At 53.2% G+C, this 114,765-nt stretch carries 115 protein-coding genes (2 of these 115 running past the window's edge); 74 read left to right on the top strand and 41 right to left on the bottom strand.

What is annotated here, in order from left to right:
• Positions 1 to 223, bottom strand: the start of a protein-coding gene (locus H6853_05245; protein USO02956.1) for a hypothetical protein. It extends 584 nt beyond the left edge of the window; only the first 223 of its 807 coding nucleotides appear in the window; it begins with the start codon at positions 221 to 223; the stop codon falls past the left edge of the window.
• A gap of 294 nt (positions 224 to 517) precedes the next feature.
• On the opposite strand from H6853_05245, the gene H6853_05240 reads away from it, so the two are divergent.
• The 12 genes from H6853_05240 (at position 518) to flaF (ending at position 14,623) form a co-directional block, all read left to right on the top strand.
• Positions 518 to 1,648, top strand: a complete 1,131-nt coding sequence (locus H6853_05240; protein ID USO04609.1) for a flagellar basal body P-ring protein FlgI — start codon at positions 518 to 520, stop codon at positions 1,646 to 1,648.
• Positions 1,649 to 2,023, top strand: a complete 375-nt coding sequence (locus H6853_05235; protein ID USO02955.1) for a rod-binding protein — start codon at positions 1,649 to 1,651, stop codon at positions 2,021 to 2,023. It begins immediately after the preceding gene.
• Positions 1,989 to 2,513, top strand: coding sequence for a flagellar protein FlgN (locus tag H6853_05230; GenBank protein ID USO02954.1), 525 nt, complete (start codon positions 1,989 to 1,991; stop codon positions 2,511 to 2,513). The genes H6853_05235 and H6853_05230 overlap by 35 nt, the downstream gene beginning before the upstream one ends.
• A gap of 21 nt (positions 2,514 to 2,534) precedes the next feature.
• Positions 2,535 to 4,166: a flagellar hook-length control protein FliK gene (locus tag H6853_05225; protein USO02953.1), complete on the top strand. Its 1,632-nt coding sequence runs from the start codon at positions 2,535 to 2,537 to the stop codon at positions 4,164 to 4,166.
• A 23-nt stretch (positions 4,167 to 4,189) separates the two neighbouring features.
• The gene (locus tag H6853_05220) at positions 4,190 to 4,891 is read left to right on the top strand and encodes a flagellar hook capping family protein (protein USO02952.1); all 702 of its coding nucleotides are present in this window, start codon (positions 4,190 to 4,192) and stop codon (positions 4,889 to 4,891) included.
• 71 nt (positions 4,892 to 4,962) lie between these two features.
• On the top strand, positions 4,963 to 6,693 hold the full coding sequence (locus tag H6853_05215) for a flagellar hook-basal body complex protein (GenBank protein USO02951.1): 1,731 nt from the start codon (positions 4,963 to 4,965) through the stop codon (positions 6,691 to 6,693).
• 126 nt (positions 6,694 to 6,819) lie between these two features.
• Positions 6,820 to 8,544: a class I SAM-dependent methyltransferase gene (locus H6853_05210; protein USO02950.1), complete on the top strand. Its 1,725-nt coding sequence runs from the start codon at positions 6,820 to 6,822 to the stop codon at positions 8,542 to 8,544.
• Positions 8,541 to 10,085, top strand: coding sequence for a sulfotransferase (locus tag H6853_05205; GenBank protein ID USO02949.1), 1,545 nt, complete (start codon positions 8,541 to 8,543; stop codon positions 10,083 to 10,085). The genes H6853_05210 and H6853_05205 overlap by 4 nt, the downstream gene beginning before the upstream one ends.
• Positions 10,082 to 11,695 (top strand): class I SAM-dependent methyltransferase, encoded by a 1,614-nt coding sequence (locus H6853_05200; protein USO02948.1) that lies wholly within the window; start codon positions 10,082 to 10,084, stop codon positions 11,693 to 11,695. The genes H6853_05205 and H6853_05200 overlap by 4 nt, the downstream gene beginning before the upstream one ends.
• Positions 11,696 to 11,876: 181 nt before the next feature.
• Positions 11,877 to 13,574, top strand: coding sequence for a flagellin (locus tag H6853_05195; GenBank protein USO02947.1), 1,698 nt, complete (start codon positions 11,877 to 11,879; stop codon positions 13,572 to 13,574).
• Between the two features lie 187 nt (positions 13,575 to 13,761).
• Positions 13,762 to 14,151 (top strand): flagellar biosynthesis repressor FlbT, encoded by a 390-nt coding sequence (locus tag H6853_05190; protein USO02946.1) that lies wholly within the window; start codon positions 13,762 to 13,764, stop codon positions 14,149 to 14,151.
• Positions 14,138 to 14,623 (top strand): flagellar biosynthesis regulator FlaF, encoded by a 486-nt coding sequence (gene flaF, locus H6853_05185; GenBank protein USO02945.1) that lies wholly within the window; start codon positions 14,138 to 14,140, stop codon positions 14,621 to 14,623. Before H6853_05190 ends, flaF begins: the two co-directional genes overlap by 14 nt.
• Positions 14,624 to 14,639: 16 nt before the next feature.
• On the opposite strand, the gene H6853_05180 is transcribed toward flaF, so the two are convergent.
• On the bottom strand, positions 14,640 to 15,083 hold the full coding sequence (locus H6853_05180; GenBank protein ID USO02944.1) for a flagellar protein FlaG: 444 nt from the start codon (positions 15,081 to 15,083) through the stop codon (positions 14,640 to 14,642).
• Between the two features lie 408 nt (positions 15,084 to 15,491).
• On the opposite strand from H6853_05180, the gene H6853_05175 reads away from it, so the two are divergent.
• From H6853_05175 to H6853_05145, 7 genes are all read left to right on the top strand, one after another.
• The gene (locus H6853_05175; protein USO02943.1) at positions 15,492 to 15,758 is read left to right on the top strand and encodes a DUF1153 domain-containing protein; all 267 of its coding nucleotides are present in this window, start codon (positions 15,492 to 15,494) and stop codon (positions 15,756 to 15,758) included.
• A gap of 234 nt (positions 15,759 to 15,992) precedes the next feature.
• Positions 15,993 to 17,624 carry a flagellar M-ring protein FliF gene (gene fliF / locus H6853_05170; protein ID USO02942.1) on the top strand — a complete coding sequence of 544 codons (1,632 nt, stop codon included), beginning with the start codon at positions 15,993 to 15,995 and terminating at the stop codon, positions 17,622 to 17,624.
• 33 nt (positions 17,625 to 17,657) lie between these two features.
• Positions 17,658 to 18,677: a flagellar motor switch protein FliG gene (fliG, locus tag H6853_05165; protein USO02941.1), complete on the top strand. Its 1,020-nt coding sequence runs from the start codon at positions 17,658 to 17,660 to the stop codon at positions 18,675 to 18,677.
• Positions 18,678 to 18,720: 43 nt separating this feature from the next.
• Positions 18,721 to 19,452, top strand: a complete 732-nt coding sequence (locus tag H6853_05160) for a hypothetical protein (GenBank protein ID USO02940.1) — start codon at positions 18,721 to 18,723, stop codon at positions 19,450 to 19,452.
• A gap of 64 nt (positions 19,453 to 19,516) precedes the next feature.
• Positions 19,517 to 19,837, top strand: coding sequence for a flagellar motor switch protein FliN (gene fliN / locus H6853_05155; protein USO04608.1), 321 nt, complete (start codon positions 19,517 to 19,519; stop codon positions 19,835 to 19,837).
• Between the two features lie 21 nt (positions 19,838 to 19,858).
• Positions 19,859 to 20,707 (top strand): MotA/TolQ/ExbB proton channel family protein, encoded by an 849-nt coding sequence (locus H6853_05150; GenBank protein ID USO02939.1) that lies wholly within the window; start codon positions 19,859 to 19,861, stop codon positions 20,705 to 20,707.
• A gap of 15 nt (positions 20,708 to 20,722) precedes the next feature.
• Complete coding sequence (locus H6853_05145) at positions 20,723 to 22,111, top strand: sigma-54-dependent Fis family transcriptional regulator (GenBank protein ID USO02938.1); 1,389 nt, start codon at positions 20,723 to 20,725, stop codon at positions 22,109 to 22,111.
• On the opposite strand, the gene H6853_05140 is transcribed toward H6853_05145, so the two are convergent.
• Positions 22,108 to 23,013 carry a hypothetical protein gene (locus H6853_05140; GenBank protein ID USO02937.1) on the bottom strand — a complete coding sequence of 302 codons (906 nt, stop codon included), beginning with the start codon at positions 23,011 to 23,013 and terminating at the stop codon, positions 22,108 to 22,110. The genes H6853_05145 and H6853_05140 overlap by 4 nt on opposite strands.
• Positions 23,014 to 23,263: 250 nt before the next feature.
• Between H6853_05140 and H6853_05135 the strand changes: the two genes are divergently transcribed.
• The 7 genes from H6853_05135 (at position 23,264) to H6853_05105 (ending at position 34,055) form a co-directional block, all read left to right on the top strand.
• Entirely contained in the window at positions 23,264 to 23,785 is a 522-nt protein-coding gene (locus tag H6853_05135) for a hypothetical protein (GenBank protein ID USO02936.1), read from the top strand.
• A gap of 246 nt (positions 23,786 to 24,031) precedes the next feature.
• Complete coding sequence (gene flhA, locus H6853_05130; protein ID USO02935.1) at positions 24,032 to 26,155, top strand: flagellar biosynthesis protein FlhA; 2,124 nt, start codon at positions 24,032 to 24,034, stop codon at positions 26,153 to 26,155.
• Positions 26,156 to 26,196: 41 nt separating this feature from the next.
• The gene (locus H6853_05125) at positions 26,197 to 28,599 is read left to right on the top strand and encodes an inverse autotransporter beta domain-containing protein (GenBank protein ID USO02934.1); all 2,403 of its coding nucleotides are present in this window, start codon (positions 26,197 to 26,199) and stop codon (positions 28,597 to 28,599) included.
• A gap of 400 nt (positions 28,600 to 28,999) precedes the next feature.
• On the top strand, positions 29,000 to 29,974 hold the full coding sequence (locus H6853_05120; protein USO02933.1) for a GTPase: 975 nt from the start codon (positions 29,000 to 29,002) through the stop codon (positions 29,972 to 29,974).
• Positions 29,975 to 29,979: 5 nt separating this feature from the next.
• Positions 29,980 to 30,816 (top strand): MinD/ParA family protein, encoded by an 837-nt coding sequence (locus H6853_05115; protein ID USO02932.1) that lies wholly within the window; start codon positions 29,980 to 29,982, stop codon positions 30,814 to 30,816.
• A gap of 34 nt (positions 30,817 to 30,850) precedes the next feature.
• Positions 30,851 to 32,995 carry a hypothetical protein gene (locus H6853_05110; GenBank protein ID USO02931.1) on the top strand — a complete coding sequence of 715 codons (2,145 nt, stop codon included), beginning with the start codon at positions 30,851 to 30,853 and terminating at the stop codon, positions 32,993 to 32,995.
• Between the two features lie 268 nt (positions 32,996 to 33,263).
• The gene (locus H6853_05105; GenBank protein USO02930.1) at positions 33,264 to 34,055 is read left to right on the top strand and encodes a hypothetical protein; all 792 of its coding nucleotides are present in this window, start codon (positions 33,264 to 33,266) and stop codon (positions 34,053 to 34,055) included.
• Positions 34,056 to 34,236: 181 nt separating this feature from the next.
• On the opposite strand, the gene H6853_05100 is transcribed toward H6853_05105, so the two are convergent.
• The 3 genes from H6853_05100 to fliI form a co-directional block, all read right to left on the bottom strand.
• The gene (locus H6853_05100) at positions 34,237 to 35,277 is read right to left on the bottom strand and encodes a Cj0069 family protein (GenBank protein ID USO02929.1); all 1,041 of its coding nucleotides are present in this window, start codon (positions 35,275 to 35,277) and stop codon (positions 34,237 to 34,239) included.
• 163 nt (positions 35,278 to 35,440) lie between these two features.
• Complete coding sequence (locus tag H6853_05095) at positions 35,441 to 35,863, bottom strand: flagellar FliJ family protein (GenBank protein USO02928.1); 423 nt, start codon at positions 35,861 to 35,863, stop codon at positions 35,441 to 35,443.
• Positions 35,853 to 37,205, bottom strand: coding sequence for a flagellar protein export ATPase FliI (gene fliI / locus H6853_05090; GenBank protein ID USO02927.1), 1,353 nt, complete (start codon positions 37,203 to 37,205; stop codon positions 35,853 to 35,855). Before fliI ends, H6853_05095 begins: the two co-directional genes overlap by 11 nt.
• A gap of 125 nt (positions 37,206 to 37,330) precedes the next feature.
• On the opposite strand from fliI, the gene H6853_05085 reads away from it, so the two are divergent.
• From H6853_05085 to H6853_05060, 6 genes are read left to right on the top strand one after another with little or no spacing between them, the layout of a single operon-like run.
• Entirely contained in the window at positions 37,331 to 38,032 is a 702-nt protein-coding gene (locus H6853_05085; protein ID USO02926.1) for a response regulator transcription factor, read from the top strand.
• A gap of 55 nt (positions 38,033 to 38,087) precedes the next feature.
• Complete coding sequence (pgsA, locus tag H6853_05080; protein ID USO02925.1) at positions 38,088 to 38,639, top strand: CDP-diacylglycerol--glycerol-3-phosphate 3-phosphatidyltransferase; 552 nt, start codon at positions 38,088 to 38,090, stop codon at positions 38,637 to 38,639.
• Positions 38,640 to 38,678: 39 nt separating this feature from the next.
• A complete protein-coding gene (locus H6853_05075; GenBank protein ID USO02924.1) occupies positions 38,679 to 39,794 on the top strand; it encodes a quinone-dependent dihydroorotate dehydrogenase in 1,116 nt (371 codons plus the stop codon).
• A complete protein-coding gene (locus H6853_05070; GenBank protein ID USO02923.1) occupies positions 39,791 to 41,599 on the top strand; it encodes an ABC transporter substrate-binding protein in 1,809 nt (602 codons plus the stop codon). Before H6853_05075 ends, H6853_05070 begins: the two co-directional genes overlap by 4 nt.
• The gene (locus H6853_05065) at positions 41,596 to 42,414 is read left to right on the top strand and encodes a 3-deoxy-manno-octulosonate cytidylyltransferase (GenBank protein ID USO04607.1); all 819 of its coding nucleotides are present in this window, start codon (positions 41,596 to 41,598) and stop codon (positions 42,412 to 42,414) included. The genes H6853_05070 and H6853_05065 overlap by 4 nt, the downstream gene beginning before the upstream one ends.
• Positions 42,411 to 43,028, top strand: coding sequence for a histidine phosphatase family protein (locus tag H6853_05060; GenBank protein USO02922.1), 618 nt, complete (start codon positions 42,411 to 42,413; stop codon positions 43,026 to 43,028). The genes H6853_05065 and H6853_05060 overlap by 4 nt, the downstream gene beginning before the upstream one ends.
• On the opposite strand, the gene H6853_05055 is transcribed toward H6853_05060, so the two are convergent.
• Positions 43,025 to 43,633: a hypothetical protein gene (locus tag H6853_05055; GenBank protein ID USO02921.1), complete on the bottom strand. Its 609-nt coding sequence runs from the start codon at positions 43,631 to 43,633 to the stop codon at positions 43,025 to 43,027. The genes H6853_05060 and H6853_05055 overlap by 4 nt on opposite strands.
• Positions 43,634 to 44,212: 579 nt before the next feature.
• Here H6853_05055 and H6853_05050 point away from each other — a divergent pair.
• The 8 genes from H6853_05050 (at position 44,213) to H6853_05015 (ending at position 52,335) form a co-directional block, all read left to right on the top strand.
• Complete coding sequence (locus tag H6853_05050) at positions 44,213 to 45,319, top strand: microcin C ABC transporter permease YejB (GenBank protein ID USO02920.1); 1,107 nt, start codon at positions 44,213 to 44,215, stop codon at positions 45,317 to 45,319.
• A gap of 78 nt (positions 45,320 to 45,397) precedes the next feature.
• Positions 45,398 to 45,673: a hypothetical protein gene (locus H6853_05045; GenBank protein USO02919.1), complete on the top strand. Its 276-nt coding sequence runs from the start codon at positions 45,398 to 45,400 to the stop codon at positions 45,671 to 45,673.
• 131 nt (positions 45,674 to 45,804) lie between these two features.
• Positions 45,805 to 46,839, top strand: coding sequence for an ABC transporter permease (locus tag H6853_05040; GenBank protein ID USO02918.1), 1,035 nt, complete (start codon positions 45,805 to 45,807; stop codon positions 46,837 to 46,839).
• A 16-nt stretch (positions 46,840 to 46,855) separates the two neighbouring features.
• Positions 46,856 to 47,353 (top strand): macro domain-containing protein, encoded by a 498-nt coding sequence (locus H6853_05035; protein USO02917.1) that lies wholly within the window; start codon positions 46,856 to 46,858, stop codon positions 47,351 to 47,353.
• 164 nt (positions 47,354 to 47,517) lie between these two features.
• Entirely contained in the window at positions 47,518 to 48,516 is a 999-nt protein-coding gene (argC, locus tag H6853_05030; protein USO02916.1) for an N-acetyl-gamma-glutamyl-phosphate reductase, read from the top strand.
• A 12-nt stretch (positions 48,517 to 48,528) separates the two neighbouring features.
• Complete coding sequence (gene argB, locus H6853_05025; GenBank protein USO02915.1) at positions 48,529 to 49,407, top strand: acetylglutamate kinase; 879 nt, start codon at positions 48,529 to 48,531, stop codon at positions 49,405 to 49,407.
• On the top strand, positions 49,404 to 50,603 hold the full coding sequence (locus H6853_05020) for an acetylornithine/succinylornithine family transaminase (GenBank protein USO02914.1): 1,200 nt from the start codon (positions 49,404 to 49,406) through the stop codon (positions 50,601 to 50,603). Before argB ends, H6853_05020 begins: the two co-directional genes overlap by 4 nt.
• A 94-nt stretch (positions 50,604 to 50,697) precedes the next feature.
• Positions 50,698 to 52,335, top strand: coding sequence for an ABC transporter ATP-binding protein (locus tag H6853_05015; protein USO02913.1), 1,638 nt, complete (start codon positions 50,698 to 50,700; stop codon positions 52,333 to 52,335).
• Here the strand turns inward: H6853_05015 and H6853_05010 are convergent.
• Entirely contained in the window at positions 52,295 to 52,654 is a 360-nt protein-coding gene (locus H6853_05010; GenBank protein USO02912.1) for a hypothetical protein, read from the bottom strand. The two genes, H6853_05015 and H6853_05010, sit on opposite strands and share 41 nt — an antisense overlap.
• A 169-nt stretch (positions 52,655 to 52,823) precedes the next feature.
• Here H6853_05010 and H6853_05005 point away from each other — a divergent pair, with 169 nt between their 5' ends.
• Positions 52,824 to 53,432: a hypothetical protein gene (locus tag H6853_05005; GenBank protein ID USO02911.1), complete on the top strand. Its 609-nt coding sequence runs from the start codon at positions 52,824 to 52,826 to the stop codon at positions 53,430 to 53,432.
• 141 nt (positions 53,433 to 53,573) lie between these two features.
• On the opposite strand, the gene ggt is transcribed toward H6853_05005, so the two are convergent.
• Positions 53,574 to 55,358: a gamma-glutamyltransferase gene (gene ggt, locus H6853_05000; protein ID USO02910.1), complete on the bottom strand. Its 1,785-nt coding sequence runs from the start codon at positions 55,356 to 55,358 to the stop codon at positions 53,574 to 53,576.
• Positions 55,359 to 55,467: 109 nt separating this feature from the next.
• Between ggt and H6853_04995 the strand changes: the two genes are divergently transcribed.
• The gene (locus H6853_04995; GenBank protein ID USO02909.1) at positions 55,468 to 55,668 is read left to right on the top strand and encodes a 30S ribosomal protein S21; all 201 of its coding nucleotides are present in this window, start codon (positions 55,468 to 55,470) and stop codon (positions 55,666 to 55,668) included.
• A 76-nt stretch (positions 55,669 to 55,744) separates the two neighbouring features.
• Here H6853_04995 and H6853_04990 read toward each other — a convergent pair whose 3' ends face one another.
• The gene (locus H6853_04990; protein USO02908.1) at positions 55,745 to 57,538 is read right to left on the bottom strand and encodes an aminopeptidase P family protein; all 1,794 of its coding nucleotides are present in this window, start codon (positions 57,536 to 57,538) and stop codon (positions 55,745 to 55,747) included.
• A gap of 96 nt (positions 57,539 to 57,634) precedes the next feature.
• Between H6853_04990 and H6853_04985 the strand changes: the two genes are divergently transcribed.
• The 15 genes from H6853_04985 to H6853_04915 all read left to right on the top strand — a co-directional run bounded on the left by H6853_04985 (position 57,635) and on the right by H6853_04915 (position 74,404).
• Positions 57,635 to 58,096: a DnaJ domain-containing protein gene (locus H6853_04985; GenBank protein USO02907.1), complete on the top strand. Its 462-nt coding sequence runs from the start codon at positions 57,635 to 57,637 to the stop codon at positions 58,094 to 58,096.
• Positions 58,097 to 58,143: 47 nt separating this feature from the next.
• Positions 58,144 to 59,070, top strand: a complete 927-nt coding sequence (galU, locus tag H6853_04980) for a UTP--glucose-1-phosphate uridylyltransferase GalU (GenBank protein ID USO02906.1) — start codon at positions 58,144 to 58,146, stop codon at positions 59,068 to 59,070.
• Entirely contained in the window at positions 59,045 to 60,478 is a 1,434-nt protein-coding gene (locus H6853_04975) for a phosphomannomutase/phosphoglucomutase (protein ID USO02905.1), read from the top strand. Before galU ends, H6853_04975 begins: the two co-directional genes overlap by 26 nt.
• A 27-nt stretch (positions 60,479 to 60,505) precedes the next feature.
• Positions 60,506 to 61,153, top strand: a complete 648-nt coding sequence (locus H6853_04970) for a hypothetical protein (protein ID USO02904.1) — start codon at positions 60,506 to 60,508, stop codon at positions 61,151 to 61,153.
• A gap of 224 nt (positions 61,154 to 61,377) precedes the next feature.
• Positions 61,378 to 64,134 carry a hybrid sensor histidine kinase/response regulator gene (locus H6853_04965; GenBank protein USO02903.1) on the top strand — a complete coding sequence of 919 codons (2,757 nt, stop codon included), beginning with the start codon at positions 61,378 to 61,380 and terminating at the stop codon, positions 64,132 to 64,134.
• A complete protein-coding gene (locus tag H6853_04960) occupies positions 64,131 to 64,610 on the top strand; it encodes a chemotaxis protein CheW (protein USO02902.1) in 480 nt (159 codons plus the stop codon). The genes H6853_04965 and H6853_04960 overlap by 4 nt, the downstream gene beginning before the upstream one ends.
• Before the next feature lie 19 nt (positions 64,611 to 64,629).
• Positions 64,630 to 65,007, top strand: a complete 378-nt coding sequence (locus H6853_04955) for a response regulator (protein USO02901.1) — start codon at positions 64,630 to 64,632, stop codon at positions 65,005 to 65,007.
• Between the two features lie 55 nt (positions 65,008 to 65,062).
• Positions 65,063 to 66,145, top strand: coding sequence for a chemotaxis response regulator protein-glutamate methylesterase (locus tag H6853_04950; GenBank protein ID USO04606.1), 1,083 nt, complete (start codon positions 65,063 to 65,065; stop codon positions 66,143 to 66,145).
• Between the two features lie 119 nt (positions 66,146 to 66,264).
• Entirely contained in the window at positions 66,265 to 67,113 is an 849-nt protein-coding gene (locus H6853_04945) for a protein-glutamate O-methyltransferase CheR (GenBank protein ID USO02900.1), read from the top strand.
• A gap of 25 nt (positions 67,114 to 67,138) precedes the next feature.
• The gene (gene purH, locus H6853_04940; GenBank protein ID USO02899.1) at positions 67,139 to 68,776 is read left to right on the top strand and encodes a bifunctional phosphoribosylaminoimidazolecarboxamide formyltransferase/IMP cyclohydrolase; all 1,638 of its coding nucleotides are present in this window, start codon (positions 67,139 to 67,141) and stop codon (positions 68,774 to 68,776) included.
• Positions 68,777 to 69,003: 227 nt separating this feature from the next.
• Positions 69,004 to 69,174 carry a hypothetical protein gene (locus H6853_04935; protein USO02898.1) on the top strand — a complete coding sequence of 57 codons (171 nt, stop codon included), beginning with the start codon at positions 69,004 to 69,006 and terminating at the stop codon, positions 69,172 to 69,174.
• A gap of 137 nt (positions 69,175 to 69,311) precedes the next feature.
• On the top strand, positions 69,312 to 70,559 hold the full coding sequence (locus tag H6853_04930) for a hypothetical protein (protein USO02897.1): 1,248 nt from the start codon (positions 69,312 to 69,314) through the stop codon (positions 70,557 to 70,559).
• A gap of 292 nt (positions 70,560 to 70,851) precedes the next feature.
• Positions 70,852 to 71,820: a hypothetical protein gene (locus H6853_04925; GenBank protein USO02896.1), complete on the top strand. Its 969-nt coding sequence runs from the start codon at positions 70,852 to 70,854 to the stop codon at positions 71,818 to 71,820.
• A 111-nt stretch (positions 71,821 to 71,931) separates the two neighbouring features.
• Complete coding sequence (gene lepA / locus H6853_04920) at positions 71,932 to 73,752, top strand: elongation factor 4 (GenBank protein ID USO02895.1); 1,821 nt, start codon at positions 71,932 to 71,934, stop codon at positions 73,750 to 73,752.
• Positions 73,753 to 74,218: 466 nt separating this feature from the next.
• Positions 74,219 to 74,404, top strand: coding sequence for a hypothetical protein (locus H6853_04915; protein USO02894.1), 186 nt, complete (start codon positions 74,219 to 74,221; stop codon positions 74,402 to 74,404).
• Here the strand turns inward: H6853_04915 and H6853_04910 are convergent.
• Positions 74,401 to 74,700, bottom strand: coding sequence for a hypothetical protein (locus H6853_04910; protein ID USO02893.1), 300 nt, complete (start codon positions 74,698 to 74,700; stop codon positions 74,401 to 74,403). The genes H6853_04915 and H6853_04910 overlap by 4 nt on opposite strands.
• 118 nt (positions 74,701 to 74,818) lie before the next feature.
• On the opposite strand from H6853_04910, the gene H6853_04905 reads away from it, so the two are divergent.
• From H6853_04905 to H6853_04895, 3 genes are all read left to right on the top strand, one after another.
• On the top strand, positions 74,819 to 75,544 hold the full coding sequence (locus tag H6853_04905) for an SIMPL domain-containing protein (GenBank protein USO02892.1): 726 nt from the start codon (positions 74,819 to 74,821) through the stop codon (positions 75,542 to 75,544).
• A 115-nt stretch (positions 75,545 to 75,659) separates the two neighbouring features.
• Positions 75,660 to 76,268 (top strand): hypothetical protein, encoded by a 609-nt coding sequence (locus H6853_04900; GenBank protein USO02891.1) that lies wholly within the window; start codon positions 75,660 to 75,662, stop codon positions 76,266 to 76,268.
• 41 nt (positions 76,269 to 76,309) lie between these two features.
• Entirely contained in the window at positions 76,310 to 77,263 is a 954-nt protein-coding gene (locus tag H6853_04895; GenBank protein USO02890.1) for a hypothetical protein, read from the top strand.
• Positions 77,264 to 77,469: 206 nt separating this feature from the next.
• Here the strand turns inward: H6853_04895 and acnA are convergent, their stop codons facing one another.
• The gene (gene acnA, locus H6853_04890; protein USO02889.1) at positions 77,470 to 80,136 is read right to left on the bottom strand and encodes an aconitate hydratase AcnA; all 2,667 of its coding nucleotides are present in this window, start codon (positions 80,134 to 80,136) and stop codon (positions 77,470 to 77,472) included.
• A 263-nt stretch (positions 80,137 to 80,399) separates the two neighbouring features.
• The gene (locus H6853_04885; protein ID USO02888.1) at positions 80,400 to 81,089 is read right to left on the bottom strand and encodes a hypothetical protein; all 690 of its coding nucleotides are present in this window, start codon (positions 81,087 to 81,089) and stop codon (positions 80,400 to 80,402) included.
• 115 nt (positions 81,090 to 81,204) lie between these two features.
• On the opposite strand from H6853_04885, the gene H6853_04880 reads away from it, so the two are divergent.
• Both H6853_04880 and folD read left to right on the top strand, forming a co-directional pair.
• A complete protein-coding gene (locus tag H6853_04880; GenBank protein ID USO02887.1) occupies positions 81,205 to 81,507 on the top strand; it encodes a YggT family protein in 303 nt (100 codons plus the stop codon).
• 3 nt (positions 81,508 to 81,510) lie between these two features.
• The gene (gene folD / locus H6853_04875) at positions 81,511 to 82,353 is read left to right on the top strand and encodes a bifunctional methylenetetrahydrofolate dehydrogenase/methenyltetrahydrofolate cyclohydrolase FolD (GenBank protein USO02886.1); all 843 of its coding nucleotides are present in this window, start codon (positions 81,511 to 81,513) and stop codon (positions 82,351 to 82,353) included.
• A gap of 2 nt (positions 82,354 to 82,355) precedes the next feature.
• Here folD and H6853_04870 read toward each other — a convergent pair whose 3' ends face one another.
• Positions 82,356 to 83,801 carry an NADP-dependent isocitrate dehydrogenase gene (locus tag H6853_04870; protein USO02885.1) on the bottom strand — a complete coding sequence of 482 codons (1,446 nt, stop codon included), beginning with the start codon at positions 83,799 to 83,801 and terminating at the stop codon, positions 82,356 to 82,358.
• A gap of 17 nt (positions 83,802 to 83,818) precedes the next feature.
• Between H6853_04870 and H6853_04865 the strand changes: the two genes are divergently transcribed.
• Positions 83,819 to 84,775 (top strand): DMT family transporter, encoded by a 957-nt coding sequence (locus H6853_04865; GenBank protein USO02884.1) that lies wholly within the window; start codon positions 83,819 to 83,821, stop codon positions 84,773 to 84,775.
• On the opposite strand, the gene H6853_04860 is transcribed toward H6853_04865, so the two are convergent.
• The 8 genes from H6853_04860 to H6853_04825 form a co-directional block, all read right to left on the bottom strand.
• Complete coding sequence (locus H6853_04860; GenBank protein USO02883.1) at positions 84,772 to 85,266, bottom strand: ribokinase; 495 nt, start codon at positions 85,264 to 85,266, stop codon at positions 84,772 to 84,774. The genes H6853_04865 and H6853_04860 overlap by 4 nt on opposite strands.
• 3 nt (positions 85,267 to 85,269) lie before the next feature.
• Positions 85,270 to 85,755, bottom strand: a complete 486-nt coding sequence (locus H6853_04855) for a cell wall hydrolase (GenBank protein USO02882.1) — start codon at positions 85,753 to 85,755, stop codon at positions 85,270 to 85,272.
• An 11-nt stretch (positions 85,756 to 85,766) separates the two neighbouring features.
• A complete protein-coding gene (locus H6853_04850; GenBank protein USO02881.1) occupies positions 85,767 to 86,099 on the bottom strand; it encodes a hypothetical protein in 333 nt (110 codons plus the stop codon).
• Between the two features lie 3 nt (positions 86,100 to 86,102).
• A complete protein-coding gene (gene terL / locus H6853_04845; protein ID USO02880.1) occupies positions 86,103 to 87,593 on the bottom strand; it encodes a phage terminase large subunit in 1,491 nt (496 codons plus the stop codon).
• Positions 87,594 to 87,669: 76 nt separating this feature from the next.
• On the bottom strand, positions 87,670 to 87,981 hold the full coding sequence (locus H6853_04840) for a hypothetical protein (protein USO02879.1): 312 nt from the start codon (positions 87,979 to 87,981) through the stop codon (positions 87,670 to 87,672).
• 75 nt (positions 87,982 to 88,056) lie between these two features.
• Positions 88,057 to 90,081: a hypothetical protein gene (locus H6853_04835; protein USO02878.1), complete on the bottom strand. Its 2,025-nt coding sequence runs from the start codon at positions 90,079 to 90,081 to the stop codon at positions 88,057 to 88,059.
• A gap of 31 nt (positions 90,082 to 90,112) precedes the next feature.
• The gene (locus tag H6853_04830; protein USO02877.1) at positions 90,113 to 90,694 is read right to left on the bottom strand and encodes a transporter; all 582 of its coding nucleotides are present in this window, start codon (positions 90,692 to 90,694) and stop codon (positions 90,113 to 90,115) included.
• Positions 90,695 to 90,708: 14 nt separating this feature from the next.
• Complete coding sequence (locus tag H6853_04825) at positions 90,709 to 92,607, bottom strand: hypothetical protein (protein ID USO02876.1); 1,899 nt, start codon at positions 92,605 to 92,607, stop codon at positions 90,709 to 90,711.
• Between the two features lie 136 nt (positions 92,608 to 92,743).
• Here H6853_04825 and H6853_04820 point away from each other — a divergent pair, with 136 nt between their 5' ends.
• Both H6853_04820 and H6853_04815 read left to right on the top strand, forming a co-directional pair.
• Positions 92,744 to 93,361, top strand: a complete 618-nt coding sequence (locus H6853_04820; GenBank protein USO02875.1) for a hypothetical protein — start codon at positions 92,744 to 92,746, stop codon at positions 93,359 to 93,361.
• An 83-nt stretch (positions 93,362 to 93,444) separates the two neighbouring features.
• Positions 93,445 to 93,903, top strand: coding sequence for an SEL1-like repeat protein (locus tag H6853_04815; GenBank protein USO02874.1), 459 nt, complete (start codon positions 93,445 to 93,447; stop codon positions 93,901 to 93,903).
• A gap of 10 nt (positions 93,904 to 93,913) precedes the next feature.
• Here the strand turns inward: H6853_04815 and H6853_04810 are convergent, their stop codons facing one another.
• The 4 genes from H6853_04810 to H6853_04795 form a co-directional block, all read right to left on the bottom strand.
• Positions 93,914 to 94,807 (bottom strand): hypothetical protein, encoded by an 894-nt coding sequence (locus tag H6853_04810; protein USO02873.1) that lies wholly within the window; start codon positions 94,805 to 94,807, stop codon positions 93,914 to 93,916.
• Between the two features lie 3 nt (positions 94,808 to 94,810).
• Positions 94,811 to 95,377, bottom strand: a complete 567-nt coding sequence (locus H6853_04805; GenBank protein ID USO02872.1) for a hypothetical protein — start codon at positions 95,375 to 95,377, stop codon at positions 94,811 to 94,813.
• 190 nt (positions 95,378 to 95,567) lie between these two features.
• Positions 95,568 to 95,807: a hypothetical protein gene (locus H6853_04800; GenBank protein USO02871.1), complete on the bottom strand. Its 240-nt coding sequence runs from the start codon at positions 95,805 to 95,807 to the stop codon at positions 95,568 to 95,570.
• Between the two features lie 30 nt (positions 95,808 to 95,837).
• The gene (locus H6853_04795) at positions 95,838 to 96,671 is read right to left on the bottom strand and encodes a hypothetical protein (GenBank protein ID USO02870.1); all 834 of its coding nucleotides are present in this window, start codon (positions 96,669 to 96,671) and stop codon (positions 95,838 to 95,840) included.
• A 319-nt stretch (positions 96,672 to 96,990) separates the two neighbouring features.
• Between H6853_04795 and H6853_04790 the strand changes: the two genes are divergently transcribed.
• Positions 96,991 to 97,374, top strand: a complete 384-nt coding sequence (locus H6853_04790) for a PilZ domain-containing protein (GenBank protein USO02869.1) — start codon at positions 96,991 to 96,993, stop codon at positions 97,372 to 97,374.
• 159 nt (positions 97,375 to 97,533) lie between these two features.
• Here H6853_04790 and H6853_04785 read toward each other — a convergent pair whose 3' ends face one another.
• The 6 genes from H6853_04785 to H6853_04760 form a co-directional block, all read right to left on the bottom strand.
• Positions 97,534 to 98,172 (bottom strand): hypothetical protein, encoded by a 639-nt coding sequence (locus H6853_04785; protein ID USO02868.1) that lies wholly within the window; start codon positions 98,170 to 98,172, stop codon positions 97,534 to 97,536.
• A 23-nt stretch (positions 98,173 to 98,195) separates the two neighbouring features.
• Complete coding sequence (locus H6853_04780; GenBank protein ID USO04605.1) at positions 98,196 to 98,399, bottom strand: hypothetical protein; 204 nt, start codon at positions 98,397 to 98,399, stop codon at positions 98,196 to 98,198.
• A 61-nt stretch (positions 98,400 to 98,460) separates the two neighbouring features.
• A complete protein-coding gene (locus H6853_04775; protein ID USO02867.1) occupies positions 98,461 to 99,993 on the bottom strand; it encodes a head-tail connector protein in 1,533 nt (510 codons plus the stop codon).
• Positions 99,994 to 99,995: 2 nt separating this feature from the next.
• A complete protein-coding gene (locus H6853_04770; protein ID USO02866.1) occupies positions 99,996 to 100,271 on the bottom strand; it encodes a hypothetical protein in 276 nt (91 codons plus the stop codon).
• Positions 100,259 to 100,666: a hypothetical protein gene (locus H6853_04765; protein ID USO02865.1), complete on the bottom strand. Its 408-nt coding sequence runs from the start codon at positions 100,664 to 100,666 to the stop codon at positions 100,259 to 100,261. The genes H6853_04770 and H6853_04765 overlap by 13 nt, the downstream gene beginning before the upstream one ends.
• Entirely contained in the window at positions 100,663 to 101,124 is a 462-nt protein-coding gene (locus tag H6853_04760; GenBank protein USO02864.1) for a hypothetical protein, read from the bottom strand. Before H6853_04760 ends, H6853_04765 begins: the two co-directional genes overlap by 4 nt.
• Positions 101,125 to 101,366: 242 nt before the next feature.
• Between H6853_04760 and H6853_04755 the strand changes: the two genes are divergently transcribed.
• Positions 101,367 to 102,023, top strand: coding sequence for a helix-turn-helix transcriptional regulator (locus H6853_04755; protein USO02863.1), 657 nt, complete (start codon positions 101,367 to 101,369; stop codon positions 102,021 to 102,023).
• On the opposite strand, the gene H6853_04750 is transcribed toward H6853_04755, so the two are convergent.
• Positions 102,013 to 102,387 (bottom strand): hypothetical protein, encoded by a 375-nt coding sequence (locus H6853_04750; GenBank protein ID USO02862.1) that lies wholly within the window; start codon positions 102,385 to 102,387, stop codon positions 102,013 to 102,015. The genes H6853_04755 and H6853_04750 overlap by 11 nt on opposite strands.
• A gap of 136 nt (positions 102,388 to 102,523) precedes the next feature.
• Between H6853_04750 and H6853_04745 the strand changes: the two genes are divergently transcribed.
• Together H6853_04745 and H6853_04740 are read left to right on the top strand one after the other, a co-directional pair.
• Positions 102,524 to 103,174 (top strand): orotate phosphoribosyltransferase, encoded by a 651-nt coding sequence (locus tag H6853_04745; protein ID USO02861.1) that lies wholly within the window; start codon positions 102,524 to 102,526, stop codon positions 103,172 to 103,174.
• Entirely contained in the window at positions 103,153 to 103,941 is a 789-nt protein-coding gene (locus tag H6853_04740) for an NAD kinase (protein USO02860.1), read from the top strand. Before H6853_04745 ends, H6853_04740 begins: the two co-directional genes overlap by 22 nt.
• Here H6853_04740 and H6853_04735 read toward each other — a convergent pair.
• Positions 103,938 to 104,795: a phosphoribosylaminoimidazolesuccinocarboxamide synthase gene (locus H6853_04735; GenBank protein ID USO02859.1), complete on the bottom strand. Its 858-nt coding sequence runs from the start codon at positions 104,793 to 104,795 to the stop codon at positions 103,938 to 103,940. The genes H6853_04740 and H6853_04735 overlap by 4 nt on opposite strands.
• Positions 104,796 to 104,902: 107 nt before the next feature.
• Between H6853_04735 and H6853_04730 the strand changes: the two genes are divergently transcribed.
• The 3 genes from H6853_04730 (at position 104,903) to grxD (ending at position 105,868) form a co-directional block, all read left to right on the top strand.
• Positions 104,903 to 105,232 carry a DUF1476 domain-containing protein gene (locus tag H6853_04730; GenBank protein USO02858.1) on the top strand — a complete coding sequence of 110 codons (330 nt, stop codon included), beginning with the start codon at positions 104,903 to 104,905 and terminating at the stop codon, positions 105,230 to 105,232.
• A complete protein-coding gene (locus H6853_04725) occupies positions 105,233 to 105,463 on the top strand; it encodes a BolA family transcriptional regulator (GenBank protein USO02857.1) in 231 nt (76 codons plus the stop codon).
• Positions 105,464 to 105,526: 63 nt separating this feature from the next.
• Positions 105,527 to 105,868 carry a Grx4 family monothiol glutaredoxin gene (grxD, locus tag H6853_04720; GenBank protein ID USO02856.1) on the top strand — a complete coding sequence of 114 codons (342 nt, stop codon included), beginning with the start codon at positions 105,527 to 105,529 and terminating at the stop codon, positions 105,866 to 105,868.
• A 20-nt stretch (positions 105,869 to 105,888) separates the two neighbouring features.
• On the opposite strand, the gene rodA is transcribed toward grxD, so the two are convergent.
• The 7 genes from rodA to H6853_04685 all read right to left on the bottom strand — a co-directional run bounded on the left by rodA (position 105,889) and on the right by H6853_04685 (position 112,201).
• Complete coding sequence (gene rodA / locus H6853_04715) at positions 105,889 to 107,022, bottom strand: rod shape-determining protein RodA (GenBank protein ID USO02855.1); 1,134 nt, start codon at positions 107,020 to 107,022, stop codon at positions 105,889 to 105,891.
• Entirely contained in the window at positions 107,015 to 108,847 is a 1,833-nt protein-coding gene (gene mrdA, locus H6853_04710) for a penicillin-binding protein 2 (protein ID USO02854.1), read from the bottom strand. The genes rodA and mrdA overlap by 8 nt, the downstream gene beginning before the upstream one ends.
• Positions 108,848 to 108,875: 28 nt before the next feature.
• Positions 108,876 to 109,406 (bottom strand): rod shape-determining protein MreD, encoded by a 531-nt coding sequence (gene mreD / locus H6853_04705; GenBank protein ID USO02853.1) that lies wholly within the window; start codon positions 109,404 to 109,406, stop codon positions 108,876 to 108,878.
• A gap of 20 nt (positions 109,407 to 109,426) precedes the next feature.
• Complete coding sequence (gene mreC, locus H6853_04700) at positions 109,427 to 110,212, bottom strand: rod shape-determining protein MreC (protein USO02852.1); 786 nt, start codon at positions 110,210 to 110,212, stop codon at positions 109,427 to 109,429.
• Positions 110,213 to 110,398: 186 nt separating this feature from the next.
• Complete coding sequence (locus tag H6853_04695; GenBank protein ID USO02851.1) at positions 110,399 to 111,439, bottom strand: rod shape-determining protein; 1,041 nt, start codon at positions 111,437 to 111,439, stop codon at positions 110,399 to 110,401.
• 162 nt (positions 111,440 to 111,601) lie between these two features.
• Complete coding sequence (rpmJ, locus tag H6853_04690) at positions 111,602 to 111,727, bottom strand: 50S ribosomal protein L36 (protein ID USO02850.1); 126 nt, start codon at positions 111,725 to 111,727, stop codon at positions 111,602 to 111,604.
• Between the two features lie 78 nt (positions 111,728 to 111,805).
• Positions 111,806 to 112,201 carry a DUF3307 domain-containing protein gene (locus H6853_04685; GenBank protein ID USO02849.1) on the bottom strand — a complete coding sequence of 132 codons (396 nt, stop codon included), beginning with the start codon at positions 112,199 to 112,201 and terminating at the stop codon, positions 111,806 to 111,808.
• 167 nt (positions 112,202 to 112,368) lie between these two features.
• Here H6853_04685 and H6853_04680 point away from each other — a divergent pair, with 167 nt between their 5' ends.
• Together H6853_04680 and H6853_04675 are read left to right on the top strand one after the other, a co-directional pair.
• Positions 112,369 to 113,589, top strand: coding sequence for an EAL domain-containing protein (locus tag H6853_04680; GenBank protein ID USO02848.1), 1,221 nt, complete (start codon positions 112,369 to 112,371; stop codon positions 113,587 to 113,589).
• A gap of 159 nt (positions 113,590 to 113,748) precedes the next feature.
• A protein-coding gene (locus tag H6853_04675; protein USO02847.1) for an FG-GAP repeat protein crosses the window boundary here: on the top strand, positions 113,749 to 114,765 show its 5' end (the start). It continues 2,190 nt past the right edge of the window; 1,017 of the gene's 3,207 nt are visible here — the first part of the coding sequence; the start codon lies at positions 113,749 to 113,751; its stop codon lies beyond the right edge, outside the window.

Raw genomic sequence — 114,765 nt, 5'->3', positions numbered from 1 at the left:
CTGTCAATGTTTTCATTTTGCCCTCTCCTACATAAGGGAGTGCCTTCTCTGCCGCATAAGAGGTTACACAACTTTCCAGTGTTCTGGCACCCGGCTGGGCATTCAGATTGAGATGAGCCTGCGTCAGCGTTTTTCCAGCCTCGCTTATCCCCGCTTCCCCCAGACTTTTCCCCAGACGCGAGGGCGTATCGGCAATATAAACCGCCGTACGTACAACATCCATAAAGGCTTGCGTTAATCCTGAAATAACGGTTATCCCCTTGTTAAATATAAAATAATTCCTGTTCAGGGTAACATAAGAAATAGTATTCTGTAAAATTTCGTGCGGCAATTTTTGCCCGATCGGCGGAAAGGCTGGTTGTTTATGCCGATGAAAGAGATCGGCCCCGGACACAAAAAACACGCAACCTTTTGATTTGACTTGGAAATCTTATCCACCTGCTTTGGCATGAAGATCGCATCCCTTTCTGCATGGAAAACAATGCAAGGCAGAAAAATGCATTTAAACAATAAAGCGATGCGAAAAACGGTTCTGGGTCTCCTCGGTCTGGGAACCGTTTTCGTGTTGTTTGCTTTGACGCCGTCCGCCCCTGCCAACGCCAAAACAACCCGCATCAAGGATATCGTCGATTTCGAAGGAGTCCGGGAGAACCAGCTCGTCGGCTACGGTATTGTTGTCGGGCTGAACGGCACGGGAGATTCCCTGAACAACTCCCCCTTCACCGAACAAAGCCTGATCGCCATGCTGGAGCGCCTCGGCGTCAATGTCCGCAATCAGAACCTGAACACGGGCAACGTGGCGGCCGTGATGGTGACGGCGACCCTTCCCCCTTTCATGAATCAGGGCTCCAAGCTGGATGTCAGCCTGTCCTCCCTTGGGGACGCCAAAAGCCTGCAGGGCGGGACCCTTCTTGTGACCCCGCTGAAAGCGGCCGATGGCGAAGTTTATGCGGTGGCGCAAGGATCTTTGAATATCGCCGGATTTTCCGTCGAGGGCGATTCCGCCACCGTCATTAAAAACATCCCGACCACGGGACGTATTCCCGGCGGCGCAATTATAGAGAGAGAAATTGACTTCCGTCTCGAAGACCTGCAGGAAATCCGCCTTGCGTTGCGCAACCCGGATTTTACGACCTCCCGCCGGATCGCACAGGCGATTAACGGCTTTGCCTCCGCCCGTCTGGCCGAAGCGGAAAATTCCGCCAGTGTCGTCCTGCGCCGCCCCTCCAGCTATCCGGGATCCATTGTCGATCTCATCACGGACATCGAACAGCTTCCGGTCCAGCCGGACCAGATCGCCCGCGTCGTGATTGACGAGCGCTCCGGCGTCATCGTCATGGGCGCAGACGTAACCGTCAGCACCGTCGCCATCGCGCAGGCCAACTTAACCGTAAAAATCACGGAAACCCCGCAAGTCTCGCAGCCCAACCCCTTTGCCGAGCAAGGCACCACAGTCGTTGTGCCCCGTACGGACATCGACGTGAATACAGGGCCGGACGCGAAACTGACCGTTGTTGAAACAGGCGTAACGCTTCAGGACCTTGTCACCGGCCTCAACCGTCTGGGCATTCCGCCGCGCGACGTCATTACAATCCTGCAGGCCATTAAAACGGCCGGCGCCCTGCAAGCAGATATCAGGACGATGTAGATGGACAACCTGACCCCAAATACCACTTTGGCCCTGATGCAGGCAGCGCAAGCCGGCAATACCGGTCAAACGGGCGCGTTAAAAGAAGCGGCGAAGACAAAAAACGACGCGCATATCGATGCGGTCGCACAGGATTTCGAAGCCATGTTCATCTCGGAAATGATGAAACCCATGTTTGAAGGCGTGAAGCCTGACGAAATGTTTGGCGGCGGAAAAGGCGAAGAGATTTTCAGCGGCATGATGCTTCAGGAATACGGGAAAATGATCGCCCGGACCGGACAGCTTGGGATCGCCGCACAGGTCAAGGAAGAAATGATTAGATTACAAGAGGAAGCAGATCATGGCACAGCCCAAATCGAAACCGCAGGCAGCTAATAATAAGACAGCTAAAAAAACAGCTAAAAACGAAGGCGCCCTTGAAGGGCTCCTGCCGCAGGACCCCGACAAGGCCCTGCAGCAGGTGATGGAAACCGTCGAGGCCTTCAAACACGTTCTGATGCGCGAAACAAGCGCCCTGAAAGCGACAGACACCGAAGGGTTCCTGGCGCTTCAGGATGAAAAGCTGGACGTGGCGCGGGCTTACCAGTCCGGCATGTCGCAACTTCTCTCCCGCAAGGATGAAATCCGCCTCGCCTCTCCCGCCCTGAAAGAACGACTGGCAAACATGCAGCAGGATTTCCGGGCGCAGGCGCAGGCCAACAGGGACAGCATTGAGCGCATGCGCAAAGGAATGGAGCGTCTGGAACACCGGATTATGGGCGCCGCACGCAAATCTGCACAGAAAGAAACGGAAATTGTCTATGGCGCCAGCGGTCAGATGCAGCACAGCGGCAAAGCCTCCATGGGCGTGAATGAGTCAGTTTAGAATTAAGGTAAGGAAAACCGTATGATGGATTTAGCGCCGTTTTTAACACAGATTGTCACCGGGCAGGGAAAAACCGCTGCCGGGCCGGCGGGTCTTTTGCACGGCAAAACTGAGGGCGCTTCATCCGCCGGAGCATCCGGGGAAAATACGCTCAAATTTTTTGATCTGCTCTTCAGGCAAACGGCCCCCGCTTTGGAAACACAGGCCGGCGCAGAAAATACCGGAGCAGATACGAAAACGGAAGAAAGCAAAACAAACTTTACCCTTCCGGAACTGGCCATCCTGTCGCTAATCGACGATCAAAAACTGCCGGCCGACTTTAAAAACCTGCGGGTGGAGCGCATCGAGCAACGCATAGATGAGATCAACAAACTGGTCGATCACCTGACAAACGGCCTGCCCCCCGGCCTGCAGGGAAAACCTTTTGTCGCATTTCTGGTGCAGCGCCTCGACCACCGGATTGAAACACTGAGAGTCCGTCTGGACAGCCTCCAGTCCGGAGAGGTTTCACCCACAGGGGAAGAAAATCTGGCAGAAGCCGCTCCCCTTCCTCTCCTGATCGCCGCAGGCGTGAAACCAGCCGAACTGACAACGCTTGACGCGCGCATCCGGGAGGTAGAAGAAAAACTCGGACGCAAGCTGACGGTAGAAGATATTATCGCCGGTGTCGGCGGCCTTCTGCCTGTGCCGGAACAGCACGACCTTGCCGTGATCCCGCATGAAATCCTGCCGGATAAAATCATGCAAGGTGCGGCGGCCCCGAACACTGACCCGGAAACCGGAAAAGAAGCTCTTCCGGCAGCCGCAGGCCCGCTTCCTTTTGATGCGGAGCCGGGCGACGACATCGCCGCCGCGCTCAATGGAATTGTTGTGGGCGGCATGCAGGGCGGTGCGCAGGGCGGCGACAGTCCTGACGAAAACTTTTCAGCGGACAAACAGAATTTTCAGAAAACGAATACCCTTCAAAAACTGGTGGCAGGCGCTCTCGATGCGGGCGGCGCGGACAAGAAAGCCGACCGGATTATCAAGACAGGCTTCAGCAGTTTTCCGGGAATCCAAAACCATTTAAGCGGGGAATTAACCCTCCCCGGAAACTGGCAGACGGTCCCGTCGCAAGGCATTGACCTGTCCGGCTTCGATATCCATGCCGGCCTTCCTTTAAGTCCGGCCGCACAAGCGGCCCACGCGGCCACATCCGTTCCGCAGGCCGGACAGCCCCATCCGGCGGCGCAGATGGTTGCCCTGACTCTGACAAAAGCCGGGAAAGAAGGCTCCGCCAAAACCATGACCATACAGCTCGACCCGCCGGAACTCGGCCGCGTCAATGTCCGGCTTGAGTTCGGCCACGAAAACAGTGTGAGAGCGCACCTCCTGGTGGAAAAACCGGAAACCTACCTGATGCTCCAGCGGGACTCCGCCCTCCTGAACCAGGCCCTCCAGAATGCGGGACTGGATACGGACGGCAGCGGCGGCGGCCTTGATTTCGAACTGGCCGCAGACGGCGGCGCCTTCGACCGTCAGAACAATGAAAACGGAAACAGCGCCCCGGACCCTTCCGGCGAGGACATGGAGGCAGGCGATATTCTCGAAACAACCATGACATGGCAGGTCGACCCGGATAGCGGCCATGTCCACTACAACATTCTGGCATAAAGCAGGAGACAGGAGAAAAGAAGATGGTTTCAGACGTAACATTATCAGGCACGGCGCAAAAAGCGCAGAACACACTCCAGCAATCCGTCAAACTGGCGGAGGATTTCGATCAGTTCCTGACCCTGCTGACAACGCAGCTCCAGCATCAGGATCCGCTGGACCCGATGGATTCAACAGAATTTACAAACCAGATCGTTCAATTTTCGCAGGTAGAGCAATCCATCAACACCAACCAGAAACTGGACAATCTTGTCAGCCTGCAACTGGCGAGCATTTCTTCCGTCGCCCTTGGATATGTCGGCATGGACGTTTCCTACATCAGCGCGGAAATAAGCTATGACGGCGCGACGCCCGTGACGATCGACTACGCCCTGAGCGATCCGGCCGTAGACGCCAAAATCAACATCCGGGACGAGGCCGGCGAACTGGTCTACAGCAGCACCGTTCCAAAAGATGTCGGCGCAAATAAATTTACATGGAACGGTCTGGATACAAACGGAAACCCGGTTCAGGAAGGCACCTATTCCGTTACGATAGATGCGATCGATACCAACGACGACCCCATCGCAACCTCGACCGTTGTGTCAGGCCGCGTGCGCGGTATTGAAAGCCAGAACGGCGTTATCTTTGTCCTGATCGGCGAACGGGCCGTGCCCATTTCATCCATCATCAACGCAACATTGCCTGAAGAAGCTCCCCCTGAAGAAGAGGGGCAACAGGTTTAGGTTAAGTAAGGAAATTTTTGATTTAACACGCAGTTATTTAACAGCTTTAGCTTTTTAACAAGGAGGTAGCAATGAGCTTATTCGGATCCCTTTTTACCGGCGTATCGGGCCTTTCGTCGCAATCACAGGCGACAGCCATGATCGCCAACAACATCGCCAACGTGAACACCGTCGGCTTCAAAAGATCAGAGGCTGCCTTTTTCTCTCTGGTTACAACGGAAAGCCGCTCTTCGCGCTATTCTCCGGGGACGGTTTCCGTCAACCGCATCCAGCGCGTGGACCAGCAGGGCCCGATTCAATCCACCGTGTCTTCGACAGACGCCGCTATTTCCGGAAACGGATTTTTTCCTGTCAAACGCGACGGAGACAACTCGGCGCTGACCGAATATCTTTACACGCGAAACGGGCAGTTCAGCGAAGACGCCCAAGGGTTTTTGAAAAATTCCGCCGGGTTTTTCCTCTACGGATGGCCTATTGACACCAACGGAAACCTTCCGGCCAACCAAGGGGACCTAACCTCCCTTGTGCCCGTTGATGTGGCCTTCCTTGGCGGATTGACACGTCCGACGACAACAGCCGAACTTTCCGTCAATCTGGACGCTTCGGAAACAGAGGAAACGCTGGCTGCGGCAACGACTTCCGCCGCCGACTTCCAGCGGGGTCTCACGGTCTATGACAGTCTTGGAAGCCCCCAGCCTATCAGCTTCCAGTTTGTAAAAACCTACGGACCGCACGGAACTTCCGCAGGAACCATCGGAAGCCTGACGGCAACCACAAACCTGATAACCGATCTCGGTTTAACGCCCGCAGATCAGTTTACGGTTGCCATTGACGGGGGCGCCGTCTTAAGAACCTTTGATATCGGCGTTGCCGCCGGTGGAGACGTAACCGTCACCACACTGGGGGACATCATCACCGATATCAATACCAACGTTGCCGGCGTCTCGGCCTTCCTCGGCAATAACGGGGAACTTGTTATCCAGCGTGACCTGTTCACAGGCGGCGCGGCAGAATCCGTCGACCTTGCCAACCTGACCGGAACGCCTCTGGCAGGATTAGGTTTGGCGGCAGGTATATTCTCCTCCGACGACCTGAACAGTGCCACCTATGACAACGGTACGCCGGCGGATGCCCCCCCTTACAGCAGTGAAGAATTCCCGGCCTTTCAGAACCTTCCGGGAGACCCGCTCTACAACTCTCGCGGCTGGTGGCAAGTCACAATCCTTGACCCCAACAACAACCAGCTTTCCCGCGGCCTGATTAATTTTAACGGAGACGGGACCGTGAACGCGCTGCCTGACGGAAGCGGAAATATTGATATTGAACTCAGCAATATCAACTGGGGCAACGGATCCGAAGCCCAGAGCATCAATATTGATATCGAACGCTTCAGTCAGTTTGACAGCGACTATACGGTTCTGTTTTCCGACCAGAACGGTGCCGAGCTCGGTCTTCGGACGGGTATTGACATCGACCGCGACGGATTTGTGATTGCGCGTTTTTCCAACGGCGCCACATCACAACTGTACAAACTGCCGCTTGTCACCTTTGCCAACCCGAACGGGCTGCAGGAGGTTTCCGGAACGGCCTATACCGAAACGGAAGAATCCGGTGAGGAAAACCTGCGGGAAGCGGGATCAGGAGGCGCAGGCTTCCTTGAAGCATCAACGGTCGAAATTTCCAACGTGGATCTGGCGGACGAGTTTTCAAGGCTCATCATCACACAGCGGGCTTACTCCGCAAACACAAAGGTGATCAACACCGTCGACCAGATGACAGAAGAATTACTGAGACTTCGGTAGAAAACCGTAACAAAACGCTCTCGGTAAGAACGCGGCCCGGTCGTCCGGGCCGCGTTTTTTATTATGTGGGGAGAAAAGGGGAAGAAGCGGTTTACCCTCCCCTCTGCCATGTATATGATGACGGGCATGAAATCCGCCACCGCTACACATGCGCCCTCCCCGGAAGAGCGCCCTTTTGCCGACATTCCTTCCTGTGACCTGGAAACCGCGTTCAACAACTGTTTCCAGACAAGGAACTTCGTACAGGCGCTGGATATTGTTTGCGAATTGCTGGCGCGGGACCCGCACAACGAATTTCATAAAAAGCGCGCAGGCATTATCGTGCCGGAAATTGAAATTGCCGGCTATACGCCCCTGTTGAAGCAAACCCTGAGCGCCTGCCTGGATTCCCTGACCATCGCACATCAGCCTTTCTTCCGCGCATGGCTCACCACATTCTGGGAAGATCCGCTTCAGGAACCTCTGACCTCCCTGATGGAAGAAGAAAAATACGAAGATTTTGCAAAGCGCGTCCATTGGGAAACCCTGCGCCCCTGCCTGCGCGACCCCTTTCTCCTTCTGGGCCTGCGCACGCTGATTATGACGGACACCGTCATGGAAGACCTGCTGACATGGCTGCGCCGCTGGAGCCTTGAAAATCAGGAAATTCTGGAAGACGAAGACCTCCCTTTCCTCTGCGCGCTGGCCGAATATGCCTACCAGCGCGAATATGCGCTTCTTGAAACGGAAGAAGAAGCAAAGGCAGTTGATTCCCTGGCCTCAAAAGCCGGTAAAAACGCGCCCGCTTTGACTCTTGCCCTTTTGGGGTGCTACCGCCCCCTGCACAATTTCCTGACCGATGCGCCGGAGACAAAAGCCTTAAGAAATCTCATCACGCTGCAGGTCACGGAGCCTTTAACAGAAAGAGCACTGCGCAAAACCATTCCGGCGCTGACCTCCGTTGAAAACACCGTTTCACAAGACGTTCAGGCCATGTATGAGCAAAACCCCTACCCGCAATGGCGCTCCTTTGATACGGCCCCCCTTGTTCACACCGAGGTCGAGGCGGATATCCTCGTTGCCGGATGCGGCACAGGCTGGTTCGCCATTCAAATCGCGCTGGCCTTCCCGAACGCAAAGCTGACGGCCGTCGATTTGAGCCTGACAAGCCTGTCTTACGCCAAACGAAAAGCCCGTGAAATGGGGGCTTTAAATATCTCCTTTGGACAAGCCGACATTTTAAAGCTGGACCAGATGGAGGACACGTTTGACCTGATTGAATGTTCCGGCGTCCTGCACCACATGAAAAACCCCGAAGCCGGATGGGCCAGTCTTCTCACGAGGCTGAAGCCGGGGGGGCGCATGTTCATTGCGCTTTACAGTGAAACAGGCCGGAAATCGATCGTCGAGGCCCGCAGCCATATCGCGCAGGAAGACTATACGCCCGACATTCACGGCATCAGGCGCTTCCGAAAGGACATCATGGCCCTGCCCTATGACCACCCTTTATATGAAATTTCAGAGTATAAGGATTTTTACAATCTGTCGGATTGCCGGGACCTTGTCTTCCACATTCAGGAAAAGCGCTACACCCTGCCCGAACTAAAAACACAAATGGACGCGCTGGGGCTTTCTTTTCTGGGCTTTCGGGAACAGCCGAAACAAATACAAAACAGTTACATAAAGGATTTTCCGGAGGATGAGAGCATGACCGACATGGATAACTGGGGAAAATTCGAGGAAAAACATCCTCACCTTTTCAAGAAAATGTATCAGTTCGCCTGCTGCCGGAAAGGGGAAACCGACACCCCTTCCGCCGGCTTTCAAAACATTGACGCCGTGCCTCACTTTACGATAGGACGGCAAGCATGAAAGCCGCCCCCTTCCTTCTCCAGCCGGATCAAAACACCCCGGAAACGCTGTACGAGCAGGCCAAAACCTTCATAGAAGAAAAAGCGCCAAATAAAGCCGACCCCCTCATCGAAGAAATTCTCCGGCAAACGCCCGGCAATGTCCCCGCGCTCGAACTCAAGGCGGCTTCCTGCAACCTGAAAGGAGATTTCGCCAACGCCCTCGCGCTTTACCGGCTTTTGAAAAAGAATTTGCCGGACAATACGGCGCTGGATATCTCTATCGGTCAGGTTCTCTCCAAAAAAGGAAATTATAAAGAGGCCGTTATCTCTCTGGAAAAAGGGCTGGAAACCACCCCGAATGCCGGCGGATTTGCCGAATTGAGCCGCGCTTACCTGTCTCTCGGGAACAGGGAAAAAGCCAAAGAAGCCATCCTGAAGGCCCGGGAACTGGCCCCCGAAAATGCCGAACATCTTTATATGTACACTTGTTTTTTACACAGGCCTGAAAATGCAGGCGATCCTGTTTTCAAAACACTGGAACGTCTGGTTTCAAAAACGCAGGACGATCTGGAACTGTCCTACCTGCATTTCGCCCTTTTCAAAGCCTGCAAGGACACAGGAGAGGATGACGCAGCCTTTGACCACCTGACCCAAGCCTGCCGCCACAAACGGAAAACCTTCTCCTTCAACAGTGATAACACGCACGAATATATAAAGAGACTCCAGCTTTATTTCTCAAAAGAGTTTGTCCAAAGTTCCGGCATAAAGGGATGCCCGTCCGACGCGCCCGTTTTTATTCTCGGCCTCCCGCGCAGCGGCACCACGCTTTTGGAGCAAATCCTTCATGCCCATCCCGATATTATCGGCATCGGGGAAGATATGTTTTTGTTCTTCCTGATCGAAAACTACTCCAGCCTGCCGCCGGTGAACGGAGAAAAATACCCGCTACGGGCCAGTCCAACCAAACAGATGCTTACGCCGGAAGCTATCGCCAAGCAATATGAAGGCTATATCCGGGACAAAACCGGCGGAGCAAAGCGCATCGTGAACAAAGCCATCGGAAACCGTTTTACGGCGGGTTTTCTCAAGATTGCCTTCCCGAACGCCAAATTCATCCACATTCACCGCCACCCCATGGATTGCCTCTTTTCCTGCCTCAGCATCAATTTCACGGATATGACGCAGCCCTTCACTTACGATATGGAAGAACTCGCACAGCATTACCGCGACCACACCGCCCTGATGCGCCACTGGAAAGACGTGCTCGGAGAAAGCCTGCTGGACGTGGCCTATGAAGATATTGTTGCCGACACGGAAAAAGAGGCCCGGCGAATAATTGCGTTTTTGGGCATGCCCTGGGACGATGCCTGCCTGGAATTTTATAAAACGAAAAAAGCCGTCGCGACCGCCAGCGTTATGCAGGTCCGCCAGCCTGTATATACCGGGTCCGTCGGACGCTGGAAACGCTTTGGAAAACATCTCATCCCCCTGATTGAAGCGCTGGGGGAAGATGCGCCCGAAGACGCGCAGGCTTTTCTGAAAGACCAAAAAAGCGCATGAGCCCAAAAAACAGAAAACAGCGGCGGGCTGGACAAAAAGACCTTCCGCCTTTGCCCCTTCTTGAGCAAGCCATGGTCGCGGCCTATAAGGCGGAGAAATACGAACAGGCTTTTAATATCTGTTGCGATTGTATCCTGCGCGCGCCTGATAACGATCTTTATAAATTGCGCCTGTCGCAATTCGCTCCGGAGATTAAGAACAGCAGCTTTCACCCTGATTTGAAACGTGTTTTGCTTGCCTGCCTGAAAAGCAAAGCCCTCGACCATCAAAAATTTGCGGGGCTGTGGATCGCCTTTTTGCAAAAAGATCCCCTTCATCAGGCTTTAATGAATATTTCTGAAGACATGGCGCCGGATTCAGTGCTATGGCGCAATCTCCAAAGCTCTCTTCAGGATGAATTTCTTCTTGAGGGGCTCAAAAAACTGACGCTTCCAAATCGGAAAATCGAGAATATTTTCAAAAACTTGCGGCGTCTTTTTCTGGGGTGGTATCAAAAAGGAGAGATTCTCAAGACCAAGCATCTGCCCGCCCTGTCCGCTTTGAGCGCCCATTGCTTTTTCAACGAATATCTTTTCGATGAAACGGAAGAAGAAAAACAAATCATAGAAGACCTGCAAAAGGCCGGCCGCACGCCGCTTCATCTGGCCCTCTTGCATTGTTACCGTGCGCCCGATGAAACGGACCCCCCGCCAGACATCCCTTCTATCGGACATATAAAAGACAAAACATCCGAAAAAGTCCGCGCCATGTATGAAGAAAATCCATACCCCAGATGGCAAAGCGTTGACCTGCCCCCTTCCCCCCAAAAAGGGATTGAAGGAACCTGGCTGATCGCCGGATGCGGAACAGGCCGCCCGGCCCTGCAGGCAGCGCTTATGTTTCCGGATATTCATTTTACCGCGATTGACCTAAGCCTCGCTTCGCTGGCCTACGCCAAAAAGAAAGCCGGCGAATATGGCGCAGACAATCTGGAATTTATGCATTGCGACATTCTGGATCTGGACCAGATTGAAAAGACATTCGATATAATTGAATGCTCCGGCGTCCTGCATCACATGCAAAATCCCGAAGAGGGCTGGAAACACCTGATACGGCGGCTGTCCCCCGGCGGGCGCATGAATATCGGCCTTTACAGCCTTGCCGCCCGCGAAAGCGTTCAGGCCGCCCGGAAATATGCCGCGGAAAAGGGCTACCCGGCGACAACGGAAGGAATACGCGCCTTCCGGCAGGATATTTTTGCCCTCCCCGACACCCATCCGGCAAAAGCCGTATCGGCGCGGCGGGATTTTTACACCCTGTCCGAATGCCGCGACCTCGTGTTTCATGTGCAGGAGAAGAATTACACCCTTCCGGAACTGTCGGAAACCCTCAAAAAACTGGGACTGTCCTTCCTCGGATTCAGCACAAACACCCCCAAAATAACCCGCCTTTACAAGAAGACATACCCGGAGGACCCTCAAATGGCGAATCTTTCAAACTGGCAAGCCCTGGAAAAAGAATATTCCGGCCTTTTTATCGGCATGTACCAATTTTTATGCTGCCGCGAAAGCGAGATAAAGTCCCCCTGCCTGCCCTTTGAAAAAATAGAAAAATCCTTGTTTTTCAAATAGTAAGCAGGTTTTTTTCGATTCCTTCTTGCGGGGAATACACCTGTTAACTATTTGCAAAAACTTGACTTTTTGGTGTTAACGCCCCCTTAATATTTGTGTTATACTATTGAGAGTGTCCCCCCAAGTATTGGGAGGATTGCAGTATGCAAACACTAAAAAAACCTAGGAAAGGAGAAGCATTATGTCTTCTGATGTCGTCTTATCCGCAGCCTTGCGGAACAACCTACTTTCACTGCAGAACACACAGAGAAACATTGACACGACGCAACTGCGTCTGGCAACGGGTCTTAAAGTCAACTCTGCTTTGGACAATCCACAGAACTTCTTTACAGCGCAATCCCTGAATAACCGGGCAAGCGACCTCTCCCGTCTTCTGGACGGTATTGGCCAGTCTATCCGGACAATTGAGGAAGCTGACAAAGGGGTTACCGCACTGACCAACCTTGTTGAGCAGGCACAATCCATCGTGAGTTCCGCTCGTGATGAACTGGCTGCTTCAGAAGGGGAAGCCCGTGCAATTGGTGAAGTTGACCTGAGTACCTCCGATATTACGGCCGGTACGTTTGCTGCCGCCGGTATCGCTGCCGGTGACCAGTTCCAGGTCATTACAACAGATGATGACGGTCTGCAAATCGCTGAAACGATTACAGTGGCCGCCGGAGATACCGCCTACGCGCTGACAGCCAGAATCACGGACCAGTTTGCTGATAACCGGAACGGTGAAATCGTTGCCAGCGTAACGGATGAGGGCTTCATCTCGATCGAAAGCTCTGGCGGAAGATCTTTCCGTATTGTTGACAGTTTCGTCGGTAGTGGTACTGAACTTACAAATGCCGGTTTCACGGCACTTGGTCTTGGTGACTACTTCGAAATTGAAAGTGTTGACAACGCCGGGGCCGCGACACGGGCTGCCGCAACGATCGTTGCCGGTAACACGCTGACCTCGATTTCCCTCTATGAAAATAGCGGAGATATCGTTGAGGCCGGTGATGCCATTGCAGGCGCAACATTCCAGGATGTTGACGGAAACACGGTTATCACGGGCTTTGCGGTCGGCGACACGATTGACATTCAGGTCAACCGTGACGGCGGTAACTTCAACCAGACTCTGACATTGACGGCCACATCATCCTTCCAGGATCTTGTTGACCTTGTCAATCAGGATGCAAACCTGAAACTCTACCTGGAAGCGGGCTTTGACAGCAACACGGGACAGTTCACCCTGACGTCTATCTCTGACGAAGTGAACAGTGCCGGCATCACACTCGGTGCCGTCGGTGCTGCCAGCTTTGATATCGGACTGGGCGATCCGGCCGGTACGCTGGACCCGATCACGGTTGCTGCCGGTGTTCCGGAAGAGCGCGTGTTCTCTTTCAACAGTTCAACAGCTGCCTTGGACAATCTGGCTGCCGACTATAATACGTTGCGCGACCAAATTGATTCGCTGGTTGCTGACGCTCAATATCGTGGTGTTAACCTCTTGAACAAAGACAATCTGACCACCTTCTTTAACGAGGACAATACAAGTTCTCTTATAACGAGAGGTGTGAACTTTACGGCAGACGGTCTTGGTTTGACGGAAGCCTCTTTCCGGAGTCTTTCGGATATTGAACTGAACTCTTCCCAGGCACGGACTGCCTTGGAATCTGTTCGGGGCTTTGGATCGACACTGGCCAACAACCTGTCCATTATCCAGACCCGTCGTGACTTTACACAAAACACGATCAACACACTGAGAGCTGGTGCAGACGACCTGACGGTCGCCGATCAGAACGAGGAAGGTGCAAACCTGCTGGCCCTGCAAACGCGTCAGCAATTGGGTGTTACCTCCCTGTCTCTGGCTGCTCAGTCTCAGCAATCCGTCCTCCGGTTGTTCTAGAACGAAGAACAATCCGCTTCAGAGGGGCGGCAGGATATACCAAAGAGCCGGCGAAGAAATCGCCGGCTCTTTTTTTATGCTTTTTTCTTTAAAAACAGATTGTCTTCCTTAACTTTTTATCAGCTTTCCTGTAGTATCCTGAAACTACAGGAAGAAATCCTAAAACTTAAAAGGAGGAAGAAATCCCATGGGACTTGTTATCGATCTCAAACCAGGCGAAAAAATACTCATTGGCGACGCCGTCATTACAAACGACACGCAGCGCACCCGTCTTCATATTTCCGGAGAATCTCCTATCCTGCGTGAAAAAGACGTCATGCAGGAAGAAGAAGCCGACACGCCCTGCAAAAAAATTTATTTTATGATCCAGTGCATGTATATGGCGAACGATTCCAGAGAATACCACAATAAATATTTTGAACTGGCCAGGGAAATACAGCACGCCGCGCCTCAAGCCTCTTTCATGTTCCTCATTATCAATGAAAAAATTATGGATGGCGCCTATTATAAGGCTATGAAAGAAGCCAGAGAACTGATCAAACTGGAAAAGGAGCTGCTTGAAAATGTCGCCAAGTAAGCCCACACAGCCGAACAATCCCTATGCCGCCGCTGCGGGCGCATATGGAGACAACGCTCAAAAACACACGCCGGATCAACGCGAACTGGAAGCGCGCGTCCTTTTGAAATCCGCTAAATTTCTGCAAGACCTCCAAAACGACTGGGACAATGTAAACAGCGACCTTCTGGAAGAAACGCTGCGCTACAACCGTCAGATATGGATGATGTTTTACGATACGGCCCTTGAAAATCCGGACAAAGACCGCCCCAACGACCTGCGCTCCAATATTGTAAATCTTGCCAATTTTGTGTTTAAACGGGAAACTGAAATCATGGCCAATCCGGAAAAGAACAAACTGGATGTGCTGATTAATATCAACCGTGAAATCGCCGCAGGCCTTATGGCCAAACCGGAAAACACCGGGACGAATCCACGGGAAGACGGCACAAAAAAACCACCCGAAAGTGGCCAGACATCAACCTCCGCCTAAGCAGATATCTAAATCATTATGCCTGCGTGTCCACGCTGACAGCCTGCTGCACTTCCAGTGCCGATGTAGACTGCTGTTGTGCCGGCGCAGCCGTTTCCGGAGCCGGGGTTGGCGCCTCTTCTGTCGTTTCCGTCTTGTCGGAAGGCTGCTTGACTTCCGGAGTCTCGCTTCTTTGTTGCGTTTCCAGCGCCGCAGCAGCCGCCTGCGCCCTCGTATAGGCCTTAAGCTGGCTTTCGGACGGAAACTGGCGAAGGACATCGCCGGTATCTGAATCACGGATTTGCAAAACAGCACGGTCAAAATTCACATCGACGTGAATGTAAGGACTCACGTAAGGGGCCCGCGCCACCTCCTGCACACGTTCAGGATTTGCGGCGAAAGAGCGCGAAGCCGCCTGCTGCTCCACGTTTCCACGAACCAGAGGCGCATTCGACAACACTGAATTCACAGCTTCTATCATAATATGCTCCCTAATCAAGCGTGCCTAAAACAAAGACATAAATCAGGCACACTACCCTAGTATCATTCTATCTAAAGATAGTCCACTTGTCAACAAAAAAACCACCTTCGGGACAAGTAAAGAGGAAGATTACGACGGCCAAATATTTTAATTAACTATTCGTTAACTTCTTAAAAAACAAGTAAATATAAAAAAACAAGATAAATACTACATATTTTTTTACTTGTTTGTTTGAAGACCCTGATAAATCGTCCTTTTAAAAGCAAGAAAAAGAGAAAAATTTTCTCTAAAAACACAAAGGATTTTCTTCCTTATTTTCAAAACACTTTTTAGCGATATGTTAAATAATTGACGCAATAATCAATAATTAAAGCATCAAGCCTCACAACATAAAAAAAGCGTATCACTATGAAAACAAAGAATACAAACGAGCCGAACCTCCCGCCTCCGGATATAAAACGCTGGGTAAAATCCAGAAAACTGGCGGTTGTGAAAGCCATAGAAAAAGGCTTTTTGAGCAAAGACGAGGCTTGCACCCGCTATAATCTCAGCCTTGAAGAACTGACCTCGTGGACCAAACTTCTGGAACGGCACGGACCGGAGGCTTTGCGCACCACGCATTTGAAACAATACCGGGCCGAAGACCTTCAGAAACAAAACTTTCAGATTATCTGACAATATTTTCATATAAGCACACGAAGCTCTAACCGTAGAAAAAGCGACAAAAACAGTTTATAATCCTCTGTGAATGTTTACGTTTTCAGAGGGCTGAAAACGTGTTATTTTGCGTAAGACAAGATATCTCCACAGGCCGCCCTTGCGTTCCCGCCTTCTTATCTTCTAAGGGTTCCGGCCGAGTTCTTGCCATGCGTTTATGACGAAAGACAATGATTACAGGGTAACCGACACGTGAACAGCTTTCTTGAAACCTTAAAACAACTTGGAGCCGCCCGCCTCGGCATTATGGGGGGCGTTTTGCTTTCCCTCCTCGTCTTTTTCATTTTTGTCTCCATGCGGGTTTCAACGCCGGATCTCAAACTCCTCTACAGGGATCTGTCGTCCTTGGATTCGGGCGCCATTGCCGCCAAGCTGGAAGAGGCGCAGTTTCGCTACGAAATTTCGCAAGACGGCTCCCGCATTATGGTCCCCGAAAATGACATAGGACGCGCCCGCATGCTTTTGGCGGAAGCCGGCCTTCCCAATGGCGGTTCCATGGGGTACGAACTGTTCGACAAAGAGTCCGGGTTTGGAACAACGAATGCCGTCCAGAATTTAAACCAGGTTCGCGCCCTTGAAGGGGAGCTTGCCAGAACCATCAGCTCTCTGGACCCCATTCGCAGTGCCCGCATCCACCTTGTTTTGCCGCGCCGGGAACTTTTCAGCCGCGAAAGCCGGAGCGCCAGCGCCAGCGTTGCGGTCGGCATACGCCCCGGAGCCCGGCTTGAATCAAGCCAGATCTTGGCTATCCAGTCCCTTGTCGCTTCTGCCGTGCCCGAACTGACCGTGGAAAAAGTTTCGATTATCGACCAGAGCGGAAAACTTCTGGCCAGGGGCGGTGACGAAAACACGACGACGGCCAGCCTCAAGGCCGAGGAAATGAAACTGAATTATGAGCGCCGCATGACCCAATCCATCGAGGATCTGGTGGGGCGCACGGTCGGATACGGAAATGTCCGCGCCAATATCACGGCTGAAATGAATTTTGACCGGGTCAATACAAACGAAGAAATATTCAACCCTGAGGGGCAGGTTGCCAGGTCCACACAGACCACGGAAGAAAGCAGCACGGAAAGAGACGTTGCGGCTGAAAATGTTTCGGTTGAAAACAATCTTCCCGGCGTCGGGAGCGATCTGTTTTTAGATGAAAAACCTTCCCTTGAGAGTAACCGTGTTGAAGAGGTCAGCAATTACGAAATCAGCAAAACCATCCGCAGCACGGTCCGGGAAGCAGGCGAAATCAAACAGCTTTCCGTTGCCGTTCTTGTAAACGGGACATACACGACGAATGAGGCGGGTGAAGAAATATACCAGCCGCGCAGCGACAAGGAACTGGACCAGATTGCCGCACTGGTGCGCAGCGCCGTCGGGTTTGACGCCCAGCGCGGCGACACGATCGAAGTGATCAACATGAAATTCGCGCAAATAGAAACCACGGATGACTCTCTGGTCGCGGATACTTTTTTTGGGTTTGATAAAAACAAACTTCTGGACGCTGCGGAAATCCTGACCGTCGCTATCATGGTTATTCTTGTAGTCCTTCTGATTCTCCAACCGATGGTCGGGCGGCTTCTTGCGACGGAAGGCCCGCAACTGGATGAAGAGATGGAAACGGACCTTCTGGCGGCCCGTCCGTCAAGTCCGGCGCTGGAGGGACCTTCCGAGTTTGAACCCGGAGATGCCGGGGAAGAGGAGAGCATGATCGACATGCAAAAGGTCGAAGGGCAGGTAAAAGCCTCTTCCGTGAAGAAAGTTGAAGACATCGTTGATGCCTATCCGGCGGAAACCGTTTCTGTTATTCGCAGCTGGATGACGCAGGAATAAAAGACGCAAACGTAGGAAAAACAAGAGAAAAGCATGCGCGTTACTGAAGATTACAGAACCCTTTCCGGACCGGAAAAAGCTTCCATCTTTATGCTGGCGCTGGGAGAGGAATATATTGCCAAAATTTTTGAGCATATGGACGATGAAGAAATCCTTGAAATCTCGCAGACCATGTCCGGTCTTGGAAAGGTGGATTCGAGTGTCGTTGAACGGCTTTTTGTAGATTTTGCCGAACAGATGAGTTCCGCCAATTCACTCATCGGAACGCAGGACAGCACCGAACGGTTGCTGGCAAAAGCCGGCATGAGTCCGGAAAAAATCGAATCCATTATGGAAGAAATCCGGGGGCCTGCGGGCCGCACGATGTGGGAAAAGCTCGCCAATGTGAACGAAGAAATCCTCGGGAACTTTCTCCAGAAGGAATATCCGCAAACAGTCGCCGTCGTGATGTCCAAAATTTCAACGGATCACGCCGCCAAAGTTCTGGCCATGCTTCCCGACAGTTTTGCGCTCGAAGTCATTAACCGGATGCTGCGGATGGAAGCCGTCCAGAAAGAAGTTCTGGAAGACATAGAACGCACCTTGCGGACAGAATTCATGTCCAATCTTGCCAAAACCCAGCGCCGCGACAGCCACGAACTGGTGGCCGATATTTTCAACAATCTCGAACGCACGTCGGAACAAAAATTCATGGAACAGCTTGAAAAAGCGGCCCCTGAATCCGCCGAAAAAATTCGTAGCCTTATGTTTACCTTCGAAGACCTCCAAAAACTTGATCCGGCGGCTATTCAAACGGTTGTGCGGGCGGCGGACAAAGAAAAACTTCCTACAGCGCTCAAAGGAGCGACAGAGACCCTGCGCGACCTGTTCTTCTCCAACATGTCCGAACGTGCAGCCAAAATCATGAAAGAGGACATGGCGGCCATGGGACCTGTACGCCTCAGGGATGTCGAGGAAGCGCAGCAATATATTGTAGGCGTGGCCAAAGATCTGGAAGACCGTGGTGAGATCACCATTTCGACAGGCGCAGAAGAGGACGAGTTGATTTACTGATATGTCAGACATGAAACCTGGACAAAACAGACCTGACGATCCTATGAAAAAATTTTTCTTCGACCTGCACGATTTTAGCGATCCAAACGCCGCGGAAGAGATTGAAGAGGAACTCCCTCCCCCTGTTTTTAACGAGGAACAGCTTGAAGCCGCGCGGCGGGAAGCGCATGCTTTGGGGCGTCAGGCAGGGCTGGATGAAGCCGCCGCCAGCCGGGAACAGCTTGTCGCAAACATGCTCCGCAATATTTCGGAATCTTTTTCAAAACTTTTTGCGTCCGAACATATCCGTGAAAAACAATTTGAACAGGAATCCGTTAAGCTCGCCCTGGAAATGCTGGAAAAACTTTTTCCGGACCTCAATGAAAAAATCGGACAATCCGAAATCAAAAATATGATCGCGAATGTCCTGCACACACATTCCGGGCAAAACTCTGTCCGCATTGAAATCGCTCCCGCCGTGAAAAAGGACGTAGAAGACCTCCTTCAGTCACACATGGATTCGCACCAGAGCGGACGTGAAAAACAGCCCCTCTACAAAATTATCGAAAAAGAAGACATGAAAGAAGGGGAATGCCGGATGCTCTGGGATGAAGGCGGCGCCATCCGCTCTCCGGACCGGATTACAGAAGAAATCCGGAAAGAATTTAAAAAACTCCTCCCCAGCCAGCCCCAAAAAGAACAGGAGAATCTTCCCGCAGAGAAAAATAGTGGTATAAACAAAGAGATAAATGCAGAATCACCGGATATAGAGCCGGATGGAGAGAAAGATGAGTGACGAAACCGAAACACCAGAAGAAGCCGTGACGGAGACAGATGGAGACGCCGGAGATTCTTCGGGAATGCAGCTTGACGAGATCGAAGGCTCTGTTGTCGGGCAGGAAGAAGAAAAGGAATGGGCCGAAGGAGAGCCTATGACGGCGGATGTGACCGCCATCTACGACATTCCCGTTCAAATTTCGGCGGTCCTTGGACGCTCCAGCATGCCGGTGAACCAGCTTTTAAAACTGGGCCGGGGCGCTGTGGTTGAGCTTGACCGGAAAGTCGGGGAAGCGATTGATATTTATGTAAACAACCGCCTTGTCGCCCGCGGCGAGGTGGTGGTTGTAGAAGACAAGCTCGGCGTAACAATGACTGAAATTGTGAAATCAGACAAAAGCTAAAAAGACGGTTGATAGAACATCATGGACGAGAAAACCGAAAATACCCTCTCATCTGACGCCCAGGCGAATATTGTTATCAAGATCGAAAGTCCTAAAATATCTGTCGATCTGGTCACGGTGCTGGGGCTCATCTTCGCCGTTGGAGTGATTGCCGGCGCCATTCTTGTAAATCAGAGCAAAGCCAACTTTTTCAATGTGCCTTCTTTCCTGATCGTCATTCTCGGCACCGTTTTTGTGACCAGCATTTCCTATAGCTGGGAGGAACTGAGCAAAGCCGGAAAAATCTTCGTCCAGTCCATGATCCGGAAAAGAGTGAACCCTTCGATCATGGCCACGCAGCTTATGGACATCACGATGCTTGCCCGGAAAAAAGGAATGCTGGCCCTGTCCGGGATCGAAAAGGAATTAAAGAAAGACATTCATCTGGCCGACGCCGTTCAGATCGTCACAGACGGCTATGGCGGGGAAGATATCGAGCGCGTGCTGTCGCAAAACCTGGATGCGCTCGTCGAACGTCATCGCCGCGCAGCCAGCATTGCCCGCCGGGGCGCGGATGTCGCGCCTGCCATGGGACTGATCGGAACGCTCGTGGGACTGGTGCAAATGCTGGCAGACCTTCAAAACCCCGATAGCATAGGACCTGCCATGGCGGTGGCCCTCCTGACCACGTTTTACGGCGCCATTTTGGGAACCGTTGTTCTCTCCCCCATTGCCGCGAAGCTGGAGCGGAATTCCAACGACGAAGCGATGATCCGCTCTCTGGTTTTAACCGCGATGTCCTCCATTGCGCGGCAGGAAAACCCGCGCAGGCTGGAAATGCTTTTAAACAGCGAATTGCCGCCGGACCAGCGCATTAATTATTTCGACTAAAGGAGTTAAAGTACGATGCGTTTGATGATTATCGGCCATCTGGAAGGCTATATCAGCGCCGCAGGAAAAATCGCCCTGCAACGCGGCGCCAAGGTTATTCATTGCGAAGACACACAGCAGGCCCTGGGCGCTTTGCGCAACGGAAAAGGCGCAGATGTCGTGATGTGTGACATCAAGCAAAAAATCGGCCCCTTTGTTGCCTCCCTTGCGGAAGAGCGCATCAATGTCCCCGTCGTGGCCTGCGGCATTGGAACGGATTCACGCGCGGCCGTAAAAGCGATTGAAGACGGCGCAAAGGAATATATCCCGCTCCCGCCCGATGCCGAACTGATCGCCGCGGTCCTGGAAGCCGTCACAGAGGAAGACGACCGCATGATTGCCGGCGATCCGGCCATGAAGGACGTCCTGACGCTGGCCGACAAAATTGCGCCCAGCGAAGCCACCGTTTTAATTACGGGCGAATCCGGAACGGGCAAAGAGGTGATGTCCCGCTACATCCATAAAAAATCCAAACGCAAGGACGGCCCTTTTATCGCGGTGAACTGCGCCGCTATTCCCGAAAACCTTCTGGAGTCCGAACTTTTCGGTCATGAAAAAGGAGCTTTCACCGGGGCCGCAGCGCGCCGTATCGGAAAATTTGAAGAAGCCCATACCGGCACGCTTTTGCTGGATGAGGTTTCGGAAATGGACCCGTCCCTTCAGGCAAAACTTCTGCGCGTCCTGCAGGAAAAAGAGATTACGCGTATCGGATCGAACGAACCGGTCAAAGTCGATGTGCGGATCATCGCCACCTCCAACCGCAACATGGAAGACAGCGTCAGCAAAGGGGAGTTCCGCGAAGATCTTTATTTCCGCCTGAACGTTGTCAATATCCGCCTGCCGGCCTTGCGCGAACGCCCGGCCGATATCGTCCCGCTGGCGCAGTTTTTTGCCGACAAATTCGCGGAAAGCAACGGCATCGACAAAAAGAAACTCTCCAAGGAAGCGCAGGAAAAAGTGAGCGCCCACAACTGGCGGGGAAATATCCGGGAACTCGAAAACACGATGCATCGCGGTATTTTGATGTCGCTGGAAGAAGACATCGAAGCCGGCGCCCTTCATATCGAAGGCAGCAGCTTTGCAAGCGGGTCCGCCAGCGGCGGCGGCGCGAAACAGCCCCCGGACCCTGCAGGCGTTTCCAGCGCAGGGGCCTGCACCGTCAAAAACACAGGCGCGGTTGAATCTCTTATTGGGCGCACCATTTCGGATGTGGAACGGGATATGATCTTAAACACGCTCGACCATTGTCTGGGCAACCGGACCCACGCCGCAAACATCCTCGGCATTTCCATCCGGACGCTGCGCAACAAGCTCAATCAGTATAAAGAAGAAGGCCGCGACATCCCCGCCGCCCAAAACGGCTAGATATCGCTTTCAGGCACTTGCGCCTGTTCTTCGGCAAACTTCACGCTTAAGTAAAGCGTATCTTCCTGCCCTTCCGGTGCTACGCCGGCAAGTTCTTTCGAAGCCTGCCCGGCTGCGGAGGACGTCACAACAGACGCCGGATCGACGCCCTGCCCGCTTAAAACATTCTGTATGACAAGCTCCCTGTCCGCGCTTACCCCCTGCCCCGACAAAATAATCCGGTAAGGTTTTCCCTTGTTTGTTTGGATCAGGGAAACGGCCTCCTGAATCGCCGCTTCCGCGCCTTGCGCAAAAGCAGATGTCCCGGCGTTAAAAGAAACGGCGTAACGCCCGGCCTCGACATAAGGATCATTTACCGCCGCCAGCGCCTCAAAGAAACCTGCGCGGCAAGTCATGTCCTTTTGCCCTTCCTCGGCCTGATCCAGCCAGCAGTCATATTGCGCCTGCGCCTGCGCAAGCCGGGCATAATTTTCCGGCAGCATTTTAAAACGCATGGCGTCAATCAACTCTGCGCGCGCCTGTTTTAATTCCGTTGTGGATTCTTCATCGATCTTAAACTCCCCGACATAACCGACGGGGACATGCTCCCCTTTCACGGCTGCGCTTGCTTTTTCCGTGTAATATTTGGCCGCCCTGTAATCATACAGCTCATCGTTTTCGTATTTTGCCATCGCATAATACTCCAGCGCCAAAGACCGGCTAAAAGAAACGGCCTCTGCGGCAACGGCCCCGCCGGCAGCAGGAGTCACCGTGTTAAGCCCCTGCGCATTCATGGCATATTGCTGCGGCGATGTGCCTGTCTGGAAGTCCTTCTCCAGAGAAGCCAGATCATCGCTATAATGACCACAAGCCGATAAGGTGAGGGCAGAAACAAGAGCGAGCGCCTTTAAAGAATATGTCATAATATCTCCTGAAACGAATTTTATTTGCTATAATAAAGCAAAGACCAAGCCAAAAATCAAATATTTTCTTTTTATTCTACGCGCGCCCAAGACAAAAACAACCGCTATCCCCCTGATATCCATAGGGTTTTATTCTGAGGAAAACCGACCCCCTTAACGCCGGAAAAGGCGGCTTTTTGAAGCAAAGCTTCATAAAATGTTAGTATATTTCATAATATTATTTGCGGATTGTAGTTTGTAGTATGGAGAGATGACGATGGACGATCCCGTCACAGGCATGCCGGACGAAGGAACAAATGCTGAATTAACAGGCGCGCAAAAGATAGAAAAACTTCTGTGCGAAGTCGGCGTTGACGCAAATGTTTCCGAAACAGGCCCGGAGCACGACAAAACCTTCGTCATCGAGACCGGCGTTCTTGAGCAAAACGCAATCGGTGCTTCTTTTGACGTTTATAAAAACGAAATATCCCCGGCAGAATACCGGGGAGATGGCGGCGCTGAATTTTTTGGACAAGGCACCGTATCAAGAGATATGAGCGATAGAGACCTCACCTCTCACAATCCTGTTTTGACCTTCTCAGAAGGACGTATGGCTGAAATAGACGCCCTTCTTAATGACCAGGAATCTATAAACTGGTTAAAGGAAAGCGTCGAAATGCAGGTAAATACTGTTCCTGATGGAGATATCAACTTTCACAAGCAAAACGATTGCGGCCTTGGAAAGGATAACGCGGTCCCCACCCCCACAGAAACCCTCAAACCCAACTGGTAAAACACGTACAGGCCGTTAAGGATTAAATGTGCGTCGAAACGGACGAAAAAATCCGTTTGCGGCGCATCTGTAACTTTATATTTCCTTCTAAAGAGAATTTATTTTTTCATAATAAACTACAGAAGACTACAAACGAAAACCCCCGTCATTTACAAACCCCCCCGATGCACAGTAGAATGAACGTTGAAATTGTCGTAAAAACCTGTTGATTCAACCCGTCCTTCAAACGTTTCTTTTAAAAATCCTATGGCAGAAAATTCGAACTTGACCCTCTCCGCTCCTGCCTCTGCAAGAGCCGCAGGCAGCGCGGCCTCCGGCGGTTTTTTCCGCACGGATATCCTGCTGGCGGCCGGAATTGTCGCCATCCTGACCTTTATGCTGATCCCGATCCCCACATGGGCGCTGGACCTGGGATTAACCCTGTCGATCCTGTTTTCCGTTTTTATCCTGATGCTGGTGCTTTCGATCAAAAAGCCGCTGGAATTTTCAACCTTCCCGACTGTCCTGCTTATTACCACCGCGATGCGGCTGGGGCTGAACGTGGCCTCTACCCGGCTGATCCTCGGGGAGGGCCACACCGGAAAAGACGCCGCCGGACAGGTCATCGAGGCGTTTGGCGGTCTGGTTATTCAGGGCAGCTATGTGGTCGGTGGCATCGTCTTTGCCATTCTCGTGATTGTTAATTTTGTCGTTATCACGAAAGGATCGGGCCGGATCGCCGAGGTTGCCGCGCGCTTTACGCTGGATGCCATGCCCGGAAAACAGATGGCCGTCGATGCCGACCTGTCCTCCGGCCTGATTACCGAAGAAGAAGCCAAACAGCGCCGGAAGATCCTTGAATCCGAAAGCAATTTCTTCGGCGCGATGGACGGCGCGGCGAAATTCGTGCGCGGGGATGCCATTGCGGGCCTGCTGGTCGTCTTCGTCAACATTATCGGCGGCATTGTGATCGGAACGGCCCAGCAGGGCTTAAGCCTTGCCGATGCTGCCGCGACCTACACCGTCCTGACCATCGGGGACGGGCTGGTCAGCCAGATCCCCGCCCTGATCGTGTCCGTCAGCGCCGGTCTTCTTGTCTCCAGAGCCGGTGTAGAGGGAAGCACGGACGAAGCGCTTCTGGACCAGTTCAGCCGCCACCCCAAAGCGATGATCTTCACCGCCGCCTTGATGATGGTTATGGCGCTTATCCCGGGGGTTCCGTTCTTTCCCTTTGCGCTTATGGCCTCCATTTTTGGCGGCTTTGCCTATATCTCCCGTAAAAGGGTGGAAATAGAGGAACAAAGGGAAGAAGCCGCCCAAATCGAAGGAACAAGGGCCGCCGGCGCCAAAGCGGCGGAGGAACCCATCTCCAAAGCGCTGGCCATCGATATTATCCGGCTGGAAATGGGCTACGGCCTGCTGCCCCTTGTACAGGGCGAAGGCGGAAACAAGGTCACGGACCAGGTCAAGGGCCTGCGCCGCCAGCTGGCCGAAGATATGGGATATGTGCTCCCGGCGGTGCGTATTCAGGACAACCTGCAGCTTCCCGCCAATACCTACGTGGTCAGGATCAAGGAAATAGAAGCCGGGCGCGGCGAAATCCGTCCCGGCATGCTGATGTGCATGGACCCGGTCGGCGCGCCCATCACCCTGCCCGGCGAAAGCACGATGGAGCCGACCTTCGGCCTCCCGGCCATGTGGATTGACGAGCAATACCGGGAAGAAGCCAATTTCAAAGGCTACACTGTTGTGGATGCCCCCACTGTCATCACCACCCATATTACGGAGATCGTCAAAGACAATATGGCAGACCTTCTCTCTTATGCCGAAACGCAAAAGCTGCTGGACGAATTGCCGCCCGAATACCAGAAACTGGTCGGGGATATTATTCCGGCGCAAATTTCCGTGGGGGGCTTGCAGCGCATTCTCCAGAACCTCGTGGCCGAACGCGTATCTGTCCGCGACCTGCCCACCATCCTCGAAGGCATTGCCGAGGCGGCGGCTTATACCAAAAATGTGGCCTTTATCACCGAACATATCCGCACGCGGCTGGCGCGCCAGATCTGCAACCAGAACACCAATGTAAACGGCTTTGTTCCGCTGCTGACCCTGTCGCCGGAGTGGGAACAGGCTTTTAGCGACGCGCTGGTAGGAAGCGGCGAAGAACGACAGCTTGCCATGGCCCCGACCCAGCTCCAGGAACTCATTACCGCCGTGCGCGAAGCTTATGACGGATTTGCGCAGGAAGGCGAAACGCCTGTCCTGCTGACCTCTCCGGCCATCCGGCCTTACGTGCGCTCCGTGATTGAACGCTTCCGTCCGCAAACCATTGTGATGTCCCAAAATGAAATCCATCCCAAGGCAAAAATCAAAACACTGGGCCAAATTTAACCTTATCATTTTGATCAAATTGATTTATTGTTGTAGTGCATATGATGTATAGACCCTTTATATATGCTCTGGCCTGTTCTGCTCTGAGTGCCTTGGCGGTCCTTCCGTCCCTTCCGGCTTTGGCGCAGGAGGCGCCGCTGCAGGCGCGGGGGGAGATGAACTGGCGGCTGGGCTCGGAGCGCTCCATCCTGATGAGCGAGTTCTGGGTGCCTATTGCACAAGCGCAAGATTCCGTCCTGTACGGCGATCTGCGCCTGATGGGCGACGACCGCGATAACCGTGAGGGCAATATCGGGCTGGGCTACCGCCGGATTCTACCCGGCGGCAAGGCCCTTGCGGGCGGGCATTTATGGTTCGACCGGCGGCTGACGGATCGGGGCTCCATGTTCCACCAGATCACGGGCGGGGCGGAGCTCCTCGGCGAGGCGTTCGACCTGCGCGCGAACGGCTATCTGCCGCTTTCGGGCAAGAAGGAATACACGGTGCCCACGGTGAATCCGCAAGGACCTGCGCTGGCGGGAACGGGCATTTTTGTGGACACGAACGGCCGGCTTCTGGAAGAGCCGCAATACGGGCTGGATCTGGAGCTGGGCTGGCGGGTGCCTTATCTGGAAGGCTTTACGGACAGTGTGCGCCTTTACGGGGGCGGCTATCATTTTGACGGGGACCACACAGAAAATGTCACGGGCTGGCGGGCGCGTTTTGCTGCCGACATCACCCCCGACATTCAGGTCGGGGCGCGGTTCCAGCGGGACGCGGCGCGCGGCTCTCAAGGGTTTTTGGAGGCCACGATCCGTTTCCCTTTCGGCCAGAAAAAGAGCTTCCGCAAAGAGGGCCTGCGGGCGCGTCTGGATGAAAGTCCGGAGCGCGATATCGACATTGTAACGGGGGCGCAGGTGACGGACACGGGCGCGCGTGTGCCGGTGATCAATGCCTCAACCGGCGCGGCGCAGGAAGTGCTGCACGTTGACAACACCGCCGCGGGTGGCGGGGACGGCAGCGCGGAAAACCCGTTCAATACGCTAGCCGATGCGCAGGCGGCGGCGTCAGCGCAGACCATTATCTATGTGAAGGCGGGCGACGGCACGACCACCAATCAGGATCAGGGCATTGTGCTGGACAAGACGGGCCAGCAGCTCATCGGATCGGGCGCGAATTTTCTTTATGACAGCGGGCGTTTTAGAACGGCGAACGGCATTTCACCCACCTCGATCCTGATTGCGGCGGCAACATCCGCGCCCAAAATTACCAACGTAAATGCCTTGAGCGACGGGGTGCGCATCACGGCCAATGATGTGACGGTGGCGGGGATTACGGTGGACGGGGCAACGCGGGACGGCATTGTGGTGGAGGCCGACGGCGCGGCGGCGAGCGCTATCGGAGTCAGCATTCAAAATGTGAGCGCGCTCAATAACCGCTTCGGGATTTATGTGCACGGGACTAATGGCGGGAGTGTCAGCGCCAAGGTGCAGGGCGCGGTGACGAGTACGAATACGCAGCACGGCGTGGCGATTTACGATGACACGGCGGGCACCTTCACGGCCGATCTGGGCGGCGGCGCTTTGGGCTCCACGGGCGGGAATGTGCTGGCGGGCAACACGCTCGAAGACCTCGCGGTCGAGCTTGATGGCGGCACGCTGATGGCCCAAAACAACTGGTGGGGTCAGGCTTCCGGCCCGGATACGGACGATCCGTCCGTGGGCATCGCCCCGCAAATCTATTACGGCGCACCCATAAATGACGGCCTTGTCGGCCACTGGACGTTTGATACGGAATGGACCACCAACACCACCGCTTATGACAGAAGCGGGAATGGGAATGATGGCACGCCTATAAATGGTCTTTCTCTAACAGATCAAGTCGTAGGCGTAAATAGAGAAGCCCTAGAATTTGACGGAATAGACGATGCTGTATCAATGGGAAATATTCTAAGTATGGGACTGAATAGTTTTACAATTGTTTCAAATGCTCAGACCACCGTCGTAAATTTTAACGATAACTCTAACGGTATTGTTTACACGAAAGGTACCGGTTTTAGTTCACAGGAAGGTTATCGCCTAAGCCTACCGAATGGAGCATTCAATGTGAGCATTGCAGATGGTACAAATTTTGCCACCCATACGAGCAGCGCAGGAAGAAATGATGGGACTTGGCATTTTGTTTCAGCTGTTTTTGATAGAGGGAATGAAATACGGGTCACTGTAGACAACAGCTATAATTCAAGCACTGTTGAAAACACTATTGGAAACATAACCTCTCCATATAACTTTGCGATAGGTGCCTTGAATACGGCAGGGAATATTATTTATCATCCTTTTGATGGCCAGATCGACGATACGCGCATCTACAACCGCGCTCTCTTGCCTTCCGAAATTTCCGAACTGTACCGGATGGACACCTCCAGCGCGGTGGACACCTCCGGCTTCCTCACGGCGGCCCCTTAAAAAAATCCTCTCCCCTTGGGAGAGGGCGACGAAGCAATCCAGAAAAACAACAGAAATTTCAGGATTCTGGATTGCCGCGCTCCCGATGGTCGCTCGCAATGACGGAAGGGGTGAGATTCTTCGCTTCGCTCAGAATGACAAAAAGAAAATCAGCGTGACAAAAAGGAAAAGGGCCGCCCCCTAATGTCACCCCCGCTTTATGCGGGGGTCCGGAAGAACGGGCCGGCCGGATCCCCGCATGAGGGCCGGAATGAAGGAAGGGCAAAAAGGGCCGTTTTATAAACATCTTGCTGCATTCTATGTCATAATGCTCTAGTCTGGAGAATCAGAAGCACGTATACTCACTTATTGAATCGGTTAACTTACTCCCATGCGGCTCAAGTCGTTCACAGCAAATACTATGACAGACGCGATGAAAATGGTTCGGGATGAACTCGGCGAGGACGCCATTATCGTCTCCACGCGCGAGGAAAATGGCGGGCGCACGGTACGTCTTACGGCGGCTGTGGAAGAAAGGTTCGACCCTCAGGAACCGACATCCGACGCAATTTCACGTGACTGGATGTATGCGGACGACGATGATGAATCCATGGTCATAGAGGAAATCACGGAAACCATGCTCCGCCATGCGGTGCCGGAAGATGTTCTGGATCAGGTTGTTTCCTGTGCGAGTGTCCTTGGGTTGGACGATCCACGGGCGGCGATGATTTCCACGATCGAAAGCCTGTTCAAATTTTCTCCCCTTCCCGACACCCCTTCGGATCAGGCTTTTATGCTTGTGGGCCCGCCGGGGGCCGGCAAGACGCTGGCTGCTGCAAAGCTGGCCGCCCGGTCTGCCATGGGAGGACTCAACACCGCCGTTATTACAACCGATACCGTGCGCGCAGGCGGCGTGGAACAGTTGCAGGCTTTTACCCGCCTGATGAATATCGACCTCAAAAAAGCCTCCACGCCAAACGAATTGAAAGCCTGTCTTTTGGAAACAAGGGAAGCCGACCAGGTCATTATCGACACCGCCGGCACCAACCCGTTCGATCCGGACTCCGTCAAGATGGCGGCCCGCTTTATCGGGTGCGGAAATATCGAGCCGGTTCTCATTCTTCCCGCCGGCGCGGATGCCGATGAATCGGGAGACATCGCCCGCATTTTTTCAACCATCGGCGCTAGGTCCCTGCTGCCCACACGCGTGGATGTCGCGCGGCGGCTCGGCGGCCTTTTGTCCGCGGCCCATCAGGGCGGCCTGAGCTTTGCGGATATCAGCGATACGGCAAAGGTCGCGGACGGACTGGCGCCTTTAAGTGCAAAACGTCTCACTCAGCTCTTGATGCCGCGCGCGGAAGACGCCAAACTACACAAAATAAGGAAAGCAGGATAGACCGCATGCCCGATACGGCCTCCAGAGAAAAAGAACTGCCCCCCTCCGCTGCGGGAACGTCCCGGCGGGGCGAGAAGCTTATTGCCGTCGCCAGCGGAAAAGGCGGCGTCGGCAAGACGTGGTTTTCCATCACGCTCGCCCACGGGCTGGCCATGGAAGGAAAAAAAGTCCTGCTTTTTGACGGTGACCTGGGGCTCGCCAATGTCGATGTCCAGCTTGGCATGATGCCCAAGCGCGATCTCAACGATGTGATACGCGGACGGATGGGGCTGGACAAAATCATCCAGCCCTTTGAGGAAGGCGGGTTCGATATCATCGCCGGACGCTCCGGTCAGGCCGCCTTGTCCGCCCTGCCCAGCCAGCGTTTGACGCTTTTGCGCGACCAGCTTATCGAAGTTGCGGACCTGTATGATGCCGTCATTCTGGATCTTGGGGCCGGCATAGACCGGACGGTGCGGATGCTTTCCGCCTCTGCGGGCCGGACGCTTCTCGTTACCACAGACGAACCCACCTCTTTAACCGACGCTTATGCGTTTATTAAACTCGGCAGCGCGGCGGGCATGTCCAAGAATGTCGGCGTGGTCATCAACCAGGCTTCCAGCGCGGTCGAAGGTGAAAAAACCTACAAGACCCTGCTCAAAGCCTGCGAAAATTTCCTGCGCATCCGCCCGCCCCTCATCGGCATGGTGCGCCATGACCCGCGGGTTAAGGACGCCATTCGTCATCAAACCTCCCTTTTGACGCGCTCGCCGAACACGGAAGCGGCAATGGATGTTCAAAGGCTGGTCAAAATCGTGATGAAAGACCTGGCAATAGCTAAAAAAGCGCAGGCTGCAGGGTAGAAGGTTTCATACCCTTAATGCTAAACTATCCTCCATGAACGACGGGTCCGATTTAACAAGGGCGCCGCAAAGCGGACGTCTCGATCTTCAGCCAGGCGGAAAAGGAGAGCAATCCGCCCGCATCGTCCGCCTGCCCGACGCGCTGGAAAATATCGCCCGCGCGCGAAGGCTGGAAGGGGAAGTCGTCCGGACCAATCAGGACGGCAGCACCAGAATCCGGACCCCGGAAGGCGACATTGATGTCAAACTGCGCGAAAGAAACCCGCCGCAACCCGGTCAGAAAGTTGAAATAGATCTTCCTGCGGGCCGCCCGCCGCGGCAAGCCGTTGTGCGTCAGGCACCGGAAGCAAAAACGAAAGCGCAGCCGCAGCCGCAACCGCAAAACACCCGCCCGCAGCCACAGGAAGGAAGGCCGCTTCCACAGACGGCCCGCGCGCAGGTCCCTGCTCCGGCAACGACACAAACACAGGCGCAAACACAGGCACAAACGGTTCCGCCCGCTCCCTCTCCCGCCGCACCGCGCCCGTCAGGAGGACAGGCGCCGCCCGCGCCGCAGCCTCTTCCGCTACAGCAAAACACCGCCCCCGCGCCATCTTCCAATCTGCCCCGCGCGCCGCTTGAAAGCGAAACGGTTGTCCGGCTTTTACCGGTCCCGCCCGTGCAGGCCGACCAGATTGTTCAGCAATTTTCCCGGACTCTTGAAGTCCTTCCGGGGCAGGTCACCAGAATTCCCTTCCTGGCCGGCCTTATCGCGCAGAACGCACAAAGCGCGCCCGGAAAAGACCTGATACAGATCGGGCAACATACCCGGATCGAGCCCCTCGTTCAAACCTTGCAGCCTCCCGCTATCCCGCTCCTGCAAACCGTAGAGATCATAAACGCGCAGCCCCCTTTGCCGCAAAGCACGGCCCGTCTGATCGCCCGGATCCTGAACCTGCCTGCCGCACAGACATCGGGACAGGGATATGTGCAGGGACCGGCCGTTCCGCAGGCGGCAGGCTCTCCCCTCCCGGCGCCTTCCGCATCCGTCCTGACACAGATACCTCCGCAGGCTTTTTCGCTCCCCGGCGCAGGAAGCGCAGGCACCCTTTCCCTTCCGGCTTCCCCCGCTTCTTTGCTTTCGTCTCAGGCCGCGCCGTCCGTCCGCATCGCGCAACTGGATGTTCAGCTCTCGCAGGTTTTACCGCCGAACGTCATTTTAAATAAAATCACGCCGCCGGGCGAAGCTTTGCGCCTGCCTGTTCCCGCGACGCTCAAGCTGCCGCAGGTCATTTTGACACAAGCCCGGCCCGCAACCCTGACCGCGCAAGTGACCGGCTTTACGCCGCAAAACCTGCCGCTTGTGACCTTGCAATGGCCCGGCGCGCCGCTGCCGCAAAGTTTTGTGCTGCAATTCAACGCGGGCAATTTGCAGCTTGGCAGCCAAATCCAGCTCCAGCCGCAAAACCTGACGCCCGCCGCTCCGCAAAATCTCCAGACAGGGGCTTTGCCCTCGCTTTCAAATTTCCTGCAAAGCGGACAATGGCCGGCTCTCGAAGAGGTCTACCAGTCTCTTCTGCAGGCCAGTCCGGCAGCGGCCCAGACAATGGCGCGCATGCTCCCCTCTCCGGCAATCCCTGCGCAGCTGGGTCCGGCAGCCCTCTTTTTCATTGCGGCGGTGCGGGCGGGAGACATCACAAGCTGGATGGGGGAGCGGAAAACGGATCTTCTCCAGCGGCTCGGCAAAGGCGCGCTGACAAACCGCCTGTCGCAGGATATTTCAAACCTGGGCCGCGCGGGTGCGGAAGGCACAGGCAGCAGCAGCGAATGGCGCGCCACGCCCCTTCCCCTGTTCTGGGAGGGCGAAATCCACAAAATGGCGCTCTATGTGAAACAAGATAGCGGCAACGCAGGCGACGGGAGCGAAACGGCAGACAAGCGGCAAACCCGCTTTATCTTTGACCTGACTCTGAGCCGGATGGGAGAGGTGCAGCTGGACGGGCTTTTGCGCGGCAAAAGGCTGGATCTGGTCGTGCGCACCCAAAACGCCTTCAGCGCCTCCATGCAACAGGCCCTGCGGCAAGGCTACGCCAAAGCCCTCAGCGACACGGACATCTATGGCGAGCTTTCCTTTCAGGGCGATCCCAGATACTGGGTGCGCGTCCTGAAAGGAAAAGAAGCCCTCGGGGTGGAGGCGTAAAACAAAACCGTCATTGCGAGGAGCTTTTGCGACGACCTGTCCGCCGAAGCCCATAGGGCGAAGGTGGAAGCAATCCAGACCACCCCCCTTGACAAAATAGGATTTATTTCCTATACTGTCTCTTGCAAAGGCCAGAAAACCAGCCTTCCGTCATGACCCGACTCTTGTCCGTCCGTAGCTGCGCAGCAGCAAAGGCGGATGTTCGGGCCCTCCATGGATTTCCATACCGTCATTCCCCGGATTGGCAGGGCCAATCCTAGGGGAATCCATGGAACTGCTATTTTTCTTGCCTGTTGAAAGCAAGTCATTGAATGATAGATTTATGAACCGCTCCATAGCGGACGATTATCTGGTCGTTAAAGAGAATCCGATGTTCGATGTTAAAATGTTAGGTGAATTTTATACTGATCTATCTGCCCCTGATGGAATGGGTATAACTGAGTTTCAAAATGGGCTAGAAACCCTGTTCGCAGAAGACCGTTCCAATGACGATTTAAATAACTACCGTCTTGGAAAAGGGCCATGGAAAAAACTTAGAGATGAAATAACACCAGTATCACGCTTTCTTCAGTTTAAAGATATTAAAGCGGACCGAATTCGCTTTCCGCTCGATAACAATACGCCTGATTGTTGGTTATTGAATGATAATGACGATAATTTTGGGATAGAGGTAACTATTGAACGTGGGCGTGAACGATATCATCGAAAGAAAGAGATGATTGAAACCGGTTTCGGGCGCGGTTTTATCGGGATACAAGACGATGCACCGCAGAGCGACTTTGATCGCCATATGTCCAAAAATCGAATTATGTATACAACCGATCAGGCTCTTGAGGCAACAAAGGCGGGTATTCTTTGTTGTCTTTCGAAAAAAAATGATTCTGAAAAATATGAAGGGATTTTTTATCTGTTAATTCAAGCTCATTTAACCACTCTTCCAAAAGAGCGTTGGAACGCTATTAAGGAGGAGTTATCCCAAGAAGCAGCAGGCCTTCCTTTTTGCGAAGTGCATATAATTGGAAACGCTGACGAAAAACCATGGGGGTTTCAAATTAAATAGGACAAACGTCCGCTTATGGACGAAAACAAACAAATGTTTTCTCTATCTCGCCGCGCTGAGCTAACCCTTTGAAAAACAAGGAAACAGAGGATAGGAAAAAGCCCCGGTTTTGCAAACGAACTGAGTGATTCCAGATTACGGTAAATACGGGCCAGGCCTCTGAGCCGGTCCGCATGCCTTATTAAGCCTTCAAACGGCGGATAACGGCTTCGGCGATATTGTCCTGAATGCCGATATCAAGGTGCGAGGTAAAGCCCACACAGGAACAGTTCATCTCGCCCAGGCAATAGGTGTCGTTTCCGTTTTCATCCGTATCCAGAATAAAATCCGCCGTCCAGAGAAGCGGAAAATCGGGCAGGTTTAACTTCTCCTGCACCATGGGAAGCTCTTGACTGAATTTGCCCATCAGGTCCGGCCATTTGTCCGGGGAATCGTATGTATAGACCGCGCCGGAAAACAGCGTCGCCGAAAAGGCGTCCGCATCTTCGGCCGGTTTTTTATGCACGACGAAAACAGGCTGCCGTCCCACCATCAGGACACGGATTTCGCCTTCCTTGATCCGCGGAAGAAACTTCATGTCAATGACAAGGCCGTCATCCCCGCCGAAATACCGGTCGCAAAATTCGATAAATTCGCCCAGAGTATAGCTGTGCGCCTTATTATCCACGGCTTCGACGCATTTAAGCTTCGTGTCCATCGGCAACGGGGCGCCAGCCTCAAATTCGCGCGCGTCTGCCACTTTGACATGCCATATCCCTTCCCCTGTGGACCCGCGATTTTGCTTAATCACACGTTCGTTACGGGACAGGCTGACCGGAAAGGCCGCCTTCATCTCCTCGACGCTGCGATACATCGCGGTATCCGAAGGGACAAAAACGGAGTCCGTCAGTTTTGTCAGCGCCTCTTTCGATCCCATATTCACCATCGTATCGGGCGCAGGCATGCCCTTGGCGCCCGCGCGTTCCAGCCGTCTCAGAAATTCGAAATATTTTCCTTCCCCGCCGGAGATCGTGCCCGGATTCACCCGGCTGACATAGGCATTGATCTTGCCGGAGAGTTTGTTCAACAGTTCTTCGGATTTATCATCGTCATAAAAGACGGCCTCCGCCTCATACCCCCGGTCGCGCAGGGCCTGAACCATCGGCATCGTATCCTTACGGTGTCCGTCCGCTTCCTTGTCGCTGCCGCCTCTCACTTCAAAAAACACGATACGCTCAGACATGCTGCCCCCTTCAAAAACTGGATTAATCCCGGATTGTCAAAAAAAGGAAACACAGAAAAACTTAAATACTGAAACACCTTAACCAGGAGACGATTAAAAACGGGTTAAACAAACAGCGCCCGCTACAGCCCAAAACGGTCAGATCCGCCGGCCTTTATTTCCCTTATTCCTTGCGCCGGAACCCTTCTATGCCGATATCGTCCATTTCCTTTGTTTCGCGCGCGCCGATCTCTTTTTTTTCTTCTTCCCTGCGGTTGCGCTGAACAATTTCAACACGTTTGAGATTGGCAAACGCCTCGCGCATATCATCCTGCGCAATGCGTACCCGCACCTCAAGCTTCGCCAGTTCTTCCTCCAGACGTTCAATGTCGCTTTCAACCGCTTCCGAGAACGTCCCGAAATAACCCAGCATGGCCAAATCCTCTGTTTTTTCAAGCGCTTCCCGTTCTTTTTGAAGGCTTTTCAAAAGCTGGTTTTTTCGAACTTCGAACGTTTCCACCTGCCGATATAAATCCGCCAGCATTTTCTGTTTTTCCTCGACGCTGTGACGCCGGAGCCTGACAATCGCCGAGAGATCACTCCCCATCGCCCTGTACCCCGTAAACCATTCCAAGGCATTCCGCGAGCATCCGGAAAGACTCTTCCACGGTTGTCGAGTCGTCCTTATCCTGCGCCAAAAAAGCTTCGAGAGAAGGGTAACGCGCAATCGCCTCGTCCACTTCCGGGTCGCTTCCTTTTCGATACGCGCCTAGCCGTATCAATTCTTCCATATCCTCGTACCGGCTTATCAGCCGCTTCGCTTTTGTGACCAGCATATTTTGCTCTGTGCTCAGGCACTTAGGCATCGAACGTGAGACGGATTTTAAAACATTAATCGCCGGATAGCGTCCCCGGTCGGCGATTTTACGCTCCATTACAATGTGCCCGTCCACGATCCCGCGCACCGCATCGGAAATCGGCTCATTGGGGTCGTCTCCCTCGACAAGAACGGAAAACAGGCCCGTAATGGCCCCTTCGCCCTGCGCGCCGGGGCCGGCCCGTTCCAAAAGGCGGGAAAGCTCTCCGAACGTCGTGGGCGGGTACCCTTTGGACGTCGGCGGCTCTCCGGCAGACAAACCGATTTCCCGCTGGGCCATGGCAAAGCGGGTGACGGAATCGATCAGGCACAGAACCTGTTTTCCCTGCGCCCTAAAATATTCGGCTGTCGCCAGAGTCATGTAGGCGGCCTGACGGCGCATCAAAGCCGGCTCATCTCCGGTGGCCACAATGACGACAGAGCGCGCCAGGCCGTCCGGCCCCAGATCGTCCTCCAGAAATTCCTGAACTTCCCGCCCCCTTTCGCCCACCAGCCCGATGACAGAGACGTCGGCCGCGCAATAGCGCGCCATCATGGAGAGCAAAACGGACTTTCCGACGCCGGAGCCTGAGAAAATCCCCATGCGCTGACCCTGGCAGGTCGAAAGAAAGCTGTTCACCGCCCGCACCCCCAGATCAAGCGTTTTGCCAACCCTCTGTCTGGAATGGGGAAGCGGGGCCTTGTTGCGCAGGGGAACCGGATGTCCGCCCTTCGCGAGCGGGCCTTTCCCGTCGATCGGCTGTCCGAGCGCGTTAATGACCCGCCCGAGCCAACGCTCGTCGGGGCAAATCACGGGCTCGCTTTGCTGGATCACGGACGGGCATCCCAGCCCGACCCCCTCCAGCGTGCCAAAAGGCATCAAAAGCGCCTGCCCGTCCCGAAACCCGATCACTTCGCAGGGAATATCCCCCCCGGGAGAGGGGCGCAAATGCACCATCGACCCGATCGACAAATCCTCCCCGAACCCGGTAATTTCAACAAGAAGCCCCAGAATCTTGGTCACGCGCCCATAAACCTCGTAGGGCGAAATCGGCTCTATCGCGGCCAGCGCTTTTTCGGCTAATCGGTCCATGCCCCTACTCTAGCGCAAAAACAAAAAATCCGGAAAAGGGTTAATTACTTTTGTTAACCTTTTCGAAAATGTGTTAATATTTTCGTTAACAAGTCTTAACACGCACCTTTTGGGAGATTTACATCATGCGGGTTCTTTTGGTTGAAGATGACAGTTCCACGGCAAAATCCATCGAGCTTATGCTCAAATCCGAAGGATACGTCATAGACGCGACAGATCTGGGCGAAGACGGACTGGAAATCGGCAAGCTTTATGACTATGACATTATCGTGCTGGATCTGATGCTGCCGGATATGGACGGATATGAAGTCCTCAAACGCCTGCGCGCCGCCAACATTGAAACGCCGATCCTGATTCTCTCCGGCCTGACGGAAATGGACAACAAAATCAAAGGGCTTGGTTTCGGCGCGGATGACTATCTGACAAAACCCTTCGACAAACGGGAACTGATCGCCCGTATCCAGGCGATTGTCCGCCGCTCCCAGGGGCACGCCCAGAGCATGATCAAAATCGGGCAGGTTAATCTGAATCTGGATACCCGCACCGTGGACGTCGACGGCAAGCCGCTGCATCTCACCGGCAAGGAATACGGCATTCTGGAACTGCTGGCGCTGCGCAAGGGAACGACGCTTACGAAAGAAATGTTCCTCAATCATCTTTATGGCGGGATGGACGAACCCGAAGTCAAGATTATCGATGTGTTCATCTGCAAGCTCCGCAAAAAAATCGAGGAAGCAACCAACGGCGACAATTACATCGAAACCGTCTGGGGCCGCGGCTATGTCCTGAGAAATCCGCAGGAAGATGCAAAACAAGCCGCCGGATAAGTGTAACTTCCGATTAAAGAGTTCCACAGTTGCGTAATATTGCGTAATATAGGGCATGTTTAACCTGCCAAACATCCTGACCCTCTCCCGGATTGCAATGCTGCCGGTTCTGATGGTTTTTTTCTTTATTCCGGCGCCATGGGCAGCATGGAGCGCCCTGGGCATTTATACCCTCGCGGCCATAACCGATTTTCTGGACGGATATCTGGCCCGCTCCATGGACCAGATATCCTCTTTCGGCAAGTTTCTCGACCCCATATCGGACAAAATTTTTGTGGCGACCCTCCTTTTGATTCTGGTGGGATTTGACCGCCTGACGGGCGTGTGGATCATTCCGGCCATTGTGATTTTAATGCGGGAATTTCTGGTCGCGGGACTGCGGGAATATCTCGGCCCCCTGAACGTCCAGCTTCCCGTGTCAAAACTCGCCAAATGGAAAACCACCGTGCAGATGGTGACACTCGGTTTCCTGATCGTCGGCGATTACGGGGATGTGATCCTCCCCCATACGCTCAGCTACGGGCAGTGGGGGCTGGCCCTTGCCTCCATCCTGACTCTCATCACCGGCTGGGATTATCTCAAAACGGGATTAAAGCATATTAAATAAAACCCTTCGCTTCTTTGCCTCTTCGCGTTAAAAAGAGGCATGACAGATTTCATGTTTTGCCTTGCCAAACCGTTCCTGCATGCGCTCGACCCCGAAGATGCGCATAAAGTAACGATTCTCAGCCTTAAAACGGGCGTGATGCCCCGGCAGCGACGTATAGACGATCCGCGCCTCCGCATGACACTGTGGAACCTTGCATTTGAAAATCCGGTCGGAATCGCCGCCGGATTTGATAAAAACGCGGAAGTGATCGGCCCGATGTTCGATATGGGCGCCGGCTTTGCGGAAGCAGGAACGGTGACCCCGAAACCGCAGGCGGGAAACCCGAAACCGCGCCTCTTCAGAAACCCCGGGACACGCGCCGTCATTAACCGGATGGGATTTCCCAATCAGGGCGTGGACGTCTTTAAACGGAATCTTGAACGTTTTTACGCCCGGCCCGCCGCCCGTTCCAGAGGACTTGTCGGCCTGAATATCGGCATGAACAAGGATCAGGCAAATCCGGTGGAAGATTACTGCCTTCTTGTGCGCGAGCTGGCACCTTACGCGGATTATTTCGCCGTAAATATTTCTTCGCCCAACACGCCGGGCCTGCGGGACATGCAAACCCGCGAAACGTTTCTGAAACTGACGGAACAAATTCTGGCGCAGCGGGCAAAGTCCTGCCCGTCCGAAAAGCTCCCGCCCGTTCTGGTAAAACTGGCCCCGGACCTGACAGAGGCTCAGCAGGAAGACCTGGCAGGCGCCGCGCTGGAATCCGGCGTGGAGGGGCTGATCCTGACCAATACCACGTTAGACCGCCCGGAAACTCTACCCGAAGATTTCAGGAAAGAAACCGGCGGTTTGAGCGGCGAGCCCCTGACCCAGAAATCGACCGATATCATCCGTAATTTTTATGATCTGACACACGGGAAACTCCCGATTATGGGAGTGGGCGGCATTTCATCCGCGCAGGATGCCTATGATAAAATCCGCGCAGGCGCCAGTGTGCTTCAACTCTACTCCGCCCTTGTATTTCAGGGGCCGGAACTGATTAAAAAGATCAATACCGGCCTGCTGGATTTTCTGGAAAGAGACGGTTTCAAACATCTTTCCGAAGCCGTCGGCGCGGATCACGCCCAAGCATCTCGTTCACAAAAAAGAGCCGCCGAATGAAATTTCTGTTTACCCTGCTCCTCCTGCTGGCCTGTCCCGCTTACGCGCAGGACGCCATGCCGCAGCCGGCGATCGCCATGCATGGCAGCGTTAAATACAAACCCGGCTTCACCCATCTGGATTACACCAACCCTGACGCGCCGCAGGGCGGAATCCTGAAATTGCATGCCATCGGCACGTTCGATTCGCTAAACCCCTTTATCATAAAAGGCACCCCTGCAGACGGTCTGGCCTATCTGGGACAAAGCCTTGTCTACGATTCCCTGATGGAGCAGAGCAACGACGAGCCTTTTTCGATGTACGGTCTTTTGGCCGAAAGCATAGAACGCCCGGAGGATAACACATGGGTCGCTTTTAACCTGCGCCCGCAGGCACGCTGGCAGGACGGAACCCCCGTCAGCGCCGAAGACGTTGTCTGGAGCTTCCACACCTTCCTTGAAAAAGGGGCGCCCTTTTTTAAGGCCTATTACGGGGATGTGGCCAAGGTCGAAGCGACGGCGCCGCAGCGTGTAAAATTTACCTTTACCCATGGCGGGAATGCGGAATTGCCGCTTATCCTTGCGCAACTCGCTGTCCTGCCGAAACATTACTGGAGCGCGGAGGGACGCGATTTCGGCGCCACCTCCCTGGAACCGCCCCTCGGCAGCGGCCCTTATAAAGTCGGAAATGTCATGGCAGGGCGCTCAATCGAATATATCCGCGACGAAAATTACTGGGGCAAGAATTTGCCGATCAACAAGGGACGCTTTAACTTCGATAAAGTCTCTTTCGACTATTACAAAGACAGCAACGTCGCGCTGGAAGCCTTCTTCGCCGGGGAATACGACTACCGCACCGAAAACACGGCCAAGCTCTGGGCGACCGCCTATGACGCCGCGCCGGTCAAAGACGGACGCATCATAAAAGAAAAAATAGCGCATGAGCGCCCGCAAGGCATTCAGGGCTTTCTTTACAATCTCCGCCGTCCTGTCTTTCAGGACAAGGAAGTGCGAAAGGCGCTTGCCTATGCGTTCGACTTCGAATGGTCGAACAGGCAATTCGCCTATGGCAGCTATAAACGCACCGACAGCTATTTTGAAAACTCCGAACTGGCCGCGCAGGACGGACCGCCGACCGGACGGGTTCTGGGCATCCTTGAAAAATATCGCGGGAAAATCCCGGATGAGGTTTTTACCGCGCGCTACGCGCCCCCGAAAACAGACGGCTCCGGCAATGCCCGGGAAAACCTGCGCACGGCCATGAGGATACTGGACGAGGCCGGATATAAGCTGGGCGAAGACGGCATCCGCACGCATGAAAAAACCGGCCGGCGCCTTGAATTCGAAATTGTCGATTCAAACCCGCTTTTTGAACGCTGGGTCCTGCCCTTTATCACCAATTTGAAAAAGCTCGGCGTGCAGGCGACTTTCCGGGTGCTGGACCCGGCGCAATATCAAAACCGGATGAATGCGTTCGATTTCGATATGACGATCGGCGGGATTCCGCAGTCTTCTTCCCCCGGCAATGAGCAGCGGGATTTCTGGTCTTCCGAAAAGGCCGATATCCCCGGCTCCCGCAACTATATAGGCATCAGGGACCCGGTGGTCGACGCCCTTATTGAAGACCTGATTCAGGCCGGAAGCCGCGAGGATCTCGTGGCCTATTGCCGGGCGCTGGATCGTGTTTTGCTGTCGGGCTATTACCTTATCCCGCAATGGCATATCGACCATTTCCGCGTGGCTTACTGGAACAAACTCAACCACCCGGAAACCCTTTCCCCTCTCACCCCGGGCGTGACGGATACATGGTGGGTGAAACCGGAATGAGAACGGCGATCATCATCCCGGCCCGTTATGCTTCCACCCGTTTTCCGGGCAAGCCGCTGGCGAAAATTGCGGGGCAAACCATGCTCTCCCGCGTCGTGGATGTCGCCCGCACGGCGATCGACGAGCTGGATCTGGAAGGACTGGATGATGTCACGCTGGCAGTCGCCACAGAAAACGGGGAGATCGCGGCGCACTGTCTGGAAATCGGCGTGGATTGCATCCTGACCTCCAAAACCTGCGCCACCGGATCGGACCGCGTTCTGGAAGCGGTAGACCGCCTCGCCAAAGACCTGAAAACGCATTTTGATTTTGTGATCGGGCTGCAGGGCGATGCGCCCTTCACCCCGCCCGAGGCGGTGCGCAAAATGATCGAAGCCTTTCAGGGCAATCCCGGACTGGACGTCGTCACGCCCATTGTCCGGCTGCGCTGGAGAGAACTGGACGCGCTGCGCGAACAAAAAAAGATAACGCCTTTCAGCGGCACCACCGCCGTAATAGACACGGACGGCAAAGCCCTCTGGTTTTCAAAAAACATCCTGCCCGCTTTGCGCAAGGAAGAGGATTTGCGCAAGGAAAGCGATTTTTCTCCCGTGTACCAGCATGTCGGCCTTTACGGGTTCAGAACCGACATCCTGAAAAAATTCGTGTCCCTGCCTCAGGGGCGTTACGAACAGCTCGAAGGGCTGGAGCAGCTCCGCCTGCTGGAAAACGGCCTGTCCATCCAGACCGTGACCCTCGAAGTCGAGGCCGGCCTCGCACAGGCGGGCATTGACTCGCCCGAAGATATCGCGCGCGCGGAAAAATTGCTCGCATGACAACGCTCATCATCGCAAGACATGGAAACACCTTCGGCCCCGGCGACACCCCGACACGGGTAGGCGCCCGGACGGATTTGCCGCTGGTCGAAAGCGGCCGAAAGCAGGCCCGCGCCATCGGGAAATTCCTGAAAGACAACAGGATGATCCCCGATGTCGTGTATGCGTCCGAACTCGCGCGCGCGCAGGAAACGGCGAAAATCGCGATCAGGGAAAGCGGGATCACCAACCCCGTCTTCACGCTAGACATCTTTAACGAGATCGATTACGGCCCCGACGAAAACAAACCGGAAGAAGACGTGATCGCCCGCATCGGGAAAGACGCCCTGAAAGACTGGAACGAAAAAGCGATCGTACCGGAGGGATGGAAGGCCGACCCGGACCGGATCATCCGGCACTGGATCGATTTTGCAGATCAGGTCAAAGCCCATGACGACAACGAAACCGTTCTGGTGGTCACATCGAACGGCATTGCGCGCTTCGCGCCCCATATCACTGGCGACTTTGAAGGGTTTATCCAAAACCACGGCATCAAGATTTCAACCGGGGCGCTTTGCATTTTTAACTTTAAAGACGGAAACTGGATTGTGAGGGAGTGGAACCTGCGCCCTTAATTATATCGTGCTTTTAACGTAAGAGGCCCCTGATTCATTGTGTTTTTATCATGGAGAATTTCGTGCAACAGGACCTCCGCCAAAAACACGAAAAAATTTTCTTTTCTTTCCCCGGCCCCTTCAGCGCCAAAATCCAGAATAGGTTCAAGTTTTCTTCGTATGGCATTTTTAGCAGAGTCGAAACTCTCTGTTACCACATCCTCGCCTTCTACTTCGGACATTATTGTATTCTCGATTGTGTTATCGACAAAAATCTCTGCAAGATCCTGAGGACTTATGCCCAGTTGATGAGCCATTACGGGGTTGCGCGCAGACAAAGACATGGAGGCCAACAGAAGGTCATCCACAGCTTTTACAGCATTGCGTACAAGCGGTTTCAAAGCAATCTCTCTGGAATTCAGAACCCTTTGTCCATCCATAAAGGAAAAACGAATGGCCTCTTCCTTTCCTGTCTTTACCTTCGAAAGGTGAAGAACGCATTCAGCGGCAGGACCGCCAAATCTGACTTTAACCCGCAGATACGGCTCTTCTATCGGGCAGGCTGTCCGGCTGGCACCCGGCACACCCTCCCAAAAAGGATCGAGTTCCAAACTCCCCTCGTCCATGAGAACTCTCGTTACAGTGGCAAAGACCTGTTTCAGGCTTTTTCTCTTTCGCGCCATATCAAATGTCCGTCTTTTCGGTTATCGAAAGCATGTTTTTTCATAATATTTAAAAAATTTCAAGCTTTTAATTATAACTGCCGTTGTCACGCCCGCCCGTTATAGCCGTTCCCGTTAAAAATCGGACATGTTGATTGTTTTGAGTTTTTAACACGAAGACCACAAAGGATATGAAGTTTCACGAAGTTTTTCTTTTTCAAGCAACGACTTCGTGTTTCTTCGCAAGCTTCGTGGTAAAAACGATTTACTGGTTTTTGCGATGCCCGGGCTCTTAAGCAATATATCTGAACCCGTATAATTTGATGACGTTTTATTCGCGGACTTCATGTCCTTTGTGCCCTTCGTGTTAAAATCCGGTTCTCAACGTCTTTTAAGGTATAACCTGCATCTACGATGAGATTCTTCGCTGCGCTCGGAAATGACAGGATGGAACCGGCCTTAAGCGATGAACGCTCTAACTGCACAGCCACGGACAAAAAATATTCATGTGTATTCACGGCCATTCATGGGTAGAATGCCCTCATGAGCAGTTACATCCTTCGCCGCCTCCTGCTGATGATCCCGACCCTGCTCGGGATTATGCTGATCTCGTTTGTAGTGGTGCAATTCGTCCCCGGCGGCCCGGTCGAGCGCATGATCGCGCAGCTTCAGGGCCACGGCGTGGAAGCCACGGCCCGCTTCGGCGGCGGCAGCGGCGGCGGGGATATGGCCGTGGGGGCCGCCGCCCAGTCCACGGGCCAGAGCAGCAAATATCGCGGCGCGCAGGGGCTGGACCCCGAATTTATCGCCGAACTGGAGGCGCTTTACGGTTTCGACAAACCCGCCCACGAACGTTTCGTCCGGATGGTCTGGAACTATATGCGATTCGATCTGGGGCAAAGCTACTACCGCGACGTTTCCGTGATTTCACTGGTGCTGGAAAAAATGCCGGTGTCCATTTCGCTGGGACTGTGGTCGACCCTCATCATCTACCTGATCTCTATTCCGCTGGGCATCAGGAAGGCGGTCAAAGACGGACAGTCCTTTGACATCTGGACATCCGCCGCCGTCTTTATCGGTTATGCCATTCCTTCTTTCATGTTTGCGATCCTGCTGATTATCCTGTTTGCGGGCGGACGGTATTTTGACCTGTTCCCCTTGCGCGGCCTCGTATCGGACGGCTGGCAGGAGATGAGCTTCCCCCGCCTCGCGCTGGATTACGCCTGGCATATGGTCCTGCCTGTGGCCGCGATGGTCATCAGCGGCTTTGCGGGCCTGACCATGCTGACCAAGAACTCCTTTCTGGACGAAATCAACAAGCAATACGTCCTCACCGCCCGCGCGAAGGGGCTCGAAGAAAAGCAGGTTTTGTACGGGCATGTCTTCCGCAACGCCATGCTGATCGTGATTGCCGGATTCCCGAGCGCCTTTCTGGCAATCTTCTTTACCGGCTCCCTTTTGATCGAAGTTATCTTCTCCCTCGACGGGCTGGGCCTGCTGGGCTATGAGAGCGTCATTAACCGCGATTATCCGGTTGTTCTGGGGACGCTCTATATCTTCGCCCTGATGGGGCTGATTATGACCCTGATCCGGGATATCGTCTATGTGAAGGTGGACCCGCGCATCGATTTCGAAGCGCGCACGGTTTAAGTTTTTATTTGACAGAATAACGCAACTCGCCTATCTTGCCCGCACCCGGAAACAGACAGGCTACAAGGCGTATCACTCATGGATTTCAAGGCTATTCAGGACAAACTTAAAAATCTGCGGGACCGCATCCGCAAAGAGGGGCGTATTTCCGAAGATAACGAACAGGAATTAAAGCTCCTTTTGCATGAAACCCTTATGAGCGCGACGGACGAACTGAACGGCCTTCAGGGAAAACTAGAGACGCTGGCTTCGCAAAAAATCGGAAACGATAACGTCTCCCCCCTTTCAGAAGACCAGAGCGCCCGCCTGTCTCTGATCCAAAAAACCGGCACCGGCAGCGCGAGTATTCATTAAGACATCGTCATCGCGAGCGCATGCGAAGCAATCCAGAGTCATATAAGGGATAGATTCTGGATTGCCGCGTCGCTGACGCTCCTCGCAATGACGAAAAAGAAACTTGGTGTCTTGGTGTCTTGGCGGTTAGAATGAAGACCATGACTCTTTCACCCATCACACGCCGACGCCTTTCCCAGTTTCGCGCCAATAAACGTGGTTTCTGGTCCTTCTGGATTTTTCTGGGACTTCTGCTCACCGGGCTGGGGGCGGAGTTCATCTCGAACGACAAGCCTTTGCTCGTCCGGTATGAAAATTCCTTTTATGTGCCTGTCCTGACGAATTACCCGGAAACCGTTTTCGGCGGGGATTTCGAAACCGAAACGGACTATCGCGACGCCTACGTGAAAGAACTGATCGAGGCAAAGGGCTGGATTCTCTGGCCGCCCATCCGGTTTTCCTACGACACCATTAACTATAACCTGCCCACCCCTGCCCCGTCAGCGCCGACGCGCGAAAATATCTTCGGCACCGACGATCAGGGCCGCGATGTCGCGGCGCGCGTGATTTACGGCTTCCGGATTTCCGTTCTGTTCGGCCTGACCCTGACTCTCGTCAGTTCCCTCATCGGCATTACCGCAGGCGCTTTTCAGGGCTATTACGGGGGGCGTCTGGACCTGTTCATGCAGCGTGTGATCGAAGTCTGGTCGTCCCTGCCCTCGCTTTACATCCTGATTATCTTTTCGGCGATGTTCATTCCGGGCTTTTGGACCCTGCTGGCGATTTTGCTCCTTTTTTCGTGGGTGTCGCTGGTCGATGTGGTGCGGGCCGAATTCCTGCGCACCCGCAATTTCGACTATGTGAAGGCGGCCAACGCGCTGGGCGTTTCCAACCTGACCATCATGCGCCGCCATGTCCTGCCCAATGCGATGGTGGCCACACTGACCTTAATGCCCTTTATTTTGACAGGCTCCATCACGGCCCTGACGTCGCTGGACTTCCTGGGGCTCGGCCTGCCGCCCGGCTCGGCGTCTCTAGGAGAACTACTGGCGCAGGGCAAAAACAACCTGCAGGCGCCATGGCTCGGCATATCGGCCTTCGTCAGCCTTGCCCTGATGCTTTCCCTTTTGACCTTCATCGGCGAAGCCGTGCGCGACGCCTTTGATCCCCGAAAAACAAACCTCTAACAGAAAGAGAACCCCCATGATAAAAGAAGTTTCCGGTGATATCCTCCTGTCTCAGGCGCAGGCCATGGCCCACGGCATCGCCCCGCACGACCATTTCAATCAGGGACTGGCCATGGCTCTGCGCGAACACTTTCCCGCCATGGCCAGGGATTTTCGTCATTACTGCCACCAGCAAAACCCGAAACCGGGCAGCGCATGGCTCTGGGCCGGAGCAGAGGGCAAAATCATTATCAACCTGATGGTGCAGGAGCCGCCGAAGGATGAAAACTCCCATCCCGGCAAAGCCAAGGAAAAATATATCCATAGCGCGCTCAAAGATTTGCGGAAAATCATTGAAGAAGAGAATATTTCTTCTCTGGCCCTGCCGCGTCTGGCGACCGGTGTCGGCGGACTGGACTGGGCGGATGTCGCCCCCCTCATCCACCAGACGCTGGGCGATCTGGATATCCCCGTCTTTGTCTATACCACCTATCACAAAGGCGAAAAGGCGAAGGAATCCCTGAAAGCCGCTTGACACGGCGCCCCTTTGTCCCTTTACATAGGCGGATGCCACAGAGAGACATCATATACGAGTTTTTACGGCCCCTTTCATACGAGCGACGTATGCGCTAATCTGCCGTTTCCGGTGGCGCCGGAAATTTTTATCTCTTTTCTTTAACAACAATTTATATCCGCATCATGGCACATCCAAAAATTAAGGCGTCGGTCATCGGCGTAACAGGTTTCACAGGCACGGAGCTTCTTCGTTGCCTGATCCAGCATCCCCATGTGGAAATTCAATATCTGGTCTCCCGCCAGCATGAAGGCACAAATCTGGGAGAGGTTTTTCCAAGGCTCTCGCACATAAAAGGCCTCACCATTACCAATACCGACCATGAAACGGTTGCAAAGGAAAGTGATGTCGTGTTCCTTTGCCTCCCTCACAAGGCCGCGCAGGAAGTCGCGCCAACCTTTCTCGGCAAGACAAAACTCGTTGATTTTTCCGCCGATTTCCGGCTCGGCGATGCGCAGACTTATGCGCGTTACTACCATACGGAGCATCAGCATCCAGAACTTCTGAACGGGCAATTTGTGTATGGCCTGCCAGAAATTTACCGGGACGAGATTAGAAAAGCGGAGGCGGTGGCTAATCCGGGCTGCTTTGCGCTGCTGGTGCAACTCCTCCTCTTCCCGCTGAAAGGAAAAATGAGCGGCGCGGATGTGATCGCCATTTCCGGCACCTCCGGCGGCGGACGGGCGCCCCGCGATCCGATCGACCATCCGGCGCTCTCTGGCAACATCCGTTCCTACCTCATCAACGAACACCGCCATACGCCGGAAATTCTGGCCACCAGCGGCCTCAAAGAAACCGCGCTGAATTTTACGCCGACAGTCGGCCCTTTCCTGCGCGGCATCTTTGCCAATGGATTTATACAAACGGAAGCAGCGCCGGACCTGTCCGTTTTCGACGGACACCCTTTTGTCCGCCTCGTCGACAAGGTGGAAATGACCAATGTTGTGAGTACAAACTTTATTGATTTAAGCTACAGTGAAGGCAATCGCGGCACCATCATTGCGCAAGGCGCGCTGGACAATCTTTTGCGCGGGGCTTCGGGCACCGCCGTCCAAAACATGAATCTTATGTTCGGCTTCGATGAAACGTCCGGGCTGGACTTTGACAGCCCGGTTTACCCCTAGGAACCCTGAACGATGATTAAATCCGTCAAAAAATTCTACCGCCAGCGTTTCAAAGGGCAGCTTTTTATTATCAAGGCCAGCGGCCGCATTATCACAGATAAAAAGGCCCGCCGGAACCTGCTGGAAAATATTCAGGCCCTTACAAAAGACGGCGTTAAAATTTTACTGATTTACGGAGCCGGAGAAGCCATTGACGAAGCCCTGACGGAAGCCGGAAGGACTCCAAAAAAAATTAACGGGCGGCGGATCACATCAAAAGAAGATATCCTACTGGTCAAAAAAACACTCGCCGGCGATTTGGGATTCAGGCTCCTTGAAACCATGAAGGACGTCGGTTTGAACGGGTACGGACTGAATGCCCTGCCGCCGGACTGGGTCGGCGTCCGCCGCCGCCCCAAACTGGATAAAACCATCCGCTTTGACGGTGAAATTACAGACGTTCACAAAAAAGAGATCGGGAAATTTTTTCAATCGGTTTCTTTTGCCGCCTGCCCCTGCCTGGGCATCATGGAAGAAGGAACCAGCCTGAACATCAATGCGGATAATGTCGCCATCGCACTGGCCGTGAGCCTGAAGGCCTCTAAACTTGTGCTCTTGACCGATGTGGACGGTGTTAAAATCAAAGGAAAGGTCGCTTCTGTCCTGAGCGCCCATGAGCTGGAAGGGCTTATTGAAGACGGAACCGTCACCGGCGGCATGCGCGTAAAGCTGGAAAGCTGCATTGAAGCCTTGAGATCGGGCGTCAAACGGGTGCATATTTTAAACGGATTTCACAAAGATGTCCTGAGGGAAGAAATTTATACTTCCTCGGGGGCCGGCACGATGATCGTACGCCGCAGAGAAAAAGAACGTTACGAGGCAGAAGAGATTTCAAAAGGAGAAGACAGATGAACAAAACGCAGGATTGGAAAGACCGCGCCGCCAAAGCCATTATGCCGTTATACGACATCAAGAACGCCATTCTGGATCATGGGGAAGGATGTTACCTTTACGACATTGAAGGCAAGAAATATCTGGACTGCGCGGCAGGCATCGCTGTGGCTTCGCTCGGCCACGGAAACACGGAATACACAAAAACCGCCATCGACCAGCTGAACAAATTTATTATCTCTCCCGGCTCTTTCCAGTCTGTCCCGAAGATCGAATGCGCGGAGCTTCTGATTGAGCACAGTTTTGCCGATCAGGTCTTTTTTACCAATTCCGGCGCCGAAGCTGTTGAAGGATCGTTAAAACTCGCGCGCAAATGGGCGCATTTAAACAAGGGGGAATCGTGCAAAGAGATCATCACCTTTGACAATTCCTTCCACGGCCGCACCTACGGCGCGGTAAGCTGCACGTACAAAAGCAAAAGCCAGCCGGAATTCGCCCCCTACCTGCCGGGCATTCATTTTGCGACCTTCAACGATATCGAAAGCGTCCGAAAGCTTGTTTCCGATAAAACCTGCGCCATTCTGGTGGAACCCGTACAGGGGGAAGGCGGCGTCCTTCCCGCCGATAAAGAGTTTTTAGCGCAGCTGCGCCATATCTGTGACGAAAATAAAATCATCCTGATCTTTGACGAGATCCAGGTCGGGATGGGACGTCTGGGCACGCTGTTCGCCTACGAACATTTCGGCGTGGAACCGGATATCATGACTCTGGCCAAAGGCATGGGGAACGGATTCCCTGTCGGGGCCTTCGTGGCGCGGGGAAGCATTTCAGGCGTGTTCAAATATGGAGATCACGGCTCCACCTATGCCGGAAACCCGCTTGCCACGTCCATTGCCATGCATACTATCAACCAGATCCGGCAGCCCGCTTTTCTCCAGAACGTCGTGGAAACGGGCAAGCACCTGAAAGCTTCCCTTGAGCAGCTTCAAAAGGACACCAACTCGATCGAGGATATCCGCGGCCTGGGCCTGATGATCGGCATCGATACGGTCTATGACATTGGAAAACTGATGAACGCCCTGCTGGAAAACGGCCTTATGACCACACAGGCCGGCGCGAAATCCCTGCGCCTGACTCCCCCCCTCATCATGAAAAAGGAGGAAGCGGACGAAGCCGTCGAAAAAATCGCGCATGTCATCCGGAAGGGGGATTTGTAATGCCTTCCCTGCGCAGGGCGGACAGGACAACAGAAAAAGGGGAAATCGTTCTCCCCGTTGAAGGCGCGAAAGAGCCGCAGGATATAAAAATAAAATGACTCTTCCCCTTCTCCAGATCAAAAATCTGTGTGTCGATTTTAAAGGCATGGACGGCATCGTCCGCGCCGTGGAGGATGTTTCTTTTTCGATTGAGACGGGACAGACGCTCGCGCTGGTCGGGGAGAGCGGTTCGGGGAAATCGGTCACGGCCCTTTCGGTAATGCAGCTTTTGCCCTATCCGCTGGCCTCGCACACGCCGGACTCTTCCATCCTGTTCAACGGGGAAGAACTGGTAGGCAGGCCGGATTCTTTCATGCGTACCATTCGCGGCTCCCGGATCGGAATGATCTTTCAGGAACCGATGACGGCCCTTAATCCGCTGCATGTCATTGAGCGGCAAATCGGCGAAGTCCTGCGCCTGCACCGGAAAATGGATGAAAAGGCGGCCCGTGCGCGCGTCCTGGAACTCCTCGATCTGGTGCAGCTTCCGCAGATGAAGCAGCGCCTCGGGGCCTACCCGCACGAGCTTTCCGGCGGGCAGCGCCAGCGCGTGATGATCGCCATGGCTTTGGCCAATAATCCTGACCTCCTGATCGCCGACGAGCCCACAACGGCGCTGGATGTCACTGTACAGGCTGAAATTCTGGAGCTTCTGGAACAGCTTCAAAAAGATCTGGGCATGGCGATGCTGATGATTACGCACGACCTGTCCATCGTTGAAAAATTTGCAGATTATGTCTGCGTGATGAAAGACGGGAAAATTGTCGAACAGGAACCTGCGAAAAAATTATTCTCCGGGCCAAAACACGACTACGCCAAAAAGCTCCTGAACGCGCAGCCGCGCGGCGAAATCTCCGCGCCGAAAAACAATGCCAAAACGATCATGAAGGGACGCAATATTAAAGTCCACTTTCCCCGCAAAAAATCTTTTTGGGGCAAGACAACGGACTGGGTGAAGGCCGTTGACGGCGTGGATGTCGAGATCAAATCGGGACATACGCTCGGCGTGGTCGGCGAATCCGGCTCCGGAAAATCGACGCTTGGCTTTGCGCTTTTGCGTCTTCTGGGCGGCACGGGACAGATCGCGTTCGAAGGGCGGGACATTTCCACCTGCACCCGCGGGCAAATGACCCCGCTGCGCGCGGACATGCAAATCGTCTTTCAGGACCCTTTCAGCGCACTGTCGCCGCGAATGAGCATCGCGAATATCGTCGGGGAGGGCCTCAAGGTCCACCGGAAAGAGCTGGGCAGCGCGGACCGCGACGATCTTGTGACAGAGGCCCTGAAGGATGTGCATCTCGACCCCGGGACCCGCCACCGCTATCCTCACGAATTTTCCGGCGGACAGCGCCAGCGCATCGCGATCGCGCGGGCGATGGTTTTGCATCCGAAATTTGTGGTGCTGGACGAACCCACCTCCGCGCTGGACGTGTCCGTTCAGGCGGAAATCATCGACCTGCTGCGCGAACTTCAGGGCAGGCACAACCTTGCCTACATGTTTATCAGCCACGACCTGCGGGTTATCCGGGCCATGGCACACGACCTCATCGTCATGCAAAACGGGCGCATCGTCGAAAGCGGCAGGGCGGCGGATATTTTTCACGCGCCCAAAGAAGATTACACAAAAACGCTTCTGGAGGCCGCCCTGAACCTTAAGACACGGCAGGCGGCGGCAGGGAATCGGCGCGCATAACGACGGCGGTATGATTGCCCTCCCAATCTCTCATCTTCAATCCCAGAACGCCCCCTGCTGCAACCTGTTTCCACACCCTGCCAAGAGCCTTTTCCATTGCCTTCGGATTGTTCTGATAGCGATCCAGATTTTCCGTTCTGTGCGGGTCTGCGTCCGAATTAAAGAAAGAGGTTAGAAGAACGTCTACGGTTTCGCCATCTACTTCTACCGGAATGCGGTAGCTTTTGTCTCTATGGCGCCCCATCTCGTCGGAGGCATGGCTGATGTATATATCAGGAATAAGCCGAAACTCTTCCAGAGAAAGGTCTTCTATTTTCATCGTTTTCACCACTGGTTTTTAATTATGAAAACAATAAGCCTTTTTCCGTCTTTCCTGTCAAGCAGAAAGCGAGAGATGTGGTCACGTTCCTTAATATACTTGACATAACAATACTTTCGTGGAATAACCGCCCTGAAACAACGCACCGAGACATAATTGGAGCCCTCAGATGCATAAGAATACTTCACGATTCGCGCAACGCCTTGTCCTTGCGGCCAGTCTGGTCTTCCCGGCAAACGACCTTCTTGCCGCCGATATGGGTTCGACTGAGCCGCCGGCAAAAGACCGGGCGGCAACATCCCAAAAGGCTGAATCAAACCTGCTTGTCTTCTGCGGTGTGACCGTCTCCGGAGGACTCCATAATTATACAGAAGGAATGGTGTTCTACACCCCGGCGCTCAAAAAAAGCATCGGATCCGCAATTGACTTCATCATGGAAGAGGCGCTTCCCGACGGAAACAAATGGGTTCAGGGTGTGGTCCCGACCATCGAATTCAAGCCTCTCAAAGGCGTATTTCAGGGCCCGGACGCCGGCGAAGAAGCCGTTACAATTCCCGGCCGCGGGAACAGGCTGATTATTCTGGACGGGGAAACCCTCGAAGAAAACCGGCAAAAAATCCTTCTCTACCTTCAGGAGGAAACGCGCCTGCTGCTCCTCGAGTCGGAAAAACCCCGCTTCAAAGCCGTAAAACCGGCCGAAAAAGACGGCAAAGAAAACAAGGCGCCTTCGAAAGAACGCCCCGATTGCAACCCAAAATACGGATGTCTTATCGCCTGACCATTACCTAGAGCATTCTGCGATCAGGCCGGTACGCCCGTCTTGTCATCCTGAGCCGAAGGCAAAGGATCTCAATGTTTTCCGGAGATTCTTCGCTACGCTCAGAATGACAGAATGGAACCAATCAAAACGACGAACACTCTAACGCCCCATCCCGCCCCCTTCGCGGCGGGGATCGGCAGCGCCGGTATAAAGGCCGTTTTTGATATGGATGGCGGTCAGCCCGCTGTTTAACTCTTTGATTTCAACAGGATGGCCCCTTTGCTTCAGCCCGGCAGAAAGAGGTTCTGCCGCCGGCTCCATCTCTATTTTCGTTCCCAGATGAATGATATTCGGCGCCTCCAGCGCTTCCTGCACGTCCATGTCCCAGTCAATGAGCGCAACAATCCGCTCCAGCACATAGCCGATGATCGCGCTGCCCCCGGCCGAACCGATCACCAGAAAAGGCCGCCCCAGAGGGTCGAAAATAATCACGGGCGCCATCGAAGAGCGCGGACGTTTCCCCCCTTCCACCCTGTTGGCAACGGGCTGCCCGTCCCGTTCCGGCTCAAAGGAAAAATCGGTAAGCTGGTTGTTCAGCAAAAACCCCTCCGTCATCACCCGCGAACCAAAGGCATTTTCAATGCTGCCGGTCATGGAAACGATATTGCCGTACCGGTCGATAAGGCACATATGCGTTGTACCCGGCGGCTTAGGGGCCATATCGGGCTGCTGCGGCGCGGCGTCCCATCCCGGCGGCGTGCCGGGCTGCGCGTTTTGAAGCGCCCCTTCCAGCGAAATCATGCGGGCGCGCTTTTCAAGATAATCCGGATCCAAGAGCGCTTTTCCCGGCGTTTCGACAAAATCCGGGTCTGCCATGTAATAATTCCGGTCCGCGAACGCCAGACGGCTGGCCTCGGCGATCAAATGCCAGCTTTTCGGGTTATCAGGTCCGAGTTCCCCCAGATTGAAATGCTCCAGCATACCCAGCGCGCTTAAAAGCGTCAGGCCGCCGGAGGACGGCTCGGCCACGGAACATATCTTGTAACCCCGGTAAACGCCGCACACGGGAGAGCGGCTTCGAACGCGGTATTTTTCCAGATCCTCCATCGAAAGAAGCCCTGGATTTTCAGGAACTTCGCGCACGGCTTTCACAATGTCCTGCGCAATCTCCCCGCTGTAAAAAGCGTCGGCCCCTTCCAGCGCGACCTTCCTTAAAACAGCGGCATATTTCGGGTTCCTTAGAAAATATCCGGGCCGGACGGGTGTCACTCCGTCGGGGAAAAAATAAAGGCGCGTATCGGTAAAACGGCCCAGACGCCTGTAGTCCTGATGAACCATTTTGGACAGGCGCGGCGTAACTTCGAACCCCGTTTCGGCCAGCGCCACCGCCGGAGAGAATAAATCCCGCCACGGCATCTTCCCGTGTTTTTTGTGGAGTTTTTCCAAAAGACGCAACGTTCCCGGCACCCCGACGGCGCGCCCCCCGAGGGCCGCATCGTAGAATTCCATCGGCTTGCCGTCCGCCCCCCGGAAGAGATGTTTCCCAGCCAGCGCCGGGGCCGTTTCCCGTCCGTCCAGTGTCATGACAGTTCGCTTTTGCGCATCGTAATAAAGAACAAACCCGCCGCCCCCGATACCGGAAGATTGCGGCTCGACCAGCCCCAGAACGAGCTGGACGGCCACAGCCGCATCCGCGGCCGTGCCGCCCCGGCTCAAAATGTCATAGCCGGCTTTTGTGGCTTCGAGATGAGAGGTAACCGCCATAAATTCCGTGCCGGTCGCCACCGCCGGATGCTGCAATCCCGTCGCGCTTTCAGGCGCGGCCCTAAAATCTTCCCTTTCGCCTGCAACCACCTGAAAAGAAAAGAAAATCAGTGCAAGCGCAAGAAAGGCCCTTTGCCAAAACCGGCCGAATATCCGACTATGAGGTTCAATATAAAGCATTTTTTCCTTGCATTCGTACGAATCCCTCGTTAGGAAGTGCATGTTTTTTACCGTGTCCGGACCGATTTGTCAGGCACAAAAGAGAAAGCCGAAAAGGGGTGATTAAGCATTGGTAACTGTAACCGTCCGCGATAACAACGTCGAGCAGGCTCTTCGCGTTTTAAAGAAGAAGATGCAGCGCGAAGGAATCTTCCGTGAAATGAAGCTGCGCCGGAACTACGAAAAACCTTCCGAAAAGAAGAAACGCAGAGACGCAGAGTCCGTCCGCCGTTCGCGGAAAATGGCCCGCAAAGGCAGCGATCGCTATTAAGGTCGCATGTTTAAAATAACCCTGATAAATAAAAAAACCGCCGGAAGCTGATTTCGGCGGTTTTGTTTTAAGGCGGCTACAAAGGGGCCGTTGCGGCCCGAAGCCAGCGGCGGACCCCTTCTTCCAGATGCGGCGAAATTTTTGCGTAAACCTCCGCGTGATAGGCGTTGAGCCACTCAAGCTCTTCTTCCGTGAGAAGCGCCCTCTCGATCAGGTTCCGGTCTATGGGGGCCAGGGACAGCGTTTTAAAGCGCATCATTTTTTGCGGCGTGTCGCTGCAAGGCCCCGCCTCTTCAACCGTCATCACATTTTCTATGCGAATGCCGTATTGTCCCTCGCGGTAATAGCCCGGCTCGTTCGTAATCACCATACCCGCCTCGAAGGCCCTTTGCCCGCGCGGCGAAATAGTGGCGGACTCCTCATGCACATCCAGATTGGTACCGACCCCGTGCCCCGTGCCGTGCGCATAATCCAGCCCTTCCTCCCACAGGGCGCGGCGCGCCAGAATATCGAGCTGCGCGCCCGTGGCGCCTTCGGGAAACCGCGCCAGCGCCAGATTGATATGGCCTTTTAAAACGAGCGTGAAATGGCGGCGCATCTCTTCGGTCGGTTCCCCGATTGCAACGGTGCGGGTGATATCGGTGGTCCCGTCCACATACTGCCCGCCCGTGTCCATAAGAAGCAGGCCCGGCGGCTTGACCGGCGCGCCTTTTTCCCCTGCCGCCAGCGTATAGTGGATAATGGCCCCGTTTTCGCCAAACCCGATGATGGGAGGGAAAGACGGGCCCTGATAAGAATTGGAAACCGCCCTGACCTGCGTTGATTTTTCGGCAATGTCCCCCTCGCAAATCCCGGACCCCGCCTGTTCGCTCACCCAGTGCAGAAAGGTTGCCAACGCCGCCCCGTCACGGATATGCGCCTCCTTGATTCCTTCTATTTCTGCCGGCGTTTTACAGGCCTTCAAAGAAACGCACGGATCCTTGATATTTTGAATTTTTGTCCCGGAATCCGTCAGGATATTTTTAAAACGTATCGGAGCGTTTTCAAAATCTACCCCGACAGGTCCCGCCTGCGCTTTCAAAACGGCTTCCATTTCTTCCGGCGCACAAACCCTTACACCTGGGCCGATATGGTCTTTGATTTCCGCCGTCACGCGCGCCGGCTCAACAAACCAGTCCAGCGTTCCATCCGCGTATAAAATGGCGCGGGAAAGAACGACAGGAAGATACTTCACCTCGCTGCTGCGCACATTCAACAGCCAGCTAAGAGAAGCCGGAGACGTTAAGATAAACGCCTCCAAAGGTTCGTTTTTTTGTTTTTTCAAAAGGACTTCCGATACTTTGCTTATTTTTTGACTTATATCCAGTCCTGCTATTTTTTCGGGAAAAATCCGGACAGGCGCCGTTTGTCTTTCCGGCCTGTCCGCCCCCCACAGGAGATCGACAGGATTCTTCTCCATCGGCTGCAGGGAAATAGAGCATCCTTCGAGAGCGGCCTCTATCTTTTCGATCTGCGCAATCGTCAGAAGATCGGGATCGTACCCTATTTTTGCACCGGATTTTGCACGCTCCGCCAGCCACTTCCCTGCACTCACTTTTGTAAAATCACCCGTTTCATATAGGGCCGAATCGATTTGCTTCTTAAGCTGGACGCGGTAACGCCCGTCGGACATCACTACGGCGCTTTCCATCAGGACAACGGCAAACCCCGCCGAACCGGTAAACCCGCTGAGCCATGCCAGACGTTCCTCCGAAGGCGGCAGGAAATGGTTTTGATAGGCATCCCCGTAAGGCTGGAAATAACCCTCCAGACCTTCCTGTTTTAAAATTTGGCGAAGGGCTTCGAGGCGCTTTGAATAACATGTGTCCATGGGAACCGACCCTAAATCGGATTATAAAAACGCGCAAGGCACTTGCGGCAGAGGCACCCAAGAGAGTAGAATTGCCGTAAAAGAGAGAATATATCTATGTCTTACGTACTTCTTGGTATCGGACTGATCGTTGGCGGATTTGCGCTCTTCCACTTTGTACGGAAAGCCTCGCCGCAGCAAATCGGCACGCTGATCGTTATTGTAGGAACGCTTGTCGTGAGCGCGGCTGTCTTTCTGCTGTCCATTTCGGGGCGCCTGCCTGCGGCTGTTGGCGGACTCGCCGCTTTGTGGCCACTTCTTTATTCGATCTGGAAAACACACCAGCAGGTGAAGACAGAGGAAAAAATCTACGATCACCTTACCTCAGCCAGCGGGCGCGCAAAAATATCGGAGGCTCTCGACATTCTCGGCCTGGAAGAGGGCGCGAGCGTTGAAGAAATCGAAAAAGCCTATAAAAGCCTGATGAAAGATCACCACCCGGACCAGCACGGCTCGGAATGGATTGCCAAAAAGCTCAATGCCGCCAGGGAGCTTCTCTTAAAAAACGCTGAGGATTAAGCCAACAAGCTTGCATCAACCGCCGGTTTTGTGCAAAACAAGGCGTTATGACAGATCAAAAAGATTATAAGCCCGTCCGGAAGGCCGTTTTTCCGGTCGCCGGACTCGGAACGCGTTTCCTTCCTGCGACCAAGGCGATGCCGAAAGAGATGCTGCCCATCAACGACCGGCCCCTTATCCAGCACGTTCTGGAAGAAGCCAGGCACGCCGGTATTGAAGAATTTATTTTTGTCACCGGGCGCCACAAAAGAATGCTCGAAGAACATTTCGATTATCAGCCCGAATTGATGGAAACACTGGAATCGCGCGGCAAGGAAGACATGCTTGAACAAATCAAAAGCTGTGAAATGCCCGCCGGGAAGCTCTTTTTAACGCGGCAGCCGCGTCCGCTGGGGCTGGGGCATGCCGTCTGGTGCGCCAAAAAACTCGTGGCCGACGAGCCGTTCGCGGTTTTATTGCCCGATGACATTATCAAACACCCCGACGGCTGCCTGAAGCAGATGATGGAAACATATGCGGAAAAAGGCGGGAACGTCATTGCCGTGAAGGAAGTCCCGCGCGCCGAGACGAAAAACTACGGCATTGTCGAAACTGGAACCGACAACGGACGCGACGTAAGCGTCAAAGGGCTGGTGGAAAAACCGGCGCCGGACAAGGCCCCGTCCACCCTGTCCGTCATCGGGCGCTACATCCTGCAGCCGGAAGTGTTTGAGCACCTGGACGGTTTTGAAACCGGGGCGGGCGGCGAAATCCAGCTTACGGACGCGCTGGCGACCCTCATCGGACGGCAGCCCTTCCACGGCCTGCGCTTTGAAGGGGACCATTATGACTGCGGCAGCCGGATCGGATTCATCGAGGCAAATATTGCCTTTGCGCTTTCCGACCCCGAAATCGGCGATAATGTCCGCTCTATCCTTGAAAAATTTACACAGCAAAAAGAGTTTTCGAATGAACCAGCCGCAGCCGCAGGCTAAAACGCCAGCCACGGGCCCCTACTCCTTTGACCCGACAATCCTGCGTGAATATGACATTCGCGGGCAGGTCGGCATAAATCTGGGTGAACAGGACGCCTATGCTTTGGGCCGCGCGTTCGGCACCTATGTCCGCCGTCAGGAACGCAAGGAAGCGACTAAAATTTGCGTTGGCTATGACGGGCGCACCACCTCCCCGGCCCTTTCCGGCGCGCTGATCCGGGGCCTGAACGAAAGCGGAATTGACGTGAAAAATATCGGCCTCGGCCCCACACCCATGCTGTATTTTGCCGTAAAAGATCATGGCGCCGATGCCGGCATTATGGTGACCGGGTCGCATAACCCGCCGGATTATAACGGCTTTAAAATGATGCTTCAGACCGGCTCCGTCTTTGGAGAGGCCATTCAGGCTTTGGGAACCCTTGCCGCAAACGCCGATTTTGAAACGGGCTCTGGCCGCACGCAGCACATTGATATCCGCCAGAATTACGTCGATCGGTTGCTGAAAGACCTCGAAACAGGGAGAGAGCTTAAAATCGCATGGGATGCGGGAAACGGGGCTTCGGGCGATATACTCAAGGCGCTTACGGACAAACTCCCCGGAGAGCATATCCTGCTGTATGAAAGCATCGACGGCGCGTTTCCAAACCACCACCCCGACCCCACCGTCGATAAAAACCTTGAAGACCTTCGCAAGGCGGTCCTTGAAAACGGCTGCGATCTCGGCATCGCCTTCGATGGCGATGGCGACCGGATCGGCGCCGTTGATGAAAAGGGAAATATTCTGCGCTGCGACGCCCTTATGACCATTTACGCCGCCGACGTCTTGAAAACACACCCCGGCACGGCGATCATCGGGGATGTGAAATGTTCCCAGATGATGTTTGATGAAATCGAAAAGCTTGGCGGCAGGCCGATTATGTGGAAAACGGGACATTCCCTCGTCAAAGCCAAAATGGCGGAAGAAAACGCGCCGCTGGCGGGCGAACTCAGCGGGCATATTTTCTTTGCCGACAAATATTACGGCTTTGACGATGCGCAATACTGCGCCATCCGGCTCATCAACGCGGTGGCGCGGACGCAGGCGCCTTTTTCGTCCCTGACGGCGCACCTGCCAAAACTGTTCAGCACCCCCGAAATCCGCATTGAAGTTGACGAGAGGGAAAAATTCGATCTCGTCCCCCGGATTATTGAAAACCTGAAAGGCCGGGAAAACGGAAATATCCGGATCAATGAAATTGACGGCGTGCGGGTGACAACCCCCGAGGGCTGGTGGCTTGTGCGCCCGTCCAACACGCAGGACGTTCTGGTCAGCCGTGTCGAGGCAAATTCGCGTGAAGCCATGGATAACTTGCTGGATATGGTGCAAAAAGAGGTTGCGAAACTTGGCTACGCCCTTAAAGTTGCATGACTTTAAAATCTACGGGGTAAGAGACAAATGACAAAGAACGACGAAACGGCCGAAGTTATCGAGCTTCTGGCCTCCCGCATCTGCCACGATATCATCAGTCCGGTCGGCGCGATCAATAACGGCGTTGAATTTATGCAGGACATGGGACCGGACTCCGCAGAAGAAGCGCTGGGCCTGATCTCCTACAGCGCCGAACAGGCCAGCGCCAAACTCATGGCGTTTCGTCTGGCCTACGGGGCGGGCGGACGGGACCCGAACATTAAACCCGAAGACGTGCAAAAAGCCTTCTCCGCCCTTGTTTCGGCGGAAGGAAAGGTGTCGCAGAGCTGGGACCCTTACGGCCCGCTTGGCCCAAGCCCGCTGCCGAAGGCCTATTGCAAAATGCTCATGTGCGCAATGATGCTGGCGATGGAATGTCTTCCCAAAGGCGGAACCGTTTTTGTAAAAGCCGGCGAGGGCAACCAGACCCTTATTACGGCTGAAGGCCCGGGTGTCGGTGTACGCGAATCCGTCGAAGAGGCGCTGGCCGCCTCCCTCTCGCCGAGCAGTCTCGACCCGCGCCTTGTGCATCCTTACGCCGTGAGCATCCTGGCAAAACATTACGGATATACACTCAAAATTTCGGAAAAAACGGACGAAAGAGTCGTCTTCACGCTTCAATGTCCTGATGACTGATGGGCTTTTGCGTTTTATCTGACCGAAAAAATGCAGACTTCCTGCACAGGGGAGATATGATATTTTCGGAAATATTTTGTATGTAGAATATTCACATGCTGCGTTTTCTGTTATCCTTCCTTCCGTGTATCGCCTGCCTCTGTGTGCTTTATGTAATTTCGCCGGGTAAAATGTCGTTAACATTACTGTGACACTGTCATCTATTTTAGACACGGAGAGAAATAATGGACGATCTGATTGCAGACTTTCTCGTTGAAACCAATGAAAGCCTTGAAGCGCTGGATCAGGACCTCCTTAATCTTGAACAAAACCCGAATGACAAGGATCTTTTGGGCAACATTTTTCGCCTGATGCATACCATCAAGGGAACCTGCGGATTTTTGGGGCTTCCCCGTCTTGAAAAGGTCGCGCACCATGCCGAAAACGTTCTGGGGCGTTTCCGTGACGGGGATCTGGATGTCATACCGGAATATGTAACCCTTATTTTTGAATCGATCGACCAGATCAAGTTTATTGTCGGCGGGATTGGCGAGACGGGCGCGGAACCGGAAGGAACCGATACCGACCTTATTGAAAGGCTTGACGCCGTTTATGAAGGCCGCGAGGCAGCACAGGCGGGTGCCGCGCCGGAACCGGAGCCGGAAGCCGCACCGGAAGAAGCGAAAGCAGAGGAAGAAAAAGCCCCCGAGCCTGCCGAAATTTTCGAAGAAAAAACAGAAGCCGAGCTTGATGCCCTCTTTGAAAACAAAGCGGAGATAGAAGCAAAAGAAAGGGCAGAAAGAGAAAAAGCAGAAGCAGCGGCGGTGGAAACAGAAAAAGAGAAAAAGCCCGCGCCGCCCTCTGCGGCAGCCGCCGCCAAACAGCAGACGGGCGCCGCGCCCGTCGTCAATCAGACACTGCGCGTAAGCGTCGATGTTCTCGAAAACCTCATGACCATGGTCAGCGAGATGGTTTTAACGCGCAACCAGCTCCTGCAGATTTTAAGGAACCAGAAAGAAAGCGAATTTTCCGCGCCGTTGCAGCGCCTGAATCACGTCGTCTCCGACCTGCAGGAAGGAGTCATGAAAACCCGCATGCAGCCCATCGGCAATGCGTGGTCCAAGCTGCCCCGGATTGTCCGCGATCTCAGCATGGAGATGGGGAAAAAGATTGACCTGGAAATGATCGGGCAGGAAACGGAGCTGGACCGTCAGGTTCTGGAGATGATTAAAGATCCCCTGACCCATATGGTGCGAAACTCCGCCGATCACGGCGTTGAAATGCCGAAAGACCGTACTGCGGCCGGCAAACCGGAAACGGGGAAAATCACCCTGAGCGCCTTCCACGAAGGCGGGCACATCATCATCGAGATCAAGGATGACGGTAAAGGTCTTCCGATGGGCAAAATCAAGGAAAAAGTTCTGGCCAACGGCCTCGCGACGGAAGAAGAGCTTGCGGCCATGTCCACGCAGCAGATTCAGCAATTTATCTTCCATGCCGGGCTTTCAACGGCAGAGAAGGTCACGTCCGTCTCCGGACGCGGGGTCGGCATGGACGTTGTGCGCACGAACATTGAAAAAATAGGGGGCTCCGTTGAACTCAGATCTACGGAAGGCGAAGGCTCGACATTCTCGATAAAAATCCCCCTTACGCTGGCGATTGTTTCGGCCCTGATTGTTGAATCGGGAAAGGAACGTTTTGCCATTCCACAAATTTCGGTGCGCGAACTGGTGATGATCAGCGACAAATCGGAAATCCAGATTGAAACCATTAAAGGCACGCCCTTTTTCCGCCTCAGGGAACAGCTGTTGCCGCTTGTTTCCCTTAAAGAGCTGTTGAAACTGGAAACAAAAAATCCCGAAAAAAGCGAATTGGAAGAAGAGAGTGTAGAGAAACAGGAAAAGACGAAAGGAAACAGGGATTATATTGTTGTCACCCAGATCGGCGGCTATTCTTTCGGAATCGTTGTCGATAAGGTTTTCGATACGGAGGAAATTGTCGTCAAGCCGGTCGCGAAAATCATCAAAAATATCGACGTTTTCTCTGGAAACACGATCCTTGGCGATGGAAGCGTCATTATGATTATTGATCCCGCAGGCATTGCAAGAGCGACAGGAGATGCCAATACCACAGATGCCGCCGTGGAAGAACCGGACGCTTCGACCTACAAAGGCGAGAAAACATCCCTGCTTCTGTTCCGTGCAGGCACCGGTTCCCCGAAGGCTATTCCCCTTTCCCTCATTTCACGACTGGAAGAGATAGACCTGTCTAAAATAGAAACATCCGGCGGACAAAAAATGATCCAGTACCGCGAAAAACTCATGCCCCTTATGACCATTGATCCCGAAACACTGCTTTCAGGGGAAGGGCATAAACCGACCATCGTCTTCGCAGATGAAACAAGCACGTTAGGGCTGGTTGTCGATGAAATCGTAGATATCGTGGAAACGCATATAGATATCCAGGTTTCCGGTGGTGAAGATAAAATATTCGGCAGCGCGATTATTGAAGACCGGGCGACGGATATTGTAAATGTCGGGCATTTTCTTCAAAAATCGAACAAGAACTGGTTTAAACGGCACAGCGATAAACCCTTCGGCGAAAAAAGTTCCGGCACGCAAAAACTTTTACTTGTTGATGACAGTCCTTTTTTCAGGAACATGCTGTCTCCCCTCCTCACAATGTCCGGCTACGAGGTCACAACGAAAGACAGTCCTGTCAAAGCGCTCCAGCTCTGCGAGGCAGGAGAAAAATTTGATGTGATTGTATCGGATATCGAAATGCCGGAAATGAACGGTTTTGAGTTTGCAAAAAGAGTCCGCGCCGATAAAAGCAACTGGAAGTCCACACCGATGGTTGCGCTCACATCCCATGCCACCCCTCAGGATATGGATCGGGGACGCGAAGTCGGCTTTAGCAAATATGTCGCCAAGTTTGACAGGGAAACCCTGCTGGATACCCTGTCCCAGACATTGAACGAAAACAGTGGAGATGCCGCATGACCCAAGCAACCGCTTCCGTAGAAACGGAAAAACAAACCCATCTCCAGTCTTCAAAAGAATTTTTAACAATCCTGATTGCCGGGCAGCTTTTCGGCATTCCTATTTTACAGGTTCAGGATGTTCTGGGGGAACAGGAAGTGACGAAAGTTCCTCTGGCGCCGCCGGCGGTTTTGGGTTCGCTTAATCTTCGCGGGCGTGTCGTGACGGCCATCAACGTCCGTAACTGTCTGGGATTGCCCCCGCAGGAAGAACGGCACAAGGAAATGAGCGTCGTCGTAGAACATGAAACGGAACTTTACAGCCTGATTATCGATGAGGTTGGGGATGTCATGAGCCTTAAAAACAAGGACTTTGAAAGCGCGCCGGCAACGCTTGATCCCGTCTGGAAGAATATTTCATTAGGAATATACAAATTAGAGGGTAGAATTCTTGTGATTCTGGATGTCCCCGGACTTCTGGATAGCGTTCATTCCTAAAAAAAATGAAGGAAATAAGATGAAATCATGTCTCGTTGTAGATGACAGCCGCGTCGTTCGGAAAGTGGCACGGCGGATCGTCGAGGATCTCGGCTTTTCCTGTGAAGAAGCGGAGGACGGTCAGAAAGCTTACGAATCTTGCGAACAGAACATGCCGGACGCCGTTTTGCTTGACTGGAATATGCCTGTTATGAACGGTATCGAGTTTCTGGAAAAACTGCGGCAAATGAGTGGAGGAAATCATCCGAAAGTCGTTTTTTGCACAACCGAGAATGATATGGCTCACATCCAGCAGGCCATAGAAAAAGGCGCCGATGAATATATTATGAAGCCTTTTGACAGCGAAATTATCCAGTCCAAGTTTTCACAGATCGGTATTTTATCCACGGAGGCTTAAAAGCCACGGAGGCATGAAAGAAAGACTTTTTTAAATGACCCTCCCTATTCGCGTAATGCTTGTTGACGACTCTGCCGTTGTTCGGGGAGTCATTTCCCGTATTTTGAGCCGGGAAGAGAACATAGAAATTGTCGCTTCCGTTTCCAACGGCGCACAGGCCATTGCGGGCATTGAAAGATACGCGCCTGACGTTATGACGCTGGATGTCGAAATGCCGGTGATGGACGGTATCACGGCCCTTCCCCAACTTCTTAAAGCCTCGCCGCACACAAAAATCATCATGTGTTCAACGTTAACCGAGCGCAATGGCCAGATCGCGATGAAAGCGCTGGAGCTCGGGGCAACGGAAACCATTGCCAAACCCACCAGTGCAAACGAGCTTCTGCACGGCGAAAATTTTGAAGAGCAGATCGTCCGGCTGGTCAGGTCTTTGGGGCGGATTGCACAAAAAGAAAACAACAAAGGCGCCTCTCTTTCGCAACAGGCGGCCGCCGCCCGGTCTTCCGAACAAAAGCCGCTGCAAAAAAAATCATGGTCCCTGAATACGAACCCGGGCGCGTACAAAGGCAAACCGGCTTTAATCGCAATCGGAAGCTCGACCGGCGGACCGCAGGCCCTTTTCAACGTGCTGTCCCACTTCAGGGGGTTCGACGTGCCTGTCATTGTGACACAGCATATGCCGGCGACATTCACGGCTATCCTCGCGCAGCATATTTCTAAAAAAGCGGGCATAGAGGCTTTCGAAGGGGCGGAAGGCATGGTCCTTGAAAAAGGAAAAGTTTATGTTGCGCCGGGCGGTTTTCACATGCTCCTGAAAAAACAGGGAACGGACACCGTTATCACATTGGGCGACGGGCCGCAGGAAAATTTCGTAAAGCCTTCCGTTGACCCGATGCTCCGAAGCGCCATAGGAATATACGGTAACAAAGTGCTGGGCGTGATGCTGACGGGAATGGGCGCCGACGGCCTCCCCTCTTTCAGGGATCTGGTGAAAGCCGGCGGAAGGGTTATTGCGCAGGACGAAAAAACGAGCGTTGTCTGGGGAATGCCCGGCGCCGTAGCGGAAGACAGTTTATGCAGCGCCGTCCTGCCCCTTGATGAAATCGGACCGTGGGTCAAACAAAGGATGATGCTATAAAAAGGGGGAAAGCCGCATTCATGTGTGGCAGGATCAATGAGGAGAAGCGTATAACTCACAGGTAAGAGTAAAGTTTAAGACGATCGAAATGGACTGCAGAAAACGCTAGATTAAAGATAATGAGAATCAACGATTTCGACATATATCAGAATTTACTGATGGAAAAATCCGGCCTCAGCCTGACGCAGGATAAATCCTACCTGCTTGATTCCCGCCTCACGCCCGTTTCCAAAAAATGGGGATTCCCCTCTCTGGACGCTATGACAATGGCCCTGCAGGGCGTTCCCGATCCGAACCTCGTAAAGGACGTGATCGAGTCCATGACCACGAACGAGACGTCCTTTTTCCGGGATACGCGCCCCTTCGACGCCTTCCGGGACCATGTGCTTCCGGCTCTTCTGGAAAAAAGAGCGATCCAGAAAAGAATCCGAATCTGGTGCGCCGCCAGTTCAACGGGCCAGGAGCCGTATTCTCTGGCGATGCTTATCAAAGAACAGGATGCGAAACTTGCGGGCTGGCATTTTGAAATCATCGGCACGGACATTTCGACGGAGGTCATAGAAAAAGCCCAAAAGGCCGAATATACGCAGTTTGAGGTTCAGCGCGGGCTGCCCATCCAGATGCTTGTGAAGTATTTTGAACAAAAAAACGAAAAATGGGCGCTCAAACCGGAAATTAAAAATATGGTCAAATACCGTTATTTTAACCTGCTGGATCCGCTCACGCCGCTGGGGAAATTCGACATTATCTTTTGCCGGAATGTTTTGATCTATTTCGACAAACCCACCAAGAAAGCCGTTCTGGAAAAAATGTACGACCTGCTTCCGCCGGACGGATTCCTCTTTCTGGGCGGGTCGGAAACGGTTTTGGGCATTACGGAGTCCTACACGCTGGCACCCGATTTGCGCGGAATCTACAGCAAGAACGAAACGGCCCCTGCGCGCGTCGGAAAAGCGCTTGCCACGTAGTTTTTTTGCTTTATAACCCCTGTGTATGAACACATCCAGCACAGCGTCAAAATCTTCAGGCCCCGCAACCATTCGCGATCCACGGCAGGTAAAAATCAAGCGCGCCCTTATCTCCGTTTCGGATAAAGAAGGTTTAAGCGATTTTGCCGCAAAACTCGCCGCTTTTGGCGTGGAAATCCTCTCGACCGGCGGAACCTCCAAAGCCTTGAAAGACGCCGGGATTGCCGTGCGCGATGTGTCCGACCATACCGGTTTTCCGGAAATCATGAACGGGCGGGTGAAAACGCTTCACCCGAAAATTCACGGCGGCATTCTCTCCCGCCGCAGCGATGAAAATCACGTTCAGGCGCAAAAAGACAACGGCATCAGCGATATCGATCTCGTCGTGGTCAATCTCTATCCTTTTGCACAGACCGTTTCTGCGGAGGCGGACTTCGATACCTGCATCGAAAATATCGACATCGGCGGGCCGTCCTTGATTCGCGCCGCCGCGAAAAACCATGAATTTGTGACCGTTGTCACCGACCCGCAGGACTATGAAGACGTCCTGCACGAGATGGAAGAACATGACGGGGGAACAACCTACGCGCTGCGTAAAAGGCTCGCGGCGAATGCCTACGCGCTCACGGCCACTTATGATTCGAACATCGCGAGCTGGTTTTCAAAACAGACCGATGCGGAAGGTTTTCCCCGCCGGATCAGCGTCTCCGGCACGTTGAAACAGCCCTTGCGCTATGGCGAAAACCCGCACCAGAAAGCGGCGCTTTATATGGTGGACGGCCTGGCCCGTCCCGGCGCGGCAACGGCCAATATCCTGCAGGGCAAGGAACTGTCCTATAACAATATCAACGACACAAACGCCGCTTTTGAGCTTGTCGCCGAATTTGACGGCCCTTCCGTCGCGATTATCAAACACGCAAACCCCTGCGGCGTGGCAACGGCCGACACCATATCGGACGCCTATGAAAAGGCTTTGCTGTGCGACCAGACGTCCGCCTTTGGCGGGATTATCGCGATCAACCGGACCCTGGACGCCGCGACGGCCAAAAAAATCATTCAGGTTTTCAGCGAGGTGATTATCGCCCCGGATGTGGAGGCCGGCGCGCTGGACATCCTGAAAGAGAAAAAGAATTTGCGCGTGCTCACCACGGGCGCAATGCCCGATATCCGTGAAAGCCGCCGTCTGGTGACCTGCGTGGCGGGCGGGCTTCTGGTGCAGGACTGCGACAATGGCGTGATAACGCCCGAAGACCTTAAAATCGTATCGGAACGCGAACCCACGGAAGAAGAGGTCCGCGACATGCTTTTCGCCTTTAAAGTGGCCAAGCACGTGAAATCCAACGCGATTGTCTATGCCAAAGACGAAAGCACCGTCGGGATCGGCGCCGGCCAGATGAGCCGCCTTGATTCCTCGCGCATCGCCGCAAGGAAAGCGCAGGACGCCGCCGAAAAAGCCGGATGGGACACTCCGAAGACCAAAGGCTCCGTCGTGGCCTCGGATGCGTTCTTCCCCTTTGCCGACGGCCTGATCGCCGCCGCGGAAGCCGGGGTCACCGCCGTGATTCAGCCCGGCGGCTCGATCCGCGACGAGGAAGTCATCAAAGCCGCCGACGACCGCGGACTTGCGATGGCGTTCACGAATATGAGACACTTCAGGCATTAGAGCATTGTGGGTTTAGGTTGGTTCCATTCTGTCATTCTGAGCGTAGCGAAGAATCTCCGGAAAACATTGAGATCCTTCGCCTTCGGCTCAGGATGACAAAACGGGTCGTGACTCAATCTAAACGATGAACGCTCTAAAGGCCCCCTTCGTCATTGCGAGCGCAGCGAAGCAATCCAGCGGCCCGCAATGACGGATTTTTAACACAAAGGACACAAAGGACACGAAGCATGCACGAAGCGCGACAAAAACACGCCCCCGCCCGTCATCCCCGCGGCGATGCGCAGCATCGCTCAAACGGCGGGGATCCAGAAGAAGTGCGCGGCTTTGCCGCGCTCCCTTCAGTCGCCCGCAATGACGGGAAAAACGGGCTTTCGGAAAACAGTGTTGAAACGCTCTAACGCACTGAAAATAAATAGTTTTTCAGTCTCATTTGCATTTGCTATTGCCGTTTTGGTAACCTTTTATTAACTTCGGAAGAGTATTTTTAATAATCACTGAAAAAGTGGTTTTAGGTTAAGGAAAGAGAGTAAGAGAAATGTTAAAAAGATGGGCTTTGGGACTAGGGCAGAAGCTTTTTGGTGGCTTTCTTGGAGCCGCTGACAAGACGGCCGCAGAGGCCGCTCAAAAAGCTCTTCAGGCGGGCATTTTGAAAAAAGGGGTTGATGCTGCAACAGCCGCATCAGCGATGGGCGGCCTTGGGAAGAGTAGTTTTTTAGGTAAAGCGCTAAAAGTTACTGGTCTGGGCGCGGCTGCCGAAGTCCTCTTAAATGGCGGACTCAAAAGTTATGTGGGTGGCGCTTTAAACGAAGTATACACTTGGTTAGGATTGGCGGAAGCTGAGCAAAACACTGCGGGAGCTTGGCACTCTTTCTTCAAAAACCTTCAGGAACTCCTTGGTCTTTTTGGTATTGAATCAAAATGGCTCAATGATAAAATCGCAACCCATGCCAAAAAGGATAGCAAGTTTGAGAATTTCAAAGATACTTTCTCGGATGATCTCTCACATGTTGGGCATGACCTTTCAGACAATGCTCTGGGATATGGCATTGGTGCCGCCGGTATTGCCGCAGGCTATGGCGTGGGAAAAACGGCCCTGTTGAAATACGCAACCAACCCCGCCGGAACGGGTTTTCTTCGCAACGCTGTTGCCACTGTTGGAAACAAGCTGAGCGCCATACCGGGAATTGGAAAAAAACTCGCGATTCTCAGTGGTGTTGCCGCAGGTGCTTACTCTCTCTGGCCCTCCTCGGCCGAGGCAAGCGAGGCAGGTTCCATTGTAACGGACCCTGTATCGACCGAACTGGGCAATGAAATCACGAGTAGTGAAATCGCAACCGAAGTCGGCGCGGCAGGTGTCTCCATTCTTGGGACGACGACAGCCGTTTCCGCAGCCTCCCCTGCAGCCGCAATGTTCGGATTAAAGGGTGTACCCGGATTGGGGGCTGTCATAGCAGCCGGAGATGCACTTTACGATACGGCAAAATACGCTTTACATGGCGACTTCACAAAGGCTGGCTTGCGGCTTGTCGCCGGTGCCGGTGAAACAGTAGCGGGCGTTGGCGGTGTGCTGACCTATGGAACACTCGGCACAGCCTGGAGGGAAGCCGTGAATGCGGGTGGAAAAGCCCTGTTTGGAGAGGAAAACGATATCGGGCACTCCTACGTTGTTCAGGGCGGCTCTTTCATCGCCAATATATTCTCCGATGCGGCGGACCCCGCCCCGGAAGTGGCGCAAAACAGGGCGCCGGTTCGCAAACTGGAACAATCCTACGTACCGGCATAAAAAGGGCCGCAATATTTTCCAAAAAGACCGCCTCAAAGCGGTCTTTTTTATGAAAGCCCCCTTCCTCCCGCAAGGGCAAAAAAATGACGGGTTTTTTATTAAATTATTTTACAACCCGTTGATTTTAAACAAAAGTTTTTACCCCAAAACCCCTGCCAAATTTGCATTTCTTAACCTCTGTTTTGTATAATTTATACAGAGTTAGACACAGGAAAGAATTTGGAAGAAAAAGATGACCGTAGCCGCACCAGCACCGACCGTTCAAACCACCGCGTCCTTTAACAGGGCCGCCATGGTTAGCGACCTTGAGCAAAAGGGTTTGCTTGTTGAAGAAACGGGTGTTACCGGCTGGTTTGGAAAACTTGGGAGCGCCTTCGGAATGGCGGGCGCGGGAGTCGACTGGAAAGCCACCTTCGTCAAAGCGGATGCGGACGCCACGCTCGACGCCCTCAAGGCCGGCGGATCGGACGAGGTCGACCGGATGATCGACGCCATCCGCGGCGACAAAGAGGTTAAAGACGCATTCCACAAAGTGCTGCAGAACGAAGGGCAGAACGGCCTTCTCGGGCTGCAAAAAATGATGACCGGGAACGGCAGCATTACCGCCGACGAGTTGAACAATGTTCTGAACGACAAAACGCAGCGCAAGGCCCTGCTGGCCATGCTGAAGGTTGTCGCAACGGACAAGCAGAATATGGATTACGCCGCCCGCTTTATGAAGGCGGGCGTCGATCTTGCCAGAGACCCCGGCAATCCGGAAAAGCTGCAGGCCATGCAGAAAGTAATGAAGGAAGGCGGCATTTCGAACGCGGACCTTATCGATCCTCAGATCTTTATCACGTTCCTTGCGGACTCCCTGACGGACCCGCAAGGCGCCGTCAACGGCCTGATGGCGGAACTGAAAAACATGGGAATGAGCCCGGAAGCCCTCGCCGCGCTCGAAAAATACGCGAATTTCGCATCCAATTTCATGCAGGCCTTCGGCGGAGACTTCAAGGAGTTTTACGATGTCCACGGCCCGACCATTTCAAGGGCCCTCGGAACCGTGAAGGAAGACGTCCAGACCGTGTCCGACGACATTGACAGGCTGAGCGGCGTGGCTACCGCGCCGGCGAAGGTGAGCGGCCATAAGACAACAGCGGTGGAAAGCGCCACGCGCGACTGGAACAAAGACATGGATATTACGGCCGAAAACAGGGAAACGTTTGAAAAAGAGCTGGCCGCAAGAACCAATGTCCCTGCAGGGCCCGCCTTCTCTTAAACGCTCCGGCCTTCAGGCTTCAGGCCGGCCGTCTTTCGTGTCTTTCATAAATCCCTCTGGCGGTTTTATTATCTATTGCCTTTTGGCGTGGGAACCGTATCTTCAGGCGCTATGAGTGACAAGACAACACCCCTCGCCCGTATCCGGAACTTCGCGATTATCGCCCATATCGACCATGGGAAATCGACTCTGGCCGACCGGTTAATCCAGACCTGCGGCGGACTGGAAGAACGCGACATGAAAGAACAGGTGCTGGACAGCATGGAGATCGAGCGCGAGCGCGGAATCACCATCAAGGCCCAGACGGTCCGCCTGTCCTATACGGCCAAAGACGGAATCGCGTACCAGCTGAACCTGATGGACACGCCCGGCCATGTGGATTTTTCCTACGAAGTCTCGCGTTCGCTTGCCTCCTGTGAAGGCTCCCTTCTGGTCGTGGATTCCACGCAAGGGGTGGAGGCGCAGACGCTGGCGAACGTCTATCAGGCCATCGAAAACAACCATGAAATCGTGCCTGTCATTAACAAGATCGACCTGCCCGCCGCCGACATCGAAAAAGCCAAGGAGCAGATCGAAGAGGTGATCGGGCTGGACGCCTCCGACGCCGTGCCCGTTTCCGGCAAAACGGGAGAAAATATCGAAGGGCTGCTGGAAGCGATCGTCACCCGCCTGCCGCCGCCGCATGAAGGCGATGCGGACGCGCCCGCCAAGGCCCTGCTGGTGGATAGCTGGTATGACATTTATCTGGGCGTGGTGATTCTGGTGCGCGTGATTGACGGATATCTCCGCAAGGGCCAGAAAATCAAATTCATGTCCACGGGCGCCGCACGGGAAATCGACCGTGTGGGCATTTTTACCCCCAAACATGTGATGCTGGATGCGCTCGGCCCCGGCGAGATGGGCTTTATCACCGCCGCCATCAAGGACATCACCGAAACCAAGGTCGGCGACACCATCACGGATGAAAAAAAACCGTGCGCGAAGGCGCTGGCCGGTTTCAAACCGTCCATTCCGATGGTGTTTTGTTCCCTGTTCCCGGTGGATGCGGGGGACTTTGAAAAGCTGCGCGACAGTCTGGGGCGCCTTGCGCTCAACGACTCCTCCCTGCATTACGAAGCCGAAAGCTCGCAGGCCTTGGGGCTGGGTTTCCGCTGCGGCTTTTTGGGGCTGCTCCATATGGAGATCATTCAGGAGCGCCTAAGCCGTGAATTCGACCTCGACCTCATCCCCACCGCGCCGAGCGTGGTGTACAAAATCAACCTCACCAACGGGGAGAAGATGGAGCTTTACAACCCCGTCGACATGCCCGACGTGGTGAAGATCAAATCCATTGAAGAGCCGTGGATCAAGGCAACCATCCTCGTGCCGGACGAATATCTCGGCGGCCTGCTGAAACTTTGCGAGGAGCGGCGCGGCGTGCAACTGGAACTGACCTATGCGGGTTCGCGCGCGATGCTGGTTTACCGCCTGCCGCTCAACGAAGTGGTGTTCGATTTTTACGACCGGCTGAAATCCATCTCCCGCGGCTATGCGTCGTTCGATTACCATCTGGACGGGTACGCGGCGAATGACCTGGTGAAGCTGGAAATCCGCGTCAACAACGAGCCCGTGGACGCGCTCGCCATGATCGTGCATAAGGACGCCGCCGAGAGCCGCGGACGGCGGCTGTGCGAACGGCTGAAAGAACTCATCCCCCGGCAGATGTTCAAAATCGCCATTCAGGCCGCGCTGGGCGGGAAGATTATCGCCGCCGAACATTTAAGTGCGCTGCGCAAGGACGTGACCGCCAAATGTTACGGCGGCGATATAACGCGAAAACGCAAATTGCTGGACAAGCAAAAGAAAGGGAAGAAAAAGATGCGCCAGTACGGCAATGTCGAAATCCCCCAAAGCGCCTTCATCAATGCCTTGAAGATGGGGGATGACAAGTGACGGTTTGGCTAAGTGTGGCTCCGCCACACTTAGCCAAACCGTCATCCCCACTTTCCCCTACGTCATCCCCGCGAAAGCGGGGATCCAGAAAATCCAACCACGGAGACACGGAGAGTTTGAAATAACAGAGTCCGCCCTCCATCGGGATGACACAGCGCTAAAAACCTGCTATACTGCTCCCTATCAACACCACCCGTGCGCCTGAATGTCGGGCGTTTTTTTATGCCTATTCACCCGCGTCATTGCGAGGAGCCGCGCCGTAGCTTTTAGCGAAGGCGGGCGACGCGGCAATCCCGTTTCATGTCATCCCGAGCAAGGTCGAGGGATCTTGTATATATCCACCGTCAAAGATCCTTCGACTGCGCGCCTGACGCCGCTTCGCTCAGGATGACAAAAAGGGAGGCTTTCTGGATTGCTTCGTCAGCTTCGCTTCCTCGCAATGACGAAAGAAAACAAAGGAACTCAAATGTCTAAAACGCATCCCCCGTCCGTGGAGGGCGGAAAACGCTACCTGCATGCCACGATGCATGAATTTAAAACCCACATTGCCGCTTATATGCGCGCGCTGGAGGCCGGCCGGGCGGACGGCATTGTGCTCAAACGCTATCACAAGCCCGTGGGCATTCTTTTTCCGATGCCAAAGCGGGATTAGCGCTGCTTTGCGTATTGCCGGAGGGCGCGCGCCATCCCGTAGATGGAAATCCCCAGTGCCGGCAGGCCCAGCGCGAACATCAGGCCGACCTGAATCATAAACGACATCGGCGAGTCCGCGTAATAGGTATAGGCGTCATATTTGATCTGGATCCGCCCGGTGGTGAGCGCGAAGTAGGCCATCACCATAAGCAGCGCGCCAAAAAACCAGACCATGGAAAGCAGCCCCGTAATGCCGAGCAAATCCTTTTTGCTGATCGGTTCGTCGTCGATTTCTATTTGGGGTTGATCTGTCATTTTTGGGGAATTTTAAATCCCGGAGTCGACTTAGTCCACTTTTAAGTGAAAAAAATCAATCCTTTACGAAAAGAGTTGGTCCGCTTAATGTGGACCCACATTTCAAATGGAGGCTGATATGACCCGCTTTTTTGTTTTTCTGACAGCTACGTTTTTTCTTTTTGCGCTTTCCCCCGCCCGGGCGCAAATGCAGGACCCGATCCTCACCTTGCCCGACGGACAGGCCATTCTCAATATCTCCGCGACAGAGCGCATGGAAATCGAGCAGGATCTGCTTGTGGCAACCCTGTCTTACGTCGTGCTTGACCGCGATCCGCGCACCCTTCAAAACGAGATTAACACCGTGATGGCCGCTGCGCTTAAGGCCGCCAAAAAGGTGGAAAGCATCAAGGTCAACACCGGCGCGTACCAGGTCTACGAACAGCACGACCCGCGCACCAAGGAAAAGAAATGGCGCGGCAGCCAGTCCCTGACCCTGAAATCAAAAAAGGCAGAGGACCTGCTGGAATTAACCGGAAAACTGCAGGATATGAGACTGACGATGAACGGCCTGTCTTATATGCTCGCCCCTGAAACAGCGGTGAAAATCCAGGACAACCTGATGGAAGCAGCACTGAAACAGCTTCAGGACCGCGCGAACCGCGCCGCCAAAGCGATGGGGAAAAGCGCTGCGGAACTGCGGGATATCAATGTGCAAAGCGGCGGCATGCCCTATCCGCAACCGCAATATGCGCGCGGCATGGCCATGGCGGAATCTGATATGGCAATGGCCACGCCTGTGGCCTCAGCCGGGGAAACCACCATTACCCTGACAGTGTCCGCCCGGGCGATTTTAAAGCCTTAAAAAAAGCCGGACTCATACGATTGTGCGCAGAAAAAAGACATTTTTAACTGTTTGCCTGCCAGACTAACCCGCGTATTATTGAACGGCAGATGAAGTCAAAACGGAGATAAAAAAGGTGAACAGCGATCCATCAAAAAACGTCCTGGGCGATCTGGAAGGCAGCGTCCTGAATGTGCATAGCCAGCTTGACCTCATACAGCAATTCATGTCCCGCCGCTTTGATGAGCTGTCTATGGAAATAAACGCCACATCACAACAGATTGATATGACGGAAGAAGGTCTGGGAAAGCGCTTTTCGGAGATTCTGGAGATTTTGGGCGCCATTTCCTACAACGGACAGGGCCTTACGCCCGCCAATACGGGCGTCGAGCTTGAAGCCGTTATTGAAGATACGGAAAAGGCCGCCAACACCATTCTGGATGCCGCCGACCGCATCGTCGAACGCATCGAGCACGATGAAGAGTGGAACAATCCCGACACACAGGAAATCGCAAAGGAAAAAATAAAACAGGATGTGCAGGATATCCTGATGGCCTGCACCTTTCAGGACCTTGCCGGGCAGCGTATCCGGAACACGCTGGATAATTTGCAATTGATCGAAACCCGCCTGAGCGGGACGCTGAAAAAGCTCGGGATCGACGTTGCTCCCAGCGAAGAAGACATCGCCAAAAAAGCCCAGGGCACTGCGCGCTCCTCTCAGGGCGACATTGATACCATGTTCTAATGGTTCAAGGGTTTGAAATTCTGTGCTAGACTCCCCTGAGAATGAGCAAATTCAACACATCCCTTTTGCGCGAAAAATTTACCCTACATGACCCTTTGGAAGGGTTAAGCGGCGAACCGCCTTTTATTGCCCTGAGCAACCGGATGGTTGTGCCTTTGGCCAATGACACTTTTCAGGAACACGAAACATTTGTCGTCCGCGCCCAGAATATGCATAGCTGCGTGCGCCTGGCCGGCGCGATCGCCAAAGAATTTTTTGACCGCGGTCCCATTACGCCACGCATAGAGCCGTTCCGCTGGGAAAAGCTCTGGCTGGAGGTCGTAAAAGGATATGAAAAAGAATGGAATCCCGACATATGGGGATGCGTTTACTACAACGGAAAGATTCTCTTTAAGGCAGGAGAGCATCACCAGTTTCTGGATATCATCGAACAATGCGATGCCAAAAACAAAGGGGAATACGAATCTTCCATCGTTTTCGCGGAAGAAGCCTTTAAACAGGCCGGAAAAAACATACGGATCGAGCATGACGCCAATATCGCCCTGATTATAAAGATCGGCGCCGAGGAAGAAGACGAAGCAAAATGCGGCGTTATCCTGCGCGGCGCAGACAAAACAACCACCTTTAATTACACCGTGGCCCCCAAAAAAGATCCCATCAAAATTCCAACGCTCCTGAGTGTTTCCGCGGCTTTTCTGGAGGGAGTCCAGCTGGCTTTTTCCGTTGGATTTATTAACAAAAAACGCGCGGCCAAACTCATCGAAAAATATTCGGACGAAGACCGGAAAGGGGAGAAATCGACGCAGCGGCTTATGAACCTGAACACGGCGATCAGCCAGTTTGAACAAAAATATCATGTGTCTTACCGGCCCGAACGCCCGGACTTTTCGGAGATGAAAAAGGACGCGGAAATTTTCGCAATGAAAATTCTAAAACCCCAGATCGAAAAAAGGATAGCCTCCGGAGAGATAGACGAAGACGACTGGGTGATTTAGAGCATTATGCAACCGGGTCGAGCACAACCCGGTTTGTCATCCTGAGCCGAAGACGAAGGATCTCAGCGTTTTCCGGAGATTTTTCGCTGCGCTCGGAAATGACAATGTTGGACCAACCCAAACGATGAACGGTCTAGCCCATCAGAGCTGACATATCCCCCTCCGCCTGCAAACAAGCGCAAACCGCTATACCTTACACGATGACCTTACGCCGCCAGACTGCGTAAAACATAATGCAATATCCCGCCATGGCGGTAGTAGTCCGCTTCATCTTCCGTGTCGATCCGGCAAAGCAACGGGACCTGCTCGCTGGAGCCGTCCTTGCGGTGGATTGTCAGAAGGACGTCCTGCCGGGGTTTTAACTCCCCCTCAATTCCCGTGAGATCAAACGTTTCCTCGCCCGTCAGGTTCAGTGACTTACGGCTTGTGCCCTCTTTAAACACGAGCGGCAGAACCCCCATCCCGACAAGATTGGAACGGTGAATCCGCTCAAAGCTCTCGGTAATGACGGCTTTAACGCCCAGAAGACGGGTGCCTTTGGCAGCCCAGTCGCGGGAAGATCCCGTCCCGTATTCTTTCCCTGCAATCACGACCAGCGGTGTGCCCTTTTCGATATACTTCATCGCGGCATCATAAATGGACATTTCCTCTCCGCTTGGCACATGCCTTGTAAAGCCGCCTTCGACCCCGTCAAGCATTTCATTCTTGATGCGAATATTCCCGAAGGTCCCGCGCATCATCACCTCGTGGTTTCCGCGGCGGGAACCGAAAGAGTTGAAATCGCGCGGCGCAATCTTGTGATCTTCCAGATATTTCCCCGCCGGAGAGCCCTGCGTAATCGAACCGGCAGGAGAAATATGGTCGGTCGTCACACTATCGCCCAGCAGCGCCAGGCAATGCGCGCCTTTAATGTCCCGTGTCGGCGAAGGCGACGCCGCCATCCCTTCGAAGAAAGGCGGGTTTTTGATATAGGTGGAAATATCGGCCCAGTCATACGTTTCGCCGGACTCGTCCCCGCCGCCGATGGCCTGCCATTCTTTCGGCCCTTTAAAGACATCCGCATAGCGTTCCGTGAACATTTTCTGCGTCAGGCAAAAATCAATCGTATCGCGAATTTCTTTATTGGACGGCCAGATATCTTTCATAAAGACGTCATTGCCTTCCTGATCCTGCCCCAGCGGCTCCTTCAGAAGATCCTTCTTCATAGACCCCGCCAGCGCATAAGCCACCACAAGCGGCGGAGACGCCAGATAATTGGCCTTCACATGCGGCGATATCCGGCCCTCAAAATTCCGGTTACCGGACAGAACGGACGTGACCGTTAAATCCCCCTCTTCAATCGCCTTGGTTATATTGTCCGCCAGCGGTCCCGAATTCCCGATACAGGTCGTGCAGCCGAAGCCCACCACATTAAAGCCCAACGCATCCAGATCATCCTGCAGGCCCGCTTTTTCAAGATAGTCGCTGACCACCTGCGACCCCGGCGCCAGGGACGTTTTGACCCATGGCTTGGTTTTAAGGCCTTTTTTCAAAGCATTGCGCGCCAGCAGCCCTGCGCCGACAAGGACAGACGGATTGGACGTATTGGTACAGCTTGTAATCGCGGCGATAACGACATCGCCATGATTCAATTCATAATCCGCTCCTTCGACAGGAATTTTTTTGTCTTCCGCCACCAGCTTGCCAAAACCTGCGGCAGCGCCGGAGAGCGCAATCCGGTCCTGCGGACGCTTGGGGCCGGAAATAGAGGTTTCTACCGTGCCGATATCCAGCTGCAGGCAATCTGTAAATTCAGGCTCGTTCTTACTGTCGCGCCAAAGTCCCTGCTCCTTCGCATAAGCCTCCACCAGCTTCACGCGGTGGGGATCCCGGCCCGTAAATTCAAGATAACGCAACGTTTCGTTGTCAATCGGGAAAAAGCCGCAGGTTGCGCCGTATTCCGGTGCCATGTTCGCAATCGTTGCACGATCCGCAAGAGACAGGTGATCCAGCCCTTCGCCGTAAAACTCGACAAATTTTCCGACGACCCCTTTTTCCCGCAGCATCTGGACAATAACCAGAACAAGGTCTGTCGCGGTTAACCCTTCTCCCAGCTCTCCGGTCAGCTTGAAACCGACCACTTCGGGAATGAGCATGGAAATAGGTTGCCCCAGCATGGCCGCTTCCGCCTCGATTCCCCCGACTCCCCAGCCCAGAATAGCCAGCCCGTTCACCATCGTTGTATGGGAATCCGTGCCCACCAGCGTATCGGGATAAGCGACCTGCTTGCCGTTTTGGTCTTTTTCGACCCAGACGCTCTGGCCCAGATATTCCAGATTCACCTGATGGCAAATACCGGTGCCCGGCGGCACGACGCGGAAATTATCGAACGCCTCCTGCCCCCAGCGCAAAAATTCATACCGCTCGCCGTTCCGCTCGAACTCCCGCTCGACATTATGCTGGAAAGCCTGCGCACTGCCGGCTTCATCCACCATCACGGAATGGTCAATCACAAGATCGCAAGCCGACAGGGGGTTGATCTTCTGCGCATCGCCGCCAAGCGCCACCACCGCCTCGCGCATTGCCGCCAAATCAACCACTGCGGGAACGCCTGTAAAATCCTGCATCAGAACGCGCGCCGGACGGTACGCTATTTCATGTCCCGATTTCCTGTTTTTCAGCCACTCTACCAGAGCCCGCACGTCTTCCGTCTTGACGCTGCGCCCGTCTTCATAGCGCAACAGGTTTTCCAGCAGGACTTTCAGCGTAAAAGGAAGCTTCGAGATATCACCCATTTCCGCCGCAAGCGCCTTCAGGCTGAAATAATCGTAAGATTTCCCTTCAACGTCTAATGTTTTGCGGGTTTGGAGTGTATCTTGACCTGTGCGTACCATTTTGGGACCTCGTTTTGGATGTTGTTATGCGCCGAATAAAGGACGAAAATCCTCTGGCTTCGGCTAGGAGTGTATCATGGCGCGCGGAAAATAAAAAAGTGGTTAATGCGTGGGAATGAGTCCAAAAAAAACAAAGAAATACGCATTACGGCAAATATCGCCCTTATTTTTGCCATATTTATAAGCGACACTTAAAGAGTAATTATTTTTTCTCCTCTTGATGTTTCCAGACCGCTGCCCCAAAAAGCAGCGGTTTTGGCTTACTATAGGCTGCGTTTTTGATGTCCGTGGGCAGGGCAGGCCTTTCTGACACGCTCATACTCCTCCGCCGTATCGAGGCGCTGCTGCAATATTTGTCTCTCTTGCGTCATTTCCTTTGTTTGCGCACGAACAGGCTCCTGAATAGACTCCAGCATGTTTTTCTGGATGCTTTCAAAAGACGTAAGGGGATAAGGGCCTGCGCCCGCCCCCCTGTCCTGAACCAGTTTTTCGATCAAACGCTTCATCCTGTCCGCATATTTGCGGGCCACAGTAGCGTCCACCTCAAGATGCCGCTTCTCATGCGCCAAAATCGCATTATGTTCGCAGCTTCCTTTTTTGAACTCGCGGGCGATATATATGGTCGGATTCACGCGCATCGTCACGTTGACCCTGTCAAAATAAATACAGCCCTTCCCCTGCACCGGATATTTCTCATGCATAAACTGGACGCGGCTTTCGACACGGATTTCACCGCTCATAAGCCCCCCGACTTTCGCGTCATGCTCCGGCCCGTAGGGAGAAACCGTATCCACCTCAAACCCCGTCAGTTCGGCTTTGCTTTTGGAATAATCATAATTCACAACCGTTTTCAGGCGCTCGACCGTTACAACAGGCTCTTTTCTGGGGACGCACTTCACCTCCATCGCCGCCAGATGCAGCAGCCCCATACTTACCCATTCAAGCCCAAACATGCGTCTTCCTTCTTTCCTGACATTCCGGTAGAACATTCCATTATACAGGAAACTTGTCTATAAGAGGGATAAGAATCAAAAAAGGCCGGGAAAGGCCGGGAAAGGAAAGACAAAAATGTCCGCAGCCATGGGAAGCGTTTTATTATTTTTACTGGATGTTTTTTTCTGGATTATCATCATCCAGGTCGTCATGAGCTGGCTGATCGCCTTTGACGTCATCAATGTCCGCAATCCCCAGGCCGCCAATCTGGTCCGGCTGTTTGATAAAATTACGGCCCCCGTTTATACCCCGCTGCGAAAATTCATACCGCCCATTGCGGGGATCGATATTACGCCGATTATTATTATCTTCGGCATACAGCTTTTGAAAAACCTGGTCGTCAGCGTCTTTTTAACGGCCGGCGCTTCCGGATATTAGATCATGGCCGACGTACAAATCATTGACGGAAAAGCCCTCGCCGCGCAGCTTAGAGAGCAAATTGCCGCCGAAGTGGCCGCCATGCCAAAAAAACCGGGACTGGCCGTTATCCTGGTCGGCGACGACCCCGCCTCCCAGGTTTATGTCCGCAACAAAATCACGGCCTGCGAAAAGACAGGGATACAGAGTTTCGAACACCGCATGGACGAAAACTCTTCCGAAACAGAAATCCGGCACGCCATAAAAAACCTGAACGCCAATCCGGATGTCCACGGCGTTTTACTGCAGCTCCCCCTGCCGGCCCATCTGGCCGACGTGCAGGAAAAACTGGTACAGGGCATTGCGCCGGAAAAAGATGTGGACGGCCTGACAATCGCCAATGCCGGAAAGCTTTTTTTAGGCATGAAAGACGGCATGGTGCCCTGCACACCGCAAGGCGCTTTGCATCTTATTCAATCCGTCAGGAAAGATTTAAGCGGCCTGAACGCCGTTGTGATCGGCCGCTCCAACCTGTTTGGCAAACCGATGGCGCAGCTCCTTCTGAATGAAAATTGTACCGTGACAACCGCCCATTCCCGCACGAAAAACCTGCCGGAAATCTGCGCAAACGCCGATATCCTGGTCGCGGCTGTGGGCCGCCCGAAAATGGTTCAAGCAGGCTGGATCAAACAAGGCGCGATTGTCATTGATGTGGGGATTAACCGTCAGGAAGACGGGAAGCTCTGCGGCGATGTGGATTTTGAGGCCGCCAAGGAAGTGGCCGGCGCCATCACCCCCGTCCCCGGCGGTGTCGGCCCGATGACGATTGCGTTTTTGCTCAAAAACACAGTAAGGGCAGCAAGCTAGCCCTACTCTCCCTGCGCTTTGGTGAAGCCGGGATCGCCGTCGTAATTATAAAGATTTTCCACGGCCGTGAAATCCAGCCCCGCGCCGTGCAGCGCTTTAAGCTGCGCCGTCACATCCGCATGAAGGACGTGTCCGTCCCGCCCGACAAAGCGCAAACGCCAGTTGTCGGAACAAAAGGTTTCCGCCGCCCCGTCCGGCCAGACTTTCGTCCCGCGATTGGAAATAATCTTGAGATGGACATTTTCCACCGTGTGGGCATTTACGACATCCGCCAAATCATCCGGCTCGCCATTCCAATCCAAAAAGACATCCACGCCGACAAGCTCTTTCTTCTGCTCGACACGGTCACGGACAGGCGGCAGGACAAGCCCGCCGCTTTTACCCTGCCCGTAATCCTGAACGGCCATATGCTCCGGCTTTTGCCCCATACGCTCTATCACAGCCCCGGCAAAAGCGGCGGTGCCGACTTTTTCCCTGCTCGTGCCTTCACGGTAAAGGTCCCCCGTGTGAATCCCGTCTTCAATCGTTTTAAGCCAGGCATTGTGAACCTTTCCGGCCACGTCGTTCTGTCCAATATGCACCAGCATCATGACGGACCCCAGAAGAAGACCGGAAGGATTGGCGATGCCCAGTCCTTCGATATCCGGCGCCGTGCCGTGCATGGCTTCAAACATCGCGCAGGTCGTTCCGATATTGGCCGAAATGCCAAGCCCGACAGACCCCGTTACCTCCGCTGCAATATCGGAAATAATATCGCCATACAGGTTTTCCGTCACAATCACATCGAACACTTCCGGTTTGGCGGCAATGCGCGCCGCCCCGATATCGATGATATAGCGCTCCTGCTCTACTTCCGGATACTCTTTCCCGATTTCCTGAAAGACGCGGTAGAAAAGCCCGTCCGCAACCTTCATGATATTGTCTTTGACCATGCAGGTGACTTTCTTGCGGTTATTGGCCTTCGCATATTCAAAAGCATAGCGGATAATCCGTTCCGAACCCGGCCTTGAAATCAGTTTAACCGCCGCCACCGTATCCTGCGTCTGGCGGTATTCAATCCCCGCATAGAGATCCTCTTCATTCTCCCGCACCACCACCAGATCCATATCGGGGAAATGGCTTTCCACGTAAGGCGCGTAAGACACGCAAGGACGCACATTCGCATACAGCCCCAGCGTTTTGCGCACCGTCACATTCAGGCTTTTATACCCGCCGCCCATCGGCGTAAAAATCGGCGCCTTTAAAAATACCTTGGTCCGGCGCAGGGACTCCCAGCTTGAGTCTTCGATCCCTGTCGGCACGCCGCGCTCGTAAACCTTCTTGCCGATTTCAATCTCTTCAATATCAAGCCGCGCGCCGGCCGCTTCCAGAATTTGAAGCGTTGCGTCCATAATTTCCGGCCCGATGCCGTCACCGCGTGCTACTGTAATAGGGGTATTGCCAGTCATGTCTAAAAGCCTTCCTTGTGAGAACCACCAGAAGGCTTTATTATACGCATCTGCAACCGCCAGTCGAGAGAGATTACAATCTTATGTTCAAATCCTTAAGCCCCAAAGACCACCTTCTGGCGATGTCTGCGCTCGTAAGCACTGGATGGAGCGCCTATGCCCTTCTCGACACCATTTCCAAGACACTGGCGCAAGACTACGACGTTCATCAAATCATTATGACGACCAGCTTTGTCGGCATGGCTTTTTTAGGCGGGTGGATATTTCTGGCAAAAGGGTGGAGGGGCTTTGCGTCAAAGCGGCTCAAATGGCATCTGGCGCGCGGATTTTTGATCGGCTTTGTAGCCATAGCGGTTGTAAACGCTCTGGCCCTGATTCCCCTGGCCGAATTTTACGGCATCGTTTTTATCTCCCCATTTCTGGTCCTCATCATGACCGTTCTGTTTTTGAAAGAGCATGTCGGCTGGCACAGATGGATGGCCGTCGCCGCCGGATTCACGGGCGTTATTGTTTTGGCGGGCCCGCAATTCATGCATTTCGGCGCCGGGGTCATACTAGCTTTTCTGGCGGCATTCCTTGTTGCCGCCAGCACCATCCTTGTCCGAAAGATCGGCCCCGGAGAATTTTTGCCGCTTTACGGATTTTATCCATTCTTTTTTATGTTTCTGGTCAATACGCCCCTTGCCCTGCCAAACCTCAAACTGCCGGAAATATCTGATATATGGCTTTTCGCCGCAGGCGGCCCCCTTGTTGTTCTGGGACAGCTCGCCGTGACGTACGCTATCGCCCACGTCAAAGAAACCGCTATTATCGCACCGTTTCACTATATCCAGATTATCTGGGGCGTTGTGCTGGGCTATCTTATTTTCGGGGATATCCCCGCCCTCACAACCTTAAGCGGCATTTTCCTTATTGCCAGCGCAGGGCTTTATACGATTTACCGGGAATACCACCTCGCGCACGCCGAAGACTAATCACGAAGAAGCTTCTTATCTTCGCTGCGCTTGTAAACATAAATGCCAAGAACGGACAACCCCACGGCCCAGATCGTGCTTAAAGAGGCCATGCCCTGCAAAACCAGCGGCGCTTTTTCCGTTTCGAAAATCATCACATAGGCCAGCCCGAACATCTGCGCCGCCCACGTAAAGGCCATCAGATAGCCAAAAGTAGGCCGCATGCGCCGGACATAAGGATCGTTCGACGCTACCTCTGTGCGCAGGGATTTGTTAATCTCCTCCAGAGACACTTCAAATTCCCTGGACTTCATTTGCGCCATCTGTTCGGCATGGCGGTTGGCTTCGGCCATCTGCTCCTGCGAAATCATCCCGCCCGCCAGCGCGGCGTCCAGTTCGCCCAGCGCCTTACTTGCGCTTTGCGCCGCGGGATGGTCTACGTTCCCCAGGGAACGGCCTAGAATATCAATTAAAATGGGAAGCCCCAGTTGTGTCAGTATTGCAGGAAACATTCTCTATACCTCTATCAGTTTGTAAAAAATATGCTGCCCGATGATTGCCGTCGGCTTTTCCCCTTTGGCCCAATACGGCGCGACATAAGCTGCGTGGTAATGCGTGGCGCCGCCCGTGGGGTCCCGCAGTGTTCCGGATGCGGCGCGCCGGGCAACTTCCAGAGCCGTAACAAAACGGGCGTTTTTTTCGTCGGCGGCCTGAAGTTTTTTATAGCTTGGATCGCTCCGGTTCCAGCAGGAGAATTGATACGGCTTCTGGCAGACCCGGATAATGTCGTTGCCCCACCAGTAACCGCCCTTGGCTTTCGATATGTTCACACGGTTCAGGACAACGGCGGCAACCGCCTCCATCCCCCTTTCCCCTTCGCCCCGCGCCTCCCCCCAGAGCGTGCGGGCCAGCACATCCACTTCCATCTCCCGGTAAAAATCGGACGCAACCGTCCCTTGCGCTTCCCCGTCCCGGAAAAGCAGCTTTAAAAAACCGAACATGATTTTATCCTTTAAGTGTTGTTTGTTTTTTCCGCCTGCAGGGAGGCAGCCTTGAGGGCCGTGCGGTCGAGTTTCGATTCGATGCGCAAGAGATGCCCGACAATACGGAACTCCAGATCCTTCATATCGCCTACGGACGCGTAGCTTTTTGCGACCTCCAGCTTGAAGGCGGACAGCGCTTCCCGAAGCTGGTTGGACCGGAGCTCCAGCGCTTCGTGCAAATGAAAAAGAGAGTCGTTGCATTCTTTACGCGTGCGCCAGATCATCCAGAACATGCCGGAAATCACCGGCAGATCGAAGGCCGTAATCCACCAGACCAGTCCGCTTTCAAATAGGGTATTCATTTTCTAAACCTCAAAATCTGTTTGTGCCGTATGGTTTTCTCCGCCGCGCTTCCAGTTTGGACGGGAGGTCGCGTAGGACCTTTTCAGGCGGACGGGTTCCTGCAGCAAAGCGCCCGCCACTGCGTCCAGTCCGTCGTCCCGCGCGCCTTTAAGACCGGGACGCCATTCAAGAATCTCCTGCAAGAAGGGCGTATCATAGACTCCCGCATGGACATGCAGCGCGCGCGCCGCCAGCGCCGCGTCAAAAGCTTCAAGAATACGCAAATCTTTCGGGCGCGTATTGCTGACCTCTAAAACAGCGCAAGGCGTATTGGCCGCGCCCAGTTCCCGGCGCAAAACAGCCGGCAGGAACTTTCCAATCCCGTTTATTTCCACCACGACAGAAGGCGCGAACAGACCTTTGAGGATCCTTGCCACTTTTTGGCATTGCTGTGTGGCCTCATCTGTCTGAGCGTTCGGATCGCACCTGATATATTCAAGCCGGTGCAGCCAGTATTCCCCCTCTTCGTCCGTATACACGACAGCCAAAACGCTGCCGTCCCCGCCCGCGCTGCCAAAGGACGGGTCCCACCAGGCGCTGCACGACACAAGTTTCCGCGCCCCCAGATGAAGACTGGCACTCTTCTGTACTTCCTTATAAACCAGTCTGTCCCCGTAACGGCAAAGCAACGCGGGATCGAGCCGCCCTTCCGCAATATTGACGGGCTGAAGCATCATCTGGGACGCAAATTTGTTCGGTCCCGTTTGCGTCCTGATACGCTCTATATCCTCCACCGTATAACGCTCCGGCCAGGCGCTGTTCCCGTCACCGTCAAGAAGCGGCAGACAAAGACGTTTATAGTTTTTTAAAAAAATTTCGTCCTGCCCCAGATCCGGGCGCGGCGCAGACGCATAAATGGTATCCCATGTATGCGGCGTCCCGATATAAAGCTGCATTCCGCCCGGCGTTAAAATATATTCGTTCTCCGCCAGACGCTCGCGAAGACCTTCTCGTTTTTCTGCACTATCGCATGTCCCTGGAACCTCCACATCATCGCAGATAATAATATCCGCCCGGTTTCCGGTGATGTTGGAAGAAACCCCCGCCGCCAGAACGGACGGGTCCCGAAGCTCTTTATTCCGTTTGATTGTAAAGCGGTCGTTACTCCACTGATCCGCTTTCCTCGGCATGAGATGCGCCGTTAAAGGATGTCTCTCGATCATCCTGCGGATGTTCCGCGCCATTTTGCGGGCGAGCGACCCTTGCGCGGACAACACCAGGATACGCATATCCGGATCCCGACATAGAAGCCATGCCGAGAACGCCCCGGCGATCGTCGACTTTCCGCTTGCCCGAAAGGCCATGAGCAGCAGACGCCTGTCGCCACGCTCCCAGCATCTTTGCAGCCACGTCGCCATTCGAAAGTGAATCGCTGGTGTTGTATATCCTTGACAAGAGTTCCATAGGCTTAAAAATACGCCGAAATCGACGTTTTTGCAATAAATTTCAGACATAACAATATAAGCTAGTTGTGATAAACCAACCTTTTAAAAGAAAAAATCCACATTAAGAACATTATAAAAAATGCTGTTAATCATCCGGATATTCTTCATGGTAATGACGCAGATTTTCTTCCGCATCGGAAAGAGCCTTCACCAGACTCTGGTTATTCTCCGAATCCTGATCCGGAAGCTCGGCCCATTTCGCCAGCTTCAAAAGAAGCTCGATATGGGCAATCGCCACTTTGCAGGCCGTGTGGTGCGCGGAAAACGCCTTGGCGTCGTCCTGCGGCGCCTCACGCTCTGAAAAACGATGATAGGAGTCCAGCGCGCGTGTAAGCGCTTCCGGAAGAAACTCCTGTAAATACAGCCGCGTTTCTTCCTTTATCTTATCTTTTGTCATGCAGGTCCTTTTAAAACACAATAAAACCCCGCTCCATGAGCGGGGTTTTGTCGCACAAAATAACGAACAAAAATTTTAAAACTTCGAAATGATATACCACTGCCCGCCGTTCGACACGACCGTAATGGCTTTATATTGCGCGTTTAAAGGCTGGTTAAAACCGTCCGGCCCGCTGCCGCCCTGCTCGCTCACCGTAATGACATTGGCAGACGTGTCCGTCTTTTTAATCGTAATCGTTCGTCCGATAGCCTCGGAAGCATTGGCCGGCGGAAGGCGCGCTTCCAATGCACCGCCAAAGGAAGACAGTAAATAGGTATCCACGGCCATATCAATATCGTAAACACCGCTCCCGTCAAAAAAGCGCGTATTGCCCGGCGCGCGGTTGGACGAAATAACGAACCACTCCGCGCCGTTCGAAATCATCTGGACAAAATCATTTTCCGCGCCCAGATAATAGCTCTTTCCATCCGGCCCGCTGCCGCCATCCTCATTGATCGTAATCACGTTGCCGGAGCTATCCGTCTTTTTAATCACCATCATGACCCCTGCGGCACCGGAGGCCGCAGGAAGTTCGACCGTCAATGCCCCGCCAAAAGAAGACACCAGATGCACAGAGTGCGATAAATCCAGCGTCACAGTGCCGCTGGTGTCAATAAACTCCGTATCATAGCGCTGAAGCGTGGCGTTCATATCCACAACGCTCGTTTTTTGCAGGTGGTTTTTATCGGGATACCCGGCATTGAAAGCCGTATACGCACCGCCGGACAAATCCCAGATTGCCGCACCGTCACTGGCCGAAAGAAGATTGTAAACCGCCGTTTCGACCGAACCGGATTCCAGTTTGACATTCGGCACAAGGTTGTCGCTTTCCGCATAAGGATTTATCAAAAGCGTTTTGTTCGATCCCGCCCCGATAATAAAACACCCCTGCGCCGTGCCTTTGACATTGGCCTCACAATCGATCAGGGAATTATTAAAGGAGCCGTGTTCAACATAAAACCCTGCGCCCGTAATATCCGCGCCCAGGGAATAAACCCGGCAATTGTAAAATTTGTTTGCATTGGGCGTATCCCCCGCGCCGGATTTTGTCAGATGAAATCCGTTCACGGCAGGACGCTCTACCAGAACATTGATAAAACTGTTCCAGTAACAGGGTTTGTTGACGTCCGTGTATCCGTCAAGCTGCACACCCGTGTTCGGCGTTACAATCGTGACGCCGGATACGGACACCTGAACGCACGGGCGGTCCCGGCCGAAAAGTTTAATGCCCACATCGCCGTTTTCAATACGCAGATTGGAAATGCGCGCGTAATCCGCCGGGACTTCAATCGCGTTAAAGCTGTTATCCTGACATTTCAGGACAGATGTGGAACCGGCGCCGGTTAAAGACTGACGTTCGCCGACGGTGATCGGTCCCGTGATAAAATAGGTTCCCTCCGGCAGGTAAACGCTGTCGTAGGCCGTCAAAGCCTTTTGAATAGCCAGTGTATCGTCGCTCAACCCGTCTCCCGCCGCGCCAAAATCCTTCACGGAAATGCTGTCGGAAAATTTATCGTGAGAGGTGCGCGTGACCGCGCCTGTGCCGGACGCCGTAAAGTCCGGGGCCGCCATGGCCCCTTCCAGAGATACCGCCACAGGATCTCCGTTCCCGTCAAAGCCCAGCGCCTTGTTGGCCCGGAGACTCCGGTCCGGCATTTCCACATTGCCCGGCGTCTCGTGATCGCCGTAGCGCAGCATGGGAGACAAGCTCCTGTCCAGTTGCTGCAGACTGGCGGTCAGATAATCCAGTTCATTGTTAATCGCGGCGGCGGAAAAATCCCCGCCCTCCAGAAAGTCGGTAACGCGTTCCAAAGGCAGTATGCGCTTCAGCGTAATGACGATCCCGCTTGCGGGGGCGCTATCGAAGGTTACGCTTCCGCCGGACGTTTCTCCGGCGCCGGAGACGTCAAACCCGCTCGTTTGGGATGCCCCGTCAAAATAAACTTTTAAATCCCCACCCGAAAAAACCGGGAAAGGGTAATCGAAAACGGTCTGCGTCCCGTTGGCGACGTAACGCACAAGCGGAGCGACCGCAGGCATTTTAATATGCTCGGTTGTCATGAAATATATCCTGTTTTTATATTAAAAAAAGTTAAAAGGCGCCGAATAGCCGGCCAAGGAATGTCTCGCGTCCGTACGAACGTCCTGCGATACTCTCCTCCAGATCCTGTCTGGCTTTAAGCTGTGTCCGCTGAAGAACGTTCAAACGACGCTGCTGCTCCAGGTTTTGATCGATCGCATTTAAACGCAACCGATCCAGCTTTTCCCTTTGAGAGCGATCCTCTTCCGACTCGTCGAAAAGCCCGAGCAAAACAGCCTGGGCAGACCCGCTGCTTCCTGTTTCGATCCCGCTGGAACCGAAGCGAGCACGCTGGCGCGCCACAGAACGTTTGAGCGCCTGACGGCGGCGGGACTCCGCTTCCGCCGCTTCCGCCGCTATACGTTCCCGATCCAAAGCCGCCTCTTCCTGCGACTTTGCCAGAGCCTCGTTCTGGCGCGCCTGAAGCTGGCGCAAGGCCAGATTGTTATCCGCCCGTAAAGCGCTTTGCCTAAGCTCTTCCGGACGGCTTCCTATACCCAGTACATCCGTCGCCGTTCGCGCGACACTTGTCGCAAGATTCAGACCCTGAACGGCAGGCGCAATGGCACTGGCCGCATTTGTAAGTCCTGCCATTTTTTTCTCCTTCGTTAATCGTTTATTTTGAGTTCCGTTGTCACAGATAAAAGGGTGAAAGGGAGAGGAAGGGACTGCTCGATTTCCCAAAGGGAATCCGCTCCGTCCTTTTGCCAGCCCAGCGCCCGGACACGCACGTCTCCGCTTACGGACGGCGGCGGCGAATCCAGAATGGCGTCTTCACCGAATTGCTTCAGGGAAACATCCTGAAACCCCCGTCCGACGTTCAGCCTTAAGCCCTGCGTCTCACGCAACCGGAAAATGGCTTCGATCATGCGGGTTTTACGTCCGCCCCCTCCCCCCTCAGCCACAGAAGGCGGAAGAGGTTTGATGATATGCGTATAAGAAAGGCCGATTTCAAGGCGGCTGGCCGGCTCGTCCAGCGTCACGCTGCCCCCGGTCACGGTTTTATCCGTCTGCGGCGTTCCATCCGCAATAATGGAAACGCTTGCCCCTTCCAGATGATCCAGACCGGACCATGTTGTTTTGGGCGTAGCAGACTCTCCCGTCAAAGCGGAATCCAGATTCAGACCTTCTTCAAAACGTTCGATAAGATAAATCTCTTCACGCTTGACCAGCAGATAAACATCGTCTCCGACAACGCAAACCGCACGGACCTCTCCGGCTGTTTCATGCAAGGTCCAGGCGGCAACCTGCTCAGCCCTGTACACGGTCAGCGTGGCAAACTTCCCGTCCTCGCGCACAAGAAACAAAAGGCGGCGGATAGCGTCAAAATCCTGATCGACCGGTTCTTCTATAATATGGCGGGACAAAAGCGCCAGATCGGTCGCCTGATAAGCCTGCTCCACATCCGTATATAAAAACTCGCGAATTTCCCTTTTGTTCCGCGCGACAAACAGCGTCGCTCCATCGACCGTTACGGGCGGAATATACCGCTCGACAACAGAGCCGACCCTCGTCTGCCTGTTTAACTGCACCGTCTCCGGCGTCAACGGATCCCCCGTTACCATCCATTCCGCGCCGGAAGTAAAAACCTGCAAATGCCGCCCGGAAAAGATACCGCGAATGGCATTCACCTGATCGGACAAAATGGAAAATTCAATTGACTCGTCATCCAGCCCCGTCCCCAAATCAAAATTAAAAAGATCACCGCTGCGGGAAAACCACAAACGGTTAGGCAAATCGCGCGAACCGCCAATGACCAGACGATCCTGATGGAACGCGACCGAAACCGGCCAGCCGCGCACAGGGCTAAAAGCCTGTTCCTGCCAGTCGATGGTGGCGTCCGTTCCACTCAAATCTTCAATAACATTCACACTGACCACGGTTGGAGAGTTATAGCTTGTAACCTCAACTTCCTTCCCGCCAACCCGCAGGCGCGTACCGGCATGCAGCGGTGCAAAAACATCCTCCGACGCCGTCAGCGTAATGGTTCCGCTAACCCCGCTCGGAGTTACCGTGACCTCGCTCTGCGCAAATTTATAAAAGGGCTGCTGAATGACGTTCCCTTCCGTGAAGAAACTCCATTCCTCCAGAGAAAAAACACCGCTCCCGCTGCGTGTAAATTTTTTGGGCGGGTAATCCGGATGAACGAGAAGAAGCGTATCGGCGCTTTGCGTCCAGACGACCTGATGAATTTCACTCAACGGCCAGGGAGCCGCAAGCGTCGCAACCTTGGCGCCGGCTTCATACACATCGATTTGCCCCGCCGTAAGAACCAGAAGATAGGTTTGCTGCGTATTGAATTCAAACGCGACAAGGCGCCCGTCTCCTGCGGCCATATCCACATAAGAGAGCCCGGCACGGCGCGTCACGCCGCCGGTCGGGAAAATAAACAAATTGCGCAAGGTCAGCGCGCCGTTTTCATAGGCGCGCAGATCTCCCCGCCCCAAAAGCTCCGGCGAAACCTCACCGGCCGTAAAATTCGTTTTGACTTGTCTGATGCGTGTCATGGTTTTTCCTTATATTTGAAGACACAAAAAAACCGCCTCACAAGAGGCGGGCACATGGGTTTATAGGCCGATCTACGATCTGCTAATCCTGAAATCCGTTTGAAGAAGCACAAATATACATGTTAAAGTTTTTTCCATGAAAAAAACCTTTCTTCTTTCGGGCCTTATACTCCTCGTTTCTTTAGCTGCCGGGGGCGCTTTTATATTTCATGAAGACAAAATAATTTTTCCTTATGAAATAGAGAATGTAGAGAAACGGCTAAAGCTCATTCACAAGAGAATGAAAAAATATGAACCGGATAGTTTTGCGCAAGGCATAAACTATTTTTATCTGGCTGAAATCTACGCCGATCCTGAAACAGAATATTACGACATCAAAAAAGCGGAGCGCTATTATTTCAGAGGATATATAGCTGAATTTCAACTTTTGCTCAAAGCAAAACAATGTGTTTCTTTTTTTGAAAATAAACCTCATTTTCCGGTGTCCTTTGACACATGGAAACCTACTTCCACTGATGAAGCTGTTTTATCCCAAGTGATAGATTTTTGCAGCCTATCTAATGAAGATCTGTTTCAAATAGCCGAAGATTTTGAAACGGATGGGGGCCGCTTTTTAACAGACCGCATAATTGCCCTGCAGATCTATAAGCATATCAGGATGAAACAATACCTAAAGACTCCAGTCTCTCCTCAAGAAGAAGTTCAAAAAGAAAAAGTACAAAAAAAAGTACAGGAGTTGGAAACCAATCAGTAGTTTATGCGCCTGCGCAGCCTAACATCTTTCTTTCCGATTTTATATCGTTGATATTTTTTTAATATCTGTGCAAAAATTCTTCCATGAGAAAAACAATTCTTTTTTTAGGAAGTATAGGCCTACTGGCTTTGGCTGGCATGTACCCCGTCAATCAAGATGAAAAGGGAAATCAAAATGCCTTACCTCTCAATATCACATGCCCAGCCTTCATAGTTTTTTCCCCTTCTTCCTTTCTCGAATGGATCATGGATAGCTCTGCCCTCAGGTTCATGGTTGGAGAGGAATATATTTCCTGTACAATAAAAAAATTGATGGAAAGAGAAAAAAGAGAAGACGAAAAAATATACTTGGATTCAACACTCCTCATTCATGCAGGACGCCCTGATCTCGCAGCGCACTTTCTTGACCGCCTTGTTTCACGTGGTAATTTTCTTGCTGCGAAAGAATTGGCAGCCCTTTACGATGAAGGAAATGGCGTACCACAAGATAAGAAAAAAGCTGAATCTCTTTTACAACAAGTGCGAGCAGAAACAAATAATTAAACTTATCTCTTTACCCTTCCTCTCCTTCCATGCATTTTCGATAACCTGCTTCTTTTTCATCGCTATCTTTTTCCGCTTCTTTAAGAAGAGCCTTTGTATATTCAACATTGGAAACGGCTTCGGAAGATTCGCTGTAAGTTTGCTGCCACACATGATAAGCTTCCTCGAATTCAGCAAGAGCCTTTTCTGCCTCACTTTCTTTATCAGAAAATGCTTTTATGATTTTTCTTGCTATAACCCTTATAAAACGCCCTATTGGTGTTATACTAACCATAATCGTAACGGGTGCTCTTTTAGAAATCTCCACTACATGATCCGCTGCATTATTCATGCTTTCTCTTTTCGAGGCCAGTGCTTCAATTGTTTTCTCCAGCTTTTCTTCAATCACTTTAACAACGGCAATAGAATTTTGCCAAATCCCATATAGTTCGCTACAATCTGGTTTTTCTTTCGGTGGTTCCGGTTTTCGGCCCGGCCTGGGCGGCGTTTCCGGTTTTTCTTCGGGTGAATCTTCCGGCTCTTCCTCGCCCTTTGACTGTAATTGCCGCTGACGGACCCAGTCATGAACGATAGTTTCTTCCTGTGCCCGTGTCATAGAAACGGCCGCATCCTGCTTTTGCCTTAACTTTTGTACAAGGGCGGCCTCCGTCTCCCCGCCGGGCGCCAGCCAACCATCTTCTTTGAGGTCATTATCGCGCTGAAAATCTCTAATCCCATTTTCCAGTGTGCGTGTAATTATCCCAAGCGGACGGCTCATATAGTCGCGTTCCCGTTTTTCTTCTGCAGCCAAATGTCCGGTTTCCTCGAGACCCGTGCGTACGCGGCGTACATCTTCTTCCTCATTATCCATGCCATTCCCTACCGGAGCGCCAATAAAACCGCCAAACAGCTTTTTGAAGAACATAGATTACCTCACATCTATCAGCGTGAAATTCTCGATCCTGTTGGGGCTGTCCTGCTGCGCATCTATCTGCCGCGCGCGGGCGAACTCTTTCTCCGCCAGACGGTAAAGCGCTTCGGCGCGGGAGGTATTCTCCGTCACCGGAATGGTAAATTCCGCCGCCAGCCGGGCGATCAGAGCCGCGTCGAAATAAGGGGGAAACTCCTCTTCTTCGGGACGAAAAATATAGCTCAAAACGATTTCTTCCGAATCCGTGTGAACCGTCCCGCGCGATATGCGGTAATTTACGCCGCGCCCGCGCCCGCCGCTTCCGGCGGAAATCGCGCGCAAATAATCGTTCGGGAGCTGGAAAGAATTTTGGTAGTCCGCTTCCGGCGGAACGCTCAGTTTTGTCAAAGAGACCTGTCCGCTGGCAAACGTCCAGGGATAGGAAGACAACAGCGCATCCCGCGTCGGCGCGAAAAGGGCGCCTGCAATTTCAGATTCCGCGCTCCCGTCGTCAAAAGAGGTAATCGGCGCCGCCCCGATACGGATCAGCGCACGGCTGCATAGGCCTACATCGTTCAAAGCCATTGTAAAATTCCTTTTATCTTGAATAAAAAAAGGCCGGTTCCCGGGTCGAAATCAATCGCCGGGAACCGGCCCGCATCGCATACGGACAAAAAAACAGGCGGCCTGCCTTGCCTGGCAGGGCGAGCGCCAGAGGAAAGGGGAATGGCGCTTCAAAGCCGCTCTTTTGTCACATCAGGGGGGTGCGCTCTTTTTAAGCGTAGAGCGCAACAGTGACAGCGCCGCCTGTAATATCCGTCACGATATAAAATTTCGTAACAGGCGTTCCGTCCGTATCGACGTTGGCGATGATGAGGTCGTTGACGTTCATCATATCCGCCGCATTATCGAAGTAATTTGCTGTGGTAACAGCGCTATCCACGCTCTTGTAGTGCCACAGCGTGAAGTTGTTGGCATACGCCAATACACTTAGGTCTGAGAGTGTTAAAGCCATTGCTTTTCTCCTTTTGTTTTATGCTGTGGGTTAAACAGGCGTTTCATCACAATTAATCGTCACGACACCGCTATCGTCTACCAGACAAGCGCCCTGGCTCATCATGTTGTTGACGAAATGCGCGGCGCGATCGCCATGCCAGGTAATGTCCGTTTGAACATCGCTACCGGAAGCATGACCTATGGCCGTTTTGTGATAATAGAAACAGGACCGGACGCCGCCGCCGTCAACCGGCAAACCGGAATGCGGAATCCAGATCGTGCCCAGCCATTCTTTCGCTTGCGTGGCATTTGAATAAGGAAGCTGGCCATCACCGATATAATTGGCATTCACAAACTCTTCAATCTGGAGAAGATCGCTCCACTGCTTCCAGCCGATAACCGCGAAACGCTGCGCGTCGTCCGGAACATCCGTGTCGCCAAATATCTCAAATGCTTCAAGCACTTTGTCTTTGGTCAAGCCGGTTCCGGCATCCGCGATGATATTTGCGGAGGCCGCCGCCAATCCATCAATAATAAGCTCATCCGTTTTGCGGCCAAGCGCGCCCGCGCCGGCACTCGCAATCACCTGACGCTCATTGTGCTGGACTTTCAGTTCATCAAGCCGGTCCACCCAGTCACCCGCGTAAAAATCCGCGAGCGTGCATTCAACATTGGAATGCGCCAGATTCATCACCGGCACCATGCCGTGTGTTGATTTTGTCGAAGCGGTGCCCTTGCCAACCTTTTGAAAGGTGGTGGAGGCCCCTTTGACATCACTAATGGTGCGCACCGTATTCCGCAATCTGGAACCCTGGCGCTGGTAGGCTTCGTGCACTTCGCGTTCGAACTGCTTTATAAAAGCCTGGTCAATGCTAACAGCCATGACATTTTACCTCTTTGTTAAGTTAGGGGGAAAAGAATTGCCGGAAAGTAGGGGTTGTCCGAAAAAGGGCCGTAAAAACCGGAAAGTGCCCGAAAGGGCTTAAGGGGCAAAACAGACTGTTTTGTTCTCCCATAAAAAACCCGAACAGGTCTTTGCCTTAAGTCACAAGACGCAATTCGGGTGTTGATATTCTTTTTATAGGAATAAATTCCTTGATTGTCAAGAAAATAATTCAGAAAAAAGAATAAACGTTTGAAAAAACGGTTAATGTGTGATTATATGGAAATACTTAAAATTGTTAACAGGATTGTCGCGAAACATGCTTTCTCATATAGTGAACTTTATGCGCCTTAAAATAACCAGTGACGAAGATAAAAACCGGCGGAAGTCCCCGCGCCGCAAAGTGGACAGCTGCGTCGGCGTTCTGGACGGCAAAACCTATCCCATCGAGGACTGGAGCGACGGCGGAGTCCTGCTGACCGGAAACGATAAGCTTTTCGGCATGGATGAAAACAAGAGCATCACGCTGAAGTTCAAACTTTCGGAAAGGATTGTCTCTGTCCAGCACCACGGAAAAGTTATCCGCAAAGCCAAAGACAAGTTTGCCATCCAGTTTGATCCCCTGACCCGAAAAATCGCGAACCAATTCCAACAGGTGGTAGACGATTACATCGCGCAGGAATTTGCGGCGTCACAGGCCTAAAAATCCTATAAAAAAAACGTCATCCCCTTGGCACGCCGCGCAAGCGGCGTTTGCACAAAGGGGATCCACATGCGAGAGCAGCCTTGCTGCTCTCTTCATTTCTGGACCCCCGCCGTATGTATCCGGCTACGCCGGATCGCGGGGGTGACAATATGTGCCCTAGTTCCCGTAAACTTTCTGGAAGCCTTCGGTCACTTTTTTAATAAAGGACGGGTCCTGATCGCGCCAGTATTTCGGATCGCGCATCATAGCCTGCAACTCCAGCTCTCCTTCCCCGCCGGAAGCCGCATCCGCCCCCGTTGAAATAGAAGGCTCCTCCCCCTTCATCATACGGAAAAGCGCCATGACTCCTTCATAGGAACTGGCAAGCGTATCCAGTACATCTTCGGGCAGGTTCTTTTTCCCAAAAATCAGAAGCTGGTGAGAGACTTCTTTCCATTTTTCTTCGCCGCCGAATTTATCCACCAGCTTTTCCAGCTCGCGATCCGCCTGATAATCCGCAGACATATCAATAATCATCGGCACCATTGTTTCTGCGGCCAGGTCATAAACAAACTGGACCTGATCCTGCGTAAAACCTTTTTCGTGAAGCGCTTTATTAATGTTCACGTCCGGTTCAAAAAGGCCGTGAGAGCAATCCACTTTGTAGTCCTCCGGCGTTTTAGGCGCACTGGGCATACCGGAAAGCTTTTTCTCAAGCTCGCCATAAGATTTTACAAGCGCCTCCGTACGTATCTCTCCCGTCTCCGGGTCCTTGAACTTGTCCGGCACATTGTTTTCTAAAAAATTCTCGGTCATTTTTACATTCTCCTTTTTTGAAATTAACCTTTACGCCCACGATCAATGAGCCTTAAAATTGTTGCGACCATCGCACGTTGACCTTCCATGTAACGAAGCTGATCCTCCGGGGTGCCTGCCCCCTGAACCCGCTGAAACGTCATGACCTGAAGCCATGCCAGGACTTTTTTCCCGTCTTCGCTTGAAAACAGGCGTGCGAAAGATCTCTCGATTTCTTTTTGTTCCATGCAGGAAATCTGATGGGTATAAACCATGCTTTTTTCAGCTTCCTGCATGGGAAGTTTCGATCTAAATAACATTTTCTAACTCCTCTTCGGTAACAGGTGGAATAACAGGGGAAGCGGAAAGCTCCTTACGGATCAAATCGCTCGGCACACCCAGCGCATCGCCTAAAAAGCGGGCTGCACGCGGCAAATCGACAGATACCAACGCCTCGGGCCCCATAGAAATCACAGAATCAATCCATGTGAGGGTGTTTTGAATACTCCGCAACCCCTGCGCCCGTGCAAGCGGCGCACGATAGTCAAGCTCGACGTAACGCCCGTCCAGAATAATATCCGGAATTTCGCCCCGCCGGCGCAAAATGGAAAAAGCGCGCCGGATAAGCGGCGTAAGAAGCTCCGATTGCAAACGCCCGTACGTCGCCCCCAAAAGAAGGGCCATCTCGGAAGAGCGTTCCAGAACTTCCGTTGCGCTCATTCTCGGGCCAGAAATATTTCCGAGTTTATCGGTCAATAGCGCGTGGCGAATCCGTGCGCGCAGATCTTCCAGCACCAGTTGCGACACGTCGAAACGTCCCGGCATATCCAGGGGCTTGAGGCCGTCAGACCCAACAGCCTTGGGAATAATTGCGCCCGGCACCAGTTCGATATTGGCAGGATTCAAAACGCCGTCATCGTCCGCCTGCCAGATACCGGTGGCCGCAATAGATGCGTTTTTAAGAATCAGTTCCACGACCTTGTTGGCCGTTTTGATATCCGGCAGAGTCTTCATAACCGGCGAACGTCCGTAAATCTCGCCCGGAGATTTCATCCAGCGGAACGAAATAACCGGGGAACCTGAAAAGCGGCCTGTTCCCAGAAGATAGGGGCTGCCTTTCTCCATAAGAAGGGCGGTATAATTATAAGCGCCCTCATCCGGCAAAATACTCTCCAGCACATCGAAACGCGCCTGAGGATCTTTTTCGCCCTCGCGCAAAATATCCAGTGGCAGTTCCGCGGCCGGATACCGCGCGCGAAGCTGATCCAGCGTCAGGGAAAGCTGACGAAAAGACCCGTCCAGAAAACCGTTTTTCCCCTCTTCCAGCACAACATCGCTTAAAGGAATGGCCGTGAACTTAAAGGCTGAAAAAGCCCCCGGCGCGGCTTCTTCCAGATAGAGTGTCGCGGTGCCGCCGACAACAAGATCCAGATAGCATTGATGAATCTCGACACTAAAATTGGAACGGTCGAAATGCGCCTGAATGGTTTTTGCCGCTTCTTCCAGAACAGGGGCAAGCGCTTCGGCTTCCTCTGCGTTTAAGTCGGGACCGGGTTTAAACCCGAACCACTGTGTCCAGGGCGGTGTCAAATTCCCGAGCAGACTGGCGGCCAGTTGATCGACCGCATCCAGAGCCGTGCCATCGTAAAGACGATCCGTTCTGCTATTCCCCGGACGCTGAATATGCGTAAAATCGCCGCGCTGGGGCAAAGCATAATCGTAACATTCCTGCCAGTGGCTCTCCCATCCGTCACGGCGGGTTTTTGCGCGGCGAAACCGCTCTATCAGAGCGCTGAAATCCTGATCTTCCGTCCGGATTTGTGAAATTTGTGCCATATCCATTTTTATTCTCCCAGCAATGTTTTTTGATGACCGGACTCGTTAACCCGCCCAAGCACCCCGCGAAAACCGGTCAGGATTGTTCCAAGTTTTCCACGATTTCGGCGCAAAAGATTCTTGCGGCGCAATTCCGTGCGCTGCTCTTCTTCGCTTGGCTCTGCCTGTGTGTTTTCCACCGCCGATACGGACGTTGTTTCCGGCGCCGCGACGGCCTGCGGTACATAGACGACGGAAGTTTGTACGGCCCTTGGGGCCTTGGGTGGCTTGCTTATGCTGCCCATGATGAATCTCCTTTTTCTAAATATTTGTAAAGTTGCCACGGCGTCAGAATGAAGCGCCGGTGAATACCCAAAATCCGTTTTACGGCCTCCACGCAGGTAAAAAGCATAAGCGGCGCCGGTTTTTTAAGGGGCCGCCGGAGAGGCGCAAAAACAGGCTTCAGCCCCCTCGATTCAAGCCATGCAGGCAAATCGAAATCCGGCGGGACGTGGTGGTGAATGGCCACCTCCGTAAAATGTGAAAGCGGGTCCACACTGCTCCAGCGCTCTCCGTCATTTAAAAGGACATAGCAATGACGAAAGCCGGGCCGTAAAAATTTAAGCCATAAAAATTCTGTTTGCCCGCTAAAGACAACCCATGCTTTTTGCGAAACACCCTCTTCCGACAGACTGCTCATATTTCCATCCTTTCCTGATAATGCCCCCCTTGATAAACCGTTGCGCCGTGCGACCAGAATTTATTGGGATGAGGGGCGCAGAGCGTTTTGGCGCGCACAATGCCCTTGCGAACCAGAATCGGCTCGATACGTTCCAGGGCTTCCTGCCATAGATGATAGGCGCGCACTTCCTTTACGCGGCGCGGATCCGGAACCATCTGGCGGCGTCCGTAATGACGCAGCACCATCAGATGGTCCATCAAAAGCCTGCGGCTGCGGTGAAGCCGGTTTAAAACGTTCAAAATATCGGACGGCTCGCAAGGACGTATCACAAGCCCCATACCGGCGGTAAACCGCGCCCCGTCATTGCGGGCGGCCTGTGCCTGGATAAACCAGAACCACGCCTCGGCGGCGCTTTCAAACGGGGTGGTTTCCTGATCCGCTTGCGAAGAAAGCGTGTCCTTGTCCTGTTGATTCATTTTTGGAGGTTCCTGTTTTTAGATAAATTTGTTCCCTTTATGTTCTCCTTTATGCTAGAGTTAAAATCCAGAGTCAAGAAAAAAATAGGAATTTTTTCTTATTTACAGACGGGCGTAGGAATGTAAGCCTATAAAAAGGTCGTCATTTCGCTTTATTTTTGCACAAGGCATGAGAAGCGAAGTGTACAAATCCGTACATGAGCGACGAATAACGATGTGCAAAGATAAATGGAAATGACGAGATGCTGACCCACGAAAACATATGGCGCGCGATTGACCGCCTGGCAGACAGTTTCGGTTATTCCCCCTCCGGTCTGGCCAAGCAATCGGGCCTTGATGCAACCTCTTTTAACAAGAGCAAACGGATCAGCCCGGACGGCAAGCCCAGATGGCCTTCGACCGAAAGCATCTCGCGTATTTTGCTCGCCACCGGCGCCACGATGTCGGATTTTCTGTCCCTCGTCGACAGCGAGGATCATCTTGAAAAAGCAGGTCCGGAGCCTTTCAATGCGATTCCCGTGATCGGCCTTGCACAGGCCGGCCGTAAAGGTTATTTCGATGAAGACGGCCTGCCGGCCGGAGACGCATGGGACGAAGTGCGCTTTCCCGAATTTGATACGAACAGCGGCAAACATATTTATGCGCTGGAGGTCAGCGGCGATTCAATGGCCCCGCTTTACCGCAAAGGAGATATTCTGGTGATCTCCCCGAACGCCCCCTTGCGGCGCGGCGACAGGATTGTGGTGAGAACCGTTGAAGGCGAGGTCATGGTAAAGGAATTACGCCGCAAAACAAGCAAACGGTTTGAGCTTAAATCCCTGAACCCCGCCCACGAAGACTGCGCGCTCTCCACGGATGAAATAGACTGGTTCGGCCGCGTGATCTGGGTCAGCCAGTAGGCACCAGTTTCGCCAGAATACAATCTACTGTTAGTTCACCGCTCTCTTGAGACACACCAAGAAATCGAACCGTATCGCCTAACGTTACCTGAACGCCCGGCTGTTGATTAAATTGTTTCACAAGCATTTCAGGCAATTTGGCAATCTTGGGATTAGCATCTGTTGGCGCGGTAATCCTGACACCAATACGTGTAGCGTCCGAATGAAAATCTCTCATTACACTGTTGATAGCCTCGTTTACATCCGCTGGTGAACAGGGAGAACCCAAATAAGCTTCTGTAACTTTTTCCAGCTTGTCTATTTCAGCTCTATCCATAAAAAGAGAAACCAAAATGCCCTCGTAAACAGTTCCCTCGTTACCCATGACCTACCCCTTTTATGCATTCCGCTACAGTCAATCATGGACAGAAAACCACGATTTTATAGTTATGTCAAATATTTTCTTTGTGGAAGCCTCTGTGTTCTCCATGTAGTGTGGTAAAAACTTACGGAGAAAGATAATGGATAAAAAACAGATTGCCGCCGAGTCTGCCAAAATCCTGCTGGACACAAAATCGGTCCTGTTTAACGCGGAGGAACCCTTTCGGTACGCTTCGGGAAATGTCGGCCCTGTCTATATTGACTGCCGCCGCCTGCTTTCTTTCCCCGATGCGCGCTCCCGTCTCATGGATTTTGGGAGCAGCCTGTTAAAAGACCTTGATATTGATATCGTGGCAGGGGCCGAAACGGCCGGCATTCCTTATGGCGCTTTTATCGCGGAACGCCTGAACAAGCCCATGATTTACGTGCGCAAAAAAGCCAAAGGCCATGGCCGCATGAGCCAGATTGAAGGGCATCTTGAAGAAGGGAGCCACCCGCGCGTCCTTCTGGTGGAAGACTTGCAAAATTTCGGCGCCAGCAAACAGGTTTTTGTCGATGCCCTGCGCAATGCGGGAACGATCGTCGAAAATTTCTTTGTTGTCTTCGATTACGGCATCCGTCCGGAAGTTATAAAAGAAAATGAAGAAATGGGGCTGACCCTTCATAATCTGGCCAACTGGTGGGATGTTTTAAGCGTGGCCAAAAAAGAAAATTATTTTGACCCTGCCACCCTCAACTCTGTTGAACTTTATCTGGGCAACTCCGAAGAATGGGCGAAAAAAAGAGCATGAACGCCCTGCCGAAAATCACGTTCTTCGCCGCGCAAACAAAAGAGGCGCAGGCCGCCCGCAAACAGCTTGAAAAAAAATATGGTGGCTGCTCTCTGGAAGAATCCGACACGGTCGTTGTCCTGGGAGGAGACGGCACGATGCTTGAGGCGCTTCACAAAACATACGATACAGGCAAACCCGTTTTCGGAATGAATTTCGGCTCGGTCGGTTTTTTGATGAACCCGTACGCGCCGGACGACCTTCATGAGCGGCTTTCGAACGCAAGCCGCGTCGATATTCATCCTTTACGCATGTGCGCAACCGATCAGGAAGGTGACTTAAAAGAAGCGCTGGCCTTTAACGAAGTATCCCTTCTCCGCCAGACCCGCCAGACGGCAAAAATAAAAATTTCGGTTGATGATGTCGAACGCATTCCCAAGCTGGTTTGCGATGGCATCCTGCTTTCGACGCCGGCCGGAAGCACGGCCTACAACCTGTCGGCGGACGGTCCGATTTTGCCGCTGGGCGCCAATGTCATGGCCCTCACGCCGATCAGCGCCTTTCGCCCCCGCCGCTGGCGCGGCGCGCTTTTGCCACACCATGCCAATGTAAAGTTTGATATTCTGGAACCCGACAAAAGACCCGTCAGCGTAACCGCAGACTCCACAGAATTCCGAAACATCAGGACCGTCAGCATGCACCAGTCAAGAGAGATTCGCTGCACACTCCTGTTCGATCCGGATCAGCACCTTGAAGAACGCATTCTAAAAGAACAGTTCTTGCCCTAGGCTTTTCGCGGTTTTGATGAAGACGCTTTAACCGAGCGCAGTTTCCGCTCCGCCGCAAGTTCGTTTTCAATCATCCCCAAATCTTCCATGATTTTTTCGTTCACGGCGCCGTCTTCGATAATCCCCGTTTGCGGAATCAGGCCGAGTCGTTTTGCGATTTCCTGATAGCCTTCCACAAGGTCCCCTATATCCTGACGAAAACGGTCCTTGTCCAGTTTTTCTCCTGTTTTTTCATCCCAGAGACGGCAGTTATCGGGCGAAATTTCGTCAGCCAAAATAATATAAAGCTCGTCATTCTCGCCCCAGAGCCGGCCGAATTCGAGCTTGAAATCGACAAGCTTCAGGCCGATGGCCGAAAACAGGCCGCTTAAAAAATCGTTCACGCGGAAAGCCTGCCCGATGATCTCTTCCAGTTCATAGGGATCGGCCCACCCCAGCGTGACAATGTGGTTTTCGCTGACCATCGGATCGTCCAGTTCGTCTTTTTTATAGAAAAACTCAATCAATGGCTGCGGCAATATTGTCCCTTCCTTAAGTCCCAGACGCTTGGTCAGGGAACCGGTCGCCACATTCCGCACAACAACTTCCAATGGAATAATCTCCACTTCCCGTACAAGCTGCTCACGCATGTTCAGCGCTTTGAGAAAGTGGGTCGGTATCCCCATCCCTTCCAGTTTGGTCATAATATGGGAAGATATCCGGTTGTTCAGGACCCCTTTCCCTGCGATCTGCGCAAATTTCTTGCCGTTGAACGCTGTTGCATCGTCCTTGAAATACTGGATTAAAGTCCCGGCTTCCGGCCCTTCATAAATGATTTTGGCCTTGCCTTCATAAATCTGTCTACGCTTGTTCATTCAAACCACCTGTTTTTTTTGTACACTTCATATAACAATGGATTTCATATCTTTCAAATGTTACAAATCAAAACGGGTCATTTGTAAACATAATTAGAGAAAATCCGATGGACAAAATGGACGAGCGGGAATCCGCATTTGAGAGTAAATTCGCCCACGATGAAGCCCTCCTGTTCAAGGCGGAGGCGCGCTGCTGCAAGCTTTTCGGGCTTTGGCTTGCGGAGAAAATGGGCATGAGCGCCGAAGAGGCCAAAGCCTACGCCGGGACGGTTGTGTCCGCCAACCTCGAAGAATCGGGCTTTGACGATGTCAAGCGGGCCGTAAAACCGGATATTGAAGCCAAAGGTCTGGATATTTCCGATCATATTCTGGACTCCAAGCTGGAAGAACTCTTTGCAGAGGCTAAAAAGCAAATCCTGTCCGAAACGGGCGCCTAAATGGGCATGGACGCCAAAATGATCAAAGAGATGATTCTGGATGGCGTGCCGGAAGCACAGGTCAAAATAGAAGATTTGCGCGGCGACGGGGAACATTACGCCGCCTATGTCACCTCCCCGGCTTTCAGGGACCTTTCGCGTGTAAAACAACACCAGATGGTTTATGCAGCCCTGAAGGGAAAAATGGGGGACGAACTCCACGCTCTCGCCATCCGGACTTCTGCGTCTTAGACATCGATAATTGTTGTGCCCTCCCCGTTCCATTGCTATAAACCGGGGCAAAAGGAACCACTCATGGAAAATGTGATTTTTGACCGTATCCGCAGGGAAATTTCCGAAAACGACGTTGTTCTCTACATGAAAGGGACGGCCGCTTTTCCCCAATGCGGTTTTTCATCGGCCGTGGTCCAGATTCTCTCGCAGCTCGGCACACCTTTTAAAGACTTCAACGTTCTGGAAGACAGCACTCTCCGGCAGGGCATTAAGGATTTCACGGACTGGCCGACCATCCCGCAGCTTTACGTGAAGGGGGAATTCGTCGGCGGCTGTGACATTGTCCGGGAAATGTATGAAACGGGCGAGCTGCAAAAGCTCCTGTCCGATAAAGGCATTGCCGCGAACGCGGACGCCGCCTGATCTTCACATTCTTGGTAACTTCACATTCTTGGTAACTTCCCGTCCCGGTAAACGCTGCAGGACTGAATAAGGCCGAATCCGACCATCACAGCCAGCATGGAGGTTCCTCCGTAAGACACCAGCGGAAGAGGCGCGCCGACGACAGGGATAAGCCCCATCACCATCGCCGTGTTGATAAACACATAGAGCGAGAAATTAACGGTCAGGCCAAAGGCCAGAAGACGCCCGTAAGCATGGCGGCAACGCATGGCAATGCGAATTCCGTAGCCGAGTATGACCCCGACGACCAGCAGCAGGAACACGCCGCCGAGCAGGCCCCATTCCTCCGCCCAGAGGGTAAAGATAAAGTCCGTTTGTTTTTCCGGCAGGAAATTCAGGTGACTCTGCGTCCCTTTCATAAAACCTTTTCCTTCAATGCCCCCGGACCCAAGGGCAATTTTAGACTGCATAATGTGATACCCGGACCCCAGCGGATCCGATTCCGGATTTAAAAAAGTCAGAACACGCTTTTTTTGGTATTCGTGCATGAACATCCACCCGATGGGCGCAGCAGCCACGGCGGCCACGCCGCCTATGATAAAATACATCAACGGCGCACCGGCCAGAAACAGCATCGCAATCCCCGCCATAACGATCATCAGGGATGTTCCCAGATCGGGCTGCAAAAGGACAAGCCCGACAGGCGCCAGAATCAGAAGCGCCGCCGGGACCAGAAAACGGATATGGCGCATGTCCTCTATAGAAGCCATATGAAAATATTTTGCCAGCGCCATCACAACGGCGATTTTCATGAACTCGGAAGGCTGGATCTGGATAAACCCGAGATTGATCCAGCGCTGCGCCCCCATGCCGATATGGCCCATACCCTCCACAATGACGAGCAGGAAAAGTCCCGCGAAGTAAACGGGATAAGCCAGCCGGTACCACCAGCGAATATCAATGAACGCCACCACAAGCAAAACGATAAAACCGGCCGAAAAACGGATAATCTGGCGGGAAGCCCAGGGTTCGAAACTTCCGTTTCCTGCAGAATAAAGGGCAACAAAACCCATACAGGCCAGAAGGACAATCGCCCCCAAAAAACCCCAGCTGATCTGTGAAATTTTATGAAGAAAAGAGGAGTCGTCATGTATTTTTACGGAAGACCTAACCATTGTTTTCCTCTCCGTCGGAAGCAGGATTTCTGATCTGCGTCCTCAATAAAAGGTCACGCGCAATAGGCGCTGCAACGGCGCTGCCGCCCCCGCCATGCTCGACGACAACGGAGCAAACATAACGCGGGTTTTCGATGGGCGCGTAGCCGACAAAAAGGGCATGATGCTGGAAGTGCCACGGCAATGTCTCGTTTTTGATCCCCCGGCGCCGTTCTTCACGTGTAATCCGTTTGACCTGCGCCGTTCCGGTTTTTCCGCCCATCTCCATCCCCTGCTCTGTAATGCGCGCTGCATAAGCGGTCCCTTCCCGCCTGTTCACAACCCCGTCCATTCCGCGCTTTATCAACTTAAGATGTGCAGGATCAATATTCAAACTCTCCTGCTTTCCTTCACTCTGCGAAGGAGGCGTCACAAGCCAGGGCTTGACCCTCTGCCCGCCATTTATCAGGCGTCCCGTCATAACGGCAAGCTGGAGAGGTGTTGAGAGCAGATAGCCCTGACCGATACTGGCGACGATTGTTTCACCCGGCTGCCAGGATTCTCCAAAGCGGGCAAGTTTCCATTTTTTATCAGGGATCAGGCCCGGCCGTTCCTCGGAAAGTTCAAAATCAATCTTTTGTCCCAGCCCGAGCCGGTGCGCCATTTCGGCAATTTTTTCAATCCCCAGATCCGTTGACAGTTTATAAAAAAACGTATCGCAGGATTGCATAAGGGCTCCCACCAAATCGACAGACCCATGCCCCGTCCTTTTCCAGCAATGAAAACGGTCCTTCCCGTATTCATAATGTCCCGGGCAAAAAACACGGGTCCCGGCATGGATAACACCTGCCTCCAAAGCCGCCAGCGCTGTGACCATTTTAAAAGTGGACCCCGGAGGATACTGTCCTGCAATCGCTTTATTTGTCAGAGGATGGGTACTCTCCGCCAGAAGTTCTTCCCAGTTTTCAGCGCTGATCCCCCGTGTAAACAAATTAGGATCGAAACCGGGGTGAGAACAGGATGCATAAAGCGCGCCGCTATGGGCATCCATAATGACGGCGCTGCTGCTGCGCGTTTCAGACAGGCGTTGCTGCGTATAGCGTTGAAGCTCCGCGTCAATGGACAGCGAAATCCGCTCTCCTTGTTTTTCCTCATTATTCTTCAATTCACGCACTTCGCGGCCAATGACATTCACTTCCATTTCCGAAGTCCCCGATGTCCCGCGGAGTCTTGTGTCGTAAGCCTTTTCGATACCGGTTTTCCCGATTCGAAATCCCGGCAGGGTGAAAACGGGATCTCCTGTAAGTTCGGCTTTATTGACCGCGCCGACATATCCGACGATATGAGCCGTTGCCTCCTTGAAAGGATAGTTTCGAATTTCACCGGCCTCGGTGCTGATACCGGGCAGATCGACAAGATTAACTTCTATCTTCGCAACATCTTCCCAACTTAGGTCGTCCCTCACCTCCAAAGGAACGAAACCGGCAGACTTTTTTGCTTGGGATAAAACTTTTTGGATCGATTTTTCATCCAGATCTATCACCGCGCTTAACTTTTGAAGCACTTTGGAAATATCGTCTATTTGCTCGGGGACAATCAAAACCCTGAAATTCTGGTTATTGACGGCCAGCGGTACGCCAAACCGGTCTACAATCTGCCCTCTGGAAGGCGCAATCATTTTGACATTGATACGGTTGTTTTCAGACAAAATCTTGTAATGTCCCCCCTGCACGACCTGAAGCCATGCCAGCCGTCCCCCCAATACGGACAGAAAAAGCCCCTGCGCCGCGCCTATTATAAAAGCCCGGCGGGTAAATGTTTTTGCACGATCGTCCCCTTTATCCATAGCGGCCAGAATAATGCGGCTTCCTTCGCTAGGCCAGAGACTTGTGAAGATGCGGCAAAAGCCTGTGAACAGAAATAAAGAGCAGGCTCATAAGCGGGAAAATTAAAATACTGACGCCCGCTTCCATCAAGGCCGGCCATAGGGAAGAAAGGGAACGGCTTACAATGGAAAAAAAGCTCCATTGGACGAAAACGACCAGAAAGGCCGTCACCATAAAACCGGCCCATAGCATCAGGAAAGACTGCCCCATCAGGAAAAGCCGCTGGGAGCGGACAAGCCATTGCGCCGCGACAAAGAGAAATGCATTCAGCCCAAGGGGGAATCCGGACAAAATATCCATAGCCAGCCCGATCACAAAAACAAACGCCGAGGGCATGAGCGTCGGCCTGTAAACGGCCCAGTAAAAAACGGCCATCAGAAAGAAAAGGGGGCGCACCTCTCCCATATAAGGAAAAGGAAAACTGACAAAATTTAGAAAAACAAGACAAAAGGTCAGGACATGCGCCAAAGCCAGCCGCCACAAAAAATCCAGACGTTCAAAAGAAAAAAAATCAAACATAAACAGTCAAAAACATCGGCCTAATCTTCGGGGCCGATGCGCCCGCGGCGAAGATTGGGATCCAGAGGCGCATCCAGAACACGAACATAGGTGACACGGTCCATATCCGCAAAGGGGCGTACATAAGGCAAGCCGTCCTCTCCGATACTCACTTCCCCGACAGGAAGGCCCGGCGGGAAAAGGCCGCCATGACCGGATGTGACAATCCTGATCCCTTCACGCATCGGCATATCCGGCGGCAAATGCGTAAGCGTCGGAAAACGGCGGTTTGTGCCGGTTAATATCGCCCTTTGCCGCGTCCCCTCCATCAGGACAGGCACGCGGGAGTTAAAATCGGATAACAGCAAAACACGGGACGCCTTTTCTCCGGTTTCAATAATCCGGCCCAAAAGCCCCTCTCCGGACAATACGGCTCCGCCTTTTTCAACTCCGGCCTCACGCCCTGCGGCAATCAAAACCGTTTTGACATACGCCCTGCCGGAATCGGAAATCACCCTGGCGGAAACAAAATTATGATGCGCCTCCACTTGCAAATTAAGGAGAGCCTGCAAAGACTGGTTTTCCGCCTGCAAAACCAACGCTGTCTGATACCACTCTTTAAGACGGGCATTCTCGGCTTCAAGCCGGGCATTTTCAGCCCGCAATTCCGCCATTCCCGAAACATTCCCCACAAAATCGGCAGCATTGATGAAAGGCTGGCTCAGGGCCGTTAAAAGAGGAGAAAGGAGATCGACAGCCCCTACCCGCGCCCCGGAAAAAGTACCGGGACGCACAAAGGAAACGGCCAGCAGGAAAGTTGCAAGCAACAGAAAAAAGAGAGAACCGCTCCTTAGCCAGAAAAAGCCATAAGGAACCAGACGGGCAAAAACCTTTGATTTTGTTCTACGTTTCACATGAACAATTTAACGGAAAACGACACGTCCCGCAATGGAAGCGCTATAAAGAATAAACAGGAAAACACAGCGTTATGAAGTAAAGCGGGTTCTTGTGACCTAATAAGAACCGATCAGGACGGTTTTGAGCGTTCTCATTTCTTCCATCGCATGCCCGGTTCCCAGCGCCACACAAGAAAGCGGATCATCTCCGATGGTCACGGCCAGCCCCGTTGCATGGCGCAGGACATAATCCAGATTCGTCAAAAGCGCCCCGCCGCCTGTGAGCACAATGCCTTTTTCGACAATATCGGCGGCCAGTTCAGGCGCCGTATGTTCCAGCGCGACCTTCACGGCTTCGATGATCTGTCCGACAGGCTCGGCCAAAGCCTCGGCGATCTGGCGCTCCGTAATAACGATTTCCTTCGGAACGCCGTTCATCAGATCGCGTCCCTTGATCTCCATTTCGCGGCCCTCCCCGTCTGCCGGAGGGCAAGCCGACCCGACCTCTTTTTTAATGCGCTCGGCCGTACTCTCCCCGATCAAAAGATTATGAACGCGTCTGATATAGGCGATAATCGCCTCGTCCATTTTATCGCCCCCGACCCGGGCGGATTTGGCATAAACGATCCCGCCCAGGGAAATCACCGCCACTTCCGTCGTGCCCCCGCCGATATCCACAACCATGGAACCCGTCGGCTCCGTCACGGGGAGTCCTGCGCCAATGGCTGCCGCCATCGGTTCTTCAATCAGATAAACCTCGCTGGCCCCCGCGCTTTCTGCAGATTCCTGAATGGCCCGCCGCTCCACGGCCGTTGAGCCGGAAGGCACGCAAATCACCATTTTAGGAGACACAAAAGAGCGCCTGTTATGCACCTTGCGGATGAAATGCTTAATCATCGCTTCCGTAACGTCAAAATCCGCAATCACCCCGTCGCGCAAAGGCCGCGTGGCCACAATATTTCCCGGCGTCCGGCCCAGCATCTGCTTGGCTTCGTTTCCTACGGCAAGAACCTGCTTTTTCCCGGCATGCATGGAAATGGCAACCACGGAAGGCTCGTTCAGGACAATGCCCTGATCGCGCACGTAGACAAGCGTATTCGCTGTCCCCAGGTCAATGGCCATATCGGCAGACATAAAGCCGAAGAGCTTGGAAAACATAGGTTAGGCAATCCTTTATCGTTTGTTGTTTCCTAATTTATCGAACTGCTGATCTATAGCAGAGTTAAAAGCCCCTTGCACCAAGAGATTGTCTTTATAAGACAAGGCACAAAAAAGCCCGCCACACAAACCCGGCGGGCCCCTTATCCGGCGTTATAAAACTTATCCCTGACGCGCTTTGAAGCGTTTATTGACTTTGTTAATCACATAAACCCGTCCGCGACGGCGAATAACGCGACAGTTACGATCACGTTTTTTTAATGTTTTCAATGAGTTGGCAACTTTCATAATCTCGTCCACATCCGCTATAGTCTCGAATAATGCGGGACAGTACAGGGGAGCCGCATCCTTTGTCAAGCAAAGGTTTTAAAGAACGATCCCCCCCTTATCCATGAGAATAAGGAGCACAAAGGCAAGATGCGTTAAATTATGGGCTTCCTGATCCAGACCGAACGCCCACCAGAACATGGTATTGGCAGGCTTCCATCCTTTTTCATAAGTTAAAACGCCTTTCGTTCTGTCAATGATGCTGTGTATCAGGAAGTCCAGCGCCCCCAGCCACCAGAGCGTGGGCGCAAAAGCCAGCACAATCAGCGTGGTGCCAATCGCATGGATAACGGTGTGAGAAAACAGCGCCCTGTAGCCCTCTTTTCCGGGCTTTCCCTTGTTCAGCGCCATCCAGTCGGTTTGCAGCAGAAAATCGCATGTAAGCTGCTTGAGCCTGAAGGCAACATATAAAAAAAGGAGAAGGAAAGGGCTCATTAAAAGAAACTTCCGTAACTGTAATCAGGAGTCATTATGCCTTTGAATCATAAAAATTCCAAGTCTATTGATTTTCGCCTTAAACCCTTTCATCATTAACCATACGCTAACCATTCTCGCGCATAGTAGGATGGAGTGAAACATAACATCCAGGCTTCTCTTTAAAAATGGAACAACAATCCCAAAAGGTTTTTCAGGCAGGCGAGGTTATCATGTCTCAAGGCGAGCGTGGTGAATGCGCCTATATCATAGAAGAGGGCCAGGTTGAAATTCTGATTGAAAAAGCGAACGGGCTTGTCCAGCGCGTGGCCACGCGCGGGAAAGGGGCCGTTATCGGAGAAATGGCCATCGTTGATGACGAGCCGAGGGTTGCGACCGTCAAGGCTGTTGAAGATTGTACACTCCTTGAAATCAGCCGCGAGGATTTTAACCGCCGGCTGAAAAATTCGGATCCCGTCATCCGCATGATCGCCCAGATTATTCTCACCCGTTACCGCGACATGCTGACCCGCGCCGCTATTTTCCGGGAACCGGGAACCTTCCCGACCCCTGAAGATCTCGAACGCGAACATGTCGAGCAAACAAATGCCGTGGAAACGATCAAGATTGCGAACGAATTTAAAACGGCGCTGGAAACAGGGCAGCTATCCCTGCACTACCAGCCCATTATCGACCTTAAAACCGGTGAAGTCGAAGGGTTTGAGGCCCTGATGCGCTGGATGCATCCCGAAAAAGGACCGATTTCCCCGGGCGTGTTCATTCCCGTTGCGGAAGATAGCGGGCTTATTGTAGAAGCCAGCCGCTGGGCCTTGCGGGAGTCCTGCAACGCGCTCAAACGTATTGGCGGACAGGCCGGGTACGACAACAGGTTTTTTATGAGCGTCAATTTTTCCAGCACAGATTTTGCTGAAAAAAATTTCATTGAACAACTCTACAATATCCTGAGTTCTACAGATGTCCGGCCCGATAAAGTCCATCTCGAAATCACCGAGCGCCTTTTGATGAGCCAGCCGGACAACGCAAAAGAAACCCTTAACATGTGCCGGAAAGCGGGCCTTGGCATTTCGATTGACGATTTTGGAACCGGATATTCCTCTTTAAGTTATCTCCACTATTATCCGATTGATACGCTGAAAATCGACCAGTCCTTTGTCCGAAATATGCATAAGGACGAAACAGCCAAAGAACTCGTGAAATCAATCGTTTCCCTTGGACACAACATGAATATGCGCACGATCGCCGAGGGCGTCGAGACAATAGAGGAAGCCGCTCTTGTTTCCGAAATGGGTTGCGAAAGCGCACAGGGATATTATTTCGCCAAACCACTGGCTGAAGCCGATGTCACAAAGCTTGTGACGAACTGGACGCCCAAAGACCTCGGCAACTGAAAGCCGGGTCGCAAACTACATAAAATTTTATGTAAATTTTAGCTCCTTTTAAATATTAGTCCGTAAAATAGGAAGGATGGGTGTACAATTACGCCTGCAGCCCCCTGTTAAATCAGGGAATTAAAGGGATAGAATTTAAGGGGAGATGGGGGAAATATCATGGCACACACACCGCACGGCGATTTGCCGCAATCAGAAAACAGCCAACAAGAGGGCCCTGTTGAAGTCATTTCAGCCGAAGGGCAAAGCCTCGTTGAGGTCCCCGGAAACGGCTTTATTTCGAATGCGGATATGTCCCGTGACGGAAATGATCTGGTTTTAGAAAGCCCTGACGGTGCCACCGTTGTGGTTGAAGGCTACTTTCTGGCAGATCCCGCGCCTGCCATCGAATCCCCCGATGGCGGCGTTTTGACCCCCCAGCTTGTTGATTCTTTTGTTCGCTCCCCCGCACAATTCGCAGCCAATTCCTCCGCGACGGATGAAAGCCCGGTTGGAGCCATTGAAGAAGTTAAAGGCGAGGCGACCGTCACACACGCAGACGGAACAAGCGACCCTGTTACGATCGGCACGCCGGTTTATCAGGGAGATATTATCGAAACCAGCGGCGAAGGCGCCGTCAACATTGTCTTTATAGACGAAACCAGCATGGCGATCAGCGAAAACGCCCGCATGGCCGTGGATGAATACAAGTTTGACTCCTCGACGGAAAGCGGCGCGACCAACCTTTCCGTCCTGCGCGGTGTTTTCGTCTTTACCAGCGGATTGATCGGGCGCGACGATCCCGATGACGTTCAGATTGACACCCCCGTCGGGTCTATCGGTATTCGGGGGACGATTATTGCCGGCCACATCAACGCCGGCGGCGAAAGCGAAATTACCGTTATCGAAGGCGCAATCGTTGTCAAAAATGGCAGCGGTGAACACACGCTTTCCGTCCAGTTTGAGACTGTTAAATTGAACGGCTTCAACAATGCGATTGAGGATCTCGGTGTTCTGAAAGCACAGGATATCGGCGGAAGATTTGGATCGCTGAGCGATGTCGCGCCGACCTTCTACAACGCCATTCAGGATACGGCAAAAGAGCAGGGGCATAATGAAGAAGCCGCAAACGCGGAAGCAGATGCGGAAGCACAGGCAGACGCAGACACGGAGGCGCAGACCGAAGACAACGGTCAG

The sequence above is a fragment of the Rhodospirillales bacterium genome, assembly GCA_023898765.1.
In the GTDB taxonomy this organism is placed as follows: Bacteria; Pseudomonadota; Alphaproteobacteria; order Micavibrionales; family Micavibrionaceae.
This window is presented reverse-complemented; position numbering and strand designations above follow the sequence as displayed.

Bases quoted from the DNA above. Each gene is read 5' to 3' on its own strand.
- terL (USO02880.1), bottom strand. From the start codon at position 87,593: ATGTCTGAAATTTATTGCAAAAACGTCGATTTCGGCGTATTTTTAAGC.
- H6853_04790 (USO02869.1), top strand. From the start codon at position 96,991: ATGCTTTCTCATATAGTGAACTTTATGCGCCTTAAAATAACCAGTGAC.
- H6853_04785 (USO02868.1), bottom strand. From the start codon at position 98,172: ATGACCGAGAATTTTTTAGAAAACAATGTGCCGGACAAGTTCAAGGAC.
- H6853_04725 (USO02857.1), top strand. From the start codon at position 105,233: ATGGGCATGGACGCCAAAATGATCAAAGAGATGATTCTGGATGGCGTG.
- H6853_05045 (USO02919.1), top strand. From the start codon at position 45,398: ATGGATTTCAAGGCTATTCAGGACAAACTTAAAAATCTGCGGGACCGC.
- H6853_05105 (USO02930.1), top strand. From the start codon at position 33,264: ATGGAACTGCTATTTTTCTTGCCTGTTGAAAGCAAGTCATTGAATGAT.
- lepA (USO02895.1), top strand. From the start codon at position 71,932: ATGAGTGACAAGACAACACCCCTCGCCCGTATCCGGAACTTCGCGATT.
- mrdA (USO02854.1), bottom strand. From the start codon at position 108,847: ATGGATAAAGGGGACGATCGTGCAAAAACATTTACCCGCCGGGCTTTT.
- H6853_05150 (USO02939.1), top strand. From the start codon at position 19,859: ATGGACGAGAAAACCGAAAATACCCTCTCATCTGACGCCCAGGCGAAT.
- H6853_05040 (USO02918.1), top strand. From the start codon at position 45,805: ATGAAGACCATGACTCTTTCACCCATCACACGCCGACGCCTTTCCCAG.
- acnA (USO02889.1), bottom strand. From the start codon at position 80,136: ATGGTACGCACAGGTCAAGATACACTCCAAACCCGCAAAACATTAGAC.
- H6853_05210 (USO02950.1), top strand. From the start codon at position 6,820: ATGAAATCCGCCACCGCTACACATGCGCCCTCCCCGGAAGAGCGCCCT.
- H6853_04800 (USO02871.1), bottom strand. From the start codon at position 95,807: ATGGCTTTAACACTCTCAGACCTAAGTGTATTGGCGTATGCCAACAAC.
- H6853_04770 (USO02866.1), bottom strand. From the start codon at position 100,271: ATGGGCAGCATAAGCAAGCCACCCAAGGCCCCAAGGGCCGTACAAACT.
- purH (USO02899.1), top strand. From the start codon at position 67,139: ATGAACACATCCAGCACAGCGTCAAAATCTTCAGGCCCCGCAACCATT.
- H6853_04930 (USO02897.1), top strand. From the start codon at position 69,312: ATGTTAAAAAGATGGGCTTTGGGACTAGGGCAGAAGCTTTTTGGTGGC.
- H6853_05205 (USO02949.1), top strand. From the start codon at position 8,541: ATGAAAGCCGCCCCCTTCCTTCTCCAGCCGGATCAAAACACCCCGGAA.
- pgsA (USO02925.1), top strand. From the start codon at position 38,088: ATGTTTAACCTGCCAAACATCCTGACCCTCTCCCGGATTGCAATGCTG.
- H6853_04775 (USO02867.1), bottom strand. From the start codon at position 99,993: ATGGATATGGCACAAATTTCACAAATCCGGACGGAAGATCAGGATTTC.
- H6853_05140 (USO02937.1), bottom strand. From the start codon at position 23,013: ATGACATATTCTTTAAAGGCGCTCGCTCTTGTTTCTGCCCTCACCTTA.
- H6853_04910 (USO02893.1), bottom strand. From the start codon at position 74,700: ATGACAGATCAACCCCAAATAGAAATCGACGACGAACCGATCAGCAAA.
- H6853_05100 (USO02929.1), bottom strand. From the start codon at position 35,277: ATGTCTGAGCGTATCGTGTTTTTTGAAGTGAGAGGCGGCAGCGACAAG.
- H6853_04945 (USO02900.1), top strand. From the start codon at position 66,265: ATGAGAATCAACGATTTCGACATATATCAGAATTTACTGATGGAAAAA.
- H6853_05145 (USO02938.1), top strand. From the start codon at position 20,723: ATGCGTTTGATGATTATCGGCCATCTGGAAGGCTATATCAGCGCCGCA.
- H6853_04685 (USO02849.1), bottom strand. From the start codon at position 112,201: ATGAGCCCTTTCCTTCTCCTTTTTTTATATGTTGCCTTCAGGCTCAAG.
- H6853_05110 (USO02931.1), top strand. From the start codon at position 30,851: ATGAACGACGGGTCCGATTTAACAAGGGCGCCGCAAAGCGGACGTCTC.
- H6853_05070 (USO02923.1), top strand. From the start codon at position 39,791: ATGAAATTTCTGTTTACCCTGCTCCTCCTGCTGGCCTGTCCCGCTTAC.
- H6853_05075 (USO02924.1), top strand. From the start codon at position 38,679: ATGACAGATTTCATGTTTTGCCTTGCCAAACCGTTCCTGCATGCGCTC.
- H6853_04870 (USO02885.1), bottom strand. From the start codon at position 83,801: ATGACTGGCAATACCCCTATTACAGTAGCACGCGGTGACGGCATCGGG.
- H6853_05010 (USO02912.1), bottom strand. From the start codon at position 52,654: ATGAAAATAGAAGACCTTTCTCTGGAAGAGTTTCGGCTTATTCCTGAT.
- H6853_05180 (USO02944.1), bottom strand. From the start codon at position 15,083: ATGATAGAAGCTGTGAATTCAGTGTTGTCGAATGCGCCTCTGGTTCGT.
- H6853_04695 (USO02851.1), bottom strand. From the start codon at position 111,439: ATGTTTTCCAAGCTCTTCGGCTTTATGTCTGCCGATATGGCCATTGAC.
- ggt (USO02910.1), bottom strand. From the start codon at position 55,358: ATGCTTTATATTGAACCTCATAGTCGGATATTCGGCCGGTTTTGGCAA.
- H6853_05200 (USO02948.1), top strand. From the start codon at position 10,082: ATGAGCCCAAAAAACAGAAAACAGCGGCGGGCTGGACAAAAAGACCTT.
- H6853_04975 (USO02905.1), top strand. From the start codon at position 59,045: ATGAACCAGCCGCAGCCGCAGGCTAAAACGCCAGCCACGGGCCCCTAC.
- H6853_04955 (USO02901.1), top strand. From the start codon at position 64,630: ATGAAATCATGTCTCGTTGTAGATGACAGCCGCGTCGTTCGGAAAGTG.
- H6853_05240 (USO04609.1), top strand. From the start codon at position 518: ATGCGAAAAACGGTTCTGGGTCTCCTCGGTCTGGGAACCGTTTTCGTG.
- H6853_04765 (USO02865.1), bottom strand. From the start codon at position 100,666: ATGAGCAGTCTGTCGGAAGAGGGTGTTTCGCAAAAAGCATGGGTTGTC.
- H6853_04760 (USO02864.1), bottom strand. From the start codon at position 101,124: ATGAATCAACAGGACAAGGACACGCTTTCTTCGCAAGCGGATCAGGAA.
- H6853_05050 (USO02920.1), top strand. From the start codon at position 44,213: ATGAGCAGTTACATCCTTCGCCGCCTCCTGCTGATGATCCCGACCCTG.
- H6853_05215 (USO02951.1), top strand. From the start codon at position 4,963: ATGAGCTTATTCGGATCCCTTTTTACCGGCGTATCGGGCCTTTCGTCG.
- H6853_04915 (USO02894.1), top strand. From the start codon at position 74,219: ATGTCTAAAACGCATCCCCCGTCCGTGGAGGGCGGAAAACGCTACCTG.
- flhA (USO02935.1), top strand. From the start codon at position 24,032: ATGGCAGAAAATTCGAACTTGACCCTCTCCGCTCCTGCCTCTGCAAGA.
- fliG (USO02941.1), top strand. From the start codon at position 17,658: ATGCGCGTTACTGAAGATTACAGAACCCTTTCCGGACCGGAAAAAGCT.
- H6853_05095 (USO02928.1), bottom strand. From the start codon at position 35,863: ATGGGGAGTGATCTCTCGGCGATTGTCAGGCTCCGGCGTCACAGCGTC.
- fliN (USO04608.1), top strand. From the start codon at position 19,517: ATGCAGCTTGACGAGATCGAAGGCTCTGTTGTCGGGCAGGAAGAAGAA.
- fliI (USO02927.1), bottom strand. From the start codon at position 37,205: ATGGACCGATTAGCCGAAAAAGCGCTGGCCGCGATAGAGCCGATTTCG.
- H6853_04815 (USO02874.1), top strand. From the start codon at position 93,445: ATGAGAAAAACAATTCTTTTTTTAGGAAGTATAGGCCTACTGGCTTTG.
- H6853_04750 (USO02862.1), bottom strand. From the start codon at position 102,387: ATGGGTAACGAGGGAACTGTTTACGAGGGCATTTTGGTTTCTCTTTTT.
- H6853_04960 (USO02902.1), top strand. From the start codon at position 64,131: ATGACCCAAGCAACCGCTTCCGTAGAAACGGAAAAACAAACCCATCTC.
- H6853_05005 (USO02911.1), top strand. From the start codon at position 52,824: ATGCATAAGAATACTTCACGATTCGCGCAACGCCTTGTCCTTGCGGCC.
- H6853_04970 (USO02904.1), top strand. From the start codon at position 60,506: ATGACAAAGAACGACGAAACGGCCGAAGTTATCGAGCTTCTGGCCTCC.
- flaF (USO02945.1), top strand. From the start codon at position 14,138: ATGTCGCCAAGTAAGCCCACACAGCCGAACAATCCCTATGCCGCCGCT.
- H6853_05085 (USO02926.1), top strand. From the start codon at position 37,331: ATGCGGGTTCTTTTGGTTGAAGATGACAGTTCCACGGCAAAATCCATC.
- galU (USO02906.1), top strand. From the start codon at position 58,144: ATGACAGATCAAAAAGATTATAAGCCCGTCCGGAAGGCCGTTTTTCCG.
- H6853_05135 (USO02936.1), top strand. From the start codon at position 23,264: ATGACGATGGACGATCCCGTCACAGGCATGCCGGACGAAGGAACAAAT.
- H6853_04965 (USO02903.1), top strand. From the start codon at position 61,378: ATGGACGATCTGATTGCAGACTTTCTCGTTGAAACCAATGAAAGCCTT.
- H6853_05195 (USO02947.1), top strand. From the start codon at position 11,877: ATGTCTTCTGATGTCGTCTTATCCGCAGCCTTGCGGAACAACCTACTT.
- H6853_05060 (USO02922.1), top strand. From the start codon at position 42,411: ATGACAACGCTCATCATCGCAAGACATGGAAACACCTTCGGCCCCGGC.
- H6853_04990 (USO02908.1), bottom strand. From the start codon at position 57,538: ATGGACACATGTTATTCAAAGCGCCTCGAAGCCCTTCGCCAAATTTTA.
- H6853_04860 (USO02883.1), bottom strand. From the start codon at position 85,266: ATGTTTCCTGCAATACTGACACAACTGGGGCTTCCCATTTTAATTGAT.
- H6853_04735 (USO02859.1), bottom strand. From the start codon at position 104,795: ATGAACAAGCGTAGACAGATTTATGAAGGCAAGGCCAAAATCATTTAT.
- H6853_05115 (USO02932.1), top strand. From the start codon at position 29,980: ATGCCCGATACGGCCTCCAGAGAAAAAGAACTGCCCCCCTCCGCTGCG.
- H6853_05125 (USO02934.1), top strand. From the start codon at position 26,197: ATGATGTATAGACCCTTTATATATGCTCTGGCCTGTTCTGCTCTGAGT.
- H6853_05225 (USO02953.1), top strand. From the start codon at position 2,535: ATGATGGATTTAGCGCCGTTTTTAACACAGATTGTCACCGGGCAGGGA.
- H6853_04840 (USO02879.1), bottom strand. From the start codon at position 87,981: ATGACAAAAGATAAGATAAAGGAAGAAACGCGGCTGTATTTACAGGAG.
- H6853_04850 (USO02881.1), bottom strand. From the start codon at position 86,099: ATGAATACCCTATTTGAAAGCGGACTGGTCTGGTGGATTACGGCCTTC.
- H6853_04780 (USO04605.1), bottom strand. From the start codon at position 98,399: ATGGAACAAAAAGAAATCGAGAGATCTTTCGCACGCCTGTTTTCAAGC.
- H6853_04880 (USO02887.1), top strand. From the start codon at position 81,205: ATGTCCGCAGCCATGGGAAGCGTTTTATTATTTTTACTGGATGTTTTT.
- H6853_05035 (USO02917.1), top strand. From the start codon at position 46,856: ATGATAAAAGAAGTTTCCGGTGATATCCTCCTGTCTCAGGCGCAGGCC.
- H6853_04935 (USO02898.1), top strand. From the start codon at position 69,004: ATGCACGAAGCGCGACAAAAACACGCCCCCGCCCGTCATCCCCGCGGC.
- H6853_04895 (USO02890.1), top strand. From the start codon at position 76,310: ATGAGCAAATTCAACACATCCCTTTTGCGCGAAAAATTTACCCTACAT.
- H6853_05175 (USO02943.1), top strand. From the start codon at position 15,492: ATGAAAACAAAGAATACAAACGAGCCGAACCTCCCGCCTCCGGATATA.
- rpmJ (USO02850.1), bottom strand. From the start codon at position 111,727: ATGAAAGTTGCCAACTCATTGAAAACATTAAAAAAACGTGATCGTAAC.
- H6853_05055 (USO02921.1), bottom strand. From the start codon at position 43,633: ATGGACGAGGGGAGTTTGGAACTCGATCCTTTTTGGGAGGGTGTGCCG.
- H6853_04905 (USO02892.1), top strand. From the start codon at position 74,819: ATGACCCGCTTTTTTGTTTTTCTGACAGCTACGTTTTTTCTTTTTGCG.
- H6853_05235 (USO02955.1), top strand. From the start codon at position 1,649: ATGGACAACCTGACCCCAAATACCACTTTGGCCCTGATGCAGGCAGCG.
- H6853_04835 (USO02878.1), bottom strand. From the start codon at position 90,081: ATGACAACCGAGCATATTAAAATGCCTGCGGTCGCTCCGCTTGTGCGT.
- H6853_04885 (USO02888.1), bottom strand. From the start codon at position 81,089: ATGTTTGGGCTTGAATGGGTAAGTATGGGGCTGCTGCATCTGGCGGCG.
- H6853_05020 (USO02914.1), top strand. From the start codon at position 49,404: ATGAACAAAACGCAGGATTGGAAAGACCGCGCCGCCAAAGCCATTATG.
- H6853_05230 (USO02954.1), top strand. From the start codon at position 1,989: ATGGCACAGCCCAAATCGAAACCGCAGGCAGCTAATAATAAGACAGCT.
- H6853_05120 (USO02933.1), top strand. From the start codon at position 29,000: ATGACAGACGCGATGAAAATGGTTCGGGATGAACTCGGCGAGGACGCC.
- H6853_04925 (USO02896.1), top strand. From the start codon at position 70,852: ATGGTTAGCGACCTTGAGCAAAAGGGTTTGCTTGTTGAAGAAACGGGT.
- H6853_04680 (USO02848.1), top strand. From the start codon at position 112,369: ATGGAACAACAATCCCAAAAGGTTTTTCAGGCAGGCGAGGTTATCATG.
- rodA (USO02855.1), bottom strand. From the start codon at position 107,022: ATGGTTAGGTCTTCCGTAAAAATACATGACGACTCCTCTTTTCTTCAT.
- H6853_05015 (USO02913.1), top strand. From the start codon at position 50,698: ATGACTCTTCCCCTTCTCCAGATCAAAAATCTGTGTGTCGATTTTAAA.
- grxD (USO02856.1), top strand. From the start codon at position 105,527: ATGGAAAATGTGATTTTTGACCGTATCCGCAGGGAAATTTCCGAAAAC.
- H6853_04755 (USO02863.1), top strand. From the start codon at position 101,367: ATGCTGACCCACGAAAACATATGGCGCGCGATTGACCGCCTGGCAGAC.
- H6853_04855 (USO02882.1), bottom strand. From the start codon at position 85,755: ATGTTCGGTTTTTTAAAGCTGCTTTTCCGGGACGGGGAAGCGCAAGGG.
- H6853_04820 (USO02875.1), top strand. From the start codon at position 92,744: ATGAAAAAAACCTTTCTTCTTTCGGGCCTTATACTCCTCGTTTCTTTA.
- mreD (USO02853.1), bottom strand. From the start codon at position 109,406: ATGTTTGATTTTTTTTCTTTTGAACGTCTGGATTTTTTGTGGCGGCTG.
- H6853_04985 (USO02907.1), top strand. From the start codon at position 57,635: ATGTCTTACGTACTTCTTGGTATCGGACTGATCGTTGGCGGATTTGCG.
- argB (USO02915.1), top strand. From the start codon at position 48,529: ATGATTAAATCCGTCAAAAAATTCTACCGCCAGCGTTTCAAAGGGCAG.
- H6853_04950 (USO04606.1), top strand. From the start codon at position 65,063: ATGCTTGTTGACGACTCTGCCGTTGTTCGGGGAGTCATTTCCCGTATT.
- H6853_04825 (USO02876.1), bottom strand. From the start codon at position 92,607: ATGACACGCATCAGACAAGTCAAAACGAATTTTACGGCCGGTGAGGTT.
- H6853_05160 (USO02940.1), top strand. From the start codon at position 18,721: ATGAAAAAATTTTTCTTCGACCTGCACGATTTTAGCGATCCAAACGCC.
- H6853_04795 (USO02870.1), bottom strand. From the start codon at position 96,671: ATGGCTGTTAGCATTGACCAGGCTTTTATAAAGCAGTTCGAACGCGAA.
- H6853_04830 (USO02877.1), bottom strand. From the start codon at position 90,694: ATGGCAGGACTTACAAATGCGGCCAGTGCCATTGCGCCTGCCGTTCAG.
- H6853_05190 (USO02946.1), top strand. From the start codon at position 13,762: ATGGGACTTGTTATCGATCTCAAACCAGGCGAAAAAATACTCATTGGC.
- H6853_05220 (USO02952.1), top strand. From the start codon at position 4,190: ATGGTTTCAGACGTAACATTATCAGGCACGGCGCAAAAAGCGCAGAAC.
- H6853_05065 (USO04607.1), top strand. From the start codon at position 41,596: ATGAGAACGGCGATCATCATCCCGGCCCGTTATGCTTCCACCCGTTTT.
- H6853_04810 (USO02873.1), bottom strand. From the start codon at position 94,807: ATGTTCTTCAAAAAGCTGTTTGGCGGTTTTATTGGCGCTCCGGTAGGG.
- folD (USO02886.1), top strand. From the start codon at position 81,511: ATGGCCGACGTACAAATCATTGACGGAAAAGCCCTCGCCGCGCAGCTT.
- H6853_04740 (USO02860.1), top strand. From the start codon at position 103,153: ATGGGCGAAAAAAAGAGCATGAACGCCCTGCCGAAAATCACGTTCTTC.
- argC (USO02916.1), top strand. From the start codon at position 47,518: ATGGCACATCCAAAAATTAAGGCGTCGGTCATCGGCGTAACAGGTTTC.
- H6853_04805 (USO02872.1), bottom strand. From the start codon at position 95,377: ATGGCTTTGAACGATGTAGGCCTATGCAGCCGTGCGCTGATCCGTATC.
- H6853_04730 (USO02858.1), top strand. From the start codon at position 104,903: ATGGACAAAATGGACGAGCGGGAATCCGCATTTGAGAGTAAATTCGCC.
- H6853_04745 (USO02861.1), top strand. From the start codon at position 102,524: ATGGATAAAAAACAGATTGCCGCCGAGTCTGCCAAAATCCTGCTGGAC.